We start from the raw sequence: 115,343 nt of genomic DNA on the forward strand, positions 1-115,343 counted from the left end.
TAACAGCAGGCAGGAGAGCAGGGCCATCAACAAAATGCCCCCCGCTGTGAGCAGCGATTCTAACGGGTGTTTCATCTTAATGTTAATCGTCAGTTAAAAATGTCATTGTCCGGCATCGCGGAACGTAAAGCAATATAAACCCGGCAGACGTTTTTTGTTAAATCAAATGCACTTTTCTGCGAATAAATAACAGAAAGAGAATAATCTCTCAGAAGCGATTAAATTATTATCGCGTTATGTAAATAAATGTCCTTGTCATGCAAATAATTTTACAAACATATAAGTGCTATATCCAATTAACGTGGCAATAACAATGGCTGCGACAATGTATAACGCCAGGCGGCGTGCGCGATAAATACCAAACATGGTTCCTCCTCGTTTAGCGTTGGTTTAGAAATATTTTGTAAAAATCATCGTATTCGAATAATAGTTATTAGTTTTGAATATCCCGGCAGTAATTATATTGCGGTAGATCAATTTTACCCGCAAGCCTTAAAAATGAATTTATTAAAGCCAGAAAGGAATTCAGGCTTCCGTCCACCGTATATTGAAGGAAAAATACGATGACCAAAAAAAATCTCTCTCAGAACATGCCACCTGCTGGTGGGCAGGCGTATCAGCAGACCGTTGAGCAAGTGCTTGCTAACAAGCAGAGCCAGGCAAGCGGCCTCGACCGTGCTGAAGCGCAGGCACGTCTGCATCAGTATGGCCCTAACGCGTTGCCGGAGAAAAAAGGCAAGCCCGCCTGGCTACGTTTTCTCGCCCATTTTAATGATGTACTGATTTACGTTCTGCTTGCCGCGGCGGTATTAACCGCAGTTATGGGCCACTGGGTCGATACGCTGGTTATCCTCGGTGTGGCGGTAATCAACGCGTTAATTGGCCATATTCAGGAAAGCAATGCGGAAAAATCCCTGAAGAGTATTCGTAATATGCTCTCCAGCGAAGCGCGCGTCATTCGCAATGGTAATCATGAAACGCTACCGACAACTGAAATAGTCCCGGGCGATATTATTGTATTACGCGCGGGGGATCGTATTCCGGCGGATATGCGTTTAATCGAAGCGCATAATTTACGCGTGGAAGAGGCTATTCTGACCGGCGAATCTACCGTGGTGGATAAACACATTAATCCGCTGACCGGTGAATTACCGCTGGGCGACCGCACTAACCTGGTCTTTTCCGGTACGACCGTGAGTGCAGGGGGCGGCATTGGCGTGGTCATTGCCACCGGGCAAGAGACTGAACTTGGCCACATTAACCAGATGATGGCGGGTATTGAAAAGCATCGTACGCCGCTGCTGGTGCAGATGGACAAGCTGGGGAAAGCGATCTTCGCCATTATTCTGGCGATGATGGCGGCACTGTTTGTCTTCAGCCTGGTGTTCCGCGAAATCCCCATGGGCGAGCTGCTGCTCTCTCTGATTAGCCTGGCGGTCGCGTCCGTGCCGGAAGGTCTGCCAGCCATTATTTCTATCATCCTTTCTCTTGGCGTGCAGGCGATGGCACGCAAGCGGGCGATTATCCGCAAGTTGCCAACGGTTGAAACCCTGGGGGCGATGACCGTGGTCTGCTCGGATAAAACCGGCACCCTGACCATGAACGAGATGACGGTGAAAGCCATCATTACTGCCGACAGTTGCTACCGCGTGGACGGTAACAGCTACGAGCCGGTGGGGAACATTTACCTGGAAGGCAGCGACGAGCCGATGCAGATCCAGCCGGGCACCGTGCTGGAGCAGTACCTGCGCACTGTCGATCTCTGTAATGACAGCCAACTGATTCAGGACGAACGCGGTCTGTGGGGCATCACCGGTGGGCCGACCGAAGGGGCGCTGAAGGTGCTGGCGGCGAAGGCGCATCTTGAGCCGGTGATGACCACCCTGATTAACAAGATCCCGTTCGATTCGCAGTACAAGTACATGAGCACCCACTATCAGATTGGTCACGAGGAGCACATCCTGATTACCGGCGCGCCGGACGTGATTTTCGCGCTGTGTAAACAGCAGCAGGCCCGTAACGGCGCTGAAGCGTTCGACCGCGCTTACTGGGAAACCGAGATGGAGCGCTATGCACGTCAGGGGCTGCGTATGGTTGCCGCGGCGTTCAAACCGGCGAACGGTGAGCAGGCGCTGACGCATGACGATCTGAATCACGGGCTGATCTTCCTCGGTATTGCCGCAATGATGGATCCACCGCGTCCTGAAGCGATTGATGCGATTCATGCCTGCCAGCAGGCCGGGATCCGCGTGAAGATGATCACCGGGGATCACCCGCAGACGGCAATGAGCATCGGCCAGATGCTCGGGATCACCAACAGCGAGCAGGCGGTGACGGGCTACCAGCTGGAGAAAATGGACGACGCTGAGCTTGCAGACGCCGCGGTGAAATATGACATTTTCGCCCGTACCAGCCCGGAGCATAAGCTGCGCCTGGTGAAAGCCCTGCAGGACAAGGGTGAGATCGTGGGCATGACCGGCGACGGTGTGAATGACGCTCCGGCGTTGCGCCAGGCGGACGTGGGCATCGCAATGGGCATTAAAGGCACCGAAGTGACCAAAGAGGCGGCGGATATGGTCCTGACCGACGATAACTTCGCCACCATCGCCAGCGCGGTAAAAGAGGGGCGTCGCGTTTACGACAACCTGAAGAAAACCATTCTGTTCATTATGCCGACCAACCTGGCGCAGGGGTTGCTGATTGTTATTGCGCTGCTGGCAGGGAATATTATCCCGCTGACGCCGGTACTGATTTTGTGGATGAACATGGCAACCTCCGCCACGCTCTCCTTTGGCCTGGCCTTTGAAGCCGCTGAGCGCAACATCATGAAGCGTCCGCCGCGTCAGACCGGACAGCACGTGATGGATGCGTACGCCGTATGGCGCGTGGCCTTCGTCGGGACCATGATTGCCATCGCCGCCTTTGCGCTGGAAGCCTGGCTGGCACCGCGCGGCCACAGCGCGGAGTTTATCCGCACCGTGCTGCTACAGATGCTGGTCTGCGCCCAGTGGGTATACATGATTAACTGCCGCAACACTGAAGGGTTCTCCCTGAACCGTGGCCTGCTGGCGAACAAAGGGATTTGGCTGGTCACAGGCGTGTTGTTCCTGCTCCAGGCGGCAATCATCTACCTGCCGTTTATGCAGATGCTTTTCGGCACGGAAGCGCTGCCTCTGCGCTACTGGTTCGTCACGCTGGCGGTAGCCGCGGTGATGTTCTTCGTTGTTGAAATCGAGAAGCGACTGACCCGCAGGTTCCGTAAGGCTGCATAACCTTTTGCCCTCACCTTAACCCTCTCCCGCCGGGAGAGGGGATGCTGACCTCCCTTTCATTGGGCAGAGGGCCGGGGTGAGGGAAACACATCAGAGGTACATCCCCATGAAATTCCCGCTCCTGTTCGTCCTCCTCGCCCTCTTTCAACCCGCGTTTGCTGCTGCCATTCCGGTTCGCGTGGCGGTTGTGGAGCAAACGACCCACGCAGCTGAACGGCACGTGCCTGGCCGCATTGAAGCCATTCATACCGTCGAGATAAAAGCGCGCACGGAAGGCGTGATTACCCAGGTTCATTTTCGCGACGGACAATACGTGAAAAAAGGTGACGTGCTGTTTGAGCTGGACGATGCCGAGCCACGCGCCGCCGTGCGTCTGGCACAGGCGGAGGTAAAGAGCGCGGAAGCCACGCTGCGTCAGGCGCAGCAGCAGCTTTCACGCTTTGAAAGCCTGGGCAACAGCAATGCCATCAGCCGTCACGACGTGGATAACGCGCGCATGCAGCGCGATGTCGCCAGCGCTGCGCTGGAGCAGGCGAAAGCTCGCCTCGAAACCCGTAACGTGACGCTGGCGTACACGCGCATCACATCGCCGATTGATGGCCGCGTGGGGCACAGCCAGTTCCATGCCGGCAGCCTGGTGAACCCGTCAAGCGGCGTGCTGGTGGATGTCGTGCAGCTTGATCCGATCCGTATCGCCTTTGCGCTGGAAGAGGGGGCGTTTGCCACCAAAGCCGGACAACATGCGGATATCAGCGCCCTGAAGCGCGCCTGGCAGGCGCGGATTGACAGCAATGGTCAGCGCCTGAGCGGTGAACTGACCTCCGTGGACAATCGTATCGACCCGCGTACCGCCAGCGTGATGCTGCGCGCCGAATTCGCCAACCCGCGCCATCAGCTGCTGCCGGGCGGCAATGTGAATGTCTACCTGCGTCCGGCAAGCGCGCAGCCGGTGCTGACAGTGCCCGCTGCGGCGGTACAGCAAAACGGCGAGGGATTCTTTGCCTGGGTGGTAAACGCAGAAGGCAAAGCCGAAAAACGCCCGCTGAAGATTGCCGGACAGATTGGCCAGCAGTTTGAGATTTCATCCGGCTTACATCCCGGTGAGCGAGCGATCACCGACGGTGCCCAGCGCGTACAGCCTGGCGCAGCCGTCCAGATACTGAATTAAGGAGCCATCATGCTGACGTTTTTCATCAAACGCCCGCGCTTCGCGATGGTGATTGCGCTGGTGATAACCCTGCTGGGTGCCATCGCGCTGAAGATTATCCCGGTGGAGCAGTACCCGCAGATCACCCCACTGGTGGTGAATGTCTCCGCCAGCTGGCCCGGTGCCAGTTCGGCTGACGTGGCGGAAGCCATTGCCACGCCGCTGGAGACTCAGCTTAACGGCGTGGATCACATGCTCTATATGGAATCCACCAGTTCCGATGAAGGTGCCTACAGCCTGAACATCACATTTGCAGCAGGGACCGATCCGGATCTGGCCGCCATCGACGTGCAAAACCGCGTGGCGCAGGCTGTGGCGCAATTGCCCACCGAGGCGCAGCAAAACGGCGTGCAGGTGCGTAAACGCGCCACCAATCTGATGATGGGGGTAAGCCTTTACTCACCGGACAATACCCACACGCCGCTTTTCGTCAGTAACTACGCCAGCACGCAGGTACGTGAAGCGCTGGCGCGTTTGCCGGGCGTCGGGCAGGTGCAGATGTTTGGCGCGCGCGACTACAGCATGCGTATCTGGCTGCGTCCGGATCGCATGAACGCCCTGAACGTGACCACCGATGACGTGGCTCAGGCGTTACGCGAGCAGAACGTCCAGGGGGCGGCAGGCCAGGTCGGAACGCCGCCGGTGTTTAACGGCCAGCAGCAAACCCTGACGATTAACGGCCTGGGGCGTTTAAATCAGGCTGAGGACTTTGCAGACATCATTATCCGTGCGGGGGAGATGGGCCAGCTGGTGCGCCTGAAAGATGTCGCCACGATTGAACTGGGGTCGCGCAGCTACAGCTCCGGCGCCCAGCTGAACGGGCATGACTCGGCCTATCTTGGCATCTACCCTACGCCGTCCGCCAACGCCCTGCGCGTAGCCGATGCGGTTCGCGCGGAGCTGGCGCGACTTTCTGCACGCTTCCCGGACGATCTGACCTATGAAGTAAAATTCGATACCACCACCTTTGTCGCCGCGACCATCAAGGAGATTGGTGTCTCGCTGGCGCTGACCCTGCTCGCCGTCGTGGTGGTGGTTTCCTTATTTCTGCAGAGCTGGCGTGCGACGCTGATTGTGGCGCTCGCTATTCCAGTGTCGCTGGTCGGCACCTTTGCGGTGCTCTATACCCTCGGTTATTCGGCCAACACGCTCAGCCTGTTCGCCATTATTCTGGCACTCACCATGGTGGTGGATGACGCCATTGTGGTGGTGGAGAGCGTTGAAACGCTGATGGCGGAAGGGCAAAGCCGCACGGCGGCTACCGCACAGGCGCTGCGCCAGATTGCCGGGCCGGTGATTGCCACCACCCTGGTGCTGCTGGCGGTGTTTGTGCCGGTGGCGCTGCTGCCGGGGATCGTGGGGGAGTTGTATCGCCAGTTCGCGGTCACGCTCTCCACCGCCGTCACGCTCTCAAGCCTGGTGGCGCTGACCCTGACGCCAGCGCTCTGTGCACTGTTGCTGCGCCCGCGCCCGAAGAAGCCAGTCGCGGTTTACCGCGTTTTCAACCGCGGACTGGAAACCACGCGCACCGTTTATACCCGCATCGTTAACTGCATTAACCTCCGTCCGTGGCTGGTGCTGCTGGCAACGGCTGGCGCGGCGGGCGTGGTGGTGTTCAGCTTTATGTCGATGCCAAAGGGCTTCCTGCCGCAGGAAGATCAGGGCTACTTCTTCGCCAGCGTGCAACTGCCGGAAGCGGCGTCGCTGGAGCGTACCGAAGCGGTGATGACCACTGCGCGGGAGCTTATCGCCAGACACCCTGCGGTCGAGGATGTGATTCAGGTTTCCGGTTTTAACATTCTCAACGGTACCAGCGCGTCTAACGGCGGGTTTATCTCCATCATGCTGAAGACATGGAGTGAGCGTCCGCCGCTTGATGAGGTGATGGGAACGCTGCAGCGTCAGCTGCTGGCGCTGCCGGAAGCGACCATCATGACCTTCGCCCCGCCGACGTTGCCGGGGTTGGGCAACGCCTCCGGCTTCGACCTGCGTATTCAGGCCCAGGCGGGGCAAAGCCCGGCGGAGCTGGAACGCGTTACCCGCAACGTTCTGATAAAAGCTAACCAGCATCCGCAGCTTAACCGGGTGTTTACCACCTGGAGCAGCAACGTGCCGCAGCTGACGCTGACCGTTGATCGCGAGCGCGCTGCCCGCCTCGACGTGCCGGTCTCGCGCATCTTCAGCAGCCTGCAAACCGCCTTTGGCGGCACGCGGGCCGGGGATTTTAGCGTTAACAACCGCGTCTACCACGTGGTGGTACAGAACGAAATGCAGTGGCGCGAGCGTGCCGGGCAAATCAGCGAATTGTTCGTGCGCAGCAATAACGGTGAGCGGGTGCGTCTGAGTAATCTTGTCACGATTACCCCGACCGTTGGCGCACCGTTCCTGCAGCAGTACAACCAGTTCCCGTCGGTGTCAGTGAGCGGGTCGGCGGCAGACGGCGTGAGCAGCAGCACGGCGATGGCCGTGATGAGCGAGCTTCTGGCGGAAAACCTGCCTGCCGGGTACGACTATGCCTGGAGCGGGATGTCTTATCAGGAGCAGCAGACCGGAAATCAGGCCATCTGGATTGTCCTGGCCGCGGTGGTTATGGCGTGGTTGTTCCTTGTCGCGCAGTATGAGAGCTGGACGCTGCCCGCGAGCGTGATGCTCTCAGTCCTGTTCGCCATCGGGGGCGCGCTGGTGTGGCTGTGGATCGCGGGATACGCCAACGATGTGTATGTGCAGATTGGCCTGGTGCTGTTAATCGCGCTGGCGGCCAAGAACGCGATCCTGATCGTCGAGTTTGCCCGCGCACGGCGTCATGAGGGGATGGCGATTGTCGATGCGGCCCGTGAAGGCGCCTCCCGCCGCTTCCGGGCGGTGATGATGACGGCGGTGTCATTTATTATCGGTGTGCTGCCGATGATGCTGGCGTCCGGGGCAGGGGCGCAGAGCCGCCGCATCATTGGCACCACGGTGTTCAGCGGGATGCTGGTGGCCACCGTGGTCGGCATTCTGTTTATCCCGGCGCTGTTTGTGCTGTTCCAGCGCCTGCGTGAGTGGGGGCATCGCCTTACGGACTCGTCGCCCACAGCTCGCAATGTTTCTGAACCAGAGAAATAAGCGAACCGCCGTCTGCGATAAAATCGCGCATGCGCTGCGCCTCGCTCTTGCCCTGTTTTAACATCAGGGCTATTTCCTTAATCGCGCTCGTCGCGCCGAGCTTCTCGGCCGACGGCGCAACCTGCTCCAGCAGCCACCCAATATCTTCCGCCACGGTTTTGTGCTCGCCAGTCTGCACGTCCGTCAGAATGCCCTCTAATCCATAACGACACGCCTGAAAACGGTTAAAGCGGTACAGCAGAAAATCCTTTTCCTGATGCTTATAGGGCCGCGTGGTCAGCAGCCAGTGAGACGTCGCCTGAATCAACCCGGCGATGTTGATCGCGTGGCCGAGCGTCAGCGGTGTATCCATCACCCGCACCTCGACCGTGCCAAAATGCGGGCTGGGGCGAATATCCCAGTGCAAATCTTTAATGCTGTCGATCATGCTGGTGGCGCTCAGACGACGAAACAACCCTTCGAACTCCTGCCAGTTGTTCACCCACGGCATCTGTCCATTATCCGGAAATCCCGAGAAGATATTGAGTCGCGACGAGGCGAACTTCGTGTCCGTACCCTGCATATAGGGTGAGGACGCCGCCAGAGCAATAAAGTGGGGGACAAAGCGCGACAAACCATGCAGCAGATAAATAGCGTCGTCGCCGGTCCGACACCCGACATGCACGTGCTGGCCGAATACCGTCGCCTGCAAAATCAGATAGCCAAACCGTTCGAGCGTGACGTTATAGCGCTCGTCATCGCACACCTCCTGACGCTGCCACTTCTGGAAAGGGTGCGTCCCACCGCCGCAGATCTGAATATGCTGCTCCGCAGCGGCGCGCAGAATACTTTGCTGCATCACCGAGATTTGTGCGGCGGCCTGATCAATGTTCTGACACACGCCGGTGGCGATTTCGAGCATGCTCTCGGTGATATCGTGCTTCACCTCCCCGCCTTTGATGTCGTCTTTGACGGCAGCGATAAGGGCGGAGGAGTCCTGGCTCAGATCGTACCCCGGCGGGTTAACCACCTGCAGTTCAAGTTCAATACCAAGGGTATAAGGTTCAGAGGAATGGAAATCGGGTAATGGCATGGTGCACTCCGTTGTCGTAGATGAAATGAGTATAGACAACGGGTATGGCTCCCACTTCAGGCGGTGGTATAAAGGGACGTGTGGCGGCTATGCTGAACGCCACGGTACACTGATTAGGGCTTTAGCGACCAGGGGAGTTAACAATGTCTGACTATCCAACCATTGCGCTGATTGGACCCGGTGCAATCGGAACCACTATCGCTGCGGTGCTGCATGAGGCTGGCCGCACGCCGCAACTGTGCGGACGTACCGCACACCCGCAATTACGTTTGCGGCACGATGAGGGTGAAATCGTGGTACCCGGTCCGGTATTAACCGATCCGACGGTCATCGATCGTCCGTACGATCTGGTTTTTATCGCAGTGAAAACGACCCAGAACGCCGACAGCGCGGGATGGCTGAACGCGCTGTGCGATGAAAACACGGTGGTTTGCGCGTTGCAAAACGGCGTCGAGCAAAAGGCCCAGCTGGCACCGTGGGTCAATGGCGCGACGGTACTGCCGTCGGTGGTCTGGTTCCCGGCGCAGCGTGAGCCGGATGCCTCCGTCTGGCTGCGGGCCAGTCCGCGGTTGACGCTGCCGGATGTGCCGCAGGCAAAACGGGTGGCTGATGCGCTGAACGGCACGCGCTGCGCGGTAGACTTGTCGGCAGATTTTCTTACCGTCGCATGGCGCAAGCTGCTGCAAAATGCGGTTGCAGGCCTGATGGTGCTTGCGAATCGTCGTGCCGGGATGTTCTCCCGTGAGGATATCAGCGAGCTGGCGCTGGCGTATTTGCGCGAGGGGCTTGCCGTGGCCCGAGCAGAAGGCGCGGTGCTGCACGATGACGTTGCGCAGGAGATCCTGGCGAATTTCCAGCGCGCACCTGCCGATTTAGGCACGTCTATCCTCGCCGATCGTCAGGCCAACCGTCCCATGGAGTGGGATATCCGCAACGGCGTGATCCAGCGTTATGGTCGTGCTCACGGTATTCCCGTTCCGATTAGCGATGTGCTGGTTCCCCTGCTTGCTGCAGGCAGCGAAGGGCCGGGTTAACGGCCGCTGACTTTTCGTTCGGCAAAATAGTGCGCGGGCGTGGTGCCCATGGCTTTCCTGAACATGGTGATAAACGCATTCACGGATTCATACCCAAGCGTTGTCGCCACGTTCTGGACCGGGACACCGCTTGCCAGCTCCTGCAGGGCAATAATCAACTGCAGCTGCTGACGCCAGCGGCCAAAGCTCAGCCCGGTCTCGCGCGCCATCAAACGTGCAAAGGAGCGCTCGCTCAGCGCCAGCCGTTTCGCCCACGCTTTCAGGGTGCTTCTGTCGTCAGGATGGCTGACCAGCGCGTCGGCCATGGCGCGTATTTTGGGATGGGCTGAAACGGGCAGGCTCAGCTTCTGCTGCGGCATGCTGGCGAGCTCATCAAGCGTCACTCTGGTCAGCCGCGCGGCATGGCTCTCTGGCGGATAATCAACGCGTTCATGCGTCAAACGGTCAACCAGCGCTTTGATTAACGGGGAAATGGCCAGCGTGCAGCATTTCTCCGGCAGCGCGGCGGCACCGGGCTCAATAAACAGATAGTTGAGATGAGCATTCCAGGTCGCTTTGGCGCTGTGTGCGATCCCGCCAGGGATCCAGACGGCACAGTCTGGCGGCACGATCCAGATATCATTTTCCGCATGACAAATCACCGCGCCATACAAAGCAATAATCAGCTGCCCCTTACGGTGGGTGTGCACCGGCACTTCCGCGGCGTACTCCACGAAATCCAGATGTCGGGCTACGGCCGGGCATGCGGTGGCGTCAGGGTCGAAGAGCGTATTGGCAAGTTGAGGTTTCACGTTTCTGGCAACATTTAGGTATTTTTTGACAGAATAGAGTATTTAAGCGGGTTCGCAAGCCAGTAATAATTCTGGCATGAACACATTAAACGCTTTTCATTCTTATTTTTGGCGCACCATACGTGAGCGGTTTTCTCCCGTGCTGCGTAACGATGCCAGCGCGCTGCTCTATTCCGCGAGAAGTTTTGCAGCGGCGATGCTCGCTTACTCCATTGCGCTGTCGATAGGCCTCGAACGTCCATCATGGGCCATTATTACCGTCTATATCGTGTCGCAGACGTCGGTGGGGGCCTCGCTGAGCAGAAGTCTCTATCGTCTGGCCGGCACCGTTGTGGGGGCCTGCGCCACCGTTGCGATCGTACCTGTCTTCGTCAATATGCCGATCCTCTGCAGCGTGATGCTGTCGGGCTGGATCACGTTCTGCCTCTATTTATCTCTGCTGGAGCGCACCCCGCGGGCGTATGCCTTTGTGCTGGCCGGGTACACTGCGAGCCTGATTGGTTTTCCTGCGGTATCCGACCCCGGCGGGATTTTTAATATCGCTATTATCCGTGTGCAGGAGATTGTCATTGGGATCTTCTGCGCGGCGCTGATACATCGTTATGTGTTACCCGCGCGTATCTCCGGCCTGTTCAACAGTAAGTTATCGCAAACCCTGCACGCCGCGCGTGAGCGGGTGGCTGACACCCTCGCAGGCAAACCCGTCGCGGTTTCAGACCCGCTGCATCTGGCGCTGGCGCTGCAGTTTCTGCAGGGTATAAGCCACCATATTCCGTATGATTTTGCCCTGTCTGCTCCGGTGCGGCAGGGCAGAAAGGCTATCCATGACCGACTGGCGCGGCTGGTCATCGTCAACTGTGAATTACGCGATCGCTTACCGGCGACGGTGCCTGCCGGGTTGCAGGTATTGCTCGACGACGTTCAGGCCTGGCTGGGGGATGAAGATGCTGCACGCCATAGCACGGCAGATGCGTTAATAGCACGCAGTGAACAGCTCGCAGAGCGCTACGCTGCAGAGGCCCGGACGATGGACGACGCGCTACAGGCCAGTTTTGTCCGTTATCTGACGCAGGCCATTACGCTGTTGCAGCAGTGCGAACGTCTTTCTGATGCCATCCACCATGCGAAGCCCGCCCACGGACTGACGGCGGGCAGGGCAGTTAAAGGGTATGTTTTTCACCGCGATCCTCTTACTGCCGCCCGCACCGCGCTGGGCGCGTTCGCCATTATCCTGAGCGGCTGCCTGGTCTGGATCTTCTCCGCCTGGCCCGATGGCAGCACGGCGGTCTCTATCCTTGGGGTCTGCTGCACGCTGTTTGGCAGTTTCGACACCCCGGCTCCGCACATAGTGAAATACATTATTGGCTCGTTCTGGGGCGTCTTGATTAGCCTGCTGTACAGCTTTGCGCTGCTTCCGCAGGTGAGCGATTTCCCCGTGCTGGTGGCCGTGCTGGCGCCGGTATATCTGCTGGCCGGGTCGCTTCAGGCACGTCCTCCCACCACGTTTATGGCGATGGGGATCACCCTGACGCTGCCGGTGTTGTGCGAGCTGGGTGCCCACTACAGCGGAGATTTTGCCACGGCGGCCAATTCCGCCATTGCGCTGTTTGCCGCAACCGGCTTTGCTGTTATCAGCATGAGCCTGCTGCAAACCGTGCAGGCCGACGCGGCCATCGCACGTCTGCACACGCTGTGCCAGCGCGATATTCGTCGCAGCGTGAAGGGCAAGCTTCTGCTGGATGAGACGCACTGGTCCAATCTGATGATTGACCGCGCTGCCCTGTTACTGCCGCGCCTGCAGCGCAGCGGACGTGCCTCAGAGCAGGTGCTTAACCCGCTGCTGCGCGCGCTGCGCATCGGCCTTTCGGTGATGCATTTACGCCGCTGCGATATGCCCGCGAGCAGAGAGATCAGCGCGCGTCTGTATCACCTGAACGACACCGACGCCTTGCGTGAACACATCGCCGACCACATCCGCCTCTGTTTGCCTGCCGCAGATGCACAAACGCGCCAGTTTGTCGGCCATCTGGTGGATTTACATTGCGCATTACGGAGGGCAGACGATGGTCAATGATCTGAATATCGGGGGCGTTTTTATCCCGGGACTGCTTGTCACCGCGCTCGCGGCGCTGGCCTGCACGCTGGCACTCATCGCGCTTTTATCGCTCAGCAGGCTCTACCGTCATTTGCCTTTTCGCCCGCTGCTGGACGTTTCAACTTATCTGGTCACCTTTTTCCTGCTGATGCAGGGCCTGACCGCGCTGGGGTTATTTAGATGAAATCATTACTTTCTCTGGTCGGTCGCTATGCGCTGACGTTATGTGCCGTCGCGGCGGCCACACTTCTGGCTTTTATGATGTGGAAACATTATGCGCAAACGCCCTGGACCCGCGACGGCCGTGTACGGGCGGATGTGGTACAGATTGCGCCGGACGTATCCGGGCCGGTAGTCCGCGTGGCCGTCCGGGATAACCAGTGGGTTAACCGGGGCGATGTGCTCTACGCTATCGACCCGCACTGGCTCACGCTGGCGGTGGCCAGCGCGCAGGCTGAGGTGGAATCCAGACGGTATGAGATGGTGATGCGACAGGATGCCGCCAGACGACGCGCTCAGATTAAAGCCGCGATATCCAGCGAGGATTTACAGCAAACGGGCAGCGCCGCGAACGTCGCGGTGGCGAATTATCATGGTGCGCTGGCCGCGCTGGAGCTGGCCGAGCTTAATTTGTCCCACGCCACCGTACGGGCTCCCGTCTCGGGTTATATCACCCATCTGCGGCTTCGCCCGGGGGACTATGCCACCGCGGGGGAGACTAAGGTCGCCATCGTCGATGCGCACAGTTTCTGGGTGGTGGGGTATTTCGAGGAGACCAAACTTCGCCATATTCGCGTTGGGGACACGGCGCATATCGTGTTGATGGGCTATGAACCGGTGATTGCCGGGCATGTTGAGAGCATCGGCCATGGGATCGGTGATAACAACGATGAGACGGGCGGGCTTGGGCTTCCCGACATCGAGCCGACGTTTAGCTGGGTGCGGCTGGCGCAGCGCGTCCCGGTGCGCATACATATTGATGCATTGCCGAAGGGGATTGAGCTGGTAGCCGGGTTGTCGGCGAGCGTGGAGGTGGTGCGTTGAGGGCGACGGGAGTCCCTGTTTATATTGCGGCATAACGGCGATACCAGGGCAAATATCCTGCACCCTGACGCTTATTGGATATACTTCATGTGGCAGGTTGTGCTGTTTCTGGATTTTTCAGCCAGAGCGGAGACACCGCATCGTACATCCTGCAACGGGAACCAATGAAAATGTTCACCATGAAACAGTTATGGAGGTGTGGAAGATGGGATTATTAAGTTTTGTGAAAGAAGCGGGCGAGAAAATCTGGGATGCCGTATCCGGCGGTAGCAAGGAAGATCAGGCCGACAAGCTGAAAAAACATATTGATAGTCTTAACCTGCCTGGTGCCGAAAAGGTCAACATTAATGTCGCGGACGACGGTACGGCGACGGTGACCGGCGACGTGGGCTCCCAGGAAGATAAAGAAAAAATTCTGGTGGCGGTAGGTAACGTCACCGGGATTGGTCAGGTCAATGATAGCGTGACCGTCACCCAAAGCGGGGTGGAAAGCCGCTATTACACGGTGAAATCCGGCGATACCCTGAGCGCCATCTCAAAAGCGATGTATGGCTCTGCCAATGAGTATCAGCGTATTTTTGAAGCCAATAAACCGATGCTGACGCATCCCGACAAAATCTACCCGGGTCAGGTACTGATTATCCCGGCTAAGTAAGCCGTCAATCAGGACGTGTTAGCGATGTTTGTAGGGAGTCTGTGATGGGATTATTAGATCAAATCGGCAGCCTGGCTGGCGGGCAGGGCGGTAAGACGGAGCAACTCCAGGCGATCATGACCTGGATTGAGCAGCAGGGCGGCATTCAGGGGATCCTCGAAAAATTCCGCAATGGCGGCCTGGGCGGCGTTGTCGAGTCGTGGCTTAGCCAGCAGAGTAATCAGTCGGTCAACAGCGAACAGATCACATCGGTGTTTGGATCGCCTGCGCTGCAGGATCTCGGCGCAAAACTGGGCGTGGATTCTCAAACCGCGTCGACGCTGATTGCTGAATACCTGCCTAAAATCGTCGACGGTCTTTCACCGCAGGGCGAAGCCCCGGCCCAGGGCGACCTGATGTCTGCGGGACTTAATCTGCTCAAAGGTAAGTTCCTGAGTTAGTGCAATCCGCAGCGTCATGACGCCGTGTACATACCAGGCCTGTATTCAGGCCTGGTATGTAGTATCAGGCTTAATGGGAAGAGACAAATATCGACGCCTGCTGCACAGGCGGAACGGCGAAATTACGCTGCATGCGTTTTATTTCCTCTGCGGGTGGCAAACCAAACAGCCGTTTGAATTCACGATTAAACTGCGACGGACTTTCATAACCGACGGCGTAGCTCGCGGCGGCGGCGGTAATATGCTGACGCACCATCAACATCCTTGCCTGGTGCAGGCGCACCGATTTCACATACTGCATCGGCGGCATACCGGTTATCGCTTTGAAATGGGTGTGAAACGTCGGCACACTCATTCCGGCCTCCATCGCCAGTTGATTAAGCGTTAACGGCTCAGCGTAGGCGGCATGGATGTGCTGCAGCACTTTGCCAATTTTGCCGAACTGCCCCTGTAAGGCCAGCGCGGCGCGCATGGCCTTGCCCTGGGGCCCCGTCAATACGCGAAAATAGAGCTCTCGCACCCGCGCCGGGCCGAGGATCGCCGCCTCAAGCGGATTGTTCAGTACTTCAAGCAGGCGCAGCACGGCCGTTTTTACCGCGTCGTCCATCGGGCTCGACATCATGCTTTGTGGCGCAGCGGGAGGATGTGGGGCGTGATGCTGCTCAATCTGCAACATCAGTTCAGCGGCAAGCTGAAAATCCAGATGCAGATATATCGCCAGTAAGGGGTGTTCTGCCGACGCGTCGGTTTCCATCACAAACGGCACCGGAACTGACACGGCCAGATAGTGCTGTTCATCATACAGATAGGTCTGCTGACCGAAAAAACCGCGTTTGCTGCCCTGGCAGACAATCACAATCCCCGGATCGTAAAGCACGGGCGTTCGCGCAAGCGGGCGGTCGGCACGCAAAATTCGCACATCAGGCAACGCCGTCAGGTTGTACCCCTCCTGCACCGCCAGTGCTTTTACTAAGGTAATCATACCGGACATCACTGCACCTCATAAAATCAGGCAATAAAAAGAGAAAATACGGCCTAAAAATACGGCAGGGCGGAGAATACCATGCAACCTTCACTGTTCATGGGAGTTATTTATGGCATCTGCAAAAACAATCTTAATCACCGGCGTCAGCAGCGGCTTTGGTCGTGCCCTGGCGGAGGAAGCCCTCGCCGCAGGCCATCGGGTCGTGGGGACCGTGCGCACCCCCGAAGCAAAGCAGGCATTCGAGGCACTCGATACGCAGCGGGCATTCGGCTGCCTGCTTGATGTCACGGATTATGCGCAAATTGATGAAGTGGTTACGCAGAGTGTATCTACCGTCGGCCCGATTGATGTCCTTGTGAACAATGCCGGTTACGGTCACGAAGGCATACTGGAAGAGTCCTCGCTCGCAGACATGCGCCGCCAGTTTGAGGTGAATGTGTTTGGCGCCGTCGCGATGATCAAAGCCGTGCTGCCGGGCATGCGCCAGCGTCGTCACGGCCATATTCTTAATATCACCTCGATGGGCGGTTTCATCACTCTGCCCGGCATCAGCTATTACTGTGGCAGTAAATTTGCGCTCGAAGGCATATCAGATACGCTGAGCAAAGAGCTTGCTCCATTCAACATACATGTCACTGCGGTGGCTCCGGGCTCGTTTCGCACCGACTGGGCAGGACGCTCGATGGTACGCAGCGCGCGCAGCATCCCGGACTATGACGCGTTATTCGATCCTGTCCGCCAGGCTCGTCAGGAAAAAAGTGGTCAGCAACTCGGCGACCCCGTAAAAGCGGCGCGCGCCATGCTGGCTATCATTGAGAGCCAGAACCCGCCGACGCATTTATTGCTTGGCAGTGATGCTTTGAGTTTAGTGCGGGAAAAGCTCGCGCGTTTAGGTGAGGAAATCGATCACTGGGAAGCGTTAACACGTTCAACGGACGGCTGAGCGGTGAACACGGGAACATGATTACAGGCCGGTTTGCCACCGGCCTGTACGGGTCGCGGCGAAAGCCGCGACACTAGGTTGATTGCTGGCGTTCAGGGCAGACGGTACTGCGACGCCATGCCCCGGGGGCCTGGCCATACTGACGCTTAAAGCTGCGGTTGAAGGACTGCTGGGAGTCAAAGCCCAGCGCGATCGCCACGTTCAGGATCGGTTCATCGCTGTGGGTTAAGCGCTCGACCGACTTTTGCAGCTTTTGTGCACGAATATACTCGGCCAGCGGATACCCGGTATGTTCCTTGAAGATCCGCTGGAGATGCCATTTCGAGTAGCCAGCGCGCCTGGAAACAGTGTTAATGTCCAGGCGGCTTTCAAGGTTGTTGTCGATCCAGTCGAGTAGATCATGAATAAATGCGTCAGTGTTCATGGTTTCCCCCACGCCGCGTTTTAAAAAGCATTTTTGTCTGTTGCATTTAAAGATGACTCGCTCTGACATTAAATGCAAGTTTTATTGTTGCATTTAAATCCTTGCCGAAAACACGCCTTTTGTCCCTGAGCCAAATAGCACATAAAGTGTATTAATTATTCTTGCACTAAATCTGACGCCTTCCTACAATCGCCGCGATAGTGTATTCGCAACTGTTACAGTTTTGTGGCGATGAACGACACAAATAGTCTCAAGCCAGTCCGGACAAAGGAAGTGGCGCCGCGTCTCCCGCAGCGTCTTGCCCGGCGGCCACCATTACCGGAATAAAAATAATGAGCCTGCAAAAACCCTGGGTTAACGTTCATCTGACGGCGCTGGGAGCGATGTTCCTCTCCATGCTGCTTGTCGGATGCGATGACGGCGTGGCACAAAATGCCGTCCCACAAGCGCCCGCTGTGAGCGCCGCTGACGTGGTAGTGAAATCCATCAGTCAGTGGGATAGCTTTAACGGCCGGATTGAAGCGGTGGAAAGCGTTCAGCTGCGCCCCCGCGTCTCCGGCTACATTGATAAAGTGAATTACACCGACGGCCAGGAAGTGAAAAAGGGCGAGGTGCTGTTCACTATCGATGACAGAACCTATCGCGCTGCGCTGGAACAGGCGCAGGCCACCTTAACGAGAGCCAAAACGCAGGCCAGCCTGGCGCGCAGTGAGGCTAACCGTACCGATAAACTCGTTAATACCAACGTCGTCTCCCGTGAAGAGTGGGAGCAGCGCCGTTCGGCCGCCGCCCAGGCGCAGGCCGACATTCGCGCCGCGCAGGCTGCTGTTGACGCGGCACAACTTAACCTCGATTTCACCAAAGTGACCGCGCCTATTGATGGACGCGCCAGCCGCGCGCTGATCACCAGCGGTAATCTGGTCACTGCGGGTGACAGTGCCAGCGTCCTCACCACACTGGTCTCCCTGAAAACGGTTTACGTCTACTTTGACGTGGATGAAGCAACCTACCTTCACTATCAAAATCTTGCCCGCAGCGGGCAGGGCGCGTCCAGTAATCACCTGGCACTCCCGGTTGAGATTGGTCTGGTGGGGGAGGAGGGTTATCCCCATCAGGGCAAGGTGGATTTTCTTGATAATCAGTTAACGCCGAGCACCGGCACCATCCGTATGCGCGCGCTGCTGGATAATGCGCAGCGTCAGTTCACGCCAGGACTGTTTGCCCGCGTACGCCTGCCGGGCAGCGCTGAATTCAAAGCCACGCTTGTCGACGATAAAGCGGTGCTGACCGATCAGGATCGCAAATACGTTTATATCGTTGATAAAGAAGGTAAAGCGCAGCGCCGCGATATCACGCCGGGACGTCTGGCCGCCGGTTTACGTATCGTGCAGCAGGGGCTGAACCCTGGCGATAAAGTCATCGTCGACGGTTTACAAAAAGTGTTTATGCCGGGTATGCCGGTTAACGCGAAAACCGTTCCGATGACCGCCAGCGCCGCGCTTAACTGATCCCTTACCCGAGAATCCGACATATGGACTTTTCCCGCTTTTTTATCGACAGGCCGATTTTCGCCGCAGTACTGTCGATTCTGATTTTCATCACAGGATTAATCGCTATCCCGCTGTTGCCGGTGAGCGAATATCCTGACGTCGTACCGCCAAGCGTGCAGGTGCGCGCGGAGTATCCGGGTGCCAACCCGAAAGTGATTGCAGAAACCGTGGCGACGCCGCTGGAAGAAGCCATCAACGGCGTTGAAAACATGATGTACATGAAATCCGTTGCAGGCTCTGACGGCGTACTGGTAACCACCGTGACGTTCCGCCCGGGTACCGACCCGGATCAGGCGCAGGTTCAGGTGCAAAACCGCGTGTCACAGGCCGAGGCGCGTCTGCCAGAAGATGTACGACGTCTGGGTATTACCACCCAGAAACAATCACCGACGCTGACGCTGGTGGTGCATCTGTTTTCGCCGGGCGGCAAGTACGATTCACTGTACATGCGTAACTACGCCACGCTTAAAGTGAAGGACGAACTGGCGCGTCTGCCGGGCGTGGGCCAGATTCAGATTTTTGGCTCTGGCGAATACGCGATGCGCATCTGGCTGGATCCCGACAAGGTGGCAGCCCGCGGGTTGACGGCCTCGGATGTCGTGACGGCGATGCAGGAGCAAAACGTTCAGGTTTCCGCCGGGCAGCTTGGCGCCGAGCCGCTGCCGAAAGAGAGCGATTTCCTGATCTCCATTAACGCCCAGGGGCGTCTGCACACGGAAGAAGAGTTTGGCAATATTATTCTGAAAACGGCGCAAGACGGCTCGCTGGTACGCCTGCGCGACGTGGCGCGTATTGAAATGGGCTCTGGCAGCTATGCGCTGCGTTCCCAGCTCAACAACAAAGACGCGGTCGGGATTGGTATCTTCCAGTCCCCGGGTGCGAACGCCATCGATTTGTCTAACGCCGTGCGCGCGAAAATGAACGAACTGGCCACGCGTTTCCCGGAAGATATGAAATGGGCAGCACCGTACGACCCGACGGTTTTCGTTCGCGATTCCATTCGCGCGGTTGTGCAGACCCTGCTGGAAGCGGTGGTGCTGGTAGTACTGGTGGTGATCCTGTTCCTGCAGACCTGGCGCGCGTCGATTATTCCGCTGATCGCGGTGCCGGTATCGGTTGTGGGGACGTTCAGCATTCTCTACCTGCTTGGCTTCTCACTGAATACCCTGAGTTTGTTCGGGCTGGTGCTGGCTATCGGTATCGTCGTGGATGACGCCATCGTTGTGGTGGAAAACGTCGAGCGAAATATCGAAGAGGGGCTTTCTCCGCTTCAGGCGGCGCATCAGGCGATGCGTGAAGTTTCGGGGCCGATTATCGCGATTGCGCTGGTGCTGTGCGCGGTGTTTGTACCGATGGCGTTCCTCTCCGGGGTAACCGGCCAGTTCTACAAACAGTTTGCGGTGACTATCGCGATTTCGACGGTGATTTCCGCCATCAACTCGCTGACGCTCTCGCCGGCACTGGCAGCGCTGCTGTTAAAACCGCACGGTGCCCCGAAAGACTTCCCGACCCGGCTTATCGATCGTCTGTTCGGTTGGCTGTTCCGTCCGTTTAACCGCTTTTTCCACCGTAGCTCAAACGGTTATCAGGGGCTGGTGGGGAAAACGCTCGGACGTCGTGGCGCGGTGTTTGTTGTTTATGTGCTGCTGCTGTGCGCGGCTGGCGTCATGTTTAAAGCGGTCCCCGGCGGGTTTATACCTACCCAGGATAAGCTGTATTTAATTGGCGGCGTGAAAATGCCAGAAGGTTCTTCACTGGCCCGCACCGATGCGGTGATACGCAAAATGAGCGAAATCGGGATGAATACCGAAGGCGTGGATTATGCGGTCGCTTTTCCTGGGCTTAACGCGCTGCAGTTCACCAACACGCCGAATACCGGGACGGTCTTCTTTGGTCTGAAACCGTTCGATCAGCGTAAACACACGGCCGCGGAAATTAACGCTGAGATCAATGCCAAAATCGCTCAAATTCAGCAGGGCTTTGGTTTCTCCATTTTGCCACCGCCGATTTTAGGGCTGGGGCAGGGGTCGGGTTATTCGCTGTACATCCAGGATCGCGGCGGTCTGGGCTATGGTGCGCTGCAAAACGCGGTGAACACCATGTCCGGTGCGATTATGCAGACGCCGGGGATGCATTTCCCGATCTCAACCTACCAGGCTAACGTTCCGCAGCTGGATGTGCAGGTTGATCGAGATAAGGCGAAAGCGCAGGGCGTGTCGCTGACCGATCTGTTCGGTACGCTGCAAACCTATCTGGGATCGTCTTATGTGAACGATTTTAACCAGTTCGGGCGTACCTGGCGCGTGATGGCGCAGGCCGACGGGCCGTTCCGCGACAGCGTGGAAGACATTGCGAATTTGCGCACCCGTAATAATCAGGGCGAAATGGTGCCGATCGGCAGTATGGTGAATATCAGCACCACCTACGGGCCGGATCCGGTGATCCGTTATAACGGTTATCCGGCGGCGGATCTGATTGGCGATGCCGATCCGCGCATTCTCTCTTCGGCACAGGCGATGACGCAACTGGACGGAATGTCTAAGCAGATCCTGCCGAACGGGATGAATATTGAATGGACGGACCTGAGCTTCCAGCAGGCCACTCAGGGCAACACGGCGCTGATCGTCTTCCCGGTCGCGGTGCTGCTGGCTTTCCTGGTGCTGGCCGCACTGTATGAAAGCTGGACCCTGCCGCTGGCGGTGATCCTGATCGTTCCGATGACGATGCTGTCCGCGCTGTTTGGCGTCTGGCTGACCGGGGGCGATAACAACGTCTTCGTGCAGGTGGGGCTGGTGGTACTCATGGGGCTGGCATGTAAAAACGCGATTCTTATCGTTGAGTTTGCGCGCGAGCTGGAGCTTCAGGGGAAAGGGATTATGGAAGCGGCGCTGGAAGCGTGCCGCCTGCGTTTACGCCCGATTGTGATGACCTCCATCGCCTTTATTGCCGGGACGATTCCGCTGATCCTCGGTCACGGCGCAGGCGCAGAAGTGCGCGGTGTCACCGGGATCACGGTGTTCTCCGGGATGCTGGGCGTGACGCTGTTTGGTCTGTTCCTGACGCCGGTGTTTTACGTGACGCTGCGTAAATTCGTTACGCGCGGCAAACCGGTCAACGACGTTTTACCTGCCTAGGTTTTTACAGGGCACAAAAAAACCGCCTTCTCGTTAAGGCGGTTTTTTTTCGTATCAGGAAGGGCATGGCTACGCTTTTTTATGCAGGCCTTCAATTTCAGGCACCGGATCGCACCCGCTGGTATCGGCTTTTTTGACCTTTTCCAGCGCGCTGGCCACGGTATGTTGAGCCAGAACCTCTAACGAAGCCTGCTCCGCTTCATCGGCGATAGATTTAAAGTACCAGCACGCGTTGGCGCTGACGACGCAGCGAGCCGGTACGCCAGGACGCGACGCCCACAGCTTTTTATCTTCTATGACAGAAACATAGATATCACGCAGGGTGATCTTATCCGCCGGACGACCAAGATGAATAGAACCGTTACGGCCAAGGGTTGAGACGATAATGCCGTCACGCGTAAGCGGAACCATTAACTTGCGGATAAAACTCGGATTTGCTTCCAGTCCGTAGGCCAGAATCGCACTCGTCGAACGTTCACCCGATTGCTCCGCCATCGCTACGCTGAGAACCATCTGCAAAGCTGTCGGGAAGCGGTAATCTAACATTTCATTGTCCTGGGTTGCGGTGAATCTTGTTCTTTTTGGCACCGCAGAGGTGAATAATCAATAAGTAACAATATAACAAATACGGCAATTTTTTTGAAGCAGATAACGCCTGACCTGGCCCGTAAAAAAGCGTTTACGCTTCGCGTCGAATGGCAACAAAAGACCCATCCATACGCTTTACCGATTGTATAAGCATCGTCTATTTCATCATGGCGACTGATAAAAATATTATGAAAAAATGCTGATCGAATCGCCGCTGGTTTTTTGAGCACATAAAGGGAATGACATTATCCTCGCCAGAAGAAACAGGAGTCAGACCTATCCTGTCATTCATACATTAAAAAGCGGGAACGGGTCTGGTTTCTGTTTGAGTTGCCCGGCAATCTCGTTGAGTTTCAAGAGTGCTTGCTTTAACTGGCTGAACTCCGTTCCGCCAATACATAACCTGACGCCGTACTGATCCGACTGTTGACCCACTTCAGTCGAGGCCGGTGCTGTCACTTTGATGCCTGTCGCCAGCGCTGCATTGTAGAACGAGTGCGCGTCATCGCGTGAAAACGGTAACCAGAGATGAAAGCTGGGCAGCCCCGAGCGATAAACGTGCTCCCCTAAAATGTCGATAGCGAGTTGGTAACGACGCCGGGTTTCGTGTTCAATTGCGAGGGTGACGGTTTCTGCTGTGCCATCAATCAGCCATTGCTCCATGATGGAGCTGCTTAGCGGAGAGACCATCATCGCTGTTGCCCTCAGCATGGATTCTGCTCGTGAATACAGCGCCTCCGGTACCAGCAGCCCGCCAATCCGCAATGCTGGATTAAGGATCTTAGATAAGCTATTCACATATAAGGTGATATCGGGGGCTATTTTGGCAATCTGTGGCAATTCTGTCGTGCTCATCAGCCGATAAACATCATCCTCAATAATCTTTATGCCCCTTTCCCGACAAACCCGAACCAGTTCCTGGCGGCGGGCCAGGCTCATAATGCGTGTGGACGGACTTTGTAAGAGCGGCGTGACATAGACAGCACCGCCTTTTTCCGCATTTTCATCGAGGATCTTTTCCAGAACAGAGACATCCATGCCTTCGTCATCCATCGGGATCCCCACTAATGTGAGCTTCAGTAAATGCGACAGCTGAATCAGCCCTGAATAGGTTTGAGCCTCAACGTACAGTCGGCCAAAAGGTTCACAGACCGTAGACAACGCTACAGAGAGCGCATGCTGAGCACCGTTCGTTAAGATGAGATGCTGGTAATCGGCCGGGACACCCAGACGACTGAACCACTGCGCAAGAAGCCGCCGGTGTTCATCATGGCCCGTTGCCGGGGCGTAAGTGTTAAACATATCCATGTCAGGACGCCGGGCGAGGGTGGTGAGTGTCTTACTCAGTGACCGGGAGGTCAGTGCTGCTGGCGGGGTGTTTTGCGACAGGTCGATAAAGGTTCGGCTTCTGGAATTGGCCAGCGCGACAAACATTCCGCTGCCCTTAACGCTTCGAACCAGACCCCGTCTCTCCAGGATCCCATAGGCTTTCGTTACAGTACCCACCGCGATACCGAGCGTATCTGCCAGTTCACGATGCGCCGGAAGGCGCGCGCCGAGCCTCAGCAGGCCTGAAAGAATATCGTCTGACAACGCCTGCACCAGCCGATCGGTAGGGGATGAATTGCCTTCTGCAAGATGGGGTTGCCACGGAGAACGTTCGCGCATGAGATTACCATAAGTGTAATGTGACACTATTTATATTTACTGATAGTGTCACATCTTTTATTCTGGCGCCAGTATTTGAAATAGACGAAATGAGCGAAACGCATGAGTGAACAACGTGTGGATGTCAGTTCTGCCAGACCATTACTGGATAAGAGTGAAACGAAGAAAAAAGAAATCCTTCGTGGCCTGAAAGATGGGTTACCCGTATTACTGGGCGTGATCCCGTTTGCGCTGGTGTTGGGTGCGCAGGCAAGCCATAAGGGGCTCACGCCTCTCGACGTTCCCTTGATGACAGGATTAAATTTTGCCGGCGGGTCTGAATTTGCCGCCATACAAATCTGGACGTCGCCGCCACCTTTTTTACTTATTATGGCCGTAACATTACTGGTAAACAGTCGTCATATTTTAATGGGGGCGACGCTGGTTCCCTTACTTTCTCGTTTTCCAAAACGAAAAGTCTTACCTGCGCTTTTTTTTATGACGGATGAGAGTTGGGCACTCAGTTATAATGACGCGCATTCCAGAAATAACAAAACGGCGCCGCTGTTCAGCATGCCATATTATATGGCGGTCTCTTTATCTTTCTATACGATGTGGGTTTTCTGTACCGCACTCGGTGCGTTAATTGGCCCGGTGCTGGGCGATGTTCACCAGTATGGTTTTGATATGGCCTTTCCGGCGGTCTTTCTTGTGCTGGTCAGGGGAATGTGGAATGGCATTCGTAAAGCCGTGCCCTGGATAATCAGTCTGGTTGTCTCCGTGGCGGTATGTCACTTTATTGCCGGCCTGTGGTACGTCATTGCTGGCCCTTTAGCAGGATTAGCCGTTGCCGCATTTTTAGGGGGAGAGGATGCCTGATTATCAGACCTTCATCGCCATCGTATTAATGGCACTCACCACGTATGCAACGCGTGTGACCGCTTATCTTATATTACGAAACCGGGTGCTTACGCCCAGGGCGATGACGGTACTTAAATCGTCTCCCGGTTGTGTCATGCTGGCTTTCATTGCGCCTTTTTTTGCCTCCGGAAATCCCGCAGATCTGATCGCGTTAGGGTTAACGTTGGTTGTTGCAATGCGCTTTTCAATGCCGGTGACGGTGATCTGCGGCGTGATGTTTGCCTTTATACTTCGCTATTATTTAGGGTAAGTTTCCAGACCTGCCGCGCAACCAGAAACAGAACCGACTTCCCACGTTTCATTCCCCGCCGCTGTGCGCGACGTGGTAATGTTGGCATCGAACAGGTTCTGCGTTGAGGATCCCGCTATGACCACGTTTTATCAACTGACAGCCACCCGTCTGGATGGAGAGCCTGTCGCTATGCTCGACTTCGCTGGCAAGGTGGTGCTGGTCGTGAATACCGCCAGCCAATGTGGCTTCACGCCACAATACGGCGGCCTTGAGGCGCTTTATAAGAAATACGCCGCCCAGGGGCTGGTGGTGCTTGGGTTCCCCTGCAACCAGTTCGGTAAACAGGAGCCCGGCGATGCCGACGACATCGCCAGGACCTGTCACATTCATTACGGTGTGAGCTTCCCGATATTTGAGAAAATCGAGGTCAACGGAGCCGCAGCGCATCCGGTGTTTCGCTATCTGAAAAACGAATTGCCCGGCGTGCTGGGGGGACGAATCAAGTGGAACTTCACCAAGTTCCTGATCGGACGCGACGGTAAACCGCTCAAGCGTTTTGCGCCGATCACCACCCCCGAGAAAATGGAAGCCGCAATCCTTACTGCGCTTGAACGCTAAGTATTGTGGTCATGATGGCCTGAACTTTGAAGAGTATTCATTGCAGGGGGCGTTTATCGCGCATCGCAGACGCCATGACCGCATCTAAAATAGCACTCACGGAAAGATGTCACTCCCTCTCCTCATGCTATATCTCCATAAACATACCCATTAATGAAAGGACGTATGGAGATGCTGAGAGGCAAAAGAGCGGTTATTACGGGTGGGGGCAGGGGATTTGGTCAGGCGCTGTGCGTATGGCTGGCGCGGGAAGGCGTTGAGGTAGAATTTTGCGCGCGGCGGGCTGATGATATTCAACAAACCTGCAGTCTTATCACTGCTGAAGGCGGTATGGCAAAAGGGTATATCTGTGATTTAACCCGGCCTGAATCCGTTTCTGCGTTTTCTTCACTGCTATTAACTTCAGACAAGCCCATAGATATTTTAATTCTCAATGCTGCCCAATGGTTGTCAGGAACGTTAGACGACCAGCCTGATACCGACATTATTAATACCGTCAGTTCCGGCCTGACAGCGTTGATTCTTCTGACGCAGGCTCTGTTGCCTGGGTTAAGACGTTCAGACAGTGCTGATATCGTCTCAATTATCTCTTCCTGCGGGATCCCGAATTTCACGGATTCAATTGCGCACCCCGCTTTTTTCGCCAGCAAACATGGGCTCAGCGGATTTACAACAAAACTCGCACAGCAATTGTCCGAAGAAAATATACGGGTTACCGGACTGTACCCTCCTGATTTCGAACTTACAGGGTTAAATTCGAGTGTCGATAGCCAATGCAGAATGGGAGAGCGGCTCTTGAACGGGCGATCGGTCTGGGAAGCGATTCGTTTTGTGTTGGTTCAACCGCGTAGTTGCCATATAAGTAGCCTCTACTTTCAAGGTCCAACCCGCGAAGACCTGAGTGATAGGGTCTAAATCGGGTGATGTTAAACAGAACAGTCTTCGCACGGAGCAGCATGTTGATACCAAATGAAACAGGCTGCTCTGTGCCCTAAGTGGATGCGTTGAGTCAATATGGGGGTTATGGCAAATCAGGGATTACGACAATTCAGGGATACCGACAGGATACCCGGAAGATGACATTAAAGCGGTGAAATTGCCTCAACAACATGCTGGAAAACGTAAGGGTCAGAAAGTAGCTTAAATTCTTCATCATCCGGGTAAGTGACCGCCACATGATAGTTTTCTCCAGCAAATGCCTTCACTGACTGCAGATCCTGCCAGTAAGTTGCCAGAAAGAAATGCTCCCAACTTCCCTGCGTTTCTCTGCGAACGAACGCGCCTTTGTTCCCCGATATGCTCCTGGAATGCTCTACCCCTGTTTTTTCAAGGTGTTTTGCAAAACCTTCCGCATGTTCAAGCGGAACACATCCATGCCAGGTCCTTACAATCATTAGTGTTCTCTCTTTAGGGATGGTGAGGGTATAACCATATCATCAGAAAGCACCTCATGGTGTGATTAACGAAGAACGCTATCTCGCACTTCGATTTATCGGACATTCTTCACCTTGCTTCAGACTGAATCTCATGACCACGATAAATTTAGGTCACTTCCGTTTTTCGCTCACAGTTGCATCCAGCCGCTGTGTACCGCTAGCGGCAAACATTAGTGCTCTGAGGAGGGAAGCGCTGCAGCGCTCTTTGTTGAGATAGCTCCCTCACTTCGGTTTTCCTTACGCTATGATAAATCATTATATTTTGCTCAAGGGCCATACATGAACATCTCCATCTGCAGACCAGACGAATATGATGATTTGGCTGATATTTTTATCGAAATGGAAACCTACTATAACCAGACGCTTTGCCTGTCCAGGCGTGATATGTCCGTGTATCTGAGGGATAAGATCTTTGCAGCCGACTCCGGTACCGAAGTTCACAAAGTGGTTTGTGATGGAGTTATCGCTGCGTTCTCATGTGTATCAGTAATGTACCCCTCTCCGCGATTTAGTGGGCAAATGTTTATCAAAGAGCTTTTTGTCTCTGCACCTTTCAGAAGGGCTGGAATTGGGAGAGAACTGATGAGTTTTATAGCCAGCCGTGCTAAAGAACGCGGGTGCTTTCAGCTCGACTGGTTATCTGTGACAGCAGACCCACTGGCGCAGACGTTTTATGAGTCTCTCGGTGCTCAGATTATCAGGAGCGTTAACTATCATCGGACTTCAGGCCCATCAATAGATAAGCTTGCCCGTCGTGCCAACTGAAGCATTCAGGCAAAGATACTCCCCGTTGAAAACCATATCATTATGGAAGGTCCGCTTCTCATTCATAGCGGACCTTCTGCTCCGTTAGTTTGGCCGCTTTATGCCAGCAGCGGACGTAGGCTGAATTGAAAGTAGCCATGATGTGTTTTCATTATGACCGGTTACGTTAGAATAGCCTCGTTGAAAACGATAGAGCTGGAGTAAAAATGTTTGCTGATTTTGGTATCGTGAATTTCTGGACGTATCTACTTGGTGCGACACTGATAGTCCTTGCCCCCGGCCCTGAGACCATGTTCGTGATTAAAACAAGCATTACGAGCGGCATCAAACGAGGCTTTGCTGCAATATTTTCCATTCTCATGAGTGACGTACTTCTGGTTCTGCTGGCATGGTGTGGGCTGGCCGCGGTTATAAGCTCAACTCCTGCCTTGTTTAACGCCATCAAATACGCAGGTGCTGCCTATCTTTTCTATCTCGGTGTCCAGACGATACGCGCTATCTTTAAGCCAGCTCTCGAAACGAGTCAGGAAAATAAATCTTCAGCTGATGCTAAGGAGATCATCGGGCGCGGAATGCTGGTTACTCTACTGAATCCAAAGACGCTGCTGTTCTATATCTCTTTCTTCGCCCAGTTCATCAATGTTCAGGCTGAACACTCCTGGATGGCGTTTATCATTCTTGCTGCAGTAATGTTCGCAATTACTCTCGTTTATTTCGGTTTCCTCGTTTTCTGCGGCTCTTATCTGCTCAGCCGTCTGAAAGGCAACCGTAGGTTATCAACCATTGGAAACGCGCTGGTAGGTATGTTCTTCATTGGATTTGCAGCGCGACTCGCAAGCGCAACTTCCTGACAAGACAGCTAAACCGCCTCACGGCGGTTTTTTTTTACGTTCTTACGCTGGATGGGACGGCCGCTCTTCGCTCACAGCGGACTTTATGCTCGGTGAGTTCGCCCGCTCTGTGCCAGGAGCGGACCTCCGTTACTATTCTGAAGAGGAAGCACAGAAATATTTAGGTCTGTTGTGTAATAATTACGATATATAATAAAAACTTCTCTATTTCAGAATCCAAGAGTATGGGCATACGCAAGGATGCAATTATGAAATCCAAGAGTGCGTTAGTTTTAGAAGAACTCAGATCCAAATTACGTACTGCATCTGTGGCACAAGTCGGTGGTTTCCGCCCTACAGCAGACCCAATTACATCCTGGTTTTTAAAAGGAGTCGCTCTTCCAGGTGAAGGGTTGCCAGTTTGGAAGGGGCAGCCGATGTTTCCGCTTCTCCAGATTCGCGTAGATGAGCTTCCCGTGATTCCTGAACAACTGAAGGGGATCGCGCTCTTAGTGCTTTATCATAATATGGAAAGCCATCCATTTGATAAACCTCATGGCGAGGGGTGGCTAATACGAGAATACGCCACCCTTGATGGGCTTGAGTTATTGCCTGCAATTAACACTCCATATCGAGCATTTCCGGTTCGGTGGGTGAGTGTCAATGATGATGCTCCAGGATGGGAGGACGCTTGGGATATTATTGACTTGTCTCACGTAAACGATGATGAGGATGCAAGTGATAGATTCTATGATGGTTTTAACCGGTACAGGGGAACCAAGGTTGGAGGATATCCAATGGAGATACAACATGGTGTGGGGATTCAAGATTTTGTCTTTCAAGTGGGGTCAGAAGAAAAAGTAAACTGGATGTGGGCGGACAATGGTATCGGCTACTTTCACAAATCCCCAGAGGGGCTTTGGACGTTTTCATGTCAGTTTTACTAGAAACTCAACGTCCTCTCATCGCTCAAAGCGGACTTTCCGTTCCCACCTGCCTTTTGCCTTGAACTCCTTCCTGCCGTATTTCCCTCAGCCTTCCATACGATTAGACAGCCCGGATCCGACATTGGTATTTTTCGGATCTTAGAAGCAGAAGAGAGGTTAAGGTCTTTTGCCTGACGATCACTGATGTGAAAGCCAGGAGAACCATCTTCTGCATTTCAGCCAACGCAACCCGGCTGTGATCTTGAGATCTGACTTGGCCTTCCAGATCTCGGGAAAGGAGAAGAAAGATTGTTGCAATGGACGCTTAAAATAAGCGAATTGTTGCTCTCATCTGATAAGTCATCCTGACGGCGAATCTACCCACATCATTTTCACCCTGAACATCCGTGCGATCCATCTGCCCCTCGATCTGGATTTCAGTGGGTGGAGCGCGACGGAGATCGTCAGAGTCGGAAAGCATCATCCTGTGCCCCGTCCGGCTGACCCGGAGTTCGTTCGCGCAGCGTGAAAACGCTGATCCTGACTTTATGGAGTCGTGCAGCGAGGTGGCCAGCGACGAAAGACGATTTAACCTGTGAATACGATCCGGTGTTATTGTGAGAGATAAACGGTTGAACTCGGGAACGCAAAGTCAGCATTCCTGCTATGGACGATACTGATGATTTTCATAAACACTTTTTGCTGCACCGCCAGCCACTCGCTCCATACCGTTGTATACGTGAAGCAGTACACCATAATATTCAGCGAAGAATCGCCAAAATTATTAAAGTTGACCAGCAGTGTCTGACTTTGATCGATATCCGGGTCTTGAGCCAGAAACGTGTGAATATCATTCACGATATCGGCAATTTTCTCAGCATCCTCATAACGTAAACCAACCGTGGTCTCGATGCGCCGGTTCAGCATTCGCCCCGGATTCTCGACCGTGATATCAGCAAAAACGGAGTTGGGTATATACATTGGCCGGTTTTCAAACGTCATTACTTTGGTTAAGCGCCACCCAATTTCAGCCACGACACCCTCAATATTCCGGTCCGGTGAACGGATCCAGTCACCAATGTTAAATGGTCGGTCAAAATAGAGCATGATGCCGGCAAAAAAATTACTCAGTATGTCCTTACCTGCCATCCCGACGGCAATCCCACCGATACCACCAAAGGCGAGCAGGCCGGAGAAACTCATTCCGAAATGCTGACCAAAAATCAGCATGGCTATCAGAGTAACGGTTATCTTCAGCACCCGGGTGATAACCCGCGAGTCTGTCACATCATGTCCTTTATTAATCTGGCGGATTTCAAAATAATCAATAACCAGAAACAGTTTTCTCAGGAACAAAAGAGCGATCAGCGTGATACCGAATAAATTCACCGCCGTTCGTGAGAGGTATCTGATGTGCAAATCAGCAATTCCGTCATACAAATAATCTGTGCCAAGAAGTATAATTCCTGACCATAAAGCAAAACCCAGCAGGTGCTCAGTAAAACGGTACCGAATATTCCGGAAGTTCACTCCCCGGCAGGTGATAACCCCCAGGACAGGAATAGCGAAGATCATGAAAATTATCCCCACTGAATTATGAATAAACAGTTCACCGGACATCGTCGACTCCTTTCGTATTCGCAACCGTTAAATTTTACGCTTTTCAGTTCAGGGAACACAACCGGATAAATTTTCTTTCTTGCGTTTTATATCTGTCTCCCTGAAAAAGGGATTTATAGCGCGTCCAGATCGGGGAACGCAGAAGAACGGTCCCGACAGACAGGCTCTGACTGATATTCTGCGGCCGTCCTGATGCCGCTGTTCCCTGAAACCAGGCGGCAGCGGACATCAGTACGGAGAATAAAGCGGAGCCATTCGGGACCGGGATGCTGTTCACCTCATCACGAACGATACAGCGCGTGCCGGAAACAAGATTTCGTCAGGCATGATACTGGCGACCTGTAATTCGCGGCTTTTTTGGCGCGGAATACCGGGTACATACTGCGCTGGTCAGCGAGAGACATTAAGGATGCTGAAGATTGGCTTTCGCCGTAAACAACCGTTAATTTCGCATTCAGATATATATAACAATATTCACAGGCCACACCCGGAAATGAATTGAAAAACGCATGATCTTTAACGGTATTAGTTACCAGCATTAAAAAACGGTGACTTAATGTCCGGTTTTATTTACAGGAGTCTGTCTTATGTAACTTAAATGTTACTCCTGTTTTCTGGGAGGGGGCGTTACATATGAAGTAATAAAGGTTTAACTGTACCCGGTAGCTGTAAATAAGAAATTCACATTTTTTAATCCTTCAGGAGCTAATATGACTGACAAACATATATTTTCAGCGCAGGATTGTGATCATGGTATATATTTGCTTGAGAAAAGCATGAGTTTTATGTGGGCTGCTGCACTCCGGTCTGTCACGTTACTGGGTGTGGCCGAACATCTTACCAGTGGGCCTAAATCATGCGATGAACTGGCCGATATGCTGAAACTTGACGCCCAGGCACTTCTGCGGGTAATGCGGATCCTTGCCTCCGGCGCTGTGTTTAAGGAATTCCCGGAAGGTTATTTTTCCCTTACCCCTGCGGCCCACTTTCTCTGTAAGGACCACAGCCATTCACTGCGGTCTGCGATACTGATGCTCACGGATAAAACATTCTGGGAGCCTGCAGGTCATCTTGACAGGGCGCTTAAGGGGGAAGATGTCTTTAGCAGTCTTTTCGGGATGCCGTTCTATGACTACTGGACTAAGGAAAAGCACTCCCGTGGTGAGTATGATTTTCATGCTGGTATGTCATCGATGTCGACAGTGGAAAACGAAATTATTGCTGACGCCTATGATTTCCCGCACGGAGCAACGGTCGCGGACATTGCTGGAGGATATGGAAATCTGCTTTTACGGGTGTTACGTAAGGACAGCTCATTGCGTGGTATTTTGTTCGATCAGTCAGATATTCTGAGTAAAAACGTGCTTCATCAGCTCAAGGACGATACCCGTTGGGACACGGTCTCAGGTAGTTTTTTTGAAAAATGCCCTACTGCAGATATCTATATGCTGAAGTATATCCTCATGGACTGGTCAGATGAAAAGGCCTGCCAGATCCTGTCGAGTTGTCGTCGGGCCATGCGAGCTGATTCGAAATTATTAATTATAGAACCCGTTATAAAGGATAAAGATAATGAGGATGGCCGGTATGAAATTGACATGCTTCTTCTGGCAAGCTTTGACGGCGGGCAGGCCCGTACAGAACAGGCGCTGGGGAAAATGCTGGATGGCGCAGACCTGAAAATCAGTAACATTATTCATACACACAGTTATTTATCCATAGTGGAGGCAGTAATCAGGTAAACCTGTATCTTGATTCAGGTTTTCTCGTTTCTTAACGTCGACCTCTACGGAAGAAATTGTTTTTTTTAGCACAGCCCCATTTCATATGGTTTTTATCCAAAAATTCAGAAAGTTAACGAGAAATGGGGCAACTAAGGTTGATACAAGACATTAAATCTCCTTTTCGTCATCGGTCAGAAGATGACCGCCATTTTGACAATACAATCTCTTCATAGGTAGTGCGGTATCTTCATCGGACTGGAAACGGTTACGCCAACAAACGGCCAGAACAGCAGGGTGGAAATGCCAGATCTGCGGTGGAAAGGGACCACGATGGCCTGTGGAGTGCAATGAAATCTGGCATTACGACGATGACAGGCAGTGTCGACCCTCACCGGGCTCATCGCGTTATGCCTTTCATGCCATGAAGTCAAACACATGGGGTTCAGCGAGCTCTGGGGTAAAAAGAACGAAGTGGTGGCTCATCTGGCTCTCGTCAACGGGCGGTCCCTTCAGGGCGCATTTGACAATATGAATGAGGCCTTTGACGTGTGGCGGGAACGCTCTCGTCATGCCTGGCAACTGGATATCTCGTGGCTCGAAACGCAGGGGATTACACTCGAGGATGAGACAGCAGCAGAGGGCGACAACATCCCTGCTGAGAATCAGCTTTCGCTGGAGCTTGAGGTTCCGCCTGTCGCGACGGAGAGCACTGCAGTGCCCGCCGTCGGTGAACAAGAGAGCATCTCCGGCGATGAGAGGCCAATCCAGAAGGACAAACCTGTATCCCGCTCATCCTCCGTAGGGTCAACGTTCTGGTCAGTCTGCCAGCGGGTGTTCTACCAGGTGAAAAAGGTGATACGGGAGCAGTGGTGATTAAACCTGTGGCGACGCATTCCCGGTGAGAGAGCCGAATGAAAATGCATCACTTTTTTCAGGACGTAATTTCGATCTGACTGGCGATGAGCGCATCCACTTTACTCTGTACCGGCGTCAGCAGATCGACATCGGTCTTCCGGTACATGCAGGGAGACGATAACGCTATAGCGCGCTTCAGAGCGTGTCGAGTCTTCCACCAGCGCTGACTGTAGGGTTAGCGGTTTGGTTGTTGGCAAGGGAAGGGCAATGTTGTCGCATGAGATATGCCATTGATGTTCACGGGTGGGAATGTGCGTCCGCTCTGTGCCAGAAGCGGACCTTTCCTGAAACGCCATTCAATCTTTTAGCAAGCTCATTTCTTCAGATAGCCATTGTCTTAGGATGCTTATTTTAAAAGAATCCTGATTATCTGGACGGTAGACTAAATCGTACCCCCGTTCAGCCTTAAGCTTGTACCGTGGAAACGGAACAACAAGCCTTCCAGCAGCTACATCATCTGCAATCAGAAGACTGCGTCCGAGAGCAACACCTTCGCCACGTATAGCAGCCTCAGTCGCCATGCTGCCAAGAGTCCATAAGGGCCCCTGATGGCAACTGAAATTTTTTACTCCGGCCATCTCAAACCATGCCTGCCAGTTCGCCTGCATTCTGTACTCATGAAGAAGAACGCAGTTTAAAAGTTCCTTAATCTCGGTCAGACCATTATGTTTTTCAAGAAAACCTGGACTACAGACAGGGGTGACTGTTTCATCAAACATACGCTCAGACGAAACATTTTGATAATTGCCAAGGCCGTAACGAATTGCAGCATCTACCTGACCATCATTAAGATCCACATTAATGTCAGTAACATCCAGTTGAATATCAAATTCTGGATATCTCTGCCTGAACCGGCTGAGACGCGGTGCTAACCACTTACTGGCAAATGACACCGTTGTACTTATACGTAAACTCTTTATCAGGTTTCTTCCACGCAGACGTTCAGACTCCTTCATTAAATCACTCAAAAGACGGGTAACCACATGGTGAAATTCACCCCCTTGCTCCGTCAGAATTATCTGCCGTGTCAGCCTGAAAAATAGCTTAAAACCCAGATGCTCTTCGAGCTTTCGGATTTGCCGGCTTATCGCGCCATGCGTAACGTGCAACTCCGCTGCCGCCAGCGTCATGCTTGAGAGGCGGGCTGTGGCTTCAAAAGCGCGCAGAGTCTGCAATGGGGGAAGGCGATCGAATATCATACACGTGATAATAATTCACGCGTGTTGTGAGAACAAATAATTTGTCAGGTCAGAGTCCGAAAATCAAAATTAACATAAAGAACATTACTATTTTCATAGCGATACCGGAGGAATAATGGAAAGTTTGTTTGTTTACGGGACTCTCGGTCCTGGCCGGCCTAACGCTCATATTCTTGAAAATATTGGGGGAACATGGCAGGAGGGCCACGTGGGAGGATCTCTTCTCGCCAAAGGTTGGGGAGCAGAAATGGGTTATCCGGGAATTGTGCTGGATGATTCAGGAAATCGTGTGCAGGGCTTTCTTTTCACGTCAGAGAATTTACTTAATCACTGGCACATACTCGATGAGTTCGAAGGTTATGAGTATGAACGTGTTCCGGTAGAGGTAACCATATCTACCGGTCAGACAGTGCAATCATGTATCTATATGCTCAAAGCATAAACCAGAAGACCCGCTGCAAACGGATTACACAATGGCCTGGGCACCTTAAATAAATTGGTCTGATGGAGAATCAAGTGACAGTACAACGAAAACAGATTGACACATATGCCACACTGGCCATGACGTCACTGTGTATAGTTTGGGGAATTCAGCAGGTCGCAATTAAAGGAGTAGCCGATGAAATATCTCCAGTTCTACAGGTAGCAATCAGAAGTGGAGCTGCTGCGGGCTTTATAGGTTTATTGATTATTTTTAAAAAAACGCCTCTAAGAAACTTTGCTAATTGCTTAGTTCCCGGGGGAGCAGTGGGCATACTTTTTGGTTTGCAATTCCTGTTTGTTGCTGAAGGCCTGCGATATACATCGGCATCGCACATGTCAGTATTCCTTTATACAGCACCTATTTTTGCTGCCATGGGACTACAGTTTTTTAGGCCCGATGAACGACTGTGTGCGCCACAATGGTTAGGGATAGCAATTACATTTACAGGCATTTGTGTCGCGTTTCTGTCAGGTAAGGATCCAGTTGGTAGCTCCAGTCAGGTTCTGGCAGGAGACATAATGGGGATACTTGCAGGACTATCATGGGGGGCCACTACCATAATTGTCAGATGCTCTTCTCTTAGTGAGTCTCCAGCCTCACATACACTCTTCTGTCAACTTGCAGGAGGTTTTTTACTTTTATCAGCATATTCATACTCTTCCGGTCAGAATCACTTTGACCCTGGTACCGTCGGGATTATTAGTTTAATCTTCCAAAGCGCAATAGTTGCCTTTGCAAGTTATTTAGCCTGGTTCAGTTTAATGCGCAAATACATGGTATCGCAGCTCGGTGTTCTCTCATTCATGACGCCTGTATTTGGGGTCATTACGGCAGTATTTATTTTGAGAGAACAACTACGGTCAGGTTTTATTTTAGGGACGATGCTAATCCTGAGTGGCATAAGTATTGTTAGTGGCTGGTCCTGGTTCAAGTCGAGATTTTTAACTGTATCCGTTAACAAATAAAGATGACTGTCGGCCGGTTACAGATAATATAATATGACGATGTCAGCAAGCCAATTCATATATTGCTATCTTAACTACCCATCATGCTAAAACGCTTTTCAGGTTCTAATGCAGAGAATAAATCATTCTTAACTCATCATGCACAATTCTCTGGCCTCAACAATGTCCGCTTTTCGCTCGTAGCGGACCTTGCGGCTCGTATGCCGGTCCGCTTTGTGCAGAAAAGTAAATTCAGCTGTATTCAATAATATCAAACCCTTCATCAGCCGTTGGCTCTGCGAAAAAGCGCGTTATGGTTTCAAATTCTTGATCTGAGGCTGTAAATTCATGCATTCCTTCTGCATTACGGGCGCGCAAGCGGGATTTACATACTTCATCAGTAACTTTCAGGTAATGCAGCCTGTTACTGGCACCTGACTCCTTAATGATGCTCATCATCCATTCACGATTGGTTTGTGTGTTTGCCGGAAAATCCAGAACTACGGATAGACCCGCTTTGAGTAGCGACACCAGATGAGGCTTCATAGCGTTTCTGAGTTTTGAAGAATACTGCACATAATCAGCTATGGATTGCATTTCATTGGCAAAGAGGGTAGCCAGCCAATAATCTTCACTGACAATTATGGTGCCGGGTAATGCACCTAACTTTGCTGACAATGTGGATTTGCCTGATGCAATTTTCCCACATAACAAGTGCAAAGTGGGTTTTTCTGACGTTGTTACTGAAGCGATATCCATTATTTACCTCACTGGATTGTTACCGGTAAGGCCCGCCTTACCGGCGGGAAAATGGCGAACGTTATCCCACCTGAGTCAGACAGGTGATAATAATCATTGAATGGAATAGGACAGAGTGTGTTTTCATTGTCATTCAAGTTAACAGGGCCTGAATGCAAAATCAGCAATTTTTTCCCTTATACATTGAATGTCCACTCCAGTGAGTTTGGCCGCTTCGTGCCAGAAGCGGACATCTAACAAGGCGCTGAAATGAATAACACCAGCTGGCTCATCTTCGCTTACGTAGCGCATTAAGCAGCGTCTGCGTTGCATCAGAAGACGCTCCAGATGACGAACAAACCAGCCCAAATTCCCGGTGTATAGCAGGCGTCAAAGGTGCCACGCACAGGTTGCGCAGCGTCTCCGGCAGGGCTGATTCAGGTACAAGGGCGACGCCCATCTCTTCCCCGACCAGCTTACAGGCGCTAATCCAGTCGCGTACTGTTACGCGTATATCGGAAAGTTGCAAACCAGCCATTTCCATCAGGCTTTTTCCATTAACGACACATCCGCCTGTCGCCAGAATAAAGGGCTGGTCTGCCAGCGCCTTTAGCGTTATGCCATAAGCCCTGGCATGATGTGCCAGCTGATGTTTCGCTGGTATTACCGCGACCCATGCATCCTGTCCTAATATAACCTGTGCACGCCCGGGGCCGGGATTCATGACCACCCCAAGTTCTACGGTATCGGCGGCAAGCCACTCCTCGACTTCCTCGTCCGAACCTTCCAGGACAACGATTTCAATACCCGGATGCAGGCGCTTAACGTCGCGCAGAAGCCCTGGCAACAATGTGGACGTCACTGAGGGAAAACTGGCCAGGCGAATGCGCCCTCGGTGTAAGTCTCGGCTCTTATCAGCCAGTATGCGGATGGCATTCAGCTGCAAAAGCATGTTTCGTGCATTTTCAATAACCTGCTCACCCAGCGCGGTAATGCCGATATACCGTCGCTCACGCGTAAATACCGGGAATCCAAGCGAAGCTTCGAGCTGGGCGATGGCCTGGCTGGCACCTGACTGAGTCATTCCTATCTCTTCTGCGGCGCGCGAGATGTTGCCGGCATCCGCGACGGCCACCAGCAGGCGCCAGTGTAAAAGATTCATCATGATTATCAGTAGCTCAGCTAATAGTTAAATTCTATATCATTAATTTTACAGTGAAATACGCGTCAAATACAGTGAGTTCAGAATTGCTTCGAATTTCTCGATGGCTTTACACATTTAACGGAGACAACATGAAACTCTATTACGCCCCGGATACCTGTTCGTTATCACCGCACATTGTGCTGCGCGAACTGGAAATTGAATTTGAACTGGTGAAGGTTAACAACAAAAGCAAGCTTACTGCTGATGGTCGCGACTTCCGCACCATTAACCCTAAAGGTTATGTCGCTGCACTTGAATTGGATAATGGGCAGATACTCACTGAGGGGCCAGCCATAGTGCAGTACCTCGCCGATCTTAAACCAGAATATGGCCTGGCACCGCGCGCGGACAGTTGGGCTCGGGTGCGTCTGCAGGAATGGCTTAACTTTATCACTAGTGAAATACACGCTGGCTCGGCACCGCTGTTCAACCCCGCGCTGCCTGAGGACATCAAAGCGATTTTTCAGGATAAGCTCTTCCGACAGTTCGATTTACTCCAGGCGAGGCTCGACGAAAACACCTATCTGACTGGCTCATCCTTCAGCGTAGCGGATGCCTACCTTTTTACTGTACTGGGTTGGTGTAAATTCTTCTCAATCCAACTGGAACGCTGGCCAGCGCTACCGGCGTACATGGAAAAAATAAATGCCCGACCTGCTGTACAGGCTGCATTACTGGCTGAAGCGTCTCAGTAGGGGAGGTAATCGCTTATTGCTGGACACAGCATGTTGAGTGTCTGCAAAGAGGTCGTCTGCCCTTTGTTCAACGTGGACCTGAAGTTGCGCGTAGCGTTCTGCTCTTTAGCATGAGCAGATGCTGAAACCCATTCCCGGCGGGATTCACTGCTGCTTTCATTTCATTATGGACTCAACGCCGCGCGACTTTTTGCCTTCATCTATGCCTCAAGTCAGACCTTGCGGCTCTTATATCAGGCCGCTTTATGCCCTAAGCGGACGTTATGCCTGGCCACTCGTTTGTCGTGAGGAAACGTTAAGGCTCAAAATAATGTACTGTTTCAGATATAAAATTATACCGTCGGGACAGTACCGCCATCGATCACATATTCCGTACCGGTAATAGTGGCAGCACAGGATGACGCGAGGAAGACGATGAGGTTCGCCACTTCGATGGGCTTTGAAGGACGGCCCAGCGGAATTCCACCGAGTGCATTCATGATGATCTGCTTACCGCCCTCGTAGTCCGTTCCTGCCTGCTGAGCAAGTCGTTCCGCCATCGCGACCGATGCTTCGGTTTCTACCCAGCCAGGCGCCACACGCACCACCCGAATCCCCTTAGGGGACACTTCTTTCGACAGGCTTTTGCTGTACGCCGACAGTGCCGCTTTGGCCGCCGCATATCCGGTGGTTGATTCCGGTAACGGCAGTTCACGCTGAATAGAGGTGACGTGGATGATCACCCCATCCTGTTGCGCCAACATCCCTGGCAACAACGCGCGATCTAAGCGTACCGCAGGCAACAGATTAAGATTGAGCTCCTGTTGCCATTCCTCTTCCCCAAGGGCTGCAAACCCACCGCCGGGAGCGGTAGAACCGCCTGCTACGTGGATGATGATATCGACGCCGCCCAGGTGTTTCTGAACGGCGTCCACGACTAAATTACATCCCTGGATGGTGGTCAGATCCGCCGCCACGAAAGCGTCTGCGGTAGATTCTGCGGGCTCGTGACGCGCGGTGGTTAGCACCGTTGCCCCTTGCTGTTTTAAAAGGTGGACAACTGCTTTGCCGATCCCTTTGGTACCTGCGGTAACCAGAACACGTCTGCCCTGTAAATCAAGATCCATCAGCATCAGATTATCTCCAGAGCCGCAATCTTGTCGCCAGCGAGGCCGAAAGTAAGTGTAAGCATCACGGGGCTGCCGGGAAAATTACCGACAACGTTCGTGGTGACTATTACTCGATCGCCTTGCGTGAGAACTTCAATGGGGTGAACGCTATAGTCGAACGCAGCCCGCGCCGCGCGTTGCCACGCCTCGATTGCCGCGTGCCCCCGATGGGTTTTACCTTCATCGAACACGACGGCATTGAGGGTAAAACAGCGCTTAACGCTGGCAATATCGGCACCAGTGCCGATCGCAAAATAGGTTGAAATAGCTTGCGGTAGAGATAATGACATGGCCCTTACTCCCGTTATTTACAGTACGGGAATTTTTAACATAGACTGTAAAATTGACAAGTACGCACAAAAAAGTGAGCAACTGAATTATGAGTAAGTTATATAGCCCGGAATCTGCCGCAAGCGGCGTGGAACAAGTTCTGCGAATGCTGGAAGGTCGCTGGAAACTCATTATTCTGTTTCATCTTTTTGACGGAAAGGTGCAACGCTATTCTGATTTTGAAAAACTGATCCCCGAAATTTCGCAGAAGATGCTGGCACAACAGCTGCGACAGCTGGAGGCCGACGGCATTGTGTCACGTAGGGTATATCCCCAGGTTCCGCCGAAAGTCGAATATCGGCTCACTGAGTGGGGGCAGGCGCTGTGTCCGGCTCTCGATGCGATGCTGAAATGGGCAGAAAAACGCGAGGTTTAGGTGCTCGGGTACATTTTTGTTTATGATCGAAAATTGTTGATGTTCATTCCTTGCTGATAGCAGACCTTGCGGCTCTTATTTTGGTCCGCTTTGTGCCGGGAGTGGACATTATTTTTCTCGACTTATTCTAAATTCAATGCAAGGTACTATTATTGAATATATCGTCTGGGTTAAATTATGAACACAACCAATCCCATAATGGGCAATATTATGAAAAGGAGGAATATTGGTATATGGCCTCATCCCTGCTCATAGGCTGTTATGCGGACGTACAACGCATTGAGTGGAGTAGGGAACATGATAAAGAGCGAAGTATGAAAATCGAAATCTACTAATCCTCGTAGTACCGAAGATTGCCGGCATACTATAGACTCTGGCACCCGCAGCGTTTCATATTCTAAAAGTCCTTAAGAAAGCTAAACAAGGCGTCCTGATTCTGTGAACCCTTTGAGCTTATGGAGCATATTTGCATTAATTAATCAAGCTTAGCTGATTATATAATAAACAAGATCCACACTATTTTCTATATTTAAATGAAACGGATAAAAACCGAGCCGGTTTAGGTGCTATGAAATGTTATTAACTCTTAAAAAAATTTGTTATGATAATTTTAGATTTGTTTTAAGTGGGGCGTTTTTTATAATTTCAGTATCCATTGTTGTTATTGTTAATTTTATTGGTGCGCGTTATAATTTGGTCATTAATCGCACCTTGGTTTTTGCCTTTCTGTTATTAACACTTCTTAGCATTGATAGCAAAATATTAAAAAACCTTATTGGCTTTATAGCTTTAACATTAATCGCTGCTGATTTATCTCTTCAGATGTATGCCTGGAATCACTTCAATGCTAAATTTGACTATGGTTTTGCATTAAGTGTAATAAATACTACAGGTAGCGAAGCGTTTTCAATGTTAGCCGTTTATTGGAGAAGTTGTGCAATTTTTATGGGGTTGCTGTGTTTATTTGTTTTAACTATCAACTGTAGCACAAGTACCCTGCTGTTAAAGTATAGGCGATACCCTGCAATATTATTCGTGCTTTTGCTAACTGGCTATACTGTACAGGGTATACTGCATCAATTACGAAAAAGCAATGTTGATAGCCTTGCTCAACGTGTTGTCAATTCAACTCCGCTGAGCACGGCTACAGTCTTTATGCAAGCCATCTCTGATATGAGTATTGCCTCCAGTATTAATAATAATACACCTGACTATTCAATATCACTATCAGATACCGGAATTGATAATTATGTAATTATTATTGGGGAGTCTGAGCGCAGTGCAAATATGAGCATATATGGATATGAGCGAAGCACGACTCCTGAACTGGAAGCAGAAAGGAAAAATCTTCTGTTGTTCCAGCATGCCATTAGCCCCGCGCCAGTGACCATTATGGCTGTGCCACTTGCGCTCACTGCTGATTCAGTACAGGAAGCAGATCCCGCTAAGTACAGTGACAATATTATTAGTATAGCGAACAAAGCCGGGTACGATACGTACTGGTTTAGCCACCAGGGAAAAGGGGGCGCATATAATAATGTGATTACAGGTATCGCTATGAAAACCAAACACCATCAGTGGATTGAGCAGGGGTTCGATGACTCTTTGCTCCCAGAACTTGAATCAACGCTGAAAACATCTGGTAAGAAATTAATTGTGCTACATCTTTATGGTAGCCACGAACCAGCCTGCGCGCGCTTCCCAAAAGATGCTTCCGTCTTTAAAGATGGAAATAAAGATGATGATTGCTATGATAACTCTGTGCGCTTCACGGATTATGTTATGGGGAAAGTTTTTAGCCAACTTTCAAATACACGCTCTTCTGTATTTTACTTTTCTGACCATGCCTTAATACGCGATCCTTCACGTTCAGTGGTATATTACCATGCGGGGGCTAATCCACCCCGGGAAGCGTTATCTGTCCCAACTTTCATTTGGTATAGCCCTAAAGTTGAAAGAAAGAATAAGTTGATCGGAAACTACGATACGCCATGGTCTACCGATGATGCGAATACCCTTTCCGAATTATGGCTCGGAATACATCGGGTTGAAAATGATATCGTTAGCTTGCAAAAGTGGCTACAGGACTATCAAAAACCGATTGTAATTAAGGATACAACGGGTAAGAAATTTAATTGGACGGATATAAAGTAGTTGAAGCTATGATTTTTAGTTAAAAATTATTCTGCCGATTGACTGAAAATACATGACTATGGGAGCCAGGCCTGAAGAGGTACTGGCTCGTACTCTCAATATTCATGACCAGCTCTCCATTGATTGATTTATACACTATGCTCTGAGTCAATCTTCACCGGGTGTGATAAAAATTGCGACATCCGCACCTCATTCCCCGCGGCTGTCAGGGCAATGTAAATGAGCCTTCCATGACAATAACGCTTTTTCCTCCTACCCGAACTGACGGGCTTTCTGCAGTGCCGTCATAACCTGAAAATAATATGCTGGCGCGCCCCATATCAACGCCCTGGCTTACGCGAAGAGAGAGCTCTTTTTTATTGCGAAGCTGAGCCAGCAGGGCTGTTACTGCGCCAGTCGCGCTGCCTGTTGCCGGATCTTCGGTCATGCGTGGCGTAAACATCCGGGCCTGCAAATCACACGGGTCTTCAGGATCCGTTTCCAGCGTATAGGCGTAAATGGACACCGCACCGTCGAGGGGCAAAATAGCCCGGAAACCCTGCAAATTGGGTACGCAACAGCGAAGCGCATTTCGGGTCGCGAGTTCGGCAATCAAGAAAGGCAGGCCAACAGAGGCGACGACAGGCATATGCATTTCAGTGCGTATATCACTGGCTTCAAGAGAGAGGCAGGCCGCCACGTTTTCTGGACTGACTTCTGAGTGGCAGGATAAAGCTTGCGGAACAAGAAGCTCTGCACCCGTGACCTTTGCATTTTCTCTGATAATCCTGACAGGTACCCGCCCGGCGGCTTCTTCGAATATCAGCGTTTCAGGTAGCGATTCGCCATTCAGTTCAGCCTGATACGCCAGGACAAAAGCAGTCCCAATATTGGGATGACCAGCGAAAGGGATTTCACGCGTCGGGGTAAAAATCCGTACCCAAGCCGTATGTGATGGCTCTTCAGGAGGTAAAACAAACGTTGTTTCACTGTAGCCAAATTCTAACGCGAGCAGCTGCATTTGCTCAGTGGTCAATCCCTCGGCATCCAGAACGACAGCTACCGGGTTACCGCAAAACGGTTTATCAGTAAACACATCTGCAATCACATAACGTCTTCTCACCAGGACCTCAACTTCCATGCCTTAAAATGAATTTATACTCAACGAGTTTGTCGTTTTAATATACGCTCACGTGAAAACATAACCCACTGGCATTTACCTGTATGCGTATTTTTCACCTTAACGACGGAAGGTGATGTTTACCTGATTTTGTTCATCCACTCCGTTAAGGTGAGTGAATACAAAAGGCTCGGCGGTGCGTCTTTAATATCATGTATATCTCTGACATATCTCAGTCCCGTTTTTTCAAGAACGTTCTGTGATGCCAGATGGTTAGCTCTGACAACGGCTGAGATCTCGGTGAGTTGCATATCATCAAAACCATACCTTACCGCGCGTGTAGCAAATTCTGTCGCCAGGCCTTTTTCCCAGGCATCTGTCGATAACCGATATCCAAGATTGTTAATCACACAATCGCCATAGCTACGGATGCTCAGACCACCAAATCCGATGATTTTTTCAGGGGATTCGAGAAGCGATATGGCGAAGCTACCAAAGCTGTGAGTTTGCCAGTGGGCGAGCCAGCGATTGAGAACCGTTTTTGCATGATCAATATCCGGGTAGGGGCCTGCGGGGTTAAACGTGTTCGTCGCCGGATCACCATAAATTCTGAAGAGATCGGCTACGTCTGATGCCATTACCGGGCGAAGGCACAATCGAGTTGTTTCAATTCGCAAACAGACCTCCTGATATGTGTTGACGGGAATATGTCTTTCATTAATTGATGCTCTCTGATTTAAGCATATATGTGTTTTGACGTAATTCGACAGATCCGATTGTGTGCTGTCGTGGCGAAACGCTCACGACGAATACCCTGGTGTGTTAACCAATGGGAACAGGTCAGCCTCACCAGATATCAGTTTGCGATGGACAGAAAACGGACAAAAAAAGACCCGCAGTACGCGGGTCTGTATAAATGCTGAAAAGGGTAATCAGAACGACCAGCGCAGGTTAGCGTTGACTGAATTGATGCGGGTGTCTTGACCGAGTTGCCCCTGATAACCGACATCCAGCGTCGCAGCGCGCGACAGCTGTACGCTGACGCCGATATCGCCCACCATCACGTCCTCATCAACGGCCTGGCCCTGGGTGATGAACGCGTCACTGCCGGCAAATGCCATACGCGATGAAGTGTTTTTATCCCCGTAGGCGTGCTGCCAGCCCAACGAACCATACAGGTTAACGTTTTTCGGCAGCTCGGTGACACCGCGCATCCCGAGCGTGGAGTAGAAGGTGTTCATCGTTTCATTACGCACGCTCAGCGCGGCGGCACCGCCATCTTCCCTGAAACTGTCGGTATGCAGTCGAATCCAGGACAGGTTGATAAACGGTTCAACATTCATCGCCGGCTGGCCAAAACGGTAGCCCGCCTCGGTAAACGCCAGCAGCGAGTTGGCGTCGTAATCTGACTTCAGGCGGTCCGAGAAACCACTGAAATCAACGTTGCGCTCGCCTTCAATCTTGTGCCAGGTGTAACCCAGCGCGCCGCGCAGTGAGAACGCATTCTGTTGCCCTGCGGCATACAGGCCAAGGTGATAGTTATCGGTATCCGTGGATGAACGACGGCTATCGACGTCGTAATCACCACGGCTATAGCCGAAGTACCCCCCGACACGTACGTTATGGTCAGCCAACGTGCGATCCGCGCCCAGCAGGAAGCCGGTGGTGTTGCCGTCCAGCTTGCCTGCGTTACCGTTGCCGCTCGTTCTGCTCCAGGAACTGAAGGTCTGGCCCCATACGCCGTTATTTTGTTGCTCCGGCTGTTGTACCAGCGACATCGCTAACGGCGGTATCGGCAGACTGTCATTATCGAACGCGCGCTGCATGCGCTGGTTCAGTACGTTGAACAGCTGAGTGCTGCCGGCGATCAGGTTAGACTGTACCGACGGGTAAACTTCACCTGACAGCTGGTTGAACGCCTCGCGCGCTTGCGGTGCGCTGAGTACCAGCAGAGAGTTATACAGCGCCAGGGAAGGGCCGTTTTGTGTCAGCGTGGAAAGCGCGCCGGCGGTATTCCACTGGTTGCTGGTGTTGGCCACCGTCTGGAAAATACCCGGTTTACCACTTCCTGGATTTTCTCCACCCGGATTTTCACCCCCTGGGTTCTCGCCGCCTGGATTCTCACCACCCGGATTTTCACCCCCAGGGTTCTCACCACCCGGGTTTTCACCCCCCGGGTTTTCACCCCCAGGATTCTCTCCGCCGGTCTCTTTCTGCGCGATGGTGAGATCGACAGCGTCGGTGCTCTGTTTCAGTGCCACGTCCAGGAAGGCGGATTTGGAGATGGCCCCGGCGAACTGGCCGTCAATTCCCCCGTCGGAGGTTAGAATGCGATAGCTTTGGCCCGTTTTGTAGCTGGTCTGCGGATCCAGCGCGGTAACCTGTACTTTAGCCTGATCGCTGATGGTCGTTTTGCCAGACACCAGTAACTGATCGCTGCGGCCGTCACCGGCGATATCAACGTCATAGAACGATTCACCCACAAAGTTCAGGTAGCGTTTCAGCGTCAGCGTGCCGATAGTACCATCACCGGGCGAGATATGGCCGCCGGAGAGGATCTCTGTCTGGCCCAGCGTGCCGTCACCGCCCAGCGTGCCGCCGGCTTTGATCGACGCGGCGCTGCTGTAACCTTGTCCGTTACTGACCTCCGATCCCGCCGTCGCGTTGAGGATCAGCGTGCCGCCGTTCTCGGCGCTAAGCGTCTGCACATCAAAAATATCGTCTTCGGGTTGGGTGTTGATATTGCTGGCAATAATGACTTTTCCACCGCGCGCGGTGACGTTCGCCTTGAGCCCTGAAAGATCGCCGTTCAGCGTGGTCTGGCCGGAGGTATTGATCACTTCACCTTCGCCGCTCATCTTGTTGCTGAAAACGTAATTTCCGTCGGTATGGTTGAAGTAGACATAGCTGCCGAATAACCCACCCCGAAGGCTGATTGCCGTCTTCGCATCAAGAGTGCCCGCGCCGCCCGCCGCGCCGAGCGTCGGCTCCGTTAAACCGGTACCGGAGTCCATATTGCCGCGGCTGCCGATTATCAGCGCGCCCCGGTTCGAGCCAGAGCCCGTCATCCCCACTACCAGCTCATTACCGCCTGCGGAAAATGCACCGCCGTCCATGACCGACAGTACGCCATTGCCGTAATCGCCAACGCTAACGCTGCTGGCACTGGTAAAACGCGAGCCCTCGCCCGCGATAACCAGCTCGGCGGTTTTACGTGCGCCAGAGACGCCCGCCACCTGAATGTTGCCCACGTTAACCGCTCCGCCGTTGAGTACGTCCAGATCGCCATAAAGCGTGAGCGTACGGCCAACATTCCATTGCGAACCGGATCCCGTGACGGTGGCTTTCGGGCTCAGCTTGTCGGTTTCATCTGGGCCGGAACCATTGCCGATACGGGCATCGTAGGTAGTGTTGAGCGTCGCACCGTTTTCAATCGCCAGCGTGGAGCGGGCACCCAGGTCAGTGCCAACGCTGAGAAAATTACTGACGACGCGTGAACCGGCGCCCGTAGCGATAAGGTGGCTGTCGTAGCCACGGGTGGTACCGACCACGATCTCCTTCGCGCTGGCCAGCGCACCGTCTTCGACTCGCAGGGTGCCCAGGCCAAGATTCAGGCCACCACGCAGAATGTACTGATCGTTAACCGCGTTCAGCTCAGCGTTTGGTCCGCGGACCGTGACCGCGCTTTCATAAATTTGGCCGTTGAACAGTCGACCGATATTGATGTTATAGGCAGTGATTTTGCCATTATCGATCAGCAGGTTCCCACGTTGGTTACGGCCGACGTAAACATCGCCGGTGTAACCTAAAGATTCGGTAACACGCGCGTCGCCGTCAAAAATGGCATCCGCTGCGCGAGCGAAATCGGCAGGGGAGAGCATCAACAGCGGTGCGGAAAATAGAGCGAGGTAAAGTCTGGAAAGCGGTGTCTTAACCGCTAAATAATGCGATGTAGAGTTATTCACGGGCTATCTCCGTACTCATTAGCATGATGTCTGGAAAATCGTTTTTATATGAAACTCAAATGTGTCGGGAAATTTAAAAGGCGTTATTATTTGTACGCCTTTTGGTATTGAGGAAATTATTTATGCGTGACAACCGGCGTACAGGTCGGCGCGCTTAGCGTCGGCGCAGATCCTAAAATTCCAGGCATCATCATTGATGAGCAATCGAAAATTCGCCCTTTTTCTGTCGTGGCGCGATAAGAAAGTTTTTGGCCGCCCAACGCATCCGGCTGGGCACCATTCACGTTGGTCACCGTTATTTCGTCCGACGAGCCCAGCCCCAGCATTTTAGCGGTTTCCGCCTGCAGCAGTGGAATAGCCTGATCGGTTTTCAGGGTGGAACAACCGGCTAGCATCAACGTAACGGTTAAAGCGATTAGTGGTCTTTTCATAAATTATCCTTTATATCCAACCAGTTAAAATCACTGATTGTATTTATGTTTTCTATTACCCAAATCAGCGGGTAATATATTTCTCTTTCCTAATTGAAAAAACCCTCCTAAAGTAGGGTGGGTCGATAATAATTCATCTGTACTCTCAGATACGCGAAGGTGAAAGGAGATTCCTTTGGGGCAGAATTATGCGTTGGTCGTTGATGATCATCCATTGGTAGCAAGCGGCATCGCCAATTTTCTGATTACACATTGCCGGTTCAAACAGGCGTATGTTGTGACGAATGAAGAAGATTGCTACCGTCATATTAGGGAAAATGGCCCGCCACGTTTACTGGTAATCGATTTTTGGCTATCTTCCGGTACGGCATTGAAATTACTCAAAGAAGTGAAACAACTTTACCCTCAGGTGCGCCTCCTGGTCGTCAGTGGGGATGAAAATAACGATATCTGGCAGAAAGTGCATACGGCCGGAGGACACGGTTTCGTATTGAAAAGCGAACCTCCTGAATTATTCTCACGGGCCGTTTTTGCCCTGGCGGATAATCTGACATGGTTTCCTTGTGCAAACGAATGTGCCGTTAAGACGAATAATGAGCAGTTAAGTAAATTTAACTTAACGCCGCGGCAAATTGATGTTTTGAATATGATTATGCGCGGCCTGCCAAATAAAAGAATTGCCGCCCAGCTTTCTATTTCTGAGCCCACGGTAAAAGAACACATCAGCAATATTCTGAAAAAGATAGGCGTTAACAGTCGGGTGGAAGCCATCACGCTACTGCATGGCAAACGGGAGCCGTCGGAATGAGGTTTTTCCAGGGTTCACAGAACGATGGCATCTCTCCCCCCGCGCAAATTCGCCTGCTGAATAATACGTTTCTGCGGCTGGTATTCAGCTTTAGCGCTGTGCCTTTTGTCGGCATTCCTTTCGCTATCTGGATCCATTTGCTGGGGGACGATCTGGGTCCAACCATCACCTGGATAATAATTTACTTGCTCTGTGCTGTGGCGATCCGAATAGTGCATCGGCGCTATCAGCAAGAGGTTAAAGAAAATGATGATGAGGCCGTCCTGCGCCGCTGGCTTCCGCGCATTAATAAGGTGGCCTTTTTTCACGGGCTGGGGATTTCATCACTCTATTTAATTACCCCGCAGACGCAGAATTTTGACTTTTTCCTGCTCCTTAATATCAGCATTGCCGCTATTGTCGCTGCCAATGCGACGCATCTGACGCCGGTCATCAGCACCTTCACACGGTTTTTCTTTGCCTCCTGGGGGGTTCTGACTCTCGGTATCATCCTGCGACTGGATGACCTGATGTTCATCGTGCTGATGCTGAACCTGCTGTACGGCTTCGCAATCTACCGCCATGCGTTAACGTCCCACGCGTTCTTTATTCAGCAAGCACTGCTGGAAGAGCAAAGCTCACGCCTGGCGGAGCAGTTCCGGCAGGCCAAAGAAGAAGCGGAACAGGCGTTGCTCGATAAAAATCAGTTCCTGACGACCGCCAGCCACGATCTGCGCCAGCCGGTGCATGCCATGGGCTTTTTGATCGAAGCCATTATCCACAGAAACCAGGACGACAGCCTGACGCCGCAGCTGCTTGACCTGCAACAGAGCGTTCGTTCGGTGCACCTGATGTTCAATTCCCTGCTCGATCTCAGCAAAATTGAATCTGGCAATGTGATGACCGCCCCTACACGCGTGGACATCGGCACGCTTCTCGACTCGGTGATCACCCTGTTTCGCGAAGAGGCCAACAGTCGCGCACTGCGGCTGCGAACCTGGCGGCCCAAACGTCGCCTCTTCGTGATGGGGGACCCGCTGCTGGTGCGTCAGTCCTTGATTAACCTGATACAAAATGCCCTTCGCTATACGCAACAGGGCGGTGTGCTGGTTGCCATCCGTCCGCGCGGTGTCGAGTGTCTGGTGGAAGTATGGGACACCGGGGTGGGGATTGCCGACGACGAAAAAAGCAAAATCTTCTCGCCTTACTACCGCCCCGAGCTGGCATGGAAGATCGACAGCGCAGGGCTCGGGCTGGGCCTGGCGGTGGTTGCCCGCTGTGCCAAGCTGATGAACGTGAAGTATGGAATGCACTCCATTGAAGGCAAAGGTTCACGCTTCTGGATGCGCTTTACTCAATACACGGGTGACGTGAAAGCGGTGGATCCACTGCCCGCCGGTGACAACATCGCTTCCCCAGTACGCTATGCGCCACTGCATGGCTCCTGCCTGGTCGTTGACGACGATCCGCTGGTGACGTCCGCCTGGGAGAGCCTGATGAGCCTCTGGGGGATTAACGTGCGCTGCGCGGCCTCGGCCGAAGACGCTTTTGCCATCATTGACGACGGTTTCACGCCATTTGCTGTACTGTGCGACCAGCGCCTGCGATCCGGCGAAAGCGGGTTCGACATCCTGAAAGCACTTTTCGAACGTCTGCCCGACATGAGCGGCGCGATGGTCAGCGGGGAGTTTAACTCGCCGGTTCTGCTGGAAGCGGAGCAGGAAGGCTACCTGGTGTTGCGTAAGCCGCTGGAGCCCGCCAAACTGCATGCGCTACTGACACAGTGGTCTGCAGGCTCGGGCTAAAACGAAAGTACAATTTGACTGCAACACAATTCTGGAAATACTATACTGTATATAAATACAGTATGAGAGGTGCATAATGGCTGTTGAAACAAAATATGTTGTCGTACGAAAAGGTGAAGAGAAAATGACATTTGCCAGTAAAAAAGAGGCTGACGCTCACGACAAACTGCTCGACATGGCAGAAGCGTTCACCGACTGGCTGTTGCAAAGCGGAATGCAGATGGATGAAACGCAGGCTGAAAATCTTGGGCTGTATTTCGCCGAGCAGAAAGAGGCCGTGCAGCATATTCTGCGTACCAGCAAGCTTCCCGATCTCAATGCCGCCACTGCCACAGATAACCCCGAGCCAGATGCGGCTGGCAGTAAAAAAATCAGAGCCGTTAAAGCTGCCTGATCGCCAGAGTGCATCATCGATTCTGATGCCCCGAGTCAGGGGGGCATCAGGGCGTGTTGAGTGCCGCCCCGTTATCTGACAGGGGCGGGACGAATACATATTATTGAGAGTTCAGCGCGAGAAGTCGTCGGGAAGCACTCATCCCATCACGATCAGAAGCTGTACGTCACTTTCAAACTTCCCGTGGGCGACGTTTTTCGTTGAACAATGGGGCTATTGCCTGCATCTCCCGTCAACTGCGTAACACCTGTTGCGACAGCTACGCTCCAGTCCGGGGTGAGCTTGTGGGTCCAGTCCACATTCAGCGAGTAAGCATAAATACCGGATCCAGCATCATGTCGGGAAAACCCCGATGCTGCTGACTGTGCGGCATTCACTCCGTAGTAAGTCTGCATGTATTTGCTGGATCCCCAACTGGTGGTCAGGGCCAGCGTCAGGGAATTTTTCGGTGATGTATAAAGCGGGCTGATAATCCCGAAGTGCAGGGCCTCACCGTTGTTTCTTTCAGAAACCGGCACTTCAGCCTGCAATTGCACACTCAGCCAGTCGGTCACCTTATACCCCAGTCCGGGCACAATGATGGCCGAGCCTTTGACGTCACCCATACCCCGCAAGTCGTCACTGCCGGAGCTTATTGAATCGCTGTTCACGTCACGATCCTTGCGACCAGCGCGGTAGCTCAGCGCAGCGTTGTACTCCAGTTTACCGACACTGTTACCGTAACCGATACCCCGCGTGGTGCTGATAAAGACGCCATTTGCCATGGAGTAATCAAGCACTAATGCTGTAGTGGCGCGGCTTTTATCCGAACCAGAATAGCGTGGCGCCATACCCACACCTCCCCCCAGGGTCAATACGTTACCCTGGTTCTGTTCTGCCGCCAGTGTCGGGGTGGTCAGAAACGCCAGAACGACTCCCGGCACTATTTTTTTCAGGCTGCGAGGCGGGAGCAAAGGAGGAAACTGATGACGCAGTGCGATGTTTCTCATTAAAGAAGTCCTTGTGGATTCAAATGATGACGATACAAGCGGTTATTCACGCCAGTTTTCTCAGTTTGAATACGCACCCTAAGGTTCTTATGAGCCGAAAATGAAGAAACGCTGAAGCAAGTACCGCTGCAGTAAACCTGATAGATTTATCGAAACCGTTTTTTTCTTAAGACGTTCTTCATTCACTGTTGATACCGTAACCAATGTGAAAATTCTACTAATCGAAGACGACCTGGATCTGGGCAATGGCGTGCGGATCGCCCTTGCAGATCAAGGATTTGATGTCATATGGGTTCGCCGCAAAGAGGATGCGCTGCATCAGCTTGATGCCTGCGTGCCAGAACTGATATTGCTCGACCTGGGACTGCCCGATGGCGATGGCATGGGCCTGATGACCTGCTTGCGGCAGCAGTTCAAGGGGATCCCTGTCATCATCCTGACTGCCCGAGGCACGCTACAGGATCGCCTGTGCGGGCTGGATGCCGGTGCAGACGATTACCTTGTTAAACCTTTTATTCTCGCCGAGTTGTTGGCCAGGGTAAGAGCGCTTGCGCGCCGCAGTTACGGTTTTCAGAATGAGGCAATAGAAATCAGAGGGTTATCTCTGCATGTGCCAACGCGTCGCGTGACGGTGAGTGCCCGTCACGTGGAGTTGACGGCAAGTGAATACGCGCTGCTTGAAACGTTAATGTTGCGCGCTGACCGCGTGCTTACACGACGATTTCTGGAAGAAAGAATCTTCGGCACCAAAGAAAATCTGAGTAATGCTCTCGACGTGCATATGGGGAATTTGCGTCGAAAAATCGGGGACGGTTATGTGCGAACGGTGAGAGGGGTGGGGTATGTCATTGATACTGTACCGATCTACAAAGGCGGTGATTGATGCGAAATATCTGGCGCACCCTGAGACTCCCCACGCTCGTACGGCGAATCATCATCGCCCAGATGCTGCTGCTGACCTTGCTGTGGTGTCTTTTTTTGACTTTTGTTTTGTGGGAGGACTTGCGTAGCCCCCCGATATTAACGGGCAGTAAGACCTACGAAACCCTTTTTACGCTGGTGGACAGTATGGACGATCGCCCGCAGGAACGTACCGATGTGCTGAACACGTTCAGTAAGGCGTTGCGGGAAGGATATGGCGGAGGTGAAGATCCCGAACTGTCAATCAGCCTCATTATTCGCAAACATAACGAGATAATTTATTCATCTGATGGCGCACCAACAGGGGTCGTAAACACCCAATTTGGGGAATTACAGCGCATTGAGAGTGAGGGGCGCACCTGGACCAGCCGTACGCTAAAATCCGGGAACTCCGATGTGGAGGTGACACTTGTGACGCCTGCAGGAGGCTGGAACTTCTTTATCTACCTGAACTCGCGTGGCTATTACATATTGCCGCTACTGGTATGCATTCCTTTTCTTTTATTTCCCGCGTGGCTGTCAATTCGTATTGCAATGCGACCCTGGAGCAAGGTCGTAAATGAAATATCCTTGCGAACGCCAGACGATCTCTCTCCATTAAAAGCCATGCCAAAACACAGGGAGCTTCGTCAAATGGTGGACGCGATAAACGTGTTTCTTGCCAGGGTGCGCGAAAGCGCGGAAAGGGAACGGATTTTCATTGCTGATGCCGCTCACGAGCTGCGTACTCCTCTGGCTGCAATGCGAATCAACGTGGAGGCGCTGCAGTCGTATGTAAGCAATGAAACTCAACAGGAATTACTGGCGGGGATTGTTCGCAGCAACAGCCGGGCTGCCCGACTCGTCAATCAATTATTGCTGATGATGCACAGTGAAGCACGTATTGATGTCGTTATGCAGCCAGTGCCGCTGACGACGCTCATTCAGGAGCGAATGGCAGCACTGGAACCGCTGGCTACGGAGCGCAGGATAGAGCTTGAATTCGTCTCTGATGATGAAATCTGGATCACAGGCATCAGGGAGCGCCTGATGTCGCTGATTGACAATTTGATTGAGAACGCAGTCAAGTACAGCCCTGAGGGTGGACGGGTTGAAGTAGAGATACGATCGCGGGATAAAGCCACGCAGCTTCGTGTCTCAGATGCCGGGCCCGGTATTCGGCCTGAATTGAGGGAGCGTGTGTTCGACCGATTTTTTCGCGACCCCAACCAGATGCAAAGCGGGAGTGGACTGGGGCTAGCCATCGTCAACGCGGTTGCGCAGCAACACAACAGCAGCGTAGGCCTGTGTACGTCTGCAGAAGGCGGGCTGCTGGTCACTGTCGATTTCCCAACTCAGATAGCCGAAGATGCGTAGCAAAGGCCAGAAGCAGACAAATCAGAAAAACGACCTGGCGTTTTATTCGCAGAGAATAGGGGGGCTCTGTTTGCATCAACGTTATTTTAAAGGCCTGTTTTATCGAGCCATCTGGACACACGCTGGGCCAGTTCATCCGGTTTTTCCAGAGGAATAAGATGTCCACAACCGTCAACATAATCCACACAGGTTCCGGTTAGCCTGGCGAGTTCTTCTGCCTCCTCTGTTGAACGCAGCCGATCATGTTTCGCTGCAATAACGTAGGTCGGGCATGAAATGGGTTTTAACGTTATTCGCTCGCGGTTTAGCCCTGACTGGACTCTGAATACATCGGCTCCCAGCCTTTTTCCCATATTACGGATTTTCTCAATAATGGCCGTATTACTGGCGAGATCAGCATGAAGGGATTTTCTAATGGCCGTTGTGCTCAGCCCACTAAATTCTCTGGAGGAATTGATATTCGCTGCAGCAACACGGGTATTTATCTGTTCTGCCGAATCCTCTCTGAGAGACGTGGCAATGAGGATCATCGCCGCTGTCCGTTCCGGAAAAGCCTCATAAATAGCTCTGGCAACATAACCACCTAGCGAAAAGCCGGCCAGCACAAAACGCTCCGGTAGTTTCTGGACTATGTTAGCGGCTATGTCCTGGATTGTGGTTGCCTGGCCCAGGCTCGCAGGTATAAAGAGCCTGCGCTCGGGAAATGCGGTGATAAAATCGTCCCACAATGTTTCATCAAGCATAAATCCCGGGATAAGTACCACAGGAAGGTTCTCTGCATTCATCGGCAAGCCTCATTTCCTGGCCGCAGTGCCATTGCCAGGGTTTCTGAATCTGTAAACATAGCCTATTGCAGTTGATGAAGACATTGTCGTCTCGTCGAGGTCTGCCGTTTGTTCGTAGCAGACCTTGCGGCGCTTAAGCCGATCCGGTTCGTGCCTGGGGTGATTTGGGGACACACGGTGGCACTACTTTTTAGCCACAATCCGCATTTCCACCAGCGCATTTTCTGGAATGAACGCTGATACGCCTATGGCGGTCCATGCCGGGTAGGGTGCCTTTACATATTCATCTTTCACTTTAGAAAAAACGTCTATATGTTTTTTAAGATCAATATGAAAAGTGGTCATCTCAAGAATATTTTCATACCCTAAGCCTGCGGCTTTCAAATAAACACCAAGCTTATAAAACGCATCATGGAATTGTTCTTCCGGATGCTGACTTATCGGTTTGTCCTTCCGTGCCGCGGTAACACCAGAGAGATACACCGTGCCATCTGCTTCGATGACAGGCGAGAAGTGCCAGTCATCGAAATAGTGTTGGAATTCTTCAGGGACTATCGATTTTTTCATGATTTTTTCTCAGGTTGACGCATGAGTACCTGCTGCGGGTAAACGGCACGCTGGGGAGGAACATGAGCAAGGATGTCCACGCCTCAGTTAGTTGATTGTCTGTTACGTTACTTGATAGACGCGCCGCTCGCAGCAGAAAATAAACCGGAGGCCTGCCGGATAAGTCGGATGCTTAGCGCGGCACCCGTGGCCAGGCATATCGCCATCGCCAGAAGGGCGACGATAAAGGCATGCGTAATATTTGCACCGCTTCTGCCGGTGTCCAGCATGCTGTAAAAAATGCCACCGATGACGGCGACGCTCAGCGCAGTGCTGATTTGGAGTGTCGAGCTGGTTACCCCGGCAATCATGCCTGAAAACGCCGGTGCAACGCGGCCTGTCACCATCCGGACCAGCGTCGGCATCGCCAGTCCCTGGCCGAGGCCGGTGATAAAAAGCAATACAGCGAGCGGCAGCATGGCCGGTGCGCTACCCATCATGGTATGGGCAATCAACCCTGCCAGGCCTGCTAACCCCAACGTCTCGCATCCCATCCCGATTGCGCTCAGGTAATTGCCGACAAAACGCCTCAGATAAGGTGTTAGCAACGGACCGATCAGAAAACCCACGCCAAAAGGCAGAAAAAGCAGGCCCGCAGTCAGGGCATTTAACTGCAACGCATCTTGTAGATAAACGGAGAACAAAAGAAAGAAGGCCCCGATAGAATAAAACAGCAAAACGATCGCCAGCCCCTGGCCCAGCCCCGGTGCGCGTAACACGACCGGATCAAGCAGAGGCGAACCGCCGTTCTGGCTAAGGCGACGCTCATAACGCCATAACAGCGACGCCAGCAGCGGGACAGCCAGAAATGACAGCCATGTCCACCAGGGCCATCCCGCTTCACGGCCTTCAATTAACGGCACAATCAGCGCACTCAACGTGGCGGTCGCCAGTAACATGCCGACCGGGTCCAGTCGTTGTGCGGATGGCGCACGCGTCTCTTTCAGCAGTGGCAACCCGAAGAGAATGACCAGCAGCGCCACCGGCAAGTTAACGAGAAAAATAGCCCGCCATCCCAGGTGAAACAGATCCGCTGAGATCAGGATACCGCCCACTACCTGCCCGATAACCGAGGCGAGGCCAAATACAGCGCCATAGATACTCAACGCGAACGGCTTTTCCGCTTCCGGAAAAATGGCCTGTACGGAAGCCAGTGCCTGAGGTGCCATAATCGCGGCCGTAGTACCCTGTAACACGCGTCCACTAATCAGTACCCATGGTGACCAGGCTAAACCGCACAGCAGCGATGCCGCCGCAAAACCGATAAGCCCTATAAAAAACATCTTCCCACGACCATAAATATCACCCAGACGACCGCCGGTAATTAAGGTTACGGCATACACGGCTGCATAGGACGAAATGACCAGCTGTTCAGCAGAGGAAGAGGCGCTCAGCTCGTCCTGAATAGCAGGCAGCGCAACATTGACGATAAAAAAATCGAGTGGGGGCAAAAATGCGCCAACCAGCAGGATGACAAACATTGCCCAGCGACGCGGCTCGGCTTGCGGGAGGATAGGGGTCGACATGGAACACTCCACAGGTAACGGTTATGTGCAGAGATTGAGAGGCAGGGCGTTAGCGCATGCCACCGGAGGCAAGAATCACCTCACCGGTGATCCATCCCGCATCGTCTGATGCGAGAAATGAGACGATTGGCGCAACATCCTGCACCTGACCGATGCGGCCGAGTGGGGTCTGCTTTTCATTCCATGTCTGGAAGTCCGAGTTCATCGCGCCTGCACTATGACTGCCTTCCGTTTCGATAAGGCCAGGGTTGACCGCGTTGACGCGAATTCCCCGGGGGCCGAGTTCTCGTGACAGTACCCCGGTAATAGCATCGATCGCCCCTTTGGTGCCGCTGTAGATGGCACTCTCGGCGATAAAGACGCGGGTGACGAACGAACTGATGTTAATGATGCTGCTGCCTTTATTCAGATGCGGCGCAGCAGCGCCGGACATTAACAGCGGGCCCAGAACATTGATGTCGAATTGTCTGCGGTAGAGTGCCTCTGTGCTCTCTTCAATGCGGGCGAACTCATAAATGCCGGCGTTGTTCACCACAATGTCCAGCCGCCCGAAAATGTCGATGGCCGCGTTAACCAGCGCCTCAACCTCAGCCTGACGGGTGACATCCGCCGCGACCGCTACCGCCTGCCCACCGGCAGCCTGTATATCGGCAACGACGTTATCTGCACTACTTTTGCCTGACGCGTAATTGACAATAACCTTCGCGCCGTCAGCCGCCAGTTGACGGGCAATCCCGGCTCCGATGCCTTTGGAACCACCGGTTACAATCGCCACTTTGTCTTTTAATTTGTACATGTCATTCATTTCCTGACTGGGGGGGTGAGGACGCTATAGTGATATCGACAAAGTTGTTTTGGAACTGCCACTTTTGTATATTCAATGTTCATTTTTGTACGGTGAGACACTGGCATGGAATGGGGCGACGTCCGGGTATTTCTTGCAGTTATGCGTAAGGGCTCTTTCGGCGAGGCGGCACGAAGCCTGGGTGTGAGCCATCCGACGATTGGTCGCCGGATAAAGGCGCTTGAGGAAGAGGCGCAGCAAGCGCTATTTCGCCGGACACAGGAGGGTCTGGTTCTGACCGACGCCGGCGACAGGGTGCTGAAGCTGGCAGAAGCGATGGAAAACTCCGCGCTGGCGATGGAGCGGCGTCTCGCCGGTAATCACGAACGTCTTGAAGGGATATTGCGGATCTCTTCAGCAGAGTGGTTTGCCAACTATGTTCTCGCACCGGTCCTGGAGGAACTGACGCGCCGCCATCCGGCGATTGTGCCGGAGCTTATCGCAAGCTACCGCTTACTTAACCTGTCGCGGCGTGATGCCGACATTGCGTTTCGCATCGTTCCCTTTACCGAACCGGATATTGTCCAGCGCCGCCTGATGCGCATCCCCTATGCGCTATATGGAACGCCGGAAATCGCCGATATCGCCCGACACGATCCGGCCGCAGTGGGGCTTATTCTGATGAACACGGCACAATCCCACTTCTCTGACGTCGCCTGGCTGCTCGACAGGTTCCCCCAGTCACGACGTGTGTTCACCAGTACCAGCCGGGCCGTACAGGCACAGATGTGCCAGCGTGGAATGGGCATCGCCGTGTTACCGCGCCCGCTTGGTGATGCCATCACCGGCTTAGCGGCTATCAGCATGCCGGAGCCACCGCCGTCCAAAGATATATGGGTAGGATATCACTCTGACCTCCGGCATATGGATCGCCTGCGGGTTATGCTGGATATCGCCGATGCGATGCTTGCCGATCCCGCGGCGCCGTCAACGTGAGCGACGGTTTACGCAGCCATTAAGCGTTCACCTCAAAGCGTTCCCGATAGAGAGAAACCAGCCAGTCTACAAAAATCCGGACACGGGGAGACAGCTGTCGGTGCTGTGGATAGATAGCCGAAAGTTGCATGGCCGGGCTTTTCCAGTCGCTTAACACTTCCTCTAGCAGGCCATCCCGAAGGGCATCGTCCACATGATAACGTGGAAGCTGAACCAGCCCACATCCACGCAACGCGCAAATAACGTAATTCTCTGCGTCATTCACTGTCATCCAGCCTTTGGTCGGATAGCTTTTCTCTTTACCGTTAACAATGAGTTCCAGAGGGTAGTTCTTACCCCGGCTGGTGGAAAAGAAATTGACGCTCTGGTGAGAAAGCAGATCGTCAGGGGTCATCGGTCGGCCGTGCTTACGAAGATAGTCCGGACTGGCGCAGATAACCTGAGGCATCTGGGCTAAAGGCCGGGCAATTAATGATGAATCAAAGAGCTTGCCCGCGCGTACGGCGCAGTCAACACCTTCCCGAATCAGATCGACCAGACGATCCCCACTGCTGATAACCAGCCTGATGGCGGGATAGCGGGCGTGAAACTCGTCAATACGGGGCAGTACAATGCGGGTCGCATGGGCCCCGTGAAGATTCACGCGCAAAATCCCCTGTGGTCTTACGCCGGAATGACGCAGGGAAGACTCCGCATCGTCCAGTTCAGAAAGAATATGTACGCAGCGTTCATAAAATGCCTCGCCATCCAGCGAGGCCCGCACGTGTCTGGTCGTCCGCTCCAGCAGACGACACTCCAGGTTTTTCTCCAGGCTTTTTATTGCATTGCTGGCCGTCGCTCTGGGGATCCCTAGCTGATCCGCGGCCTGACTGAAGCTTTGAAGCTCTACAATGCGGGTGAAGAGCAGCATGGTATCAAATTTATCCATCACGGATCCTGAAGGCGATTATTAACGATAATGGAATTATGTTATCAAATATCACCCATTTATCTCTCCCGCTAAAACATTAATATCTCCATTCAGACCCCCTTTCACTGAAACCGGAGAGAACGATGGACAAAGTCAATAAAACTGCCCTTGTTACGGGCGGTTCCCGTGGTATCGGCCGCGCCATTGCTGAGCGTCTCGCGCGGGACGGTTTTACCACTATCGTGAATTACGCAGGTAATACCGAGGCGGCAGAGCAAACCGTGCAGAGCATCGTCGCTAAAGGTGGCCGTGCGACGGCGATTCAGGCTGATGTTGCCAGCGAAGCGCACGTCAGCCACTTGTTCCAGCAAGCGAAAGCGGTTACCGGCAGGCTGGATGTGGTGGTGCACAGCGCGGGGATCATGCCAATGGCGAAGATTACCCCTGCCGGTCTTCACGATTTTGATCGTGTCATTCATACCAACCTGCGTGGCGCATTTCTGGTGCTGGCAAATGCTGCTGAAACCGTGAGTGAAGGCGGCAGAATCATTGCCCTTTCGACGAGCGTGATCGCCAAATCCTTCCCGGCTTATGGTCCCTATATCGCCTCAAAAGCAGGCGTGGAAGGGCTTGTACACGTGCTGGCAAACGAACTGCGGGGCAGAAATATCACCGTTAATGCCGTTGCTCCGGGCCCCACCGGGACTGAGCTCTTCTTTAACGGTAAGAGCGAAGAGCAGGTTGCGGCCGTTGCAAAACTGGCCCCGCTCGAGCGCATCGGTACCCCAGAAGAGATCGCCAGCGCAGTAGCGATGATCGCCGGTCCGGACGGGAGCTGGATCAACTCGCAGGTTATTCGTGTAAACGGTGGCTTCGCCTAATCCCCCCGACAGGCGGATGCATACGCTTCCGGGGTAAATGAGCGATGAGGCCTGCACGGTCATGCCGCGCAGGCAATAGTCAATATCGTCAATACACCTGCGGGAAACGTCCCTTCCGGGTTGATATTGATCCGACTGATGAGAGTGCGGCGGTGGTCAATGCCATTGCCGAGCGCATCCGCCAGCAATTTTTACAGCTGGCCTGCCGATAAGATATTTGGATTTAAAGAGTATGAAGAAAATGACCTCCCAGAACTTTTCCTGGGATGATTTGAAAACTGTTATGGCTATAGGTGAGCACGGTAATCTGTCACGCGCCGCAGATGCTCTGGGCATCAATCATTCCACCTTGTTTCGTCGGTTGGGGGCCATTGAGACGTCGCTGGCATTAGCCCTCTTTCTGCGTCGCCGTACCCACTACGTTCCGACAAAAGCCGGAACCGCGCTGATCGCCCTGGGACACCGCATTGAAGAGGATATCCACTATGTTCTACAGAACATTGAAGAGGATGAATGCGGTTTTTCGGGGGAGATAAGGGTGACCACGTCGGATGCCCTTTTGCAGGATTACCTTAACCCGCTGATCGCGTCATTTAGCCGGGTAAATCCCCACATTACCTTTCAGGTCTCGACAGGAAATGAATCCGTCAATTTGTTCGATGGCGGGGCGGATATCGCGTTTCGAGCCACCAGAGACATTCCGGAGCATCTTTCCGGCCGCAAGGTGGGATCGGCGTTCTGGGCAGTGTATGGTTTACGTGAACAATGGGAAAAAAAGCAAGTCAATGCTATGGCGCTCACGGAGCATCGCTGGGTCTCCTTCCATTACGCAATGTCTAAGTTAAACGCCTTTCTGTGGATTGAAAAAAATATTCCCGAGAAAAATATCACCTTTCGCGGCGACTCCGTTCTCAGTGTTGCGTCGGCAATCTCAAGCGGGATTGGGATCGGTTTGTTACCCTGCATGCATGGCAATCAGATAGATAAACTGGCTCAGATTAGCCCCATCGTGGAGGGACTGGGTGAAGACATTTGGCTGCTCGCGCATCCTGATGTGAGGAAATCAGCAAAAATAAGGGAATTTATGAATCACTGTTCCCACTATTTAGCAGAAAACAGAAAGAGAATATTCGGACAGACATGTTAATTCCTTTTTTTATATAAAATTCATTAATATTTCACAGCGTTCATTTTTGCAATAAGCCCTTTGCAAAAATGAACGGACAAAAGAATATTTCGTTTTGTATAGTTTTCCCGAGTTCACGAATCAGGTCCTTAATACACTGATAAATTTAAACAAACATCGCGGAAATTATTATGACGATTAAAGCAACACCTGCAGCAGCCAAAAATCTGTTAAGCCCGGAAAACCATGCGCTGATCCTGCTGGATCACCAGAGCCAGATGGCGTTCAATGTGAAAAATATTGATATCGGCCTGCTGAGACAAAATACCGCAGTCCTCGCGGAAACAGGTAAGGGGTTTAATATTCCGACCCTTGTTTCGACGATTTCACGCCATGATTTTGCGGGCCCGGTATTTCCTGAAGTTTCAGCGGTTTTCCCGGATGACGCGTCGTATGTTAACCGATCCACCTCCAACGCATGGGAAGATGGTAATTTTGTTGATGCCGTCAACAAACTGGAGCGCGACCGCCTGGTGTTTGCAGGTCTGTGGACCTCGGTCTGTCTGAATGGTCCGGTTCAGTCTGCCATTGAGCAAGGTTTTGACGTCTATATCGTCACAGACGCCAGCGGTGACATGAGTGCAGAAGCTCATGAACGCGCTGTGCAACGCATGATTCAGGCTGGCGCAAAGCCGATTACTGCCCTGACTTACCTGCTTGAACTGCAACGTGACTGGGCACGTCATGAAACCTACGAACTGACCACTTCGATCAGCCAGAAACATGGCGGAGCATTCGGTATTGGCATCCAGTATTGTGCAGATATGGTTCACGCCTAAGATAACTCGCCATACGATTTTTTTTGCTGGGGGAGTGGAATGACCGTATGGCCGGTATGCGGGCAGGATGCAGTATTCCTGCCCGCATGATTTTTCTGAGTACTGTTCACTTCTCTTCGTTCCCCCTCGCTCGCCGTTTCGGCTGCCTGTCTTACCCCGAATTCTTTTGAAAACCATTCCGAACAAACATGGCATCCAGCATTGAGTAAAAAATGAGTGATGAAATTGACACCCAACCTACCAACTGGTAGGTTGGTTTTCGTTCGCTTTCCAGCCAACCGGATCCGGGCCTGAGAACGTTATTTTTTTACCTAAGCGATAAGTGAGATCGGTAATGGAGAAAAAGCATGAGTTAGCGGCAGGGCCATCCATTCAGGGAGATGGCATTGCGGAAACAACGACAGCGACCGAGGTTTTTTCCGGCCCCGGCATGAGTATCAACCTGCGTTTTTGCCTGATGAAAGAGGTTGCGGCGTATAAGGCGCAGCAGGGTCAGGCAATTGCCGACCCTGAACAGGAACGGGACGTGCTTGAAAGAGCCTTTGCTGTCGCCCACGCGTCAGGGCTGGAAAGAGAGAGCGTCAGGTCTTTCATTCAACTGCAGATGGACATTGCGAAGGCTATCCAGCATTTCCATTGTGCCGACTGGCTCATGGAAGAAGACACACCGAGGACACCGATGCCGCTCTCTGCGGTGAGAGCAAAAATTGCCCATGCCGATGAATCAACGCTTCGCAGTATCGCCCGGAAATTAAAAACGGAGGGCGGCTTTTCCGGAGCTGATAAAGCGGCATTCATGCGAGAAATTCAGCATGAAAAAGTACGTGACAGAGATAAAGAGCGGCTCTGGGCTACAGTTAAAAAAATCCTGCGTCATTCATCCTGTGGCGCGTCTTAATGGGCGAGTTATCACGCCAGCAGCGAAAGACGTGCTTAATGTTTTCAGGAATACGTTCTCGCGTATTTGATTGTGTATTCACTGTGTGAGCAAAAATATGACGAACACTTCACTTTCCACCGGCCAAAAAATAGTCCGCCTGTGCCTGGTCGCGATTATTCCCCTTGTCTTGATAGCGCTGTTTCTCTGGTCAGGCGGCTGGCTGACGCCGAATCGTCTGACGTCTGACAAACTGGTTTCGGTATTGCAGAAATCGGGTGGGGAACATCCCGGTTTTCGCCGCAATCACGCGAAGGGCGTGTGCGTAGTGGGGGATTTTATCTCTAATGGCCAGGTCAGTTCGTTATCGCGAGCAGCGCTATTTGCCCCTGGCGAAACGCCAGTTACGGGCCGTTTCGCCATCGCAGGGGGTAACCCAAAAGCGCCGGATTATGCCGTTCCCGTGCGCAGCATGGCGCTGCAATTCAGGCAGAGCAACGGCGAGCAGTGGCGAACAGGCATGAACGCGATGCCACGCTTTCCGGTCTCTACCGTTGAAGACTTCTATGCGCTGCAAAACCTGACTCTGCCCGATCCGGTAACCGGTAAACCCAACCCCGATAAGCTTAAGGCGTTTGTGATCGCGCATCCTCAGATGCAACCCTACCTCGCCTGGGCAAAGCAGTATGTACCTTCATCCAGTTGGGCAAGCGATCGTTTTAATAGCCTGAATGCATTTCGCTTTATTGATAAAGCGGGTAAAGAGCATCTGGTCCGCTGGAGTATGGTGCCGCATATTGGCTCTCAGCCGATGAGCGAGGCGGATAAAAATGATAAAGATTTTCTGCAACACGATCTTGAAGAGCGTCTGAAGCAAGGGCCGCTGAAATGGGATCTGATGATTACCGTCGCTAAATCGGGCGATCCGGGCAACGATGCAAGCCAGGTCTGGCCTGAAGATCGGCAAACCATCAATGCCGGCATCCTCGTGCTGACGCGTGCAACACCGCAGCAAAACGGTCCGTGCAATGACATCAACTACGATCCGCTGATTTTGCCCGATGGCATTGCCCCTTCGGACGATCCTTTACTGAATGCGCGCTCGGCGGCCTATGCCAAATCCTACAATGCGCGTACCCGTGAACAGTCCCAACAGTCAGGAGCTGGCTTATGAAACAGGTTGCTTATTTCCATCCGGCGTTGCGCATTCTGCACTGGTTCATGGCAGCGGCTATCGTGGCAATGCTGTTTATCGGCATTGCGATGGTTTCAACCATTTCGTCGAAGCATGCCCTGCTGGTGGCGATCCACAAACCGCTGGGGCTGATGATTCTGGTTCTGGTGGTGGTCAGGCTATGGCTGAGGTTTTATACCTCCGTCCCTTCGCTACCGGCTTCCATACCGGCCTGGCAGCGCCTGATAGCGCATCTCTCACACTGGGCGTTATACATCATGATGTTCCTTCAGCCCCTGATTGGCTGGGCGATGCAGTCAGCGGCGGGGTACCCCATCACCCTCGGCGGCGGGGTTGTTTTGCCACCCATTGTTCCGGTGAATAACGACTGGTTTGCCATTCTGCGCCCTTTGCACTCTCTGGTTGCGCTGATGCTATTTGCTACCGTGATGCTGCATTTGGCGGCCGCGCTTTTTCATGCGTTAGTGCTGCGTGATGGCGTCTTTGACAGTATGGCGGGGACCGGCAGACGGCGGCAGTAAAGGCGGCCTGTCGGTAGGTTTTCGCTCTGCTCTCTGATATCTTATTGATCTGTATACTGACAATGGGTTACGGCTATGTCCACCGAACGTTCACAGAAAGCAAACGACATTATATTTTTCACCCGACAATTGCTTACCACCGGTGGCTACCGAAGCTTCAGTTTTGCCGACCTTTCTGAAAAGGTGAATATTCGCAAGGCGAGTATTCACCACCATTTTTCAAGCAAGGCGGAGCTGGTAAGGGTCGTCGTGAGCGAGTATCGCCAGGAGGCCCGCGCCGGAATGCAGGCATTAAGCCATCAACTAAATAATCCGGTTGCCGAACTTCAGGCCTATGCCGATTATTGGGCCAAATGCATCCAGGACGGTTCTGCGCCATTTTGTATCTGCGCGATGCTTGCCGCCGAACTGCCGACGTTGCCGCCCGAAGTCGCTTCGGAAGTGACGGGACATTTCGCCGATCTCTCTGGCTGGCTGACGGAGTTGCTCCAGAGAGGAGAAAGGGAAAAATGCTTTACTGTCCGGTCAACCCACGCCAGCGAGGCGGGGCAGTTAATGGCAACGGTACATGGTGCCATGTTAGCCGCACGCGCGTTTAACGACGCGAAAGTATTTCAGCAAATCGTCCAGCCGGTGATCGACAATATTCTTGTATCGGATTGATCGCTCGATAGCACGACATTGCCCTTTTAACCTGCTTATAAGGGCGCAATGTGCACCTCTCCTGAGGGTATTCCGTACCAATAATTGACCACTCCGCACAAATTCTGACCGTTTAAGACGCAACGGGGGATTAGAAACGACAATTTTTTCAAATTCCGCCTTCGTCCAATTTTAATAACCTGCTCTGTCTCATATTATCATGGTGTAAAAGGGAGACAGGGACACGTCTGAAGGCTAATCTTTGTTAATGACGATACGGCAAGCAACAACGTCGGGATGGCTGTCATGGACCGTTAAACGAGAGTATAACGGGACCGTTTCGTCCTGGAGTCTTATCTGGTTGGCTGGTAACAATTTGTGTCAGAATAGACGACAAGACATACCTATTTCCTTATTGGAGTCATCGCGCATGAGAATGGCAATCACCCTACTTTTCTTGATTATTTCGACCTGTTCCTGGGGAAAGGAACTCCCTAAGCTTGAAGGGAAACCCGTGTTAACCATCTCCGGGAAAATCGAGAACAGTAATCAAAATGGCGCTGCAGTCTTTGATATCGCTGGCCTGGAAAAAATCGGCCTCGTTACGATGCGTACCCGTAACCCATGGTATAATGACCAGACAAGCTTTGAGGGTATTCCCATGAAAAAACTCATGGAACTGGTCGGCGCCAAAGGCACTGTTCTGAGTGTAACCGCGCTCAATGATTATACGACTGAAATTCCCATTGAAGACTTCACAAAATATAACGTGATCCTTGCAATAAAAATGAACGGCCAATATATGCGCGTTCGCGACAAGGGCCCTCTGTTTATTGTCTATCCTTATGAAAGTAACAAAGAGTTGGATAACCAGGTCTATTACTCGAGATCAGCATGGCAGATTAGCAAAATGGTCGTAGAGTAATAATCTGGAGAAATGCATGAACAGGATCCTGGTAGGCATTATATTTTTCCTATTCATTACAACCGGGTATATTTCATTTCTTTTGCATGAGCGGCAGGAGGATTTGCAAAAACTCAACCATTATAAGGACTCTTGGTCTGTGTCTCAGATGGTTTCAGAATACTACAGGCTGGAGTCGTGGATCAGCCGTTATTCTGACAATAATCCTGATATCACCATGGACGATCTCCGCATGCGGCTGGAGATCATGCTTAGCCAGCGTGAGTTACTGAAAGAAGGCGATTTAGGGAAATATGTAAAGTCGAATAAAAACCATAATGCACTGGCAAAAAACCTGCATGAAACGCTTGATTACCTTGATCATCATCTGGAAGGGATGAGTCGCGCTCAACTTGCTGATTATCTTGAGAAAATGTATGCGCTTGATTCCGCCCTTAGCCAGTTTTCATCCAGTGCACTCTCCAATGATGTTAACTCCATCAACGAGACAAACCAGAATATACAAAACCTGTATCGTATCTATTCAGGCCTTTCGGTTCTGCTGATTATTTTAAGTGCGATATTGGGTGTTTTAAACGTCTGCCAGAACAGGAAGATACTTAAAACTCACCGACAGGTTACCAGCCTGGCAAATGAACTTCAGAAATCGAAGGAAATACTCCAGCAACAGAATAAAAAACTGGCGTATGACGTTTACCATGACTCGTTGACGGGGCTTAAAAACAGGCTTTATTTCTGGGATGATCTTATTAATAACATCTCGATAGCGAGCCGCATACACAGGCCAGTCACGGTCATGTTGTTTGATCTCGATCGCTTTAAAGAAGTCAATGACAGCTTTGGTCACGATGCCGGCGATCTGTTATTGCGTGAGGTTGCGCACCGGTTATCCTCCATGAGCAACGAAACAAATACATTCTATCGCCTCGGGGGCGACGAGTTTGCATTATTGTCTCATGAGCTGACGGAAGAAAGTGCCGTTAATCTGGCCATGGAAATCTGTGAGTGCATTAAAAAGCCTTACATAATAGGTAACTCTAACGTCACCATTGGTACCTGCGTCGGTATTGTTGTTTCAGAGTTAGAACGACGTTCAGATTACCTTTATAAGTTTGCCGATCTGGCTCTGTATGAAGCTAAACGTGCAGGCTTAAACATGATCAAAGTGTTTCGCCGCATTATGCTGCAAAAGCTCGAGGAAAGCAGAACCCTGGAGCGTGATTTATCAGTGGCAGTCGCAAATAAAGAGTTGGTCGTTTACTATCAGCCGATTGTTGATTCGTACACCACTGAAATATATGGCTATGAAGCCCTTCTGCGCTGGAATCATCCCGTTAAGGGCATCATTGCGCCGGATGATTTTATTTCGGTAGCAGAGAAAACGGGATTCATCCATGAGATAGGCAAAGCCGCGCTTGAAATCGCCTGCAAGGAAGCGACGACATGGAAGGTGCCGGCAAGGATCTCTGTCAACGTGTCTCCGGTGCAGTTAAGCAGTATGAATTTTGTCGATACAGTACGCGCAGTGCTGGCTGAAACGGGGTTGCCCGCGACCCGACTCGAACTGGAAGTGACGGAATCTTCGCTGTTTACCGACAGTGAAACCCCCATCGAAATCCTTATGGCACTCAGAGTGCTGGGCATAAAAATCTCTATTGATGATTTTGGTACGGGCTATTCCTCCCTTTCAAGATTGATTCAGTTAGGCTTTGATAAAATAAAAATCGATAAATCGTTTGTGCGAACAATATCCACGGATGAAGAAACTCAGACCATCGCAAAATTAATGGTCGGCATGGCGAAATGCCTGGATATGGTAATTATTGCTGAAGGCGTTGAAACCAATGATCAACTGTTATGCCTTCAACGTTTAGGGTGTGATTTGGCACAAGGATATCTCTTTGGAAAGCCCGCGCCCTTTATCAGTCAATCAATCAAAGCGGGTGAAACACTTGTTTAATCCTGCGGTGACGCTCCCTGGTCAACACGTGTGCCTGGCGCCTGGAAGAGAAGAGAGGGCGATATGCAGGCGCAACGGCTGATGGGGGAGGGGTATGAACCGTACGTTGAGCAACAGGGTGACAGACTGACCTACTCTTTGCCGGTCGATTCCGGATTTGTCAGTTTTAACTTCACGTTTGATCTTCGCCAGACCGATCTGGATGTCCTGCTGTCGAGCGATTACAGGCGAGCCGTCCTCGAGATCACGGCCCACACTTTGCTCCAGCATTCGACACTGAAGGGGAATGACCGTTTCACTCAGAAAGACTTCGACAACCTGGTCGCAGTCACACTCCACGCATCGCTGGCGCTTTTGCACATATTCATTTCGCGCGTGAGCCGTGAGCACAATATTGCCATTGACCATTATGTCGAAGAAATACTCCACCGACGAACGCGCCGCGACTGAACAGGCCCGAAGCCTGATCAATGTGTTCCTGATACTCCCCTCAACGCAAACATGACTGCCCCTCAACAGAAGCAGCCTGCATCTGCAATTTGCCGCAGCACGGTCGCGTTATTCGGCAAAGTTCAACAGCGCGTTACCCTCCAGACGATAGCGTACCCATTCGTTTTGAGGTAATGCGCCAATGCTGAGGTAAAAATCAATCGCGGGCTGGTTCCAGTCCAGTACGCTCCATTCAAGGCGTCCGCAGCGCCGTTCCACGGCGTACTGCGCAATTTTCCTCAGCATCGCTTTTCCCGCGCCCTTGCCGCGATAATCGGGGGAAATATACAAATCTTCCATGTAAATACCGTTACGTCCTAGCCATGTGGAATAGCTGGTGAAGAACACGGCGTATCCGGCGATTGTCCCTTCTATCTCGCAGATTAATGCTTCGGTATGGCTGCCGTCGCCAAAGAGTGTTTCGCGAATCTCATCCGGTGTGGTGACCACTTCTTGCGGGGCTTTTTCGTAAACCGCCAGCTCATAAATCATATCGTAAATAGCGGAGGCATCTTCCGGGCGGGCCTGGCGAAGGCTGATACTCATATGTTTTCCTGTCTTTTTTGCAAGGCATCGTTATTGATGGCGTTAAGCATAGGGGGTATTGTCAGAAGAATTAAGTGCAATGAAATCACCCTATGATGAATATTATGCATCCAGCGCTGCGACGTCTTGATTTAAACCTGCTGCTCATTTTTGACGCCATTTATCGGCACTGTTCCGTTCGCCTCGCCGCGGATGAACTGGCGATGAGCACCTCTGCGTTGAGCCACGCGCTGTCCCGGCTGCGTATTGCGCTCAATGACCCGCTATTTTACCGGGAAGGCCACCGGATGTGCCCAAGCGTGTATGCTACCCAGCTCGCACCGTCTATTGCATCAGCACTGAAATTTCTCAATCAGGAGCTGACTGTTCAACCGGCGTTCGTGGCTTGCGAAAGCACGGAGCGGATCCAGATTGCGATCACGGACTTTACCGCGTTGTGCATTTTCCCGACGTTGATGCAGAGACTGCAGCAGGAAGCGCCTGGCTTGCGCTTTGATTTACGCTATTTGCCACACAGCCCGGCGCTGAACGAACTGTTGGCAGGAGAAGTGGATCTGGCGCTGGGATTCAGTACACCCGACGATATCCGCCACAATGAACTGGACGAGATAAACTGGTTTGAGGATGAGTATGTTGTCATCAGCAATACCCGCCGAACACAGCTGACGCTGGAAGATTATCTTGCCGCACGGCATCTGGTGATAACCCCCTGGAACGAAAAGCAGGGGGTACTGGATTTACGGCTTGAGCAGTTGGGGTATACGCGGCAGATAGCGCTTAAGACGCCATCCATGCTGAGTGCCCCGTTTATCGTTGCGGAAAGTGACCTGCTAATGGCCATTCCCCGTTTTGCTGCTGAGAAGCTGAAACATGCTGCCAGTATTCAGATTTTTTCATTGCCGTTCACCATAAGCCCGTTTGAAGTAAAGATTTACTCGCATAAACGCAGTGGCCAAAGAGGGGCAACCAAATGGCTGAAGACGACACTTCACATGCTGGCGGACGAGTTGCCGCAAAACATTTATGGCCATGAAACTGACAGTCGAATTTGAATGAGGGTAAATGCCATGCTTCTGGAACAGTTGAAAACGCTGGAACGCACGCTTCATGGCAGCAGGCGCAACGATCGTGAATGGCTTGAACAGATACTTCACGACCAGTTCAGGGAAATGACACGATCAGGTATGTTGATCGATCGTTCGCAGACAATAGAGGCACTTTCTGCCGAAACAGTTATCCCGACCATTCTCAGCAGCGATTATCAGCTCATCCAAATACGAGAGGATGTCGCAGTATTGCACTACAGGACATTCAATGCGGACGGTACTCGCCCGACTTTGCGTTCTTCGTGTTGGGAGCGGGCCGGGAGCGGGCAATGGAAACTGGTATTCCATCAGGGGACACCTGATGCGGAGAGAGGATAGGGTCCCAGGAGCGCACCGCAGAAAACGATATCTGGATCTCAAGTGGGGAGAGTTAAGCCAGCCGACGGAGTGGCCTGAAATAGCGGCATTACTCCGCACTCATTTTAAGTTTATGGGGTCGCTTATCGCTCGTAGCAAACCTTGCGGCTCTTATGTCGGTCCGCTTTGTGCCAGATATAGTCATTCACTCCCTGAGAGTTACACTTTTAAGTGACTCAGGGTATGCGCTTATTGATTACGAATATTGTGCCAGAATCATGTGATTTGATGATTGCCGCTTTGCTTTCGAGCCAGTAAGTGCTCCACGTTCGCTAACGAATACTCAGGGCATGCAGAAAAACTGCTGACTATATTTCTTTCGAAGAGCGTGGAATGCATACCAATCCCCGATAAAAAGGAGTTGGTGATGGCTGCGAAAGATCAGTTTGCTGCTCATGTTGGTTTGGACTGGGCGGATAAAAAACACGATGTCTGCGTTCAGTTTAAAAACGGTGATCGCATATTTCATGTGATTGAACATACGCCTGAGGCACTTGATATCTGGCTCAATGAGTTACACCAGAGGGCGAAAGGCAGGATTGCTATTGCCGTTGAGCTGAAGAAAGGCCCGGTGGTGTATGCACTCCAGAAGTACCCATTTGTCACTGTTTTTCCAGTACACGCGTTGTCACTGGCCCGCTACCGACAGGCTTTCTGGCCCAGTGGTGCGAAAGATGATCCGCAGGATGCTGAGCTGGCATTAGACCTGATGCTACGTTATCCCCACAAGATAAAAGCCATTGAAGCCGACAATCCGGATATCCGATTACTCCAGCAATTAGTAGAGCAGCGCCGACTGCTGGTTGAAGACAAGCGTCGCTTTGTTAATCGGCTCATCAATACGCTTAAGCAGTATTACCCCCAGCCCCTGGAATGGTTCTCCCATCGGGGCAGCTCACTGTTCTGCAAGCTAATCATTCGCAGGCCGAGTCTGCAACAACTCAAACGGGCTCGCAGCGATACTGTCCGTCATTTTATGAATGCTAAAGGTGGTCCTGCTGTTGCTTATACCGAACAGCGGGTTGCAAGTATTGCCAGCGCTATTCCCCTGACCACTGATAAAACTGTCATCGAGGCAAATGCATTGATGGCAACAGCACTTGCATCCCAAATCAAACTGGCAGGCGACCTAATCAGAACCTACAACGAACGTATTGAATCCTTATTCGATACGCTTCCGGATGCAAAACTGTTCAAATCACTCCCTGGAATGGGGTCGTGTATGGGCCCTCGGATGCTTGCCGCACTGGGTGATAACCGCGACCGCTTCAACAGCGCATAAGAAATTCAAAACTACGCTGGCATCGCACCAGTAACCGAGCGAAGTGGTCAAAAATCCTAGGTACACTGGCGTTGACAGTGCGCAAAGTTCGTCCGACAGACATTCGTGGAATGGACTGCGAAGACGGTTAACTCAACGTACAGGGCCAGACTTTATTACCAGGGGCAGCGAGAAAAAGGGAAATCTCATCAGTCAGCAATCCGGCTCTGGCGTTTAAATGGATAAGGATCATTTACCGCTGCTGGAAGACCAGAACCTGGTACGACGAAGCGAAATATTTGCTGGCGTTGGAAGCGCGAAAGTCGCCCTTACTGAAGCCATAAAAAGCTTGTCGAATGTCTCAGGGCGTGAAGCGGACATTACATATGCCACCTAAATATATACACTTAACACCATCAATGGGTTTAAAAATAAAGAAAATCACTCTATTGCCGATAACATTTATAATTTAAATCTAGAATTGGATGATAAATAAATGTCGACATTGAACACTGAAACTAAAATCAAGATAACTGAATTAATAATGGTCTTTATTGCAACTCTCCCAATGGGAATAGCAAATATTTTGATAACAAAAAGTCAAAACGATGAAAGACTTGCTTTCGAGAGACAAAACGCGCAAAGTATTCTCTCTGTTCAAAATAAAGAGTTATTCATAAAAAGTGCAGAGCAAGGTTTGAATTCACAGAAGCTAGATATTGATTTTTTAAGAACAAGCTATGAAGAATGCCAAAAAGATGGAGAGTTGTCAATTGGGAAAATAAAATCTTATGCTGATGCTTACTATTCTTCTTCAGAAAAGAAAAATATCATGATTGCAAAGGTTCAAACAAACTGCTTATCAAAAAACAATAATAAATCAGTTGATAGCCAAGATAAGCCGAATTACAGCATTGAGCATTACAAGAGTCTTGGGTTCAACTATTTGCAAAATAAAAAATTTCTGGAGGCAGCAGAGTCATTCTCTCAGGCAACTCAAATGACACCCGTAGATGCTTCTTTGTGGAATCAAAAAGCTTATGCACATTTTAGATCAGGAAATTATACTGATGCAATGAATAGTATTTCTATTGCGCTTAGGATTGGTAGTGATAATGATAAAGTAAGAAAATACATGGCCATTAATGCTGCTAAAATATTATGTGCGAAAGGAGATGTAAATGATGGGAGAAATTACATACAACAATCAATAAATGCCATTCCGGATTTATTGCCAATGGTTAAAAAAGATTTAGAACTGGGGAGTGTTTGTAAAATTGATCTCAGTAAATAAAAATGTTCTAATTGCTTTAAAATAAAGCATTTGTTTTGCTTATTTGTGAAAGTGGATGTAAGTAAAGTCCGCTTCTCGCTCAAAACGGCCATATCAAATGGATGCATGACAGGTTTGGCTGGCATCAAGAAGCGGGCGTTTGAGCATTTGCCCATGTAAACGGTGTCCCTTCAGAGCGCATTTGACTATGTGGATGAGGCCTTTGACGTGTGGCGAACGCTCTCGTCATGCCTGGCAACTGGATATCTCGTGGCTCGAACATAGGGGATTAAACGCCAGGATGAGACAGCAGCAGAGGGCAATAACATCCCTGCTGAGGATCAGCTTTCGCTGGAGCTTGAGGTTTCGCCTGTCGCGACGGAGAGCACTGCAGTGCCCGCCGTCGGGGAACAAGCAAGCATTTCCGGCGATGTGAGGCAAATCCAGAAGGACAACCCTGTATCCCGCTCATCGTCCGTAGGGTCAACGTTCTGGTCAGTCTGCCAGAGAGTGTTCTGCCAGGTGAAAAAGGTGATTCGGGATCAGTGGTGATTGAACTTGTGGCGACGCATTCCCGGTGAGAGAGCCGGATGAGTTCAGAGCCGGATGAAAACGCACCACTGTTTTCAGGACGAAATTTCGATCTGACTGGCGATGAGCGCATCCACTTTAAGCTGTACCGGCGTCAGCAGATCGACACCTATCTCCGGTACATGCAGGAAGACGATGAGGCTGTAGCGCGCTTCAGAATCATAGCGGTTCAGAGCTCGTCGTGTTTTCCACCAGCCCTGGCCCGGGGAAACGGCGAGGTACCCACAGTTAGCCAGCTCTGCCGCAGTGCCTCGCCAGATATCCTGATGCAAAGACCCTTTATGACGCTGTCGGTGCCCCAGGAGCCAGTTTTTGTCGTTTCCCGACGCAGCTAAAACAGCTTCGCTCGTCTCTGCTGCAGCGTTGATTCGTGTCCGAAATGCTTCCAGCCTCTCCGTCGGACGTTTCATGGCAAATCGTAAACGGTGTGAAGGATAGCTGAATTTAGACACTGTTACCTTGGGCTGACGACCAAAGCAGAGTCACGCGCATTTTCATCGGCGTGACCTGTAGGGTAAGCGGTTTGGTTTAGCTGCGAGAAGGACTAATCTTACGCATGATATATGTCATTGGTGTTTGCATGCGAGAATGGGTGTCTGCTTAGGGTAAGAATCGGACAGTAAAAATATCATTTCGTATCGGTCAATTATTAAAAACCAAAATGTATTTTGAAATAAATTAAGGTGATGATATTTTACTGTCATCATATGTTAGTGTTGGAATTTGACTTAAGGGGTAGGAATGTTCATTAAGTTATCAGGATGTTTTCATGCTGTAGGAAATGGCACTTTTTTTACATCAAAAATAAGAGGGGAAGATGGCAGTGAATTCAACTGGGGTTATGATTGTGGCTCTACCAGTCAAAATGTCATAAATAATATAATCAATTCCTCTTGTGTTGAGTTCTCAGACGGTGAGAGTATAGACATGATGGTTATTTCTCATTTTGACGATGACCATGTTAATGGATTGATAGCTTTATTAAGAAAGCATACAATAAAAAGATTAGTGCTTCCCTATAGTGATTGGACTCAGGCTGTTAGGGAAATATCAATAGATGGAATCCGTGGAGTATCACCTTCTGTTGCACTTTTTCAGTTAAACCCGGCGCTGTGGTTAAATAATAACAACCTTTCAAATCGTGTGGAAAAAATAATTTTAGTACAAGGCAATGGTGGACCTGGGAATCCTGATGAACCTAAAATTTCTGACAATCCTCTGATTAATCTTGTTGACCCTTTGATACTCAGGGATGATTCCGATGGTCTAGACGTTTCAGAACAAGAAAGACACATAAATGATGCCAGGGATAATGTGTTTTTTGATTTAGGCAGTCCAATCGATACCAGTGAGGTAAAATTATCGAAAATTAACCACACACAACCTATTTGTGCACTCAATGGTTTTTTTGAGTTTGTATTTTATAATGCTGAAAGGACATTTAAAAAACTCAATCTTGTGTATGAGAAAAATGATGAGTTTTATGCCAGCCAATCTCATATTAAACTTACTGATGCTAAAAAGGATATTCAGCAAACTATTGAGAGTATTAACCTGCACCGAGGTATCAGCTCTAGTATTGATGTAAAATGGCGGGAAAAGTTAAAAAGTTGCTACCAAAAGCATTTTGGTAACACTAGTAAAGCCCAGAACAATATTTCTTTATGTATGTATGCATCACCTAAAATTACCCCAAGTGGTCACAGTTTTATCTTCTGTCAAGATCATGATAGTTATCAACTTCATTCTTCCGGATTAATATTTACTGGGGATATTAATCTAACAACCCCTGTTCTGGATGATTTTGAGTTACATCTGGGAATTGAGCGATGGATGAATTGTGGATTGTTTCAGATCCCTCATCATGGTTCTGCCAGTTGCTGGGAGAAAGGACATTCCAAAAGGATCAAACCTGCTTATTTTGTTCAATGTGCAAGCCCTACATTAAAACATCCCAGTCAGTTTGTATTAGATGATTTGAATGGTGAAAAAAGCATTGTTTATAACGCATCTCGACAAAATTCAGTGCATTTCACATACGATTCCTGGTTGCGTATGTAAGAACAAAATATCGCGAATTGTTAGACAGAAAATTTTTATGGTAATGTTATTGTGTAACGTTACCCGTCTATAATTTAAAGCAGGCTCTGCTCCTTGCTTATTGCAATCCCTTATCCAATTTGTATCAGGAGTAGCTTGTTAAGCTTACTGAATTTTTATTTTAAAAAGATGGGTTCAAATAATTGGTACTTTAGGAGATCTCATGGCAATCTTGTTTTGCAATATTGGATGGATGAAACATTACAACGGTATTGATGGTGACTCAATCGAGCGAGGAGGTGAATACAACCAACATTCCACAGGTCATGAAGTCTGTAACTTCAGCAACAATGCTGGCTTTTTATACGGTTATGTACAACCTACTGGCCAAATTAAAATAGATAGGTTGGGAGCCAGTAAAAAAGATGACTATGTAAGTGGCGTATCTGTTGCGTGGACAGCAGGACCTAAAACCGGGGGACAACTGTTATCGGTTGGTATCAGGATGCAACTGTTTTTCGTGATGCTCAGAAGATTGTAAAACCGAATGCGATTCAAAAAAAGAATGGTGTCATAACATTTCGAATTAAGGCTCCCTCTAGTAAGGCGATATTACTTCCAGTCGAACAGCGAGAATTAATGATTCCACGACGCATAAAGGGTGGAATAGGGCAAAGTAACGTTTGGTTCGCAGATAAAGAGGAAAGTCAAGAGATTGTGAACCGCGTTAAATCGCTTATCATTAACGGGGCTTTTCCCGTTTTTCCTGATGTCGATCAAACCAGCTCTTTTCTTGAGGGTAACCCGCGTCTCGTTGCACATTTGCGACGAGAGCGAAACCCTGCAGTTGTTAAAAGCAAGAAAGAAGCTGTTCTCCTTGCCACAGGAAAACTCTGCTGCGAGGCGTGTGGTTTCGATTTCAAAGAGGTATATGGAGCAATTGGCAGCGGATTTTGTAAAGTGCATCACCTTCAGCCGTTGTCCAAAGCTGATGGTGTAGTGAATACAGAACTGACTGATCTGGCAATTGTTTGCTCAAATTGTCACCGTATGATTCATCGAACCGACCCTATGCTTTCTATTTCAAGATTGGTGAAACATCTTCAGTGCAAGCATTGACAATCTGGCGAACCTATACTTATGGTCTGCGTTAAAACTTGTTAAGTATTGCTAACATCTACGATCTGCTCGGTTGAACGATCGTTGTGCATACTTACAGTTGTTACGTCAGCTACGCGCTTAAAGCGACCATATCTAATGGATGTAGGATTTATTATCCACATTTAGGGCGACAATAAGGGGGCTACGTGAATGGCTGGTCCCTGCACGGAAAATTCGTACAACTGTCTGCCTTAACCCTGCAGGCCATTAAAATGTTAAAGACAGCTAATGCGGTAAGGAATTTACCGTCCTCCGTTCAGTGAAACAGCGGTCAGCCCACCTCTGGGGGCCTGATGGCTGAACGGTCGCGGCCCAAAGATGCACACGCCAGTGAAGCGCTGGTAGGTAATACATACTCTGAATTAATGGAAACTGGCGTTACGCATTGGGTCGCTTGGGAACATTCAGGAAGGGGAGTCCATTAAGCACTTGCTCATGGCCATGCAACTTCCCACTCTTGCGCTAATGGCGGGCAGCTTTCATGCCGCTTTCGTCTTACCTGATACGCATGCATCTTTCCCTGAATATCTGACCCATGAAATCCCCTCTATCACGTAGCTTCTGCATTTCCTTGTTGAAATCGAATCCACCCTCGGCAGGGGATGTCCGACGTTCGGCAGGAACTTTACTGGTCCGCATGGCTGTCACGATGAAATGCTGAAGAGTTACCTGCTTCATGACCTGAGCTTCGTCAGGCCGAAGATAGGGAAGCAAACCGAAAACCTGATGTTCGAAGTTTTTCTGTTCTTCTTTGATTTGATCGTCGGGCACGCGCTTTGTCGGACGGCTGTCTTCATACATCAGTTCATACAGGGAGACGTTATTGGGATAGCCCCGATCTGCCCGAAATACAATCTCTGCAGCCAGTGAGGCGCTTTCCTGAAGCTTGAGACAATGCAGCTCTGTTGCCCGGCGTCTGGCTTCCGCAAGCTGCGTATCTTCCACCTCCTGCTTTTTCACATTCAGCATAAAGAAAGCAGATAAGACATTCCCCATCCCGGTCGCAAAGGTAATCAGCAGGGTAAAGATAATGCCCTGAAGCAGTCTTTTTCTGGAAAATTCCTCGTTCATTCTTTCTCTTCCTTAGCCCGTCAGGCCTTTCGACATAAGTAGCACCTATCCCGTTGCCCCCGAAGTTTGCGTGTTGTTACTATCAGGGAAAGGCATCAGCGTTGCATGCTAACGCAACAGCGAAGGTGATGAGCACTGCCATATTTTGCGGCTGAACGTGATGATTCATTACTACACATGATCCACATATCCTTAAGTCAGAGTTGCTATGAGTGCATTCAGCCCATACGCGCTGGCGCTTCATCTAAGTCAGGTTTCCACAGGTGGTACTGTGCATACGTACAGATTCGCTTTATGATAGACTTATCTGTCGAGACTGAAGTGGGAAACGGGATACTGTCTGAATGAGTAAAACCAATAAATTAAAGATCATTGATCTGTTTTGTGGCGCTGGCGGCTTGTCCTGCGGCTTCATGAAAGGGAAGAATGGCGCTCGTTTTGAAAGCGTTCTGGCTCTGGACAATGATAAGGCGGCCATCAGAACGTACAACGCCAACTTTGGCGAGCATGGCATCGTCGCCAACATAGAAGAGTGGATCACGGAAAATACCGTGCCTGAAGCGGATATTGTTATCGGTGGGCCGCCGTGTCAGGGGTTCAGTTTACTCAATAAAAACCGGGAAGGGGACCATCGACGCGCGCTCTGGGAACCGTACATGGACATCATTGAGCGATCAGGCGCTTCTGTCTTTGTGATGGAAAATGTCCCGGGTCTGTTAACCAGTGATGAATTCCAGGATATCCGTGAACGTGCGGAGAGTATGGGCTTTTTGCTTCTCAACCCCTCTGTGCTGAATACGGCAGACTATGGTGCCCCCCAGACGCGCAAGCGTGCCATTGCGATCGGCATTAAGAAAGACCGTTTTGTGCTGGGGGGCATCCCTGCTTTCCCGCCTGCGCCGTCGCACCGGCATCCCGATAAAGCCGGAGATCTGCCAGCCTGGCTGACGGTCAGAGAATTGATCGGTGATTTACCGGAGCCGGTTGGTACAGAAGTACGCGATCTGCCTCCGCCTTTAGATCTGCATTTTGGGCGAAACCCGACAGCACTGTCTCAGGAGCGTTATCGCGCTGTGCCGGTCGGCGGGAACCGTTTCGACTTACAAAAGAACAGACCCGATATTACGCCTGCCTGCTGGATCAAAAAAACGTCCGGCGGTACGGATTTGTTTGGCCGGTTGTGGTGGGAACGTCCTTCCGTAACGATCCGCACCGAGTTCTTCAAACCCGAGAAAGGGCGTTATCTGCATCCGGAATCACACCGCCCAATTACGCACCGGGAAGCGGCGCGCCTGATGAGTTTCCCGGATGATTTTGTTTTCCTTGGGTCAAAAACCGAGATCGCGCGTCAGATTGGAAACGCGGTTCCGCCCGTGTTTGCACAAAAGATTGCGACCTATGTGCTTACTTTAATGGAATATCAGATTCAACATGGCGAGAAGATCGAAGAAGAGCGAACCGGAAACGCTGCGTAAGCAGCTCCTGGCGTTAATTACCGATTTTGAACACAAGCTCGCAGAGGACTCCCTGCGGGAACAGGTTCTTTCTCTCATCCCGGCCAATCATCTGCTGCGGGATCTCGGCAGCTCTCTGATGCATGAGGAGGGCTGTAATTCGGCACGCGACCGCATTCTGGCATATCTCCTCAAATATCCTCGCGTCATCATTCATGGGGACGAACTGATGGTGGTGGCCGGGATAAGTGAATATGCGCGTCGGATAAGAGAGCTCCGGGTTCAGTTTGGCTGGTCCGTCTTAAGCGGTACCACGCTTAAGGAAATGATTGAACAGGATGAGATAACGCTGGAAGAACTTCAGGCCCGCACAATGACCGTCCTCAAAACGGATGTCTATGCACTGATGGCGACGGAGCAGGACAGGGAGGCCGCCCTGCGATGGAATGAGGCCAATGTTCTGCGGCGAAGTAAGCTTTCGACGAAAGACAAAATTCTCTCCTATCTGCGTAAGAACGTTGGTCGCCCGGTAACTGGCGAAGAGTTACGTTATCTTGCAAACGACAGTAAGGAATGGGCCCGCCGTACACGCGAGCTGCGAACCGAAGAGGGCTGGCCAATTGCCACCAGGAACTCAGGCCGACCGGAGCTTGAAGTGGGAGCCTATCTGCTCGAGGAAGATCGTCAGGCGGAGGTTCATGACCGGAAAATCCCTGACCCGGTGCGCGTAGCTGTCCTCGAGCGCGATCATCACGCCTGCCGGAACTGTGGCTGGTCGCACGCCCGTAAAACAGCAAATGACCCCCGAACGTTCCTTGAACTGCATCATATTGAGCATCATGCTGACGGCGGTGAAAATACGCTGGATAACTTAATTACGCTCTGTAATGTCTGCCATGATGACGTTCACCGCCGTAAAGTGTCGGGGGATGCGCTTTTACACCTATTGAAGGGAGCCTGACATTCGCGGGTGTTAGCGTAATTTGTTACGGGCAGGTCATTCATTTGCGTAGCTGGAGTAACGTGCTTGCCGGATTTTGCTATTCAATCCCCGGGGGCCTGCAATCAGTCGCTCGCGACTTTCAATAGTGCTCTGATTGCAGGTTGTTCCTCGGTCCCTCATCTTCGCAATTCAGAGTAAACGAAAGGCTGATATGTGCAGGGTTACTACCCAGGTCATTCATAACGTAAAGCTCCGGAGCTATCTCCCATATCGTGGCCGGCCGCCATCAGTTGTTTGCACCGCAGGCCCTTCTCGGAGACGTCGACGGTTCGGTTGAAGATCAGCTGATGGCAGTGGGAACATTACTGCTGCGCACGCTGTTGAGACCCGACGTAAGTAGCGTCGAAGCCATGGTCATGGCCGACAAGACGAATCAAAAGTCGTTAAGCAAACTCCATTATGAAGCCGGGCCCGCTCATGTCATCGCTCAAATCGAAGCCCTTCTACGTCAGTTGCACGCGAAGGGGCTGCTGAAGGTTCCCGATCCTCTTCAGTCCGCTCGCTTGTTTGCCGCGCCTTTCAAAGGCTCCGACCTTCTAATTATCGCATGCTTCGATGAGGCCAGAGCAGGGGACAACAACGAAATCGAATCATATTGTCGATCGGCCATCGGCATGTTCATCGCTGCGCACGGTGGCACCCAGGAGGCGATAACGCGGCTGTGATCTTGCCCGATATTCCCGCTCACGTCTTGGTCGCAGCGTAAAGCCAAGGTGTGATGCATCTTCGCGTCTTAAAGCCACCTAAATGTCCGGGATGGCCGCCCCGCGCTCATAAGGGACAACCATCCTCAAATCTCCCATATTGCAGGAGATTTGAGGATGAACACTTACCGTGGAACAAAGACCGTATCGTCGGCCAAAAAGACCACTTCAGATATCTCATATCTGGAGGATCCGAATCCGGCTGGAACTGAAAGGTAAGACGCGCGATTTGGCTCTGTTGAATATGGCTTTGGACAGAAAGTGCTGTGATCCGGTAAAACTCAAAGTATCTGATGTTGCATATGGTAGCTCTGTTTCAAGCAGAGCAATGGACCGTGGGTTCAGAAATCATCATCGACGGCGGCGTTTCAATCTAAGCCACCAAAATAAGATTTACAATTCATCAAGCCCGCCACCTTTTATGGCGGCGGGCTGGTATTTTACCCGGAGGTTGAGATGTCTACCCATGACCTGACACAGATTAGCCACCCACTTCATAACCATCATACAATTTTTACGATGGTTTAACTCTCTGCTTGAATGTGACCAGCTCAGTCTGAGCACCTTAGACACCCAAAACCACTGAGCAGGCTCAGACCAGATTTTAGGCTTTGAGATAAGAATGTCACCCGGAGTGAAGAGTGGTGAAGAGTCACGCTCTAAACGAACACCGCTTAAGCTATTGAAATTTATTACACAAATAGCAAAGGTGAATAGGGTGAATACTTTTCTACAAAATGATTTTTCTATGGTATGTGTTCAACGTTCTGCTCAGAAGAATGATCTCATCCAAATTACTTGTGTATGGGAAGGATTTTTTGTTAAATTTACAATAAAAACATATAATTAAGTTGTTTTCATTAATCATGTGCTGGGTAAAGCTATGTCGTTGATTTTTAAGTATAGAAAGCTATATGACTCTGAAACTATGGAGTTGGATAAATACACGCTAGATATATTGATGAATAATCGAATATTTTTTTCAAAGGCAGAAAATTTTAATGATCCGTATGACTTTTTACCCACAATTAATTTAGCTCCTGAGAAAATCGAACGATATTGCAATGAAGTATTACCGATTGAAGTTGGAGAAGGTTTTAAGAAGGCTATAGCTTCCACTTCTGAGCAAGCAATTGAAAAGCTGTTTATTGAAAAATTTAGAGATGATTTCGCAGTATTTTGTGCTACGAGAGATCATAAGAATTTTTTAATGTGGTCTCATTACGGTGATAATCATAAAGGAATATGTATCGCATTAAAAACACATAAAAATATCGAAAATAATGACGTGTTGCATGTGGAAACAGACCAGTTTAAAAAAGTCAGAGCTAGGAGTAATGAGACATGCTTTCCATTGTTTCCGGTACGGTATAGTAATGTGCGACCACCACAATTCGATTTTGTAGAAAATGTTATTGATAAAAAAGTGCCTGATTTCATATTGACCAAGTCAAAAGTTTGGGAGTATGAGGATGAAGTTCGTGCAGTTATGTTGATCACTAATACGGATACCCAGTTGGTAAAATTAAAGAAAAACCAAATTGCTGAAGTATTTATTGGAAGTCAAGTACCGCAAGAAATAAAAGATAAGTTAATTGAAAAGCTTAAAGGTAAAGGCATTATTATTAACGAAATGAGGTTGTCTCCAACTACGTATGATTTAAGAACGATCGAGATAATAACAAGGTTAGATTGTGAAGGCATTTTGAAACTAATTGAGTATGGTGTCGAAGACACCTAACAAATAATTTAAGAGTGATTCAGCAATCTTGGCATTTTTGGTTTGGGGTGATTTGAGTGTTATAGTAATCAAATTGAGTTTCGTAGTTTCGTAGTTTCGTGCTTCACACCTTAATTGGGCGTTAATGTCCGCTTTTCGCTCAAAGCGGACCTTCCGTTCCCAGCAGCCTTTATCCTTGAACTCCTTCCTGCCGTATCTCCTTCGCCCTTCCATACGAATAATCAACTCAGATCCGACTTTAGCTTTTTTCGGATCTGCACAGAAAAAGTGAGAAAATCACATATCCATGGCCTATGCAGATGCCATGAATCTGCATAGGTGTAACATGCGCAAATCCTTAACATCTGCAAAAGTTCAGGAGAAAATCATGCGAACCGTATTGATGCTTAAAAACGGCAATAACCGTGCTATTCGTCTGCCCCACGATCTGGATTTTGAGAGGGTAGCGAGCTGGAGATCGTTCGGGGTGGGGACAACGCCATTCTGCGTCCCGTCCGGCCGACCTTGGGCCCGTTCGCCAGCCTGGAAAAGGCTGAGGCTGCATTAAAAATGTACCTTTGCCAGGCTGGGTGTATTTCCTTTATCAACAAGATGCACAGAAAATATTTATACCAAAGGCTTTTTTACTTTCACACCTGAAGAAATTTCAACAAACTGAATCAGTTGCTGGAGTACGTTCCAGATCTCTTCCTGCCGTGCTGAAAGAATGGTCCACCCCAGGATATCCCCTTTTTGAAGAGCTTCGCCCGGTTTCTTCATAAATTCAAAAGACTGAATATAACTGGTCAGGTTTTTTGGTAGGATTTTGCCTCTCCCATTTAGCACTGTAGCACTTTGTTCCGCCTTAAAGAAAAACGAAACAGCTTTCCTGCCCTGGAAAACCGACTCTGCTTTTGGTTCAGCACATTGAGAAATATCTATCAGATGTTCAAACATACTATTTCCGGTTGCAAGCTCATACAGTAACGGAATTGTACGCCCCCCGAGCCTTCCGTTAACTTCTACTATTGCAGGGCCGGAATTAGTGTAAATCATTTCGATATGAAAAATACCGTTATCGAGCCCAATTTTACGCAGTGCTGACATTGCCAGTTCAAAACATGCTTGCTCCTCGGCCTTATTAAGAGAAGAAGGCATAACACTCCCCAGTTCAATGACATTATCTCTCGCACAACGAATTCTGCTTGTTACCATAAATGGATAATAATCATTACCTTTGCGTCCAATCTCTACGGAAATCAGAGGTCCTGTAAGATATTTCTCTACCAGAAAACCACGATTAAAAAAATCGGTATAGGAAGAGGGTAATTCGCGGATTTCTTCCTCAATATCATTAATAAGGGTGTTGATCTGTGTACGCTCCTTAATAATGTATGCTAGGCGGCTTGAAGCTGATGTAACAGGTTTGACAATTACCGGCAATTCAACTGACGCCAGAACAGAAGGAAGTTCATTATAATCATTTTCATGGATCACCCAAGGGGCATTTTTATCTGTTCCTTTAAGGATTTGGCGTGATATTAATTTATTTTTAGTTGCCTTAACCGCATCCACACTGCTGAATGGAACTTTGATATGCTCGGCTGCACAGGCGGCAGCTTCTAATGAAAAATCATCGATACAGATAAGTGCGTCAACCGGCTGACTGACATTTAAAACTTCAACAGCATCTTTGACAATCTCTGGTGTATGTGTATTAGGCAGTTCAATAACATTATGGAGACGACGAAGAACATCGTCCGTTCTGGGGGAATCCCAGTCCCGTATATAAGCGAGGTTACGAAAGTAACTGACTTTGTAATTCTTTTTCAGTAACTTATCTAATAGCTCAATGCCACTGAATTCAGAGCTATTGATAACTACAATATGTTTCATGATTAACCTCAATAATAGAAAAATGGTACTTGATGATAGTCATTTGAAATTGTGATGAAGGTATTTTTTAGAAATTCCCGTATTCACATTCCCTGACACCTGGCGTTCGAATGGTTAAGTCCACGATAGTTTCATCACGCCCTGATAAAATATATAAACACTGAAACTCATCAGTGTCATAACTGAAAGATAGCGGATAGCAATTTCTACCGGCTGGCCATTTGCTTCATTTTTTAAAAAAATACCTGAACAAAGCCAGAAGACTGATGCGGTTAACAATACCAAAGTAAAGCACATTAAAGTTTCATAGTATAAGTACAGATCATCAGTGATTTTTACCGGAAAAATTACTGTTCCAAAAATAAACGATTTAGGATTAAGAAAAGTTGTGAAAAATATTTTTTTTGAATTAATAATTAGCTTCATTGAGTTTTGTGTACGCCCTGAAAACCATAACTTTAGCGAAAGCACAAAAAGATACAACGAGCATATCAATCGAGAGACGACATCTATCCACACATTAGAACTAAAAAAAAATCCTGCAGCAACAGACCACAGAGTAATACTCATGATATAACCACACCATTCTGATACCACCAAAGATGGTGCCTTATTGAAACCGTTGTTATACCCGGAATTTAAAATCAAGATATTTGTCGGCCCAGGTATGAATAGTAACGAAGCACAGGATAAGAAAAATAAGCTATGCATATTTTCTCCAGTCTTTTAATGACACTGCAATCAGAATAAAACCTATTGTCGCGGCAAAAGCAATGACCATAAATATTGATCCAGAGCTGATATTATCAACAAACCACCCTGTTGTAGCCGGATTGATTGCAGCCCCCAGACCGGTTAGCATTTGCAATGAAAAAAGACCTGCTTTGTTCGTATTTGTCTTTAGAGAATCAAGCATCAGGTACTGGGCCGGGTTAAGAAGGACTTCTCCCAGTGAGAAGAATATCATGCCTACAATCCACTGTGTTAAACGCTCCCCAGCGCCTGCGAAAATCAGCACGCCAATAATTACGCCACAACTACCAATAAAGGAACTTAAACCAATATTATCTTTAGACACTTTTGAACCTAAAGGAATCTGAAATAAAATAACAAAAAGTGCATTTGTTACCATCAGCCACGTAATAATTTGGTAAGTCGTTTCCCGGTCAAATTTTACAGTGAGCACTTGTGTTATACTTGATGAAAATCGGCCATAACAAAAAGAATAAATAAACCCAGCAAGAATAATCAAACATAAAGTAGTATTAGAGTGATTTTTATGGCTTCTCTCAACCGAAGCGGACTGAATATCTTCTTTTATTCGCCCGTCCACAATTATTCCCACTGTGTATAAAATGAATGATGTAGCGATCAAAACTCCTATCGCTCCGGAGATCCAGAACACTATTCGACCATCAAGGCTTGATAAAAGACCTCCCAGTAAAGGTCCAATAATCCATCCAATATTTATCATTGTGTAATTTATCGAAAATAACCGAGATTTGTTAATTTCATCAGCTTCTGAAATCGCAAGCTTAAGAACTATGCTGTATAAAGAATATGCAATATTTAACAATGCATAAAATAATATTATCAAAACTGGATTCTTGAACTCAGACATGGCAATATTACTGGCACTGAATATCAGCATAGCTAGGATAATACTGTTTTTGTAGTTCAGAACCTTTATCACCTTCCCACAGAAAGGTGAGCAGAACAGCCCTAGCATTATACCAGCTGTAATAATATAACCGGTTTCATCAATTCCCAGCCCTCTTTGTACATGCAAAAATACAACAAGAAAAGGTAATGTTATCCCCCTAGCTACAGTCAGGATTAACGAGGTGAAAAAAAGGCAGCGGTATGGATTATTCAACCTGCTGATTCCGATAATATAGAGTAGGTTTGTTTTCATTTGCGTAAAGTTCAGATATCACTAGTTTTAATGCCCAATAGAGGACGTTTCGATAACGATTTCCTTGATTCTTACTCTTTCAGGAGAGTTAACAAGCCAGAGCATCAATGAGGAAATATCCCCAGGTTGGAGTATAGAATCTCTGTCTCTCAGACATCCCCCGTTAATAGCCATCGGAGTGTTGATCCATCCTGGACATAAAACTGTAAAACGAATTTTATTAAGCGCAGGATCTGACGATAAGGCTGACATATAAAGCTGTAACCCTGCTTTAGAGGCCCCATAAATACCCTTATCAGCGAAGCCTATTTTTCCCGCTCTTGAGGAAAGGCAGATCACCAACGGTGCATTCGCTCTCAAAAGCAATGGCAGCAAGTCATTTATGACAAAAACAGGTCCCAGCAGATTACTGTTAATTACATCATGTATTTCGTTTTCTGTTGCCCCTGTGGTTTTATTACAGGTGATCCCTGCTGCAAGTATCAGCAAATCCAAATAGCCGAACTCTGCTATTCGGTCACGGATATGCCTGACATCATCTGTAGCCTGAATGTCGGCACAGATAGTATGGAGCTTGTTTTTGTACTGCTCCAATCTGGCGACAAGCCTCCCCAGTTTGTGACGGTCACGACCTACCGCAATGACCCGGAATCCGTTCTCCAGCAAGTCATCAACACTTTTCTGCCCGACTCCCCCCGTCGCACCGATAACCAGTGCGACGCGGTCTGCGGAAGTATTCTGGGTGTTAGTCGTTCTGGTGAAGAACGGCATTTACTCCTCCCCATACACTGCTGTCAGTAGTCAGCACTTCAACACTACCAGTCATACTGTTACGTCGGAACAGGAGATTGTTTTTGCCTGACAAATTGCGAGCATAATCGACGGAACCGTCCGGCAGCGTCACTTTCGTACCTGACGTTACATATAACCCGGCCTCCACAATGCAGGAATCTCCCAGAGAGATCCCTATCCCTGCATTAGCCCCCAGTAATGAGTCTTTACCTATCTGATTTTTCTGTTTACCGCCGCCAGAGAGGGTTCCCATGATTGAGGCTCCTGCGCCGACATCACTTCCATCACCGACGGTAACCCCCGGAGTGATCCTTCCCTCAACCATGCATTTTCCTAAAGTACCTGCATTAAAGTTGATAAAACCTTCATGCATTACAGTCGTTCCCTGGGATATGTAGGCTCCCAGACGAACGCGGTCAGCATCAGCTATACGCACGCCTGAAGGAACCACGTAGTCAACCATCCTTGGAAATTTATCAACACTGAATACGGTAAGTTGATGATCATCATCCGCAATAAGGTGACGTAAACGTTGTACATATTCCGGGAAAACCGGGCCGGCACTCGTCCAGGCTACATTCGGAAGGTGCTGAAAAATTCCGTCCAGATTTATTTCGTTCGGTTTGTATTCACGGGATGAAAGAAGATGCAAACGGAGATATGCATCTTCTGTTGACGTGATATCCTTTGATATGTCTGTCTCAATTTCAAAGGATTCGCATCGTATAATTTTGTATTTAACGGCAAGGCAGGAACGCTTATTCATATCTCCGGTTGGATAATAAGCGTCAATCGTCTTACCACTGTTGATATCTATGTATCGATTTCCCGTTCTCTTAATGCTATACGTAATCATTTTTTGGCCTCTGAGATTGTTCTGACCACAGTACCTTTTTGTATATCAAAGTGTTTTCCATTGCCAGCAATCATTTTGTTAACCAGAACTGAAACATCGCCCCCCGTTTTATCGGAATTCACCTGATTATACCGAGAGTTTACATCTATAAAGCGCATTACAAATGCGCGACGTGATAACTGAATACCCGGTAAAAAACGATTGCTTTTGTGGAATACGTCTTTATCGAATGCAATTGCATCGCCGGGAGCAAGGCGATAACGTACCGATTCGCTGTCGAATAAGTTACGAGCAAACCCTGAAATGTAAAGAGATTCACTGAAAAGGTGTGGGATCTTTTCCTGAATAAATGGATAAAGCTCTTTAAATTTTTTTTGTTCCTCAGTTCTGAATCTCGGTCCAAGCACGGTTTTAAATATTGCAGGTATTTTATACTTCCCCTCAGTCAGCGATTTGGTTACTTTTGATTGTAATTTGTAAAACTCATGGCCAGAGAATGCCTGTGTGGAAAGGAGACTCATCCCACCATCCTGCTTTTCCGGATCAACATCATCAAGAGCAATCCAAATAGAGAAAGCCCTGTCTTCCGGGTAGATATATTTGAAACTGGTTACACCGATATGCCAGTCAAAACCAACAGAGTTACTGTCCGTTTCAAAAATTATCCCATCAGTAAATACACAGTCCTGATAACCTAGTTTTTTAACAAGTTCAGAAAATTTTTCCGTACGTATAAAAGACAGGATTTTTTCATCTTCTATCGCGACATTATATGTATTTCTTTTGAATGAATCAAAGGCACTATTGCTTTTCGTCTGATTGTTAATATCACGAAGATACTCTACCATTTCTTTTGAGATCAACTCCCTAACATCCGTAAATCCATGCTGAAGATAATAATCAGCATCAACACGGGTATTATTTCCAAATAAAGAAACTGTTGTTAAATCGTTATTTTTCATAATTAACTCCATGTATGTTAGTTCGAAAGCATCCCGACTAGGTCGGATTTGTTTAAATTAAGAGCATTCAGATAGTTATGATAATAATCAAGGCCATCTGTATTCACCTTCAGGGCCTGTAGCATTTGAGTAATCTGGTTGACATAGTCCCGAGTGACCATAAAATTTTCGCCAGATATTTCAGCAAACCAACCCATCGTTAATAACCCAGGATAGTCCTCCTGAATCATACGGCCTGTTTTAAGAGAATTGAGTGATTTTTCTGACAATGAGCGATAGATACTTTTTGTGCTCTTTGCCATTTCGAGGAAAGTAGGTTGCTGAGGAAGCCCATATTGTTCAGTCAACATAGTGGTAAAAAGCCGCGTCTCAGCCCCGTAAGAACGAGCGAGTGCAACACGCTCATGATCAAGTGCATCAATCAGACCGGCATTTTCCTCATGAACACCATCACTATAATGAAGGTATTGAGTTCCTGAAGCTGTCTTTGTGAGATTTGTTTTATCCAGGGCGACAGCAAGATGAATAATGTAACCCAGTGGATCAAACTGCAAATCCAAAGGTCTTACTTGTTCAAACTGATGTTGATTATCAGGTACGGACGGTCCGGAGAACAACTGAATGACACAATTCATAGCTTCATCAGGTTTTTCACTGAGTGTAGCGACTCGAGTGACGTTTTTCCTTTTAAACTCGATGATGTTATCAATACACCTGGTTCCGTAGAAACTGTCTTCCACCATCAGCAAATGCAATTTATTCAACCGCGAGCTTTTACGCCATTTGTCCATAAGGCAGAGTTGTCCACCCTGGCCTGCCCGAACAAACGTTATAGTAGCTCCCGGATTTATTGGGCAAGCTTCAAGATATTCAATCAGCATCTTACGTAATAATGGAATATCCGGTACAGTAACAATAACTGCAACTGCACTTTGCATCAGATATCTGATGTCGTGATTTATCGCATGGACGTTCTGAGAAGGAAATATTGTTTCATTTACTTCCCCTGTCATGATGTTCTCACATCTGAATGACTTTTTCCCTGAGTTTTGCTGAAACAGATGATTTCCGTAGTGCATCAAAACCAGATGGGGGTCAAGGTTTGTTTCATTTCTTCTCAGGAACATGTCTACCGCAAGTGTCGACCCCACATGGCCGCCACCAATAATAATTACGTTTTCCATCATACAACCCTGTATGTAGTATTGCCTTAGTTTCGAATGGATATCATGGTGTTACCAGAAAATGAATCAACGACTTTCTGTGACACGACATAGGAACGTAATAAAAGGCGCTGGATATTGTCTGACGTAAAAATATCACGACCATGAACAGCATAATTATTAGGAATGATTAAAGCTTCCCCTTTCTGAATACTGTGACCATTTTCGCGTCCTGCCTGAAGCGCAATTGTAGCCAATTTGTCCAGTAATTCATCAGCCTGCTTGTACAAGGTCTCACTTAGACCAAGTGCTGGTTTAATGTTAGAGAAGTTAAGTTTAATCTTGATTCTCCCATTTAGTTCCTGTTCTATAACTTTCATTTTCCTTATTTCTTCATTGGGCCACAATAATTTACTACCGGCACGCATTTCAAATATTTCACTTTGTAGAATAGATAATTCTTCATTCGTAAAATATTCCACCAACTGTGCAGAAGTGGCCAGAAGGGTTTTAGGTATGTCGCCATTCGCTATATGAGGTACCAGTACCAGATACTCGGGTCTGCACCTGTCTGATGCAAAACATAGATCATTATGCATCGAGAGCAATTCAGAACTACTACTCAACTCTCTGGAAGTCAGGGTAGGGCGAATATCAGTTACGTAACTTTGATTATAATCAGAGTATGCAACACATCTGCCAATTGACTCACCCAATATCAGAAGGAGAATTTTACTTAATTCGATATTTTCAAATTCAGGCAGATTTCGGATAAGCAAAGGGGCATGAAAGTCGAAGGCTTTCGCTATTCTTCCACCTGTAAGATTATCCTTTATCTCTTTAATTCTGGAAAGATAACGACTCTGAATTTGACCGGGGCATTCACTGTGAATACCTCGCACCACCAACGACAGTTCATCTTTTTCATTTTCATTTAAAGATATAGCTGAATAATTAAAAACATCCATATTGAACTCACATTTGATTATCTGGATAACACTCAGATTAAAAATGGTTATTGACATTATTTTCAAATAGCTAATTGTAAGTAAATATTAATAAAATAAGTAATTAACTATTCTTAAAAAGAATAAGTGATTTTAGGTTCATGAACATTATTATCTATAAGCAGAAAATTCTTTAATGTCAGGATGAGAATATTTTCATATTGAAATTTTTCCTTTTCACTGTCTTTTTATCTCCCTCAACCCATCTGGTAGCAGCACTTCATTGAATTGTCAAAATAGTTAAGGATTAATATAAAATGTAAAAAATGTGTAAATAAACGACGGTTTTTTGTAAGTCACCGTCTCTCCTATGACGTACTACAGGGATTGCGAATGGGAGGGCGGTCCGGATTCTGCCCCTGCTCCCGCGCGGCCCACCAGATGCGCTGTTTTCAGCAAGCGGGCAGCGTTTTGTTTCGGCAGAAATGTTTACTCTCAGGGGATACCAATGCCGGTAACTGGGGGAGAAGAGAAAACGGAGAGTGGGTTCTCTTTGACTGAGAAAGGTTTGGCACGGGCAGTCCGGCTATCGACCTCGCCCCGCTGGTAAAGGGGATGGGCTCCAGGCAAAGCATTTTATAGCTTGCGGAGCGTTACAGCGTTCATTATCTGCATATGCCTGCCCGACAGCTAGCGACGGAAATAACCCTTGCTAAAGCATGGATTGTGTCAGAGGTGGTGTCCCTGCTCTATGACCGGAACAACACAGATTTTGAGCTGTACCTGAACTGGTACAGAGAAAGGCTTCCCGGCTGGCTGGACGAGGCTATCTCAGTACTTTAACCCTTCGTCTGCATGGGTTTTTATATTATTAAGGCCGAAATACTGGCTCACAGACCAGCTGAATTTCGGCCCTTAAGCTCTGGCCTTAGTGCGCCGTGATATACGGCTCCTTGACGAACTCCGCCAGCAGCCAGACCATATCATGTAGCAGACCGGTCAGCTCTTTTGCCACGTTTGCAGGCAATGTTCCACCCATTACCGCCTGCGTTAACGCCAGCGCATAGTCCACCTGGAGCGACGTATCCTGCCAGCAGTCCGGAACGCAGGAGACAATCTTCTCTCCTGCAATCAGCTGTTCGACCAGATAAGGCGGGAGGGCAGAATCACAACGCGCGCGAAGGCGTTTAAGGACTGCCAGCAAACGCGTACACAGTGTTGCATGGGTGACCGCATCGTCGGTTTCTACCAGCACGCTTACATACGCGGTGCAGGCATCGGCCAGTTCGAAGAGATCTGCAGATTCAGGCAGTTGTAGATGAATCAGATGGTGTATAGCGCTTTCTTCAGAGAGCGCGTAAGACAGGGAAGGGACAGTTGTCATGTGATTTTCCATTTTAAAAAAACTCCAGACCATCCAATAAGTTCCTACGCTCATGGGTGGTAGCGCTGACGGAGGTAGGAATACCGCACACGACAAAAACGGCCAACCTTTCGGTTGCTCCGCCAGCGCGACCGTAGTGTAACGGGATGAGCGCTGCCGCGACAAAATAATTGTCGTATCGTGATATGCGGGTTCCTACGCCCGGTTGCGGATGTGCCGCAACGCAGGCACTTTACAGCCGGGAGGAGAGTAAGAAAAGCAGTAACCCTGAATTACACAGGGTTACTTACAGGTTTGCGAGGCGGCTTCCAGAAAGGCCTTAGCGGGCGCAAGCAACGCCGCGCCATTACCCTTCACTCAGCATCGCCAGAAACCGTTTCACCGTCCGCGAACGTTCAAAACGCCGCCAGCACAGCGCGATATCGGTATAAAGCTCCGGTGATGTCAGCGCATGGTAGGTCACATTGGGGGGCGAAATGGCGGCCATCGACTTCGGCACCAGGGCGAACCCGCCGCCAGCGGACACCATGCTCAGGGAAGAGGAAAGTTGCGAAGACTGCAGCGTGTGCTGCACGTCAATTCCGGCCCGCTCGCAGCAGCCGTAAACGCGATCGTACAGCCCTGGCGCGACCTCCTGCGGGAACAAAACGACCGGCGTATCACGAAGCTGGTCCAGCGCCAGCGATCCACACTTCGCCAGTGGATGGTCGCGATGCAGCGCCACAACCATCGGCTCACGGTCGAGAATTTTTAGCTCAAACGCTTTGCTGCTCTCACACGGCAGACGCACAAACGCGATATCCAGCTCACCCTCCGCCAGCATCGCCGTCAGCGAAGACATATTGGCTTCTACCTGGTGCACTCTCACCGCCATGTTCTGCAGCTGATACTGGCGAATAAGGGTGAAGATTTTGGGGTGAAAGGCGTCTGAACTGGTGATCCCAATCGACAGACTGCCGTTCAGCCCGCGGGCAATGCCCCGGGCTTTCTCCAGCGCGGCGTCGCTCAGCGCCAGGATCTTACAGGCGTCCTCATAGAAGGCTTCTCCCGCTTCAGTCAGCTCCACGCCTCGCGTCAGGCGTCTGAATAACGGCGTGCCCACTTCTTCCTCGAGCCGTTTAATCTGCTGACTCAGAGGAGGCTGTGAAATACCCAGCGCTTTGGCCGCTTTGGTGAAGTGTCGCTCACGTGCAACGGCGACAAAATACCGCAGATAACGAAGTTCCATATCAAAAACGTCTCAAACCAGCATGGATTCTATATTGGAACTCTATGCTGAATCGGGTCAACATTTATTTAACCTTTCTAAATAAAGTTGAAGAGGACGAGCATGATGGTGCATTCATCTGCATGCGACTGTGAGGCCAGTTTGTGCGAGACCCTGCGTGGGTTTTCTGCCCAGCATCCTGACAGCGTGATCTATCAGACATCGCTAATGAGCGCCCTGTTAAGCGGCGTGTACGAGGGGGATACCACTATCGCCGATCTGCTTGCGCACGGCGATTTTGGTCTGGGTACGTTCAACGAGCTGGATGGCGAAATGATTGCCTTCAGCAGCCAGGTGTATCAGCTGCGCGCCGACGGGAGTGCCCGTGCCGCGAAGCCGGAGCAAAAAACACCGTTTGCGGTGATGACCTGGTTCCAGCCGCAGTATCGCAAAACCTTCGATGCGCCGGTCAGCCGTCAGCAGATCCATGACGTGATCGACCAGCAAATCCCCTCCGATAACCTGTTCTGTGCGTTACGCATCGACGGTAATTTCCGCCACGCCCACACCCGTACCGTTCCGCGTCAAAAGCCGCCATACCGCGCCATGACCGACGTGCTGGACGACCAGCCGGTGTTCCGCTTTAACCAGCGAGAAGGGGTACTGGTCGGGTTCCGCACGCCGCAGCATATGCAGGGCATTAACGTCGCGGGATATCACGAACATTTTATCACCGACGATCGTCAGGGCGGCGGGCACCTGCTCGACTACCAGCTGGAGAGCGGCGTGCTGACCTTCGGTGAAATTCACAAACTGATGATCGACCTGCCTGCCGACAGCGCATTTTTACAGGCCAACCTTCACCCCAGCAACCTTGATGCTGCAATCCGTTCCGTCGAAAACTAACAGGAGAACCACCGTGAACAGTGATAAACAGGCACGTCAGTGGGCGCATGGCGCCGATATGGTCGTAGGCCAGCTGGAAGCGCAGGGCGTGAAGCAGGTTTTCGGTATTCCGGGTGCAAAAATCGACAAAGTGTTTGATTCCTTGCTCGATTCCTCCATCGAAATCATTCCCGTGCGCCACGAAGCGAACGCGGCGTTTATGGCCGCAGCGGTAGGGCGCCTCACCGGCAAGGCCGGTGTTGCGCTGGTCACCTCCGGACCGGGCTGCTCGAACCTGATCACCGGGATTGCCACCGCCAACAGTGAGGGCGATCCGGTGGTCGCGCTGGGCGGTGCCGTGAAGCGGGCAGATAAAGCGAAGCTGGTGCATCAGAGCATGGACACGGTCGCCATGTTCAGCCCGGTGACGAAGTACGCCGTAGAGGTGAGTTCACCGGATGCGATTGCCGAAGTGGTCTCGAACGCGTTTCGCGCCGCCGAGCACGGCAGGCCTGGGGGCGCGTTCGTCAGCCTGCCGCAGGATATTGTAGACCAGCCCGCCACGGGCGCGATTTTGCCGGGCAGCAGTACTGCCAAAATGGGGCCAGCACCGGAGTCCGCCATTAACGATGTGGCGAAGCTTATCGAAAAAGCCAAGAATCCGGTCATTTTACTGGGCCTGATGGCCAGCCAGCCTGCCAACAGCGCCGCGCTGCGTAAGCTGCTGGAGAAAAGCCGCATCCCGGTCACCAGTACCTATCAGGCGGCCGGGGCGGTGAATCAGGAACATTTCACCCGCTTTGCCGGACGTGTCGGCCTCTTTAACAACCAGGCAGGCGACAGATTGCTGCATCTGGCGGATCTGATTATCTGCATCGGTTACAGCCCGGTGGAATACGAACCGTCCATGTGGAACAGCGGCGACGCCACGCTGGTGCATATCGATGTGCTGCCCGCCTATGAAGAACGCAATTATGTGCCTGACCTCGAGCTGGTGGGGGACATCGCCGAAACGCTGAACCTGCTCGCGAGCCGGATCGCCCACAAGCTGGAGCTCAGCGCGCGCGCGTCAGAAATCCTGGTCGATCGTCAGCATCAACGGGATCTGCTCGATCGCCGTGGCGCCTCGCTTAATCAGTTTGCCCTGCATCCGCTGCGCATCGTGCGGGCCATGCAGGACATCGTCAATAACGACGTTACGCTTACCGTTGATATGGGGAGCTTCCACATCTGGATCGCCCGCTATCTCTATAGCTTCCGCGCACGTCAGGTCATGATCTCTAACGGTCAGCAGACCATGGGCGTTGCACTGCCGTGGGCGATTGGTGCGTGGCTGGTCAATCCTGGCCGCAAGGTGGTCTCGGTGTCCGGTGACGGCGGCTTCCTGCAGTCGAGCATGGAGCTGGAAACCGCCGTGCGTCTTAACGCCAATGTGCTGCACATCATCTGGGTAGACAACGCCTACAACATGGTGGCGATCCAGGAAGAGAAAAAATACCAGCGCCTTTCCGGCGTAGAGTTCGGCCCGGTCGATTTCAAAGTCTATGCCGATGCCTTTGGGGCGAAAGGCTTTGCCGTCGAGAGCGCGGATGCGCTGGAGCCTACGCTGCGTGCCGCAATGGATGTTGACGGCCCGGCTGTGGTCGCCATTCCCGTTGACTATAGCGATAACCCGCTGCTGATGGGCCAGCTCCATCTCAGCCAGATTTTGTGAATCAATATAAGGACAGAGAAATGCAAAAAGTTGCTCTCGTAACAGGCTCAGGCCAGGGGATTGGTAAAGCGATTGCGCTTCGCCTGGTGAAAGACGGTTTTGCCGTCGCCATCGCGGATTACAACGAAGAGACGGCAAAAGCCGTTGCCGATGAGATCACTCGCAATGGGGGGAAGGCCGTCGCCGTGAAGGTGGATGTCTCCAGCCGCGAGCAGGTGTTTGCAGCGGTGGAAAAAGCCCGCACTGCGCTGGGCGGTTTCAACGTGATCGTCAACAATGCCGGGATCGCGCCTTCCACGCCAATTGAGTCGATCACCCCGGAAATTGTCGACAAAGTTTACAACATCAACGTCAAAGGGGTTATCTGGGGTATCCAGGCTGCCATTGACGCCTTCCGTAAAGAAGGGCACGGCGGCAAGATCATCAACGCCTGTTCCCAGGCAGGCCATACCGGGAACCCTGAACTGGCGGTCTACAGTTCCAGTAAGTTTGCGGTACGCGGGTTAACCCAGACGGCGGCACGTGACCTTGCGCCATTAGGGATCACCGTTAACGCTTACTGCCCGGGCATCGTCAAAACGCCGATGTGGGCGGAAATTGACCGCCAGGTCTCCGAAGCGGCGGGTAAACCGCTCGGCTACGGCACTGAAACGTTTGCCAAACGCATTACGCTTGGCAGATTGTCCGAACCCGAAGATGTGGCCGCCTGCGTCTCTTATCTCGCCGGGCCAGATTCCGACTACATGACCGGTCAGTCCCTGTTGATTGACGGTGGTATGGTGTTCAACTAAATACTAATAAGCTCTGACATGAGTTTTCCCCTGCCCCCGTGCAGGGGCTTTTTTTTGTCTCCTCAGCCATTGTGGATTACACTGCGCGCTGCAAAACTTTAGTCTTAGAGATCTGACAGGCGGTAACAGCGATGAACGGTACAATCACAACGTGGTTTAAAGATAAAGGCTTTGGATTTATCAAAGATGAAAACGGTGACAACCGCTATTTTCATGTGATTAAGGTCGCCAACCCTGATCTGATTAAGAAAGACGCAGCGGTGACCTTCGAGCCCACAACCAACAACAAAGGCCTTTCCGCCTATGCGGTGAAGGTGATCCCGGAAAGCAAACACCTCTATATCGCAGGCGAGCGCGTGAAGCTCACCTCGATCAAATCGTTTGTGGTGTTCAGCGAAGAAGAGCCAGCAGATACCGGCATCGATAAAGAGAACGCGGTACTGTCCGTGGGGCTGCTGATGAACAACATCAAACCCAAGTCTGATAAAAAACCGGGTGAAATGCGCACGGTGAAGAAGCTGGCTATCACCACCTTCCAGAATACGACGATGATCTTCACGGAAGATGAGATCGACATCGACGCTACGGTGAAGCTGCTGAAATAATGCTTTGCCGGGTAGGGCGACGTCTTACCCGGCGTACCGCTGTCATCCTGGCGTGCAAACGCCACTCCCTCCCGTTTTCCCGAGCAGGCGATACGCCGCGTCTCTTTTCGTCCGCTTTTTAACCTGCTATAACAAAACCCTTATCCTTCCGGGAGTCAACGCCGTGCCCGAGCTTAATCAACATGGTCAAACTGTTAACGATATCGTCCCCGACTGGAAATGCGCCCGTGCGTTAACCCGCACTCCGCTCGTCGGTCAGTATTGTCGTCTGGAGCCGCTGGATGCCGAACGCCACGCCGCGGATTTGTATGAGGCCTATGCGCTGGGGGACGACAGCGACTGGACGTGGCTTGTCAGCACCCAGCCCGTGAGCGTTGAAGACACCGCAGAATGGGTCCTTGGCAAAGTACTGGATGATGAGCTGGTGCCGTACGCCGTCATCGATTTACGTACCGGGCAAGCGGTGGGGCTGGTGAGTTATATGGCAATAGAGCGCATGCAAGGGTCGGTGGAGATCGGCCACGTCACCTGGTCACGCAAGATGAAAGGCTCCCGCCTCGGCACGGAAACCGTATGGCTGTTGCTCAGGAATGCATTCGAACATGGCTATCGTCGGCTGGAGTGGAAGTGCGATTCAATGAACACTGCCTCGCGTAATGCGGCGGAAAGGCTGGGGTTTGTCTGGGAAGGCCGACTGCGTCAGAAACTGGTGCGCAAAGGGCGCAACCGCGACAGCGACATGCTGTCAATCATTGATGGCGAATGGCCACAGCGGGATGCCGAACTCCGCGCCTGGCTGGCTGAAGCGAATTTTGACGGGGAAGGGCGGCAGCGTAAAAAGCTGGAGGCGTTTCGTCTGTAAAATATGCCCCTCACCCGTTGGGAGAGGGGCTGCTTAGCAAACTGCGTTACAGGCGAACCGGTGCACCGTTGGCGACATAATATGCCGCGGTACTCTTCGCCAGCGGCTCGCGTCCGCGAATGGCATCGGCAATTTTCTCGCCAATCATGATGGTGGTGGCGTTCAGGTTGCCGGTGATGATCTGCGGCATAATGGACGCATCCACCACGCGTAATCCCTCCAGCCCATGAACGCGACCTTCGCCGTCGACCACGGCCATTTCGTCATACCCCATCTTACAGGTGCCGCACGGGTGGAAGGCGGTTTCAGCGTGGTTACGCACAAACTCGTCCAGCTGTTCGTCGGTCTGGCACTCAATGCCCGGGCTGATTTCCCGTCCACGGTATTTATCCAGCGCCGGCTGGTGCATGATCTCACGGGTGATGCGGATCGCATCGCGAAACTCCTGCCAGTCCTGTTCGTGGGACATATAGTTGAACAGGATCGCCGGATGCTGATGCGGATCGCGTGATTTAATCCGTACATGCCCGCGGCTTGGTGAGCGCATGGAGCCAACGTGGCACTGGAAACCGTGCTCTTTGACCGCGTTCGACCCGTTGTAGTTAATGGCGACCGGCAGGAAGTGGTACTGAATATTCGGCCATTCAAACTCTTCGCGGCTGCGGATAAACCCGCCCGCTTCGAAGTGGTTGCTCGCTCCCACGCCGGTGCCGCCAAACAGCCACTCCGCGCCAATCTTCGGCTGGTTCCACCACTGCAGGGCAGGGTAGAGAGAGACCGGCTCTTTGCACTCGTACTGCAGGTACATCTCTAAGTGATCCTGCAGGTTTTCACCCACACCCGGGAGGTCATGTACCAGCGGGATGTCAAACTGCTTCAGCAGTTCCGCGTTACCCACGCCGGAGCGCTGCAGGATCTGCGGAGAGGCAATCGCCCCGGCGCACAGCAGCACCTCTTTGCTGGCCGTCGCTTTTGACGGAATCGTGCTCTCGCCTTCCAGCCACTCGACGCCTGTCGCGCGTTTGCCGTCAAAAATAATGTGATCGGTCATGGCATGGGTGCGAATGGTCAGATTCGGGCGTGATTTCGCCTGATCCAGATAGCCGCGTGCGGTACTGGCGCGACGGCCCTGCGGCGTCACGGTTCTGTCCATCGGGCCGAAGCCTTCCTGCTGATAGCCGTTAAGGTCGTCAGTACGCGGGTAGCCCGCCTGCACACCGGCTTCTACCATCGCTTCAAACAGCGGGTTTACGCCGGGTTTAGAGGTGGTCACGCTCACCGGGCCGTCGCCGCCGTGGTAGTCGTTTGGCCCCACGTCACGGGTCTCTGCCTTACGGTAGTAGGGTAGGCAGTTGAGATAGCTCCAGTGTTCCAGACCCGGCTCAGTTGCCCAGTTGTCCAGATCCATCGCGTTACCGCGGATGTAGCACATACCGTTGATCAGGGATGAGCCGCCCAGCCCTTTGCCGCGACCGCACTCCATACGGCGGTTGTTCATGTGCGGCTCGGGCTCGGTTTCATACGCCCAGTTGTAACGCTTGCCCTGCAAGGGAAACGCCAGCGCGGCAGGCATCTGGGTGCGGAAGTCAAAACGGTAATCCGGGCCGCCCGCTTCTAGCAGCAGAACGGTGGTATTGGGATCTTCCGTCAGTCGTGTTGCCAGTACGTTGCCGGCAGAGCCGGCACCAATAATGATGTAGTCAAATTGCAAAAAAACCTCCCGGTTAAAATATGGACTGGAATTTACCCATCTCAACCTGGATGGACTTCACCTGGGTATAACTCTGGAGCGTCATTACGCCGTTCTCGCGGCCAATGCCGGAGTGTTTGTAGCCACCAACTGGCATCTCTGCCGCGGATTCACCCCAGGTGTTGATCCAGCAGATACCCGCTTCAAGCTGGTGGATCGCGCTGTGCGCGCGGTTCAGGTGGGCAGTCACGATGCCCGCCGCCAGACCGTAATCGGTGTCGTTGGCGCGACGAATCACCTCTTTGTCGGTTTCGTACGTGAGGATGGACATCACCGGCCCGAAGATCTCTTCGCGCACGATGGTCATCTCATCGGTGCAGTCGGTGAACACGGTGGGAGCCACCCACGCGCCGTTGTCAAAGCCTTCGCCTTTCAGCACATCGCCACCGCACAGCACACGCGCGCCTTCCTCTTTGCCTTTGGCGATATAGCGCAGCACGTTTTCGCGGTGCGGGAAGCTCACCAGTGGACCAAAGTTGGTGCGTTCATCGAACAGATCGCCCGCGCGAATACGTGCCACGCGCTCAACAATTTTCTGCTCAAACGCGGCTTTGAATTTCGCCGGCACGAACACGCGGGTGCCGTTGGTGCATACCTGGCCGGAGCTGAAGAAGTTGGCCATCATGGCGATGTCCGCCGCGAGATCCAGGTCGGCATCGTCGAAAATAACCAGCGGGGATTTCCCGCCCAGCTCCATCGTCACCTCTTTCAGGGACGAGGCCGCCGAATTGGCCATCACTTTTTTGCCGCTGGCAACGCCGCCGGTGAAGGAGACTTTGGCGATGCCCGGGTGCTCGGTCAGGAACTGACCGGTTTCTGCGCCCACGCCCGGCAGAACGTTAAACACGCCGTCCGGCAGACCCGCTTCGGTGTAGATCTCGGCAAGCTTCAGGGCGGTGAGGGGTGTCACTTCGCTCGGTTTGAAGATCATCGCGTTACCTGCGGCCAGCGCTGGCGCGGATTTCCACAGGGCGATCTGGATCGGGTAGTTCCACGCGCCAATGCCCGCGACCACGCCCAGCGGTTCACGACGGGTATAGACAAATGAGGTATCGCGCAAGGGGATCTGGCTGCCTTCCAGCGCCGGGATCAGCCCTGCGTAGTACTCCAGCACGTCCGCGCCGGTGACGATATCAACGGTGCTGGTTTCTGAGTACGCTTTGCCGGTGTCGAGGGTTTCCAGCTTCGCCAGCTCGTCGTTACGCTCACGAAGAATGTCTACCGCACGGCGCAGAATGCGCGAGCGCTCCATGGCGGTCATCGCCGCCCAGATTTTTTGCCCGCGCTGTGCGCTTTCTACGGCGCGATCGACATCCTCGCGCCCGGCGGCCTGAACGGTCGCCAGGACTTCACCGTTGGCCGGGTTGATGGTCTCGAAGGTGCGACCGCTGGTGGCCGATGTATAACCACCATTGATATAAAGCTGCTGTTCTGCCATTCGGGACATAAATTCTCCTCGGTTAATCGGTCGGTAAATGCTGGCTAATAAAGTGGCTGGTGAGCGACTGGGCCAGGGTTTTATCCAGCGGTTTGCCACTCAGCGCGGCGCGCAGCCACAGCCCGTCAATCAGCGCCGCGAGCCCGTAACCCGCCTCCTGCGCCTGTTCGCGCGGCAGCTCGCGGCGGAACTCATACACCAGGTTCGACAGCAGACGGCGGCTGCTCACCTGCTGCAGACGGTAGAGCATTGGCTGATGCATGCTGCTCGCCCAGAAGGCCAGCCAGGCTTTCATTGCCGCGCCGCTGATCTGGGTTTCATCAAAATTGCCGCCGACAATCGCCTGCAGACGCTGCTCAGCGCTGCCGTGCGGTAAGGCATGCAAACGGTTCAATACCGCGTCGCGCAGCTGGCCGGTGATGTCGCGCATGGTCGCTTCCAGCAGGCCATTTTTGTCCTTGAAATAGTGACTGATGATCCCCGTGGAAACGCCCGCCCGACGGGCGATCTGCGCGATGGTCGCGTCATGCATTCCCACTTCATTTATTGCTTCCAGCGTGGCGTCGATCAGTTGCCTGCGCCGGATTGGCTGCATCCCCACTTTGGGCATTTTTGCCACTCCATTCATCAGCGTTGGTTAACCATTAAAGCGGTTTTTGATTGGACGTTCAATATAAAATGTGTCTTAATTGTTGCGGTTTTGGATTTCAATAGTTACAAAAACAGTGGGGATACTGGATGACAGATCTTTCGCAAGACAGAGAAAAGGACAAAATCAATCCGGTTGTTTTTTATACATCCGCAGGACTGATTTTGTTGTTTTCCCTGATGACGATCTTCTTTAGCGATTTTTCTGCCGAGTGGATTGGGCGCACCCTTAACTGGGTGTCGAAGACCTTCGGCTGGTACTACTTGCTGGCGGCGACGCTCTATATCGTCTTCGTCGTCTGCATCGCCTGCTCGCGCTTTGGCTCGGTAAAGCTCGGGCCGGAACAGTCAAAACCCGAGTTCAGCCTGCTGAGCTGGGCCGCGATGCTGTTTGCCGCGGGCATTGGTATTGACCTGATGTTCTTCTCCGTGGCGGAACCGGTCACGCAATATATGCAGCCACCGGAAGGGGCGGGGCAGACGATGGAGGCCGCGCGACAGGCAATGGTCTGGACATTGTTCCACTACGGCTTAACCGGCTGGTCGATGTATGCCCTGATGGGTATGGCGCTTGGATACTTTAGCTATCGTTATAATTTACCCCTCACGATCCGCTCCGCGCTCTATCCGATTTTCGGTAAAAAAATTAACGGACCGATTGGACACACCGTGGATATCGCGGCGGTGATTGGCACCATCTTTGGGATCGCCACCACGCTCGGTATCGGCGTGGTGCAGCTCAACTACGGTCTGAGCGTGCTGTTTGATATCCCGGATTCCATGGCGGCCAAAGCGGCGCTGATCGCGCTGTCGGTGATTATCGCCACCATTTCGGTTACCTCCGGCGTGGACAAGGGCATTCGCGTGCTTTCTGAGCTGAACGTCGCGCTGGCGCTGGGGCTGATCCTGTTCGTGCTGTTTATGGGCGATACGTCATTCCTGCTCAATGCGTTAGTGCTGAACGTGGGTGATTACGTGAACCGCTTTATGGGTATGACGTTGAACAGCTTCGCCTTTGACCGCCCGGTCGAGTGGATGAACAACTGGACGCTGTTCTTCTGGGCGTGGTGGGTCGCGTGGTCGCCGTTTGTTGGCCTGTTCCTGGCGCGTATTTCGCGTGGACGCACCATTCGTCAGTTTGTGATGGGCACGCTGATTATCCCGTTCACCTTTACGCTGCTGTGGCTGTCGGTGTTCGGCAACAGCGCGCTGCACGAGATCATTCACGGCAATGCGACGTTTGCGCAGGAAGCGATGGTGCATCCGGAGCGAGGGTTCTACAGCCTGCTGGCGCAGTATCCGGCGTTTACCTTTAGCGCCTCTGTTGCGACCATTACCGGCCTGCTGTTTTACGTCACCTCGGCGGATTCCGGCGCGCTGGTGCTGGGGAACTTTACCTCGAAGCTCAAGGACATTAACAGCGATGCCCCTAACTGGCTGCGCATCTTCTGGTCTGTCGCCATTGGCCTGCTGACTCTGGGCATGCTGATGACCAACGGTATTTCTGCCCTGCAGAACACCACGGTGATCATGGGTCTGCCGTTCAGTTTCGTGATCTTCTTCGTGATGGCCGGGCTGTATAAATCTCTCAAGGTGGAAGATTACCGCCGCGTCAGCGCCAGCCGCGACACCGCGCCACGCCCGATGGGTGCGCAGGACAGACTGAGCTGGAAAAAGCGGTTATCACGTCTGATGAACTATCCGGGCACGCGCTACACCAAACAGATGATGGAAACGGTCTGCTTCCCGGCGATGGAAGAGGTGGCGCAGGAGCTGAAGCTGCGTGGTGCGTATGTTGAACTGAAAAACCTGCCGCCGGACGACGGTGAGACTCTGGGACACCTGGGTCTGCTGGTGCATATGGGCGACGAACAAAACTTTGTCTACCAGATTTGGCCACAGCAGTATTCGGTGCCCGGGTTTACCTATCGCGCACGCAGCGGGAAATCAACGTATTACCGCCTTGAGACGTTCCTGCTGGAAGGGAGCCAGGGGAATGACCTGATGGATTACAGTAAGGAACAGGTAATTACGGACATACTGGATCAGTATGAGCGACACCTGAACTTTATTCACCTCCATCGCGAGGCGCCGGGGAATAGCGTGATGTTCCCGGATGTTTGAGCACTGAATTGAAGTAAAACCGCGGGGCCAGTTCTGGCCCCGTTCTACGACTGCTTATCCTTTACGACTCAGTAGCACTGCTATTTGCCCATTCTTTTTTTATATTTATCTGCCTTATCTGTTTTTATCAGTCTTTCCTTAAGCACAAATGCATTAATTCAAAAAGCGATTTACGATAATACTGCTGGTTTTTATAAGGAGATAAAAATGACGATCCCAGCTTACGTGTGGCTTAAAGGCGATGGCGGTGTTGATATTAACGGTTCTCCTGCGGAGCAATAACGGTGACCCGATGAGGACTTTCACCGGTTTTTTCCTTTTTTGCGTACAAATAGTATTTTGGTTTTTTGTTTGCGGCCTGGTATGGGCAGCCTTTTTTCCTCTGGACAACGTTCAACGTCTGGCAAACGTGTTTAGTATTTACGGCATAGAGGGTGTGCATGATTTTGCTTCGATTCTTGCTCTGTCCGTCTCGGCCATTGGTGCCACTGGGATAACAGTCATTTGCATGAGGTTTTTGTTCAGTAAGAAGTAACACCCAGCCTTATCTGCGCTGCACCTGGGGCAAGGATTGAAAAGACTGCAGTCTGGCGTATTGTTCAACGCCGTGATGATGACTTGCGCGAAGCGGCGGGAAAAGGCGGAAGCAGTGTGATCTGCGTGTTGCCGTCACGCAGCCAAAACAGCGTGAAGGCATCATCTTGCGAAAACCCCGCCAGCGGGCGGGTCAGCGCCAGCGTCAGGGTATTCTCGTCGAGCGCCGTGACGCGGGCACAATCAAAGCCCATCATCGCGTTAACCTGTGAAAACAGCGCCTTAAACAGGCTCTCTTTGGCGCTAAACGTCAGCGTCAGCGCCTGCGCAAATGGCAGGCCGGTGTGGCGCAGCAGCGAGTCTTCTGCGGGGCCAATAATCCCGTCTTTGATCTCCACCGCTTCGTCATCAGCGAGGATAATTTCCCCGTCGATACCCGTTAGCCCGTGCGGCGTTACAACGGCCAGCGCACGACTGGCCGTATGGCTGATGCTGCCCGTCATGCCGTCAGGCCACAGCGGCTCGCCGCTGCTGCCGATAGCCGGTATGGCCGTAGAGCCATATTCCTGCAGGGCGTGGGCGGCGGCGAGGCGTCCGGCCAGGTGTTCAGCTTTACGTTTGGGGGCAGCGTGAGCAAGCGCGTTGTGGTGAGGAAGCCAGAGGAGGTCTGCGTCGGTAAAGGTGGTGGGATCGAAGGTAATTTGGTGGACCGTGGTTCCGGCAAGACGAAATGTGGAGTGGGTGGTGCGCATGTTTTCTCGTCCTGACGTTGAGGAATAGTGCGGCCTGATGCCTTCACCCCGATCCTCTCCTGCCGGGAGAGGGAGACATTCAGCCCCTCTCCCGGCAGGAGAGGGGAGACACAGCCTGCCTTAGAAGTGCGTGTTCACGCTCATAAACCAGGTTCGGCCCGGCTCATTATAGGTGTATGCACCCGCGCCGTACATATAGGCACCGGTTGTGGCGTTGCCGGTGGTCTGGGCATTACCCGCGCGCCACTGGCGTTTATCAAAGACGTTATCCACGCCGCCGGTCAGGCTGACGTTTTTGGTCACGTCCCAGGTCGCACTCAGGCCAACGATGCTGTACGGGCTGACTTCGTCTTTCTCAGATCCGGTCACCGGCTGGCCTTTGTAGTTGTACTTCTTCGGCTGCTGCTTGCCGTACCAGGTGAAGGTCGACTGCAGCGACACATCCTGATGTACCTGCCAGCTCAGGGTTGAGTTCAGCGTGTACTCCGGGATGATCGACAGACGGTCGCCGGTCTCCTTGTTCTTGCTTTGCAGCATATAGGTGATGTTGTTGGTCCAGTTGATCGTGTCGCTGACCGGCACGTTCAGGGAGCCTTCCAGACCTTCAACCACCGCTTTAGGTACGTTTTCCCACTGGTAAATATCGGTGGTCACTTTACTGGTAGAGGTCTGGCCGACTGGCGCATACCCCGCTTCAATCTTGTTGCGGTAGTCATTACGGAACCAGGTCACGCCCGCCAGCCAGCCGTCGTGTTTCCACTCCAGACCAATCTCTTTGTTAATGCTGGTTTCGGCTTTCAGGTCGTCGTTACCCATCATGTAGCAACCCACGCCGTCGGAACTGGCGTAGCAGCCCTGGCCTTTGCTGTACAACAGATAGTTCGGGTTGGTCTGGTACAGGCTCGGCGCTTTATAGGCGCGGGCGATACCCATCTTCAGCGTAAAGTCGTCACCCAGGCCTTGCGACAGGTTCAGGGACGGGCTCCAGTTGTTACCGACGATCGTATGGTGATCGAAGCGCAGCGCCGGGGTCAGCATGGTGCTGTCCGTCAGCTCCATGTTGTTTTCGGCGAACAGGGAGAAGATCTCCGCCGAGGTATACGGGCTACGATCGTTGCTGAGCCCCGGAATGGTCCCGCCCTGCTGGGTTTGCGAGAAGGAGGTCGAGTCCTTCATGCGCTGCTGGTTCCACTCGGTGCCCAGCGTCAGGTTCTGGTTGACGAGGAAATCAATCGGCAGGTTGATTTCGCTGTGCAGCATCACATCAGCCAGGTCGGTGTCGGTGAATTTATTGCTGTTGAACAATCCTTCCGTACCGCCCGCCAGGCCTTCGCCGAGACGCGAATTGCGGGTGTGCTCGTACTGCGCCCAGTTGCTGGTGGTAATCCCATTATCCCAGCCGCCGTTCCAGGTCACCGCAAAGTTCTGGCGATAGATACGGTTAGTCTCTTTACCGTAGTTTTTCTTCACCAGACCGCTGGAGCTGTTGTCGTTATTGGTGTTCTGGGTATCACCCGCGTAGAGGTTGTTCTGGCGGCTGTAGCCCGCTTCAAACTCCAGGGACTGCATGGGCGCGAAGTCCCAGCGGACCACGCCGTTAATGTCTTTGTTCTCGACCCCTTCACGGCCTGCAGGCAGGGTGTCGGCATAGGTACCGGTACGATCGGACTGGTGACCCTGGTTGATGTCCCACGCATCGGCCTGGGTTTTGTCCAGGTTACCAAACATGCGGAAGCTGAAGTCGCCGCCCAGCGGGCCGCTCAGGCTGAAGTTGGTGCGCTTAGTGGAACCCTCATCCTTATGTTCTGGAGCATTCAGGTAGGTGTTCCAGGAGCCATGCCACTGGTTGTCGAATTTTTTGGTGATGATGTTCACCACGCCGCCTGCCGCACCGTTACCGTAGCGAGCTGCGGCCGGGCCGCGAATGACCTCAATGCGTTCAATCATCTCTGGCGGTACCCAGCCGGTGTCACCGCGGGTATCTCGCTCGCCGCGCCAGCCCAGACGGATGGAGTTGCGGCTGGTGACCGGCTTGCCGTCAATCAGGATCAGGGTGTTTTCCGGACCCATACCACGAATATCAATCTGACGGTTATTGCCGCGCTGTCCGCTGGTGGAGTTCCCGGTCAGGTTAACGCCAGGCATGGTGCGGATGATTTCGGCCACGTCACGTGCGGGCGGGTTTTTACGGATTTCATCGGCGGTGATGGTCGATACCCCTGGTGCCTGCAGGTTCTGCTCTGCGGCGGTGATCACCATGGTGTCTTCGTGCTGCGCGTTGGCGGTGTTGTCGTCTGCCAGCGCTGGCATCGCAACGCCGTAAATCCCTAAGTTGACCAGCAAGGCCAGGGAGTGAATCTTCTTATTCATTGTACGTCCTGCTTTTCGCGCCGCATCCCCGGGCTCCATTCCCGAAAGGGAGAGGAGGCGGCATGGTGTCACCCGCAGTTTGCGTAAGCAGCCCCGTCCTCGAGCGCACACAACGCGTGGCATGGTTGTTTTATGAGCGCGCTTCCCACAGCGCGGCCACTACGCTATTGCAAATGCAAATAGTTATCAATAATATTATTAATAAAATTTGTCCTGAAACAAAAAAGACTGATAAACATGAGGTTATACGGGTGACGGGGTTAAAAACGGGAAGTGAAGCCTGGTGGCAGTCGAAAAACGGACCCGAATGGACCCGCGAGAAGGGGCACTATCGCGTCACTTTCTGGTGGCGTGATCCGGCAGGAACGCAAAAGACCTCGCCGCTAAAACGCGTCTGGCTCTACATCACCGGCGTGACCGATCACCATCAAAGTGCCCGTCCGCAATCCCTCGAGCGTATTCCTGATACTGACGTCTGGCAGTGGCAGGGTGCGTTCACCCCGCAATGGCGTGGCAGCTACTGTTTTATCCCTTCAGTGAACGAAGATGATTTTGCCGACGCGGTCTTCCACGGCGAGCAACCCGATCGTTTGGCGCTGCGTGAAGGCTGGCGAAAGTTGCTCCCCGCGGCAATGGCCGATCCGTTAAATCCGCAAAGCTGGCGCGGCGGACGCGGGCATCCCGTCTCGGCGCTCGAAATGCCCGAGGCCCCGGTTCAGCCCGGCTGGAACACGCCCGCAACGCCCGGCAACGCGCCCGTCTGCTTTGAATGGGAAAGCGTGCGTCTGAATAACCGCCGCCGGGTGTGGGTTTTCACCACCGGTGAAGACAGCCCGGAGCGGCCGCTTGGCGTACTGCTCGACGGCCAGTTCTGGGCCGAAAGCATGCCCGTGTGGTCTCCGCTAACCGCGCTGACAAACGCGGGCAAATTGCCGCCTGCCGTCTACGTCTTAATCGATGTGATCGACATGGCGCATCGCAATCACGAGTTGCCCTGCAACCCGGATTTCTGGCAGGCGGTGCAGGAGGAACTTCTCCCGCGGGTGAACAGCCGCACTCCGTTCAGCGACCGCGCCGACCGAACGGTAGTCGCGGGTCAAAGCTTTGGCGGCCTCTCTTCACTTTATGCCGGGCTTAACTGGCCCGAGCGCTTTGGCTGCGTATTAAGCCAGTCCGGCTCCTACTGGTGGCCGCACCGTGGCGGTCAGCAGGACGGGTTGCTCATCGAACAACTTAAAGCGGGCGACCTCACCGCGCGCGGGCTGCGTATCGTTCTTGAGGCCGGACGCAATGAGCCGCTCATCTTCCGCGCGAATCAGGCGATCTACTCCGAACTGCACCCGCAGCAACCGGTTATCTGGCGTCAGGTTGACGGCGGACACGACGCGCTTTGCTGGCGCGGTGGGCTGACGCAGGGGCTGATGACCCTCTGGCAGCCGCTTATTCACTAACGGAGTCTGTATGGAATTCAGCAACCCTTTCGATAATCCGCAGGGTCAGTTTGCGATTTTGCGTAACGACCAGGGACAGTACAGTCTGTGGCCGCAGCAGTGCCAGCTGCCGGCGGGCTGGCGCGTGGTCTGTGAAGCGCAGTCTCAGGAAGCCTGTCAGCAGTGGCTCGCCGACCACTGGCAAACCCTGCAACCGTCTTATTTTGCGGGAGAGAAAGCATGAACCGTCTTCCCCTTGTCGCCGCCCAGCCGGGTATCTGGATGGCGGAGCAGCTTTCCTCCCTGCCAAACGCCTGGAGCGTGGCGCACTACACCGAGCTGAAGGGCAATATTGACGCACCGCTGCTGGCAAAAGCCATTGTTGTAGGAATGAGGCAGGCCGACACCCTGCGCATGCGTTTTGTGCAAGAGAATGGCGAGGTTTGGCAGTGGGTGGATGATGCTATGTCACTGCCTGAACCGTCCGTGGTTTGCGCCGAATCCCATGACGCGGCGATGGCCCTGATGGCGGCGGATTTAAACCAGAACCTGCGGGTGGACAGCGGTCAGCCGCTGGCGTTCCATCAGCTGATTCAGGTAGGTGAAGGGCACTGGTACTGGTATCAGCGATATCATCATCTGGTGGTGGATGGCTTCAGTTTTCCGGCGATTACCCGCCAGATCGCCGCCATTTATCTCGCATGGCAAAACGGCGAGCCCACGCCCGCGTCGCCGTTTACTCCTTTCGCCGAGGTGGTGGAGGAGTACCAGCGCTATCGCGACAGCGAAGCGTATCAGCGCGACGGGGCGTTCTGGGCGGAGCAGCGTAAGCAGCTTCCTTCCCCGGTCTCGCTGTCGTCGGCACCGCTGCCGGGCCGTGCGGTGACCACCGATATTCTGCGTCTGAAGGTGACGGCTGACCGCCGTGCCTTTACCCGGCTTGCTCAGGCGGCGGGGCCGGTTCAGCGTACCGATCTGGCGCTTGCGCTGGTGGCGCTGTGGATCGGGCGTCTGACCGGACGGCTGGACTACGCCGCCGGGTTTATCTTTATGCGCCGAATGGGGTCGGCGGCCTTAACGGCAACCGGTCCGGTACTGAACGTGCTGCCGCTGGCGGTGAACATCGCCCCGCACGAAAGCCTGCCTGCGCTGGCGCATCGTCTGGCACACCAGCTGAAAAAAATGCGTCGCCATCAGCGTTATGACGCCGAGCAGATCGTGCGCGACAGCGGACGTGCCGCGGGTGATGACGCGCTGTTTGGCCCGGTACTGAACGTCAAGGTGTTTGATTATCAGCTGGATATGGATGGCGTGGACGCCATCACCCATACGCTGGCCACTGGCCCGGTCAATGACCTTGAACTGGCGCTGTTCCCGGACGAGCAGGGCGGCCTGAGTATTGAGATCCTTGCCAATAAGCAGCGCTACGATGAAGCGACGCTAACGCGCCACGTTGCACGCCTGAACGCCATGCTGATGCAGTTTGCTGCCAACCCGGATTTGCGCTGCGGCGAAGCAGAAACCGTTTCAGAGCAGGAATACCAGCAGCTGGCGCGTATCAATGATACCGGGCTGGCGCTACCGTCAACCACGCTGGCTCAGTTGGTGGCAGACCAGGCGGATAAAACGCCGGATGCCCCCGCGCTTGCTGATGCGCACATCGAACTGAATTACCGCCAGATGCGCGAGCAGGTGGTGGCTCTTGCGACATTACTGCGGGAACGCGGCGTTAAGCCTGGCGACAGCGTGGCGGTAGCCCTGCCGCGCTCGGTGTTTCTTACCCTGGCGCTGCACGGCATCGTGGAGGCGGGCGCCGCGTGGTTGCCGCTGGATACCGGTTACCCGGACGATCGTCTGCGCATGATGCTGGAGGACGCGAAACCGTCCCTGCTGATCGCCTCTGACGATCAGCTTTCGCGCTTTCGCGATCTGCCGGTCCCTGTATTTAGTTACAACACACTATTACCTCCTGCGGGCAGTGAACCGCTGCGGCTGGCAAAGCCGGCGCACACGGCGTACATCATCTTTACCTCAGGCTCAACGGGGCGGCCAAAAGGCGTGATGGTAGGGCATACCGCCATCGTTAACCGCCTGATGTGGATGCAGGATCACTATCCGCTGGACGCGCATGACGTGGTGGCGCAAAAGACGCCGTGCAGTTTTGACGTCTCGGTCTGGGAGTTCTGGTGGCCCTTTATCGCCGGCGCGAAGCTGGTGATGGCCGAGCCGGACGCGCACCGCGATCCGCAGGCGATGCAGAACTTCTTCGCGCATTATGGCGTGACCACGACACACTTTGTACCGTCGATGCTGGCGGCGTTCGTTGCCTCGCTGACGCCGGAAAATGCCGACTGCTGTCAGACACTGAAGCAGGTGTTCTGCAGCGGGGAAGCGCTGCCGACAGAACTGTGTCGGGAGTGGGAGCACCTTACTCATGTCCCGTTGCATAACCTTTATGGTCCAACGGAAGCGGCGGTGGACGTGAGCTGGTATCCGGCGTCGGGTCCGGAACTGGCGGCGGTGGCGGGCAACAGCGTGCCGATTGGCTTCCCGGTGTGGAATACGGGGCTGCGCATTCTGGATGCGATGATGCGTCCGGTGCCGTTCGGCGTGGCCGGTGACCTCTATCTTACCGGGACCCAGCTTGCGCAGGGGTATCTCGGTCGTCCGGACCTGACCGCCAGCCGCTTCATTGCCGATCCCTTTGCACCTGGCGAGCGGATGTACCGCACCGGTGACGTGGCGCGCTGGCTGGATAACGGCGCGGTGGAATATCTGGGCCGCAGTGACGATCAGCTGAAAATTCGTGGTCAGCGTATCGAACTTGGCGAAATCGATCGTGCGATGCTTTCGCTGCCTGACGTGGCGCAGGCCGTAGCGCACGCGTGCGTCTTTAATCAGGCGGCGGCAACCGGGGGCGATGCCCGACAGCTGGTAGGGTATGTCGTCTCCGGGTCCGGCTTGCCGCTGGACCGCGATGCGCTGCTGCACTCGCTTAAAGCTCAATTGCCGCCCCATATGGTGCCGGTGGTGCTGCTGCAAATCAGCGCGCTGCCGCTCTCTGCCAACGGAAAGCTTGACCGTAAGGCGCTTCCGTTGCCGGAATTGACCCGCAAGACGTCCGGGCGGGCGCCAGAAACAGACGCTGAAGTGGCCGTCGCGCAGGCATTTTCTGCCCTGCTCGGCTGTGAGGTGAACGACATCGAGGCCGATTTCTTCGCCCTCGGCGGTCATTCCCTGCTGGCGATGCGCCTGGCCGCGCAGCTCAGCCGTACGTTTGCCCGCAGGGTCACGCCGGGGCAGATTATGGTGACCTCAACGGTCAGCATGCTCAGCGCGTTGCTGGATTCATCGATGAATGACGAACAGGCACAGCGTCTGGGCTACGAGACCCTTTTGCCGCTGCGTGAAAGCAACGGTCCGACGCTGTTCTGTTTCCATCCGGCATCCGGCTTTGCCTGGCAGTTTAGCGTGCTGGCGCGCTATCTCAGACCGCGCTGGTCAATCACCGGCATTCAGTCGCCGCGTCCGGAAGGGCCGATGCAGCAGTGCGCTACGCTGGACGAGGTGATCGAACATCATCTGCAGACGCTGCGCGCGCAACAGCCGCAGGGGCCGTATTATCTGTTCGGCTACTCGCTTGGCGGCACGCTGGCGCAGGGCATTGCGGCCCGTCTGCGCGAGCAGGGTGACGCGGTGGCGTTTCTCGGCTTGCTGGATACCTGGCCGCCGGAAACCCAGAACTGGGCAGAGAAAGAGGCCAATGGTCTCGATCCGGACGTACTGGCAGAAATCGAACGCGAGCGCCAGGCGTTTATCGCCGCGCAGCAGGGGCAAGGCTCTGGCGAGCTCTTTAACGCCATCGAAGGGAATTACGCCGATGCCGTCCGCCTCCTGACAACGGCGCACAGTTCACGGTTCGACGGTAAAGCGACGTTGTTTGTTGCCGGGCGCACGCAAACGCTGGATCCGCAGCA

General features: G+C 51.8%; 103 protein-coding genes and 3 pseudogenes (2 of these 106 running past the window's edge). 64 read left to right on the plus strand and 42 right to left on the minus strand.

What is annotated here, in order from left to right:
- Positions 1 to 75 carry the 5' end (the start) of a DUF1158 domain-containing protein gene (locus AB6731_RS09730; protein WP_025204775.1) on the minus strand. Its footprint begins 174 nt before the window's first position, so only the first 75 of its 249 coding nucleotides appear in the window; its start codon is at positions 73 to 75; its stop codon lies off the left edge, out of view.
- A gap of 488 nt (positions 76 to 563) precedes the next feature.
- On the opposite strand from AB6731_RS09730, the gene AB6731_RS09735 reads away from it, so the two are divergent.
- From AB6731_RS09735 to AB6731_RS09745, 3 genes are all read left to right on the plus strand, one after another.
- Complete coding sequence (locus AB6731_RS09735) at positions 564 to 3,272, plus strand: cation-transporting P-type ATPase (protein ID WP_047744073.1); 2,709 nt, start codon at positions 564 to 566, stop codon at positions 3,270 to 3,272.
- Positions 3,273 to 3,378: 106 nt separating this feature from the next.
- Positions 3,379 to 4,440: an efflux RND transporter periplasmic adaptor subunit gene (locus AB6731_RS09740; protein ID WP_044858095.1), complete on the plus strand. Its 1,062-nt coding sequence runs from the start codon at positions 3,379 to 3,381 to the stop codon at positions 4,438 to 4,440.
- A 9-nt stretch (positions 4,441 to 4,449) separates the two neighbouring features.
- Entirely contained in the window at positions 4,450 to 7,584 is a 3,135-nt protein-coding gene (locus AB6731_RS09745; protein ID WP_371006283.1) for an efflux RND transporter permease subunit, read from the plus strand.
- On the opposite strand, the gene AB6731_RS09750 is transcribed toward AB6731_RS09745, so the two are convergent.
- Positions 7,535 to 8,656 (minus strand): YbdK family carboxylate-amine ligase, encoded by a 1,122-nt coding sequence (locus AB6731_RS09750; RefSeq protein WP_040016833.1) that lies wholly within the window; start codon positions 8,654 to 8,656, stop codon positions 7,535 to 7,537. The two genes, AB6731_RS09745 and AB6731_RS09750, sit on opposite strands and share 50 nt — an antisense overlap.
- 143 nt (positions 8,657 to 8,799) lie before the next feature.
- Here AB6731_RS09750 and AB6731_RS09755 point away from each other — a divergent pair, with 143 nt between their 5' ends.
- Positions 8,800 to 9,690, plus strand: a complete 891-nt coding sequence (locus AB6731_RS09755) for an oxidoreductase (protein ID WP_032677591.1) — start codon at positions 8,800 to 8,802, stop codon at positions 9,688 to 9,690.
- On the opposite strand, the gene AB6731_RS09760 is transcribed toward AB6731_RS09755, so the two are convergent.
- Positions 9,687 to 10,481 carry a helix-turn-helix domain-containing protein gene (locus AB6731_RS09760; RefSeq protein WP_025204769.1) on the minus strand — a complete coding sequence of 265 codons (795 nt, stop codon included), beginning with the start codon at positions 10,479 to 10,481 and terminating at the stop codon, positions 9,687 to 9,689. The two genes, AB6731_RS09755 and AB6731_RS09760, sit on opposite strands and share 4 nt — an antisense overlap.
- Positions 10,482 to 10,557: 76 nt before the next feature.
- Between AB6731_RS09760 and AB6731_RS09765 the strand changes: the two genes are divergently transcribed.
- The 5 genes from AB6731_RS09765 to AB6731_RS09785 all read left to right on the plus strand — a co-directional run bounded on the left by AB6731_RS09765 (position 10,558) and on the right by AB6731_RS09785 (position 14,715).
- A complete protein-coding gene (locus tag AB6731_RS09765) occupies positions 10,558 to 12,555 on the plus strand; it encodes an FUSC family protein (RefSeq protein WP_371006284.1) in 1,998 nt (665 codons plus the stop codon).
- On the plus strand, positions 12,545 to 12,760 hold the full coding sequence (locus tag AB6731_RS09770; RefSeq protein WP_025204767.1) for a DUF1656 domain-containing protein: 216 nt from the start codon (positions 12,545 to 12,547) through the stop codon (positions 12,758 to 12,760). The genes AB6731_RS09765 and AB6731_RS09770 overlap by 11 nt, the downstream gene beginning before the upstream one ends.
- A complete protein-coding gene (locus tag AB6731_RS09775) occupies positions 12,757 to 13,620 on the plus strand; it encodes an HlyD family secretion protein (protein WP_181240096.1) in 864 nt (287 codons plus the stop codon). The genes AB6731_RS09770 and AB6731_RS09775 overlap by 4 nt, the downstream gene beginning before the upstream one ends.
- A gap of 205 nt (positions 13,621 to 13,825) precedes the next feature.
- Positions 13,826 to 14,275, plus strand: coding sequence for a peptidoglycan-binding protein LysM (gene lysM, locus AB6731_RS09780; RefSeq protein WP_020885103.1), 450 nt, complete (start codon positions 13,826 to 13,828; stop codon positions 14,273 to 14,275).
- 44 nt (positions 14,276 to 14,319) lie between these two features.
- Positions 14,320 to 14,715 carry a YidB family protein gene (locus AB6731_RS09785; RefSeq protein WP_020885102.1) on the plus strand — a complete coding sequence of 132 codons (396 nt, stop codon included), beginning with the start codon at positions 14,320 to 14,322 and terminating at the stop codon, positions 14,713 to 14,715.
- A 70-nt stretch (positions 14,716 to 14,785) separates the two neighbouring features.
- On the opposite strand, the gene AB6731_RS09790 is transcribed toward AB6731_RS09785, so the two are convergent.
- On the minus strand, positions 14,786 to 15,706 hold the full coding sequence (locus AB6731_RS09790) for an AraC family transcriptional regulator N-terminal domain-containing protein (RefSeq protein ID WP_371006285.1): 921 nt from the start codon (positions 15,704 to 15,706) through the stop codon (positions 14,786 to 14,788).
- A 103-nt stretch (positions 15,707 to 15,809) separates the two neighbouring features.
- On the opposite strand from AB6731_RS09790, the gene AB6731_RS09795 reads away from it, so the two are divergent.
- Complete coding sequence (locus AB6731_RS09795; protein WP_371006287.1) at positions 15,810 to 16,643, plus strand: oxidoreductase; 834 nt, start codon at positions 15,810 to 15,812, stop codon at positions 16,641 to 16,643.
- A 73-nt stretch (positions 16,644 to 16,716) separates the two neighbouring features.
- Here the strand turns inward: AB6731_RS09795 and AB6731_RS09800 are convergent, their stop codons facing one another.
- Entirely contained in the window at positions 16,717 to 17,067 is a 351-nt protein-coding gene (locus tag AB6731_RS09800; RefSeq protein WP_032670748.1) for a helix-turn-helix domain-containing protein, read from the minus strand.
- Positions 17,068 to 17,399: 332 nt separating this feature from the next.
- Between AB6731_RS09800 and AB6731_RS09805 the strand changes: the two genes are divergently transcribed.
- The gene (locus AB6731_RS09805) at positions 17,400 to 18,575 is read left to right on the plus strand and encodes an efflux RND transporter periplasmic adaptor subunit (protein ID WP_014168988.1); all 1,176 of its coding nucleotides are present in this window, start codon (positions 17,400 to 17,402) and stop codon (positions 18,573 to 18,575) included.
- A gap of 23 nt (positions 18,576 to 18,598) precedes the next feature.
- Positions 18,599 to 21,751: a multidrug efflux RND transporter permease subunit OqxB gene (gene oqxB, locus AB6731_RS09810; protein WP_020885098.1), complete on the plus strand. Its 3,153-nt coding sequence runs from the start codon at positions 18,599 to 18,601 to the stop codon at positions 21,749 to 21,751.
- Between the two features lie 69 nt (positions 21,752 to 21,820).
- Here oqxB and AB6731_RS09815 read toward each other — a convergent pair whose 3' ends face one another.
- Together AB6731_RS09815 and AB6731_RS09820 are read right to left on the minus strand one after the other, a co-directional pair.
- The gene (locus tag AB6731_RS09815; RefSeq protein WP_371006288.1) at positions 21,821 to 22,297 is read right to left on the minus strand and encodes an Rrf2 family transcriptional regulator; all 477 of its coding nucleotides are present in this window, start codon (positions 22,295 to 22,297) and stop codon (positions 21,821 to 21,823) included.
- Between the two features lie 330 nt (positions 22,298 to 22,627).
- Positions 22,628 to 24,007, minus strand: coding sequence for a PLP-dependent aminotransferase family protein (locus tag AB6731_RS09820; protein WP_020885096.1), 1,380 nt, complete (start codon positions 24,005 to 24,007; stop codon positions 22,628 to 22,630).
- 102 nt (positions 24,008 to 24,109) lie between these two features.
- On the opposite strand from AB6731_RS09820, the gene AB6731_RS09825 reads away from it, so the two are divergent.
- The 4 genes from AB6731_RS09825 (at position 24,110) to AB6731_RS09840 (ending at position 26,672) form a co-directional block, all read left to right on the plus strand.
- Positions 24,110 to 24,865: an AzlC family ABC transporter permease gene (locus AB6731_RS09825; protein ID WP_032677597.1), complete on the plus strand. Its 756-nt coding sequence runs from the start codon at positions 24,110 to 24,112 to the stop codon at positions 24,863 to 24,865.
- Positions 24,858 to 25,157 (plus strand): AzlD family protein, encoded by a 300-nt coding sequence (locus tag AB6731_RS09830; RefSeq protein ID WP_032677598.1) that lies wholly within the window; start codon positions 24,858 to 24,860, stop codon positions 25,155 to 25,157. The genes AB6731_RS09825 and AB6731_RS09830 overlap by 8 nt, the downstream gene beginning before the upstream one ends.
- Positions 25,158 to 25,274: 117 nt before the next feature.
- On the plus strand, positions 25,275 to 25,757 hold the full coding sequence (locus tag AB6731_RS09835) for a glutathione peroxidase (protein ID WP_020885093.1): 483 nt from the start codon (positions 25,275 to 25,277) through the stop codon (positions 25,755 to 25,757).
- Positions 25,758 to 25,928: 171 nt separating this feature from the next.
- Positions 25,929 to 26,672, plus strand: coding sequence for an SDR family oxidoreductase (locus AB6731_RS09840; RefSeq protein ID WP_371006289.1), 744 nt, complete (start codon positions 25,929 to 25,931; stop codon positions 26,670 to 26,672).
- 167 nt (positions 26,673 to 26,839) lie between these two features.
- On the opposite strand, the gene AB6731_RS09845 is transcribed toward AB6731_RS09840, so the two are convergent.
- A complete protein-coding gene (locus AB6731_RS09845; RefSeq protein WP_025204747.1) occupies positions 26,840 to 27,151 on the minus strand; it encodes a hypothetical protein in 312 nt (103 codons plus the stop codon).
- Between the two features lie 321 nt (positions 27,152 to 27,472).
- Between AB6731_RS09845 and AB6731_RS09850 the strand changes: the two genes are divergently transcribed.
- From AB6731_RS09850 to AB6731_RS09860, 3 genes are all read left to right on the plus strand, one after another.
- Entirely contained in the window at positions 27,473 to 27,958 is a 486-nt protein-coding gene (locus AB6731_RS09850; RefSeq protein WP_371006290.1) for a GNAT family N-acetyltransferase, read from the plus strand.
- Between the two features lie 206 nt (positions 27,959 to 28,164).
- Complete coding sequence (leuE, locus tag AB6731_RS09855) at positions 28,165 to 28,809, plus strand: leucine efflux protein LeuE (RefSeq protein ID WP_014168997.1); 645 nt, start codon at positions 28,165 to 28,167, stop codon at positions 28,807 to 28,809.
- Positions 28,810 to 29,057: 248 nt separating this feature from the next.
- The gene (locus AB6731_RS09860; protein ID WP_113656485.1) at positions 29,058 to 29,735 is read left to right on the plus strand and encodes a DUF1963 domain-containing protein; all 678 of its coding nucleotides are present in this window, start codon (positions 29,058 to 29,060) and stop codon (positions 29,733 to 29,735) included.
- Positions 29,736 to 30,326: 591 nt separating this feature from the next.
- On the opposite strand, the gene AB6731_RS09865 is transcribed toward AB6731_RS09860, so the two are convergent.
- On the minus strand, positions 30,327 to 31,334 hold the full coding sequence (locus tag AB6731_RS09865) for a mechanosensitive ion channel family protein (protein WP_044857298.1): 1,008 nt from the start codon (positions 31,332 to 31,334) through the stop codon (positions 30,327 to 30,329).
- Positions 31,335 to 32,044: 710 nt separating this feature from the next.
- On the opposite strand from AB6731_RS09865, the gene AB6731_RS09870 reads away from it, so the two are divergent.
- Positions 32,045 to 33,076: a methyltransferase gene (locus tag AB6731_RS09870; RefSeq protein WP_014169001.1), complete on the plus strand. Its 1,032-nt coding sequence runs from the start codon at positions 32,045 to 32,047 to the stop codon at positions 33,074 to 33,076.
- A gap of 417 nt (positions 33,077 to 33,493) precedes the next feature.
- Positions 33,494 to 33,931, plus strand: a complete 438-nt coding sequence (locus AB6731_RS09875) for a hypothetical protein (RefSeq protein WP_223398344.1) — start codon at positions 33,494 to 33,496, stop codon at positions 33,929 to 33,931.
- Positions 33,932 to 34,269: 338 nt separating this feature from the next.
- Here AB6731_RS09875 and gcvA read toward each other — a convergent pair whose 3' ends face one another.
- Positions 34,270 to 35,172 (minus strand): transcriptional regulator GcvA, encoded by a 903-nt coding sequence (gene gcvA, locus AB6731_RS09880; RefSeq protein WP_199802878.1) that lies wholly within the window; start codon positions 35,170 to 35,172, stop codon positions 34,270 to 34,272.
- A gap of 115 nt (positions 35,173 to 35,287) precedes the next feature.
- Here gcvA and AB6731_RS09885 point away from each other — a divergent pair, with 115 nt between their 5' ends.
- The gene (locus AB6731_RS09885) at positions 35,288 to 35,614 is read left to right on the plus strand and encodes a gamma-glutamylcyclotransferase family protein (RefSeq protein ID WP_047955186.1); all 327 of its coding nucleotides are present in this window, start codon (positions 35,288 to 35,290) and stop codon (positions 35,612 to 35,614) included.
- A gap of 74 nt (positions 35,615 to 35,688) precedes the next feature.
- The gene (locus AB6731_RS09890) at positions 35,689 to 36,621 is read left to right on the plus strand and encodes a DMT family transporter (RefSeq protein WP_080346963.1); all 933 of its coding nucleotides are present in this window, start codon (positions 35,689 to 35,691) and stop codon (positions 36,619 to 36,621) included.
- A 231-nt stretch (positions 36,622 to 36,852) separates the two neighbouring features.
- Here AB6731_RS09890 and AB6731_RS09895 read toward each other — a convergent pair whose 3' ends face one another.
- Both AB6731_RS09895 and AB6731_RS09900 read right to left on the minus strand, forming a co-directional pair.
- Complete coding sequence (locus AB6731_RS09895; RefSeq protein ID WP_193152213.1) at positions 36,853 to 37,359, minus strand: ATP-binding protein; 507 nt, start codon at positions 37,357 to 37,359, stop codon at positions 36,853 to 36,855.
- 268 nt (positions 37,360 to 37,627) lie between these two features.
- On the minus strand, positions 37,628 to 38,503 hold the full coding sequence (locus tag AB6731_RS09900) for a LysR family transcriptional regulator (protein ID WP_282489063.1): 876 nt from the start codon (positions 38,501 to 38,503) through the stop codon (positions 37,628 to 37,630).
- A gap of 128 nt (positions 38,504 to 38,631) precedes the next feature.
- Here AB6731_RS09900 and gstA point away from each other — a divergent pair, with 128 nt between their 5' ends.
- On the plus strand, positions 38,632 to 39,237 hold the full coding sequence (gstA, locus tag AB6731_RS09905; RefSeq protein ID WP_032677604.1) for a glutathione transferase GstA: 606 nt from the start codon (positions 38,632 to 38,634) through the stop codon (positions 39,235 to 39,237).
- A gap of 332 nt (positions 39,238 to 39,569) precedes the next feature.
- Here the strand turns inward: gstA and AB6731_RS09910 are convergent, their stop codons facing one another.
- Positions 39,570 to 40,349 carry an SDR family oxidoreductase gene (locus AB6731_RS09910; RefSeq protein WP_047357061.1) on the minus strand — a complete coding sequence of 260 codons (780 nt, stop codon included), beginning with the start codon at positions 40,347 to 40,349 and terminating at the stop codon, positions 39,570 to 39,572.
- Positions 40,349 to 40,675, minus strand: coding sequence for a nuclear transport factor 2 family protein (locus tag AB6731_RS09915; RefSeq protein ID WP_371006291.1), 327 nt, complete (start codon positions 40,673 to 40,675; stop codon positions 40,349 to 40,351). Before AB6731_RS09915 ends, AB6731_RS09910 begins: the two co-directional genes overlap by 1 nt.
- Positions 40,676 to 40,764: 89 nt before the next feature.
- Here AB6731_RS09915 and AB6731_RS09920 point away from each other — a divergent pair, with 89 nt between their 5' ends.
- Positions 40,765 to 41,091: a helix-turn-helix domain-containing protein gene (locus tag AB6731_RS09920; protein ID WP_032681484.1), complete on the plus strand. Its 327-nt coding sequence runs from the start codon at positions 40,765 to 40,767 to the stop codon at positions 41,089 to 41,091.
- Positions 41,092 to 41,664: 573 nt separating this feature from the next.
- Positions 41,665 to 43,245, plus strand: coding sequence for a phosphoethanolamine transferase (locus AB6731_RS09925; protein ID WP_371006292.1), 1,581 nt, complete (start codon positions 41,665 to 41,667; stop codon positions 43,243 to 43,245).
- A gap of 205 nt (positions 43,246 to 43,450) precedes the next feature.
- Here the strand turns inward: AB6731_RS09925 and AB6731_RS09930 are convergent, their stop codons facing one another.
- The 4 genes from AB6731_RS09930 to AB6731_RS09945 form a co-directional block, all read right to left on the minus strand.
- Complete coding sequence (locus AB6731_RS09930) at positions 43,451 to 44,347, minus strand: PhzF family phenazine biosynthesis protein (RefSeq protein ID WP_044857927.1); 897 nt, start codon at positions 44,345 to 44,347, stop codon at positions 43,451 to 43,453.
- 137 nt (positions 44,348 to 44,484) lie between these two features.
- The gene (locus AB6731_RS09935; protein ID WP_371006293.1) at positions 44,485 to 45,021 is read right to left on the minus strand and encodes a GNAT family N-acetyltransferase; all 537 of its coding nucleotides are present in this window, start codon (positions 45,019 to 45,021) and stop codon (positions 44,485 to 44,487) included.
- A gap of 255 nt (positions 45,022 to 45,276) precedes the next feature.
- Positions 45,277 to 48,309, minus strand: coding sequence for an autotransporter domain-containing protein (locus AB6731_RS09940; protein ID WP_371006294.1), 3,033 nt, complete (start codon positions 48,307 to 48,309; stop codon positions 45,277 to 45,279).
- 116 nt (positions 48,310 to 48,425) lie between these two features.
- Positions 48,426 to 48,740 carry a lipoprotein gene (locus tag AB6731_RS09945; protein ID WP_014169014.1) on the minus strand — a complete coding sequence of 105 codons (315 nt, stop codon included), beginning with the start codon at positions 48,738 to 48,740 and terminating at the stop codon, positions 48,426 to 48,428.
- 175 nt (positions 48,741 to 48,915) lie between these two features.
- On the opposite strand from AB6731_RS09945, the gene AB6731_RS09950 reads away from it, so the two are divergent.
- The 3 genes from AB6731_RS09950 (at position 48,916) to AB6731_RS09960 (ending at position 51,726) form a co-directional block, all read left to right on the plus strand.
- Positions 48,916 to 49,548: a response regulator transcription factor gene (locus tag AB6731_RS09950; RefSeq protein ID WP_014169015.1), complete on the plus strand. Its 633-nt coding sequence runs from the start codon at positions 48,916 to 48,918 to the stop codon at positions 49,546 to 49,548.
- The gene (locus AB6731_RS09955) at positions 49,545 to 51,332 is read left to right on the plus strand and encodes an ATP-binding protein (protein ID WP_371006295.1); all 1,788 of its coding nucleotides are present in this window, start codon (positions 49,545 to 49,547) and stop codon (positions 51,330 to 51,332) included. The genes AB6731_RS09950 and AB6731_RS09955 overlap by 4 nt, the downstream gene beginning before the upstream one ends.
- A gap of 76 nt (positions 51,333 to 51,408) precedes the next feature.
- Positions 51,409 to 51,726 carry a YebG family protein gene (locus AB6731_RS09960; RefSeq protein ID WP_371006296.1) on the plus strand — a complete coding sequence of 106 codons (318 nt, stop codon included), beginning with the start codon at positions 51,409 to 51,411 and terminating at the stop codon, positions 51,724 to 51,726.
- A gap of 152 nt (positions 51,727 to 51,878) precedes the next feature.
- On the opposite strand, the gene AB6731_RS09965 is transcribed toward AB6731_RS09960, so the two are convergent.
- Positions 51,879 to 52,715, minus strand: a complete 837-nt coding sequence (locus AB6731_RS09965) for a MipA/OmpV family protein (RefSeq protein ID WP_371006297.1) — start codon at positions 52,713 to 52,715, stop codon at positions 51,879 to 51,881.
- A 205-nt stretch (positions 52,716 to 52,920) separates the two neighbouring features.
- On the opposite strand from AB6731_RS09965, the gene AB6731_RS09970 reads away from it, so the two are divergent.
- Positions 52,921 to 53,598 (plus strand): response regulator transcription factor, encoded by a 678-nt coding sequence (locus tag AB6731_RS09970; protein ID WP_020885069.1) that lies wholly within the window; start codon positions 52,921 to 52,923, stop codon positions 53,596 to 53,598.
- Positions 53,598 to 54,992: an ATP-binding protein gene (locus AB6731_RS09975; protein ID WP_328704302.1), complete on the plus strand. Its 1,395-nt coding sequence runs from the start codon at positions 53,598 to 53,600 to the stop codon at positions 54,990 to 54,992. The genes AB6731_RS09970 and AB6731_RS09975 overlap by 1 nt, the downstream gene beginning before the upstream one ends.
- Before the next feature lie 86 nt (positions 54,993 to 55,078).
- Here AB6731_RS09975 and AB6731_RS09980 read toward each other — a convergent pair whose 3' ends face one another.
- The 4 genes from AB6731_RS09980 to AB6731_RS09995 all read right to left on the minus strand — a co-directional run bounded on the left by AB6731_RS09980 (position 55,079) and on the right by AB6731_RS09995 (position 58,705).
- Complete coding sequence (locus AB6731_RS09980; RefSeq protein WP_228176689.1) at positions 55,079 to 55,777, minus strand: alpha/beta fold hydrolase; 699 nt, start codon at positions 55,775 to 55,777, stop codon at positions 55,079 to 55,081.
- Positions 55,778 to 55,960: 183 nt separating this feature from the next.
- Positions 55,961 to 56,344 (minus strand): RidA family protein, encoded by a 384-nt coding sequence (locus tag AB6731_RS09985; protein WP_020885066.1) that lies wholly within the window; start codon positions 56,342 to 56,344, stop codon positions 55,961 to 55,963.
- A gap of 107 nt (positions 56,345 to 56,451) precedes the next feature.
- Positions 56,452 to 57,909 (minus strand): MFS transporter, encoded by a 1,458-nt coding sequence (locus AB6731_RS09990; protein ID WP_148576436.1) that lies wholly within the window; start codon positions 57,907 to 57,909, stop codon positions 56,452 to 56,454.
- A 49-nt stretch (positions 57,910 to 57,958) separates the two neighbouring features.
- On the minus strand, positions 57,959 to 58,705 hold the full coding sequence (locus tag AB6731_RS09995) for a glucose 1-dehydrogenase (protein WP_049022506.1): 747 nt from the start codon (positions 58,703 to 58,705) through the stop codon (positions 57,959 to 57,961).
- A gap of 114 nt (positions 58,706 to 58,819) precedes the next feature.
- Here AB6731_RS09995 and AB6731_RS10000 point away from each other — a divergent pair, with 114 nt between their 5' ends.
- Positions 58,820 to 59,689 carry a LysR family transcriptional regulator gene (locus tag AB6731_RS10000; RefSeq protein ID WP_014169025.1) on the plus strand — a complete coding sequence of 290 codons (870 nt, stop codon included), beginning with the start codon at positions 58,820 to 58,822 and terminating at the stop codon, positions 59,687 to 59,689.
- A 19-nt stretch (positions 59,690 to 59,708) separates the two neighbouring features.
- Here AB6731_RS10000 and AB6731_RS10005 read toward each other — a convergent pair whose 3' ends face one another.
- Positions 59,709 to 60,617 carry a LysR family transcriptional regulator gene (locus tag AB6731_RS10005; RefSeq protein WP_371006298.1) on the minus strand — a complete coding sequence of 303 codons (909 nt, stop codon included), beginning with the start codon at positions 60,615 to 60,617 and terminating at the stop codon, positions 59,709 to 59,711.
- Between the two features lie 125 nt (positions 60,618 to 60,742).
- Here AB6731_RS10005 and AB6731_RS10010 point away from each other — a divergent pair, with 125 nt between their 5' ends.
- From AB6731_RS10010 to AB6731_RS10055, 10 genes are all read left to right on the plus strand, one after another.
- Positions 60,743 to 61,480 carry an SDR family oxidoreductase gene (locus tag AB6731_RS10010; protein WP_371006299.1) on the plus strand — a complete coding sequence of 246 codons (738 nt, stop codon included), beginning with the start codon at positions 60,743 to 60,745 and terminating at the stop codon, positions 61,478 to 61,480.
- 232 nt (positions 61,481 to 61,712) lie between these two features.
- A complete protein-coding gene (locus tag AB6731_RS10015) occupies positions 61,713 to 62,627 on the plus strand; it encodes a LysR family transcriptional regulator (RefSeq protein WP_049022504.1) in 915 nt (304 codons plus the stop codon).
- A gap of 170 nt (positions 62,628 to 62,797) precedes the next feature.
- Positions 62,798 to 63,445 carry an isochorismatase family protein gene (locus tag AB6731_RS10020; protein ID WP_333061234.1) on the plus strand — a complete coding sequence of 216 codons (648 nt, stop codon included), beginning with the start codon at positions 62,798 to 62,800 and terminating at the stop codon, positions 63,443 to 63,445.
- Between the two features lie 334 nt (positions 63,446 to 63,779).
- Entirely contained in the window at positions 63,780 to 64,343 is a 564-nt protein-coding gene (gene aroQ, locus AB6731_RS10025) for a gamma subclass chorismate mutase AroQ (RefSeq protein ID WP_371006300.1), read from the plus strand.
- Between the two features lie 97 nt (positions 64,344 to 64,440).
- Positions 64,441 to 65,496, plus strand: coding sequence for a catalase family peroxidase (locus tag AB6731_RS10030; protein WP_371006301.1), 1,056 nt, complete (start codon positions 64,441 to 64,443; stop codon positions 65,494 to 65,496).
- Entirely contained in the window at positions 65,493 to 66,038 is a 546-nt protein-coding gene (locus tag AB6731_RS10035; RefSeq protein ID WP_020885056.1) for a cytochrome b, read from the plus strand. Before AB6731_RS10030 ends, AB6731_RS10035 begins: the two co-directional genes overlap by 4 nt.
- 75 nt (positions 66,039 to 66,113) lie before the next feature.
- A complete protein-coding gene (locus AB6731_RS10040; protein ID WP_014169035.1) occupies positions 66,114 to 66,701 on the plus strand; it encodes a TetR/AcrR family transcriptional regulator in 588 nt (195 codons plus the stop codon).
- A gap of 409 nt (positions 66,702 to 67,110) precedes the next feature.
- On the plus strand, positions 67,111 to 67,605 hold the full coding sequence (locus AB6731_RS10045; RefSeq protein ID WP_020885054.1) for a molybdopterin-dependent oxidoreductase: 495 nt from the start codon (positions 67,111 to 67,113) through the stop codon (positions 67,603 to 67,605).
- 16 nt (positions 67,606 to 67,621) lie between these two features.
- Complete coding sequence (locus AB6731_RS10050) at positions 67,622 to 69,565, plus strand: bifunctional diguanylate cyclase/phosphodiesterase (protein WP_047955203.1); 1,944 nt, start codon at positions 67,622 to 67,624, stop codon at positions 69,563 to 69,565.
- Positions 69,566 to 69,628: 63 nt separating this feature from the next.
- A complete protein-coding gene (locus tag AB6731_RS10055; RefSeq protein WP_041162472.1) occupies positions 69,629 to 70,015 on the plus strand; it encodes a hypothetical protein in 387 nt (128 codons plus the stop codon).
- Positions 70,016 to 70,123: 108 nt separating this feature from the next.
- Here AB6731_RS10055 and AB6731_RS10060 read toward each other — a convergent pair whose 3' ends face one another.
- The gene (locus AB6731_RS10060; RefSeq protein ID WP_371006302.1) at positions 70,124 to 70,600 is read right to left on the minus strand and encodes an N-acetyltransferase family protein; all 477 of its coding nucleotides are present in this window, start codon (positions 70,598 to 70,600) and stop codon (positions 70,124 to 70,126) included.
- Positions 70,601 to 70,692: 92 nt separating this feature from the next.
- Here AB6731_RS10060 and AB6731_RS10065 point away from each other — a divergent pair, with 92 nt between their 5' ends.
- The 4 genes and pseudogenes from AB6731_RS10065 (at position 70,693) to AB6731_RS10080 (ending at position 74,618) form a co-directional block, all read left to right on the plus strand.
- Positions 70,693 to 71,652 (plus strand): LysR family transcriptional regulator, encoded by a 960-nt coding sequence (locus AB6731_RS10065; protein ID WP_020885050.1) that lies wholly within the window; start codon positions 70,693 to 70,695, stop codon positions 71,650 to 71,652.
- A gap of 15 nt (positions 71,653 to 71,667) precedes the next feature.
- Positions 71,668 to 72,024 (plus strand): DUF4440 domain-containing protein, encoded by a 357-nt coding sequence (locus tag AB6731_RS10070; protein WP_371006303.1) that lies wholly within the window; start codon positions 71,668 to 71,670, stop codon positions 72,022 to 72,024.
- A gap of 406 nt (positions 72,025 to 72,430) precedes the next feature.
- Positions 72,431 to 73,668: pseudogene (locus tag AB6731_RS10075) on the plus strand (IS110 family transposase).
- A gap of 152 nt (positions 73,669 to 73,820) precedes the next feature.
- Complete coding sequence (locus tag AB6731_RS10080; protein WP_371006304.1) at positions 73,821 to 74,618, plus strand: tetratricopeptide repeat protein; 798 nt, start codon at positions 73,821 to 73,823, stop codon at positions 74,616 to 74,618.
- 605 nt (positions 74,619 to 75,223) lie between these two features.
- On the opposite strand, the gene AB6731_RS10085 is transcribed toward AB6731_RS10080, so the two are convergent.
- Positions 75,224 to 75,598 (minus strand): hypothetical protein, encoded by a 375-nt coding sequence (locus AB6731_RS10085; RefSeq protein ID WP_371006305.1) that lies wholly within the window; start codon positions 75,596 to 75,598, stop codon positions 75,224 to 75,226.
- A 331-nt stretch (positions 75,599 to 75,929) separates the two neighbouring features.
- Between AB6731_RS10085 and AB6731_RS10090 the strand changes: the two genes are divergently transcribed.
- The 3 genes from AB6731_RS10090 (at position 75,930) to AB6731_RS10100 (ending at position 78,347) form a co-directional block, all read left to right on the plus strand.
- Complete coding sequence (locus AB6731_RS10090) at positions 75,930 to 77,249, plus strand: hypothetical protein (protein ID WP_371006306.1); 1,320 nt, start codon at positions 75,930 to 75,932, stop codon at positions 77,247 to 77,249.
- Positions 77,250 to 77,451: 202 nt separating this feature from the next.
- Positions 77,452 to 77,769 (plus strand): hypothetical protein, encoded by a 318-nt coding sequence (locus AB6731_RS10095; RefSeq protein ID WP_371006307.1) that lies wholly within the window; start codon positions 77,452 to 77,454, stop codon positions 77,767 to 77,769.
- 98 nt (positions 77,770 to 77,867) lie between these two features.
- Positions 77,868 to 78,347 carry an HNH endonuclease gene (locus AB6731_RS10100; protein WP_371006308.1) on the plus strand — a complete coding sequence of 160 codons (480 nt, stop codon included), beginning with the start codon at positions 77,868 to 77,870 and terminating at the stop codon, positions 78,345 to 78,347.
- Positions 78,348 to 78,884: 537 nt separating this feature from the next.
- Here the strand turns inward: AB6731_RS10100 and AB6731_RS10105 are convergent.
- Positions 78,885 to 79,460: a hypothetical protein gene (locus tag AB6731_RS10105; protein WP_371006309.1), complete on the minus strand. Its 576-nt coding sequence runs from the start codon at positions 79,458 to 79,460 to the stop codon at positions 78,885 to 78,887.
- Between the two features lie 344 nt (positions 79,461 to 79,804).
- Between AB6731_RS10105 and AB6731_RS10110 the strand changes: the two genes are divergently transcribed.
- The 6 genes and pseudogenes from AB6731_RS10110 (at position 79,805) to AB6731_RS10135 (ending at position 85,001) form a co-directional block, all read left to right on the plus strand.
- A complete protein-coding gene (locus AB6731_RS10110) occupies positions 79,805 to 80,935 on the plus strand; it encodes a DNA cytosine methyltransferase (protein ID WP_371006310.1) in 1,131 nt (376 codons plus the stop codon).
- Positions 80,892 to 81,875 (plus strand): HNH endonuclease, encoded by a 984-nt coding sequence (locus AB6731_RS10115; RefSeq protein ID WP_371006312.1) that lies wholly within the window; start codon positions 80,892 to 80,894, stop codon positions 81,873 to 81,875. Before AB6731_RS10110 ends, AB6731_RS10115 begins: the two co-directional genes overlap by 44 nt.
- A gap of 254 nt (positions 81,876 to 82,129) precedes the next feature.
- Positions 82,130 to 82,582: a TetR/AcrR family transcriptional regulator C-terminal domain-containing protein gene (locus AB6731_RS10120; protein ID WP_371006313.1), complete on the plus strand. Its 453-nt coding sequence runs from the start codon at positions 82,130 to 82,132 to the stop codon at positions 82,580 to 82,582.
- A 156-nt stretch (positions 82,583 to 82,738) separates the two neighbouring features.
- A pseudogene (locus AB6731_RS10125) lies at positions 82,739 to 82,949 on the plus strand (integrase); the annotation flags it as partial.
- A 555-nt stretch (positions 82,950 to 83,504) separates the two neighbouring features.
- A complete protein-coding gene (locus AB6731_RS10130) occupies positions 83,505 to 84,362 on the plus strand; it encodes a DUF2971 domain-containing protein (protein ID WP_371006314.1) in 858 nt (285 codons plus the stop codon).
- A 367-nt stretch (positions 84,363 to 84,729) separates the two neighbouring features.
- Positions 84,730 to 85,001 (plus strand): annotated as a pseudogene (locus AB6731_RS10135) (hypothetical protein).
- Here the strand turns inward: AB6731_RS10135 and AB6731_RS10140 are convergent.
- From AB6731_RS10140 to AB6731_RS10185, 10 genes are all read right to left on the minus strand, one after another.
- On the minus strand, positions 84,969 to 86,237 hold the full coding sequence (locus AB6731_RS10140) for an acetyl-CoA carboxylase biotin carboxylase subunit family protein (protein ID WP_371006315.1): 1,269 nt from the start codon (positions 86,235 to 86,237) through the stop codon (positions 84,969 to 84,971). The pseudogene AB6731_RS10135 and the gene AB6731_RS10140 overlap by 33 nt on opposite strands.
- Positions 86,238 to 86,351: 114 nt before the next feature.
- Positions 86,352 to 86,948, minus strand: a complete 597-nt coding sequence (locus AB6731_RS10145) for a LysE family translocator (RefSeq protein WP_371006316.1) — start codon at positions 86,946 to 86,948, stop codon at positions 86,352 to 86,354.
- Entirely contained in the window at positions 86,941 to 88,152 is a 1,212-nt protein-coding gene (locus AB6731_RS10150) for an MFS transporter (protein WP_371006317.1), read from the minus strand. The genes AB6731_RS10145 and AB6731_RS10150 overlap by 8 nt, the downstream gene beginning before the upstream one ends.
- 27 nt (positions 88,153 to 88,179) lie before the next feature.
- A complete protein-coding gene (locus AB6731_RS10155; RefSeq protein ID WP_371006318.1) occupies positions 88,180 to 88,923 on the minus strand; it encodes an SDR family NAD(P)-dependent oxidoreductase in 744 nt (247 codons plus the stop codon).
- Positions 88,898 to 89,800 carry a DapH/DapD/GlmU-related protein gene (locus AB6731_RS10160; RefSeq protein ID WP_371006319.1) on the minus strand — a complete coding sequence of 301 codons (903 nt, stop codon included), beginning with the start codon at positions 89,798 to 89,800 and terminating at the stop codon, positions 88,898 to 88,900. Before AB6731_RS10160 ends, AB6731_RS10155 begins: the two co-directional genes overlap by 26 nt.
- Complete coding sequence (locus tag AB6731_RS10165) at positions 89,797 to 90,762, minus strand: hypothetical protein (protein ID WP_371006320.1); 966 nt, start codon at positions 90,760 to 90,762, stop codon at positions 89,797 to 89,799. Before AB6731_RS10165 ends, AB6731_RS10160 begins: the two co-directional genes overlap by 4 nt.
- Before the next feature lie 17 nt (positions 90,763 to 90,779).
- Positions 90,780 to 91,946 (minus strand): NAD/NADP octopine/nopaline dehydrogenase family protein, encoded by a 1,167-nt coding sequence (locus AB6731_RS10170; RefSeq protein ID WP_371006321.1) that lies wholly within the window; start codon positions 91,944 to 91,946, stop codon positions 90,780 to 90,782.
- A gap of 26 nt (positions 91,947 to 91,972) precedes the next feature.
- The gene (locus AB6731_RS10175; protein WP_371006322.1) at positions 91,973 to 92,893 is read right to left on the minus strand and encodes a hypothetical protein; all 921 of its coding nucleotides are present in this window, start codon (positions 92,891 to 92,893) and stop codon (positions 91,973 to 91,975) included.
- A gap of 907 nt (positions 92,894 to 93,800) precedes the next feature.
- Positions 93,801 to 94,256, minus strand: a complete 456-nt coding sequence (locus AB6731_RS10180; RefSeq protein ID WP_025204709.1) for a hypothetical protein — start codon at positions 94,254 to 94,256, stop codon at positions 93,801 to 93,803.
- 346 nt (positions 94,257 to 94,602) lie between these two features.
- Positions 94,603 to 95,484 (minus strand): LysR family transcriptional regulator, encoded by an 882-nt coding sequence (locus AB6731_RS10185; protein ID WP_020885043.1) that lies wholly within the window; start codon positions 95,482 to 95,484, stop codon positions 94,603 to 94,605.
- Between the two features lie 105 nt (positions 95,485 to 95,589).
- Between AB6731_RS10185 and budA the strand changes: the two genes are divergently transcribed.
- From budA to AB6731_RS10210, 5 genes are all read left to right on the plus strand, one after another.
- A complete protein-coding gene (gene budA / locus AB6731_RS10190; protein WP_025204708.1) occupies positions 95,590 to 96,369 on the plus strand; it encodes an acetolactate decarboxylase in 780 nt (259 codons plus the stop codon).
- Positions 96,341 to 98,062 (plus strand): acetolactate synthase AlsS, encoded by a 1,722-nt coding sequence (gene alsS, locus AB6731_RS10195; protein ID WP_086463059.1) that lies wholly within the window; start codon positions 96,341 to 96,343, stop codon positions 98,060 to 98,062. The genes budA and alsS overlap by 29 nt, the downstream gene beginning before the upstream one ends.
- A gap of 20 nt (positions 98,063 to 98,082) precedes the next feature.
- On the plus strand, positions 98,083 to 98,853 hold the full coding sequence (locus AB6731_RS10200; RefSeq protein WP_020885040.1) for a (S)-acetoin forming diacetyl reductase: 771 nt from the start codon (positions 98,083 to 98,085) through the stop codon (positions 98,851 to 98,853).
- A gap of 131 nt (positions 98,854 to 98,984) precedes the next feature.
- Positions 98,985 to 99,458 carry a cold-shock protein gene (locus AB6731_RS10205; protein WP_014169053.1) on the plus strand — a complete coding sequence of 158 codons (474 nt, stop codon included), beginning with the start codon at positions 98,985 to 98,987 and terminating at the stop codon, positions 99,456 to 99,458.
- 163 nt (positions 99,459 to 99,621) lie between these two features.
- The gene (locus AB6731_RS10210) at positions 99,622 to 100,320 is read left to right on the plus strand and encodes a GNAT family N-acetyltransferase (RefSeq protein ID WP_014169054.1); all 699 of its coding nucleotides are present in this window, start codon (positions 99,622 to 99,624) and stop codon (positions 100,318 to 100,320) included.
- Between the two features lie 46 nt (positions 100,321 to 100,366).
- On the opposite strand, the gene betA is transcribed toward AB6731_RS10210, so the two are convergent.
- The 3 genes from betA to betI are packed head-to-tail and all read right to left on the minus strand — an operon-like array spanning position 100,367 to position 104,118.
- Positions 100,367 to 102,031 carry a choline dehydrogenase gene (gene betA, locus AB6731_RS10215; RefSeq protein ID WP_020885039.1) on the minus strand — a complete coding sequence of 555 codons (1,665 nt, stop codon included), beginning with the start codon at positions 102,029 to 102,031 and terminating at the stop codon, positions 100,367 to 100,369.
- 13 nt (positions 102,032 to 102,044) lie between these two features.
- Positions 102,045 to 103,517 (minus strand): betaine-aldehyde dehydrogenase, encoded by a 1,473-nt coding sequence (gene betB, locus AB6731_RS10220; RefSeq protein ID WP_371006323.1) that lies wholly within the window; start codon positions 103,515 to 103,517, stop codon positions 102,045 to 102,047.
- Positions 103,518 to 103,530: 13 nt separating this feature from the next.
- Positions 103,531 to 104,118 carry a transcriptional regulator BetI gene (gene betI, locus AB6731_RS10225; protein ID WP_020885037.1) on the minus strand — a complete coding sequence of 196 codons (588 nt, stop codon included), beginning with the start codon at positions 104,116 to 104,118 and terminating at the stop codon, positions 103,531 to 103,533.
- 128 nt (positions 104,119 to 104,246) lie between these two features.
- On the opposite strand from betI, the gene betT reads away from it, so the two are divergent.
- Entirely contained in the window at positions 104,247 to 106,280 is a 2,034-nt protein-coding gene (betT, locus tag AB6731_RS10230; RefSeq protein WP_371006324.1) for a choline BCCT transporter BetT, read from the plus strand.
- A gap of 599 nt (positions 106,281 to 106,879) precedes the next feature.
- Here betT and entD read toward each other — a convergent pair.
- Complete coding sequence (gene entD, locus AB6731_RS10235) at positions 106,880 to 107,566, minus strand: enterobactin synthase subunit EntD (RefSeq protein ID WP_149376196.1); 687 nt, start codon at positions 107,564 to 107,566, stop codon at positions 106,880 to 106,882.
- Between the two features lie 120 nt (positions 107,567 to 107,686).
- Positions 107,687 to 109,936: a TonB-dependent siderophore receptor gene (locus AB6731_RS10240; RefSeq protein ID WP_020885035.1), complete on the minus strand. Its 2,250-nt coding sequence runs from the start codon at positions 109,934 to 109,936 to the stop codon at positions 107,687 to 107,689.
- A 251-nt stretch (positions 109,937 to 110,187) separates the two neighbouring features.
- Between AB6731_RS10240 and fes the strand changes: the two genes are divergently transcribed.
- The 3 genes in view from fes to entF are tightly spaced (at most 10 nt apart) and all read left to right on the plus strand, a layout consistent with a single transcriptional unit that may run on beyond the window.
- Positions 110,188 to 111,387: an enterochelin esterase gene (gene fes / locus AB6731_RS10245; RefSeq protein ID WP_371006326.1), complete on the plus strand. Its 1,200-nt coding sequence runs from the start codon at positions 110,188 to 110,190 to the stop codon at positions 111,385 to 111,387.
- A 10-nt stretch (positions 111,388 to 111,397) separates the two neighbouring features.
- Positions 111,398 to 111,610: an MbtH family NRPS accessory protein gene (locus AB6731_RS10250; RefSeq protein ID WP_014169063.1), complete on the plus strand. Its 213-nt coding sequence runs from the start codon at positions 111,398 to 111,400 to the stop codon at positions 111,608 to 111,610.
- Positions 111,607 to 115,343, plus strand: the 5' portion of a protein-coding gene (entF, locus tag AB6731_RS10255) for an enterobactin non-ribosomal peptide synthetase EntF (protein ID WP_371006327.1). Its footprint extends 121 nt past the window's final position; only the first 3,737 of its 3,858 coding nucleotides appear in the window; its start codon is at positions 111,607 to 111,609; the stop codon falls past the right edge of the window. The genes AB6731_RS10250 and entF overlap by 4 nt, the downstream gene beginning before the upstream one ends.

The sequence above is a fragment of the Enterobacter sp. RCC_40 genome, assembly GCF_041360735.1.
In the GTDB taxonomy this organism is placed as follows: domain Bacteria; phylum Pseudomonadota; class Gammaproteobacteria; order Enterobacterales; family Enterobacteriaceae; genus Enterobacter; species Enterobacter ludwigii.

Excerpts from the sequence above, each read along its gene's own strand:
- AB6731_RS09735 (WP_047744073.1), top strand. The coding sequence starts at position 564 with ATGACCAAAAAAAATCTCTCTCAGAACATGCCACCTGCTGGTGGGCAG.
- AB6731_RS09740 (WP_044858095.1), top strand. The coding sequence starts at position 3,379 with ATGAAATTCCCGCTCCTGTTCGTCCTCCTCGCCCTCTTTCAACCCGCG.
- AB6731_RS09745 (WP_371006283.1), top strand. The coding sequence starts at position 4,450 with ATGCTGACGTTTTTCATCAAACGCCCGCGCTTCGCGATGGTGATTGCG.
- AB6731_RS09750 (WP_040016833.1), bottom strand. The coding sequence starts at position 8,656 with ATGCCATTACCCGATTTCCATTCCTCTGAACCTTATACCCTTGGTATT.
- AB6731_RS09755 (WP_032677591.1), top strand. The coding sequence starts at position 8,800 with ATGTCTGACTATCCAACCATTGCGCTGATTGGACCCGGTGCAATCGGA.
- AB6731_RS09765 (WP_371006284.1), top strand. The coding sequence starts at position 10,558 with ATGAACACATTAAACGCTTTTCATTCTTATTTTTGGCGCACCATACGT.
- AB6731_RS09770 (WP_025204767.1), top strand. The coding sequence starts at position 12,545 with ATGGTCAATGATCTGAATATCGGGGGCGTTTTTATCCCGGGACTGCTT.
- AB6731_RS09775 (WP_181240096.1), top strand. The coding sequence starts at position 12,757 with ATGAAATCATTACTTTCTCTGGTCGGTCGCTATGCGCTGACGTTATGT.
- lysM (WP_020885103.1), top strand. The coding sequence starts at position 13,826 with ATGGGATTATTAAGTTTTGTGAAAGAAGCGGGCGAGAAAATCTGGGAT.
- AB6731_RS09785 (WP_020885102.1), top strand. The coding sequence starts at position 14,320 with ATGGGATTATTAGATCAAATCGGCAGCCTGGCTGGCGGGCAGGGCGGT.
- AB6731_RS09790 (WP_371006285.1), bottom strand. The coding sequence starts at position 15,706 with ATGTCCGGTATGATTACCTTAGTAAAAGCACTGGCGGTGCAGGAGGGG.
- AB6731_RS09795 (WP_371006287.1), top strand. The coding sequence starts at position 15,810 with ATGGCATCTGCAAAAACAATCTTAATCACCGGCGTCAGCAGCGGCTTT.
- AB6731_RS09800 (WP_032670748.1), bottom strand. The coding sequence starts at position 17,067 with ATGAACACTGACGCATTTATTCATGATCTACTCGACTGGATCGACAAC.
- AB6731_RS09805 (WP_014168988.1), top strand. The coding sequence starts at position 17,400 with ATGAGCCTGCAAAAACCCTGGGTTAACGTTCATCTGACGGCGCTGGGA.
- oqxB (WP_020885098.1), top strand. The coding sequence starts at position 18,599 with ATGGACTTTTCCCGCTTTTTTATCGACAGGCCGATTTTCGCCGCAGTA.
- AB6731_RS09815 (WP_371006288.1), bottom strand. The coding sequence starts at position 22,297 with ATGTTAGATTACCGCTTCCCGACAGCTTTGCAGATGGTTCTCAGCGTA.
- AB6731_RS09820 (WP_020885096.1), bottom strand. The coding sequence starts at position 24,007 with ATGCGCGAACGTTCTCCGTGGCAACCCCATCTTGCAGAAGGCAATTCA.
- AB6731_RS09825 (WP_032677597.1), top strand. The coding sequence starts at position 24,110 with ATGAGTGAACAACGTGTGGATGTCAGTTCTGCCAGACCATTACTGGAT.
- AB6731_RS09830 (WP_032677598.1), top strand. The coding sequence starts at position 24,858 with ATGCCTGATTATCAGACCTTCATCGCCATCGTATTAATGGCACTCACC.
- AB6731_RS09835 (WP_020885093.1), top strand. The coding sequence starts at position 25,275 with ATGACCACGTTTTATCAACTGACAGCCACCCGTCTGGATGGAGAGCCT.
- AB6731_RS09840 (WP_371006289.1), top strand. The coding sequence starts at position 25,929 with ATGCTGAGAGGCAAAAGAGCGGTTATTACGGGTGGGGGCAGGGGATTT.
- AB6731_RS09845 (WP_025204747.1), bottom strand. The coding sequence starts at position 27,151 with ATGATTGTAAGGACCTGGCATGGATGTGTTCCGCTTGAACATGCGGAA.
- AB6731_RS09850 (WP_371006290.1), top strand. The coding sequence starts at position 27,473 with ATGAACATCTCCATCTGCAGACCAGACGAATATGATGATTTGGCTGAT.
- leuE (WP_014168997.1), top strand. The coding sequence starts at position 28,165 with ATGTTTGCTGATTTTGGTATCGTGAATTTCTGGACGTATCTACTTGGT.
- AB6731_RS09860 (WP_113656485.1), top strand. The coding sequence starts at position 29,058 with ATGAAATCCAAGAGTGCGTTAGTTTTAGAAGAACTCAGATCCAAATTA.
- AB6731_RS09865 (WP_044857298.1), bottom strand. The coding sequence starts at position 31,334 with ATGTCCGGTGAACTGTTTATTCATAATTCAGTGGGGATAATTTTCATG.
- AB6731_RS09870 (WP_014169001.1), top strand. The coding sequence starts at position 32,045 with ATGACTGACAAACATATATTTTCAGCGCAGGATTGTGATCATGGTATA.
- AB6731_RS09875 (WP_223398344.1), top strand. The coding sequence starts at position 33,494 with ATGGGGTTCAGCGAGCTCTGGGGTAAAAAGAACGAAGTGGTGGCTCAT.
- gcvA (WP_199802878.1), bottom strand. The coding sequence starts at position 35,172 with ATGATATTCGATCGCCTTCCCCCATTGCAGACTCTGCGCGCTTTTGAA.
- AB6731_RS09885 (WP_047955186.1), top strand. The coding sequence starts at position 35,288 with ATGGAAAGTTTGTTTGTTTACGGGACTCTCGGTCCTGGCCGGCCTAAC.
- AB6731_RS09895 (WP_193152213.1), bottom strand. The coding sequence starts at position 37,359 with ATGGATATCGCTTCAGTAACAACGTCAGAAAAACCCACTTTGCACTTG.
- AB6731_RS09900 (WP_282489063.1), bottom strand. The coding sequence starts at position 38,503 with ATGATGAATCTTTTACACTGGCGCCTGCTGGTGGCCGTCGCGGATGCC.
- gstA (WP_032677604.1), top strand. The coding sequence starts at position 38,632 with ATGAAACTCTATTACGCCCCGGATACCTGTTCGTTATCACCGCACATT.
- AB6731_RS09910 (WP_047357061.1), bottom strand. The coding sequence starts at position 40,349 with ATGCTGATGGATCTTGATTTACAGGGCAGACGTGTTCTGGTTACCGCA.
- AB6731_RS09915 (WP_371006291.1), bottom strand. The coding sequence starts at position 40,675 with ATGTCATTATCTCTACCGCAAGCTATTTCAACCTATTTTGCGATCGGC.
- AB6731_RS09920 (WP_032681484.1), top strand. The coding sequence starts at position 40,765 with ATGAGTAAGTTATATAGCCCGGAATCTGCCGCAAGCGGCGTGGAACAA.
- AB6731_RS09925 (WP_371006292.1), top strand. The coding sequence starts at position 41,665 with ATGTTATTAACTCTTAAAAAAATTTGTTATGATAATTTTAGATTTGTT.
- AB6731_RS09945 (WP_014169014.1), bottom strand. The coding sequence starts at position 48,740 with ATGAAAAGACCACTAATCGCTTTAACCGTTACGTTGATGCTAGCCGGT.
- AB6731_RS09955 (WP_371006295.1), top strand. The coding sequence starts at position 49,545 with ATGAGGTTTTTCCAGGGTTCACAGAACGATGGCATCTCTCCCCCCGCG.
- AB6731_RS09960 (WP_371006296.1), top strand. The coding sequence starts at position 51,409 with ATGGCTGTTGAAACAAAATATGTTGTCGTACGAAAAGGTGAAGAGAAA.
- AB6731_RS09965 (WP_371006297.1), bottom strand. The coding sequence starts at position 52,715 with ATGAGAAACATCGCACTGCGTCATCAGTTTCCTCCTTTGCTCCCGCCT.
- AB6731_RS09975 (WP_328704302.1), top strand. The coding sequence starts at position 53,598 with ATGCGAAATATCTGGCGCACCCTGAGACTCCCCACGCTCGTACGGCGA.
- AB6731_RS09980 (WP_228176689.1), bottom strand. The coding sequence starts at position 55,777 with ATGAATGCAGAGAACCTTCCTGTGGTACTTATCCCGGGATTTATGCTT.
- AB6731_RS09985 (WP_020885066.1), bottom strand. The coding sequence starts at position 56,344 with ATGAAAAAATCGATAGTCCCTGAAGAATTCCAACACTATTTCGATGAC.
- AB6731_RS09990 (WP_148576436.1), bottom strand. The coding sequence starts at position 57,909 with ATGTCGACCCCTATCCTCCCGCAAGCCGAGCCGCGTCGCTGGGCAATG.
- AB6731_RS09995 (WP_049022506.1), bottom strand. The coding sequence starts at position 58,705 with ATGTACAAATTAAAAGACAAAGTGGCGATTGTAACCGGTGGTTCCAAA.
- AB6731_RS10000 (WP_014169025.1), top strand. The coding sequence starts at position 58,820 with ATGGAATGGGGCGACGTCCGGGTATTTCTTGCAGTTATGCGTAAGGGC.
- AB6731_RS10005 (WP_371006298.1), bottom strand. The coding sequence starts at position 60,617 with ATGGATAAATTTGATACCATGCTGCTCTTCACCCGCATTGTAGAGCTT.
- AB6731_RS10010 (WP_371006299.1), top strand. The coding sequence starts at position 60,743 with ATGGACAAAGTCAATAAAACTGCCCTTGTTACGGGCGGTTCCCGTGGT.
- AB6731_RS10015 (WP_049022504.1), top strand. The coding sequence starts at position 61,713 with ATGAAGAAAATGACCTCCCAGAACTTTTCCTGGGATGATTTGAAAACT.
- AB6731_RS10020 (WP_333061234.1), top strand. The coding sequence starts at position 62,798 with ATGACGATTAAAGCAACACCTGCAGCAGCCAAAAATCTGTTAAGCCCG.
- aroQ (WP_371006300.1), top strand. The coding sequence starts at position 63,780 with ATGGAGAAAAAGCATGAGTTAGCGGCAGGGCCATCCATTCAGGGAGAT.
- AB6731_RS10030 (WP_371006301.1), top strand. The coding sequence starts at position 64,441 with ATGACGAACACTTCACTTTCCACCGGCCAAAAAATAGTCCGCCTGTGC.
- AB6731_RS10035 (WP_020885056.1), top strand. The coding sequence starts at position 65,493 with ATGAAACAGGTTGCTTATTTCCATCCGGCGTTGCGCATTCTGCACTGG.
- AB6731_RS10040 (WP_014169035.1), top strand. The coding sequence starts at position 66,114 with ATGTCCACCGAACGTTCACAGAAAGCAAACGACATTATATTTTTCACC.
- AB6731_RS10045 (WP_020885054.1), top strand. The coding sequence starts at position 67,111 with ATGAGAATGGCAATCACCCTACTTTTCTTGATTATTTCGACCTGTTCC.
- AB6731_RS10050 (WP_047955203.1), top strand. The coding sequence starts at position 67,622 with ATGAACAGGATCCTGGTAGGCATTATATTTTTCCTATTCATTACAACC.
- AB6731_RS10055 (WP_041162472.1), top strand. The coding sequence starts at position 69,629 with ATGCAGGCGCAACGGCTGATGGGGGAGGGGTATGAACCGTACGTTGAG.
- AB6731_RS10060 (WP_371006302.1), bottom strand. The coding sequence starts at position 70,600 with ATGAGTATCAGCCTTCGCCAGGCCCGCCCGGAAGATGCCTCCGCTATT.
- AB6731_RS10065 (WP_020885050.1), top strand. The coding sequence starts at position 70,693 with ATGATGAATATTATGCATCCAGCGCTGCGACGTCTTGATTTAAACCTG.
- AB6731_RS10070 (WP_371006303.1), top strand. The coding sequence starts at position 71,668 with ATGCTTCTGGAACAGTTGAAAACGCTGGAACGCACGCTTCATGGCAGC.
- AB6731_RS10080 (WP_371006304.1), top strand. The coding sequence starts at position 73,821 with ATGTCGACATTGAACACTGAAACTAAAATCAAGATAACTGAATTAATA.
- AB6731_RS10085 (WP_371006305.1), bottom strand. The coding sequence starts at position 75,598 with ATGAAACGTCCGACGGAGAGGCTGGAAGCATTTCGGACACGAATCAAC.
- AB6731_RS10090 (WP_371006306.1), top strand. The coding sequence starts at position 75,930 with ATGTTCATTAAGTTATCAGGATGTTTTCATGCTGTAGGAAATGGCACT.
- AB6731_RS10095 (WP_371006307.1), top strand. The coding sequence starts at position 77,452 with ATGGCAATCTTGTTTTGCAATATTGGATGGATGAAACATTACAACGGT.
- AB6731_RS10100 (WP_371006308.1), top strand. The coding sequence starts at position 77,868 with ATGATTCCACGACGCATAAAGGGTGGAATAGGGCAAAGTAACGTTTGG.
- AB6731_RS10105 (WP_371006309.1), bottom strand. The coding sequence starts at position 79,460 with ATGAACGAGGAATTTTCCAGAAAAAGACTGCTTCAGGGCATTATCTTT.
- AB6731_RS10110 (WP_371006310.1), top strand. The coding sequence starts at position 79,805 with ATGAGTAAAACCAATAAATTAAAGATCATTGATCTGTTTTGTGGCGCT.
- AB6731_RS10115 (WP_371006312.1), top strand. The coding sequence starts at position 80,892 with ATGGCGAGAAGATCGAAGAAGAGCGAACCGGAAACGCTGCGTAAGCAG.
- AB6731_RS10130 (WP_371006314.1), top strand. The coding sequence starts at position 83,505 with ATGTCGTTGATTTTTAAGTATAGAAAGCTATATGACTCTGAAACTATG.
- AB6731_RS10140 (WP_371006315.1), bottom strand. The coding sequence starts at position 86,237 with ATGAAACATATTGTAGTTATCAATAGCTCTGAATTCAGTGGCATTGAG.
- AB6731_RS10145 (WP_371006316.1), bottom strand. The coding sequence starts at position 86,948 with ATGCATAGCTTATTTTTCTTATCCTGTGCTTCGTTACTATTCATACCT.
- AB6731_RS10150 (WP_371006317.1), bottom strand. The coding sequence starts at position 88,152 with ATGAAAACAAACCTACTCTATATTATCGGAATCAGCAGGTTGAATAAT.
- AB6731_RS10155 (WP_371006318.1), bottom strand. The coding sequence starts at position 88,923 with ATGCCGTTCTTCACCAGAACGACTAACACCCAGAATACTTCCGCAGAC.
- AB6731_RS10160 (WP_371006319.1), bottom strand. The coding sequence starts at position 89,800 with ATGATTACGTATAGCATTAAGAGAACGGGAAATCGATACATAGATATC.
- AB6731_RS10165 (WP_371006320.1), bottom strand. The coding sequence starts at position 90,762 with ATGAAAAATAACGATTTAACAACAGTTTCTTTATTTGGAAATAATACC.
- AB6731_RS10170 (WP_371006321.1), bottom strand. The coding sequence starts at position 91,946 with ATGGAAAACGTAATTATTATTGGTGGCGGCCATGTGGGGTCGACACTT.
- AB6731_RS10175 (WP_371006322.1), bottom strand. The coding sequence starts at position 92,893 with ATGGATGTTTTTAATTATTCAGCTATATCTTTAAATGAAAATGAAAAA.
- AB6731_RS10180 (WP_025204709.1), bottom strand. The coding sequence starts at position 94,256 with ATGACAACTGTCCCTTCCCTGTCTTACGCGCTCTCTGAAGAAAGCGCT.
- AB6731_RS10185 (WP_020885043.1), bottom strand. The coding sequence starts at position 95,484 with ATGGAACTTCGTTATCTGCGGTATTTTGTCGCCGTTGCACGTGAGCGA.
- budA (WP_025204708.1), top strand. The coding sequence starts at position 95,590 with ATGGTGCATTCATCTGCATGCGACTGTGAGGCCAGTTTGTGCGAGACC.
- alsS (WP_086463059.1), top strand. The coding sequence starts at position 96,341 with ATGCTGCAATCCGTTCCGTCGAAAACTAACAGGAGAACCACCGTGAAC.
- AB6731_RS10200 (WP_020885040.1), top strand. The coding sequence starts at position 98,083 with ATGCAAAAAGTTGCTCTCGTAACAGGCTCAGGCCAGGGGATTGGTAAA.
- AB6731_RS10205 (WP_014169053.1), top strand. The coding sequence starts at position 98,985 with ATGAACGGTACAATCACAACGTGGTTTAAAGATAAAGGCTTTGGATTT.
- betB (WP_371006323.1), bottom strand. The coding sequence starts at position 103,517 with ATGTCCCGAATGGCAGAACAGCAGCTTTATATCAATGGTGGTTATACA.
- betI (WP_020885037.1), bottom strand. The coding sequence starts at position 104,118 with ATGCCCAAAGTGGGGATGCAGCCAATCCGGCGCAGGCAACTGATCGAC.
- betT (WP_371006324.1), top strand. The coding sequence starts at position 104,247 with ATGACAGATCTTTCGCAAGACAGAGAAAAGGACAAAATCAATCCGGTT.
- entD (WP_149376196.1), bottom strand. The coding sequence starts at position 107,566 with ATGCGCACCACCCACTCCACATTTCGTCTTGCCGGAACCACGGTCCAC.
- AB6731_RS10240 (WP_020885035.1), bottom strand. The coding sequence starts at position 109,936 with ATGAATAAGAAGATTCACTCCCTGGCCTTGCTGGTCAACTTAGGGATT.
- AB6731_RS10250 (WP_014169063.1), top strand. The coding sequence starts at position 111,398 with ATGGAATTCAGCAACCCTTTCGATAATCCGCAGGGTCAGTTTGCGATT.